This is a genomic window from Edaphobacter sp. HDX4 (assembly GCF_036877565.1).
Classification (GTDB): domain Bacteria; phylum Acidobacteriota; class Terriglobia; order Terriglobales; family Acidobacteriaceae; genus Edaphobacter.
Genome location: NZ_JAEDXW010000006.1, coordinates 57,672 through 173,014 on the forward strand (window position 1 = coordinate 57,672; position 115,343 = coordinate 173,014).

97 protein-coding genes, 2 tRNA genes and 1 riboswitch (2 of these 100 cut by a window edge) are annotated in these 115,343 nt (G+C 59.8%); of the genes, 44 read left to right on the top strand and 55 right to left on the bottom strand.

What is annotated here, in order from left to right:
- The 3 genes from JAO29_RS07950 to JAO29_RS07960 all read right to left on the bottom strand — a co-directional run.
- Window positions 1–2,206: the 5' portion of an efflux RND transporter permease subunit gene (locus JAO29_RS07950; protein ID WP_334267667.1), read on the bottom strand. Its footprint begins 956 nt before the window's first position; 2,206 of the gene's 3,162 nt are visible here — the first part of the coding sequence; its start codon is at window positions 2,204–2,206; the stop codon falls past the left edge of the window.
- A 3-nt stretch (window positions 2,207–2,209) separates the two neighbouring features.
- Complete coding sequence (locus JAO29_RS07955; protein WP_334267668.1) at window positions 2,210–3,460, bottom strand: efflux RND transporter periplasmic adaptor subunit; 1,251 nt, start codon at window positions 3,458–3,460, stop codon at window positions 2,210–2,212.
- Window positions 3,461–3,548: 88 nt separating this feature from the next.
- Window positions 3,549–3,941, bottom strand: a complete 393-nt coding sequence (locus tag JAO29_RS07960) for a hypothetical protein (RefSeq protein WP_334267669.1) — start codon at window positions 3,939–3,941, stop codon at window positions 3,549–3,551.
- 134 nt (window positions 3,942–4,075) lie between these two features.
- Here JAO29_RS07960 and JAO29_RS07965 point away from each other — a divergent pair, with 134 nt between their 5' ends.
- Complete coding sequence (locus JAO29_RS07965; protein WP_334267670.1) at window positions 4,076–5,224, top strand: alginate lyase family protein; 1,149 nt, start codon at window positions 4,076–4,078, stop codon at window positions 5,222–5,224.
- Between the two features lie 160 nt (window positions 5,225–5,384).
- Window positions 5,385–8,645, top strand: a complete 3,261-nt coding sequence (locus tag JAO29_RS07970; protein WP_334267671.1) for a TonB-dependent receptor — start codon at window positions 5,385–5,387, stop codon at window positions 8,643–8,645.
- 489 nt (window positions 8,646–9,134) lie between these two features.
- Here JAO29_RS07970 and eda read toward each other — a convergent pair whose 3' ends face one another.
- The 3 genes from eda to kduI form a co-directional block, all read right to left on the bottom strand.
- A complete protein-coding gene (gene eda, locus JAO29_RS07975) occupies window positions 9,135–9,788 on the bottom strand; it encodes a bifunctional 4-hydroxy-2-oxoglutarate aldolase/2-dehydro-3-deoxy-phosphogluconate aldolase (protein WP_334267672.1) in 654 nt (217 codons plus the stop codon).
- An 84-nt stretch (window positions 9,789–9,872) separates the two neighbouring features.
- Window positions 9,873–10,982: a sugar kinase gene (locus tag JAO29_RS07980; protein ID WP_334267673.1), complete on the bottom strand. Its 1,110-nt coding sequence runs from the start codon at window positions 10,980–10,982 to the stop codon at window positions 9,873–9,875.
- A 5-nt stretch (window positions 10,983–10,987) separates the two neighbouring features.
- Window positions 10,988–11,818 (bottom strand): 5-dehydro-4-deoxy-D-glucuronate isomerase, encoded by an 831-nt coding sequence (gene kduI / locus JAO29_RS07985; RefSeq protein ID WP_334267674.1) that lies wholly within the window; start codon window positions 11,816–11,818, stop codon window positions 10,988–10,990.
- Between the two features lie 322 nt (window positions 11,819–12,140).
- Between kduI and JAO29_RS07990 the strand changes: the two genes are divergently transcribed.
- Window positions 12,141–12,902: a glucose 1-dehydrogenase gene (locus JAO29_RS07990; RefSeq protein WP_334267675.1), complete on the top strand. Its 762-nt coding sequence runs from the start codon at window positions 12,141–12,143 to the stop codon at window positions 12,900–12,902.
- Between the two features lie 102 nt (window positions 12,903–13,004).
- On the opposite strand, the gene JAO29_RS07995 is transcribed toward JAO29_RS07990, so the two are convergent.
- Window positions 13,005–14,087 carry a Gfo/Idh/MocA family protein gene (locus JAO29_RS07995; RefSeq protein WP_334267676.1) on the bottom strand — a complete coding sequence of 361 codons (1,083 nt, stop codon included), beginning with the start codon at window positions 14,085–14,087 and terminating at the stop codon, window positions 13,005–13,007.
- 88 nt (window positions 14,088–14,175) lie between these two features.
- Here JAO29_RS07995 and JAO29_RS08000 point away from each other — a divergent pair, with 88 nt between their 5' ends.
- The 8 genes from JAO29_RS08000 to JAO29_RS08035 all read left to right on the top strand — a co-directional run bounded on the left by JAO29_RS08000 (window position 14,176) and on the right by JAO29_RS08035 (window position 20,537).
- Window positions 14,176–14,970, top strand: coding sequence for a HoxN/HupN/NixA family nickel/cobalt transporter (locus tag JAO29_RS08000; protein ID WP_334267677.1), 795 nt, complete (start codon window positions 14,176–14,178; stop codon window positions 14,968–14,970).
- Window positions 14,971–15,005: 35 nt separating this feature from the next.
- On the top strand, window positions 15,006–16,031 hold the full coding sequence (yiaK, locus tag JAO29_RS08005; RefSeq protein WP_334267678.1) for a 3-dehydro-L-gulonate 2-dehydrogenase: 1,026 nt from the start codon (window positions 15,006–15,008) through the stop codon (window positions 16,029–16,031).
- A 32-nt stretch (window positions 16,032–16,063) separates the two neighbouring features.
- Entirely contained in the window at window positions 16,064–16,903 is an 840-nt protein-coding gene (larE, locus tag JAO29_RS08010; RefSeq protein ID WP_334267679.1) for an ATP-dependent sacrificial sulfur transferase LarE, read from the top strand.
- A 5-nt stretch (window positions 16,904–16,908) separates the two neighbouring features.
- On the top strand, window positions 16,909–18,282 hold the full coding sequence (larC, locus tag JAO29_RS08015) for a nickel pincer cofactor biosynthesis protein LarC (RefSeq protein WP_334267680.1): 1,374 nt from the start codon (window positions 16,909–16,911) through the stop codon (window positions 18,280–18,282).
- Between the two features lie 7 nt (window positions 18,283–18,289).
- Window positions 18,290–19,048 carry a nickel pincer cofactor biosynthesis protein LarB gene (gene larB / locus JAO29_RS08020; RefSeq protein ID WP_334267681.1) on the top strand — a complete coding sequence of 253 codons (759 nt, stop codon included), beginning with the start codon at window positions 18,290–18,292 and terminating at the stop codon, window positions 19,046–19,048.
- Between the two features lie 50 nt (window positions 19,049–19,098).
- Window positions 19,099–20,112: an aldo/keto reductase gene (locus JAO29_RS08025; protein WP_334267682.1), complete on the top strand. Its 1,014-nt coding sequence runs from the start codon at window positions 19,099–19,101 to the stop codon at window positions 20,110–20,112.
- A gap of 24 nt (window positions 20,113–20,136) precedes the next feature.
- Window positions 20,137–20,415 carry a hypothetical protein gene (locus JAO29_RS08030; RefSeq protein WP_334267683.1) on the top strand — a complete coding sequence of 93 codons (279 nt, stop codon included), beginning with the start codon at window positions 20,137–20,139 and terminating at the stop codon, window positions 20,413–20,415.
- 45 nt (window positions 20,416–20,460) lie between these two features.
- Window positions 20,461–20,537 (top strand) — tRNA-Arg (locus tag JAO29_RS08035).
- 80 nt (window positions 20,538–20,617) lie between these two features.
- On the opposite strand, the gene JAO29_RS08040 is transcribed toward JAO29_RS08035, so the two are convergent.
- A complete protein-coding gene (locus JAO29_RS08040; RefSeq protein ID WP_334267684.1) occupies window positions 20,618–21,391 on the bottom strand; it encodes an SDR family oxidoreductase in 774 nt (257 codons plus the stop codon).
- 95 nt (window positions 21,392–21,486) lie between these two features.
- Here JAO29_RS08040 and JAO29_RS08045 point away from each other — a divergent pair, with 95 nt between their 5' ends.
- On the top strand, window positions 21,487–21,939 hold the full coding sequence (locus JAO29_RS08045) for a winged helix-turn-helix transcriptional regulator (RefSeq protein ID WP_334267685.1): 453 nt from the start codon (window positions 21,487–21,489) through the stop codon (window positions 21,937–21,939).
- A 66-nt stretch (window positions 21,940–22,005) separates the two neighbouring features.
- A tRNA-Arg gene (locus JAO29_RS08050) sits at window positions 22,006–22,082 on the top strand.
- Window positions 22,083–22,230: 148 nt separating this feature from the next.
- Here JAO29_RS08050 and JAO29_RS08055 read toward each other — a convergent pair.
- The 4 genes from JAO29_RS08055 to JAO29_RS08070 form a co-directional block, all read right to left on the bottom strand.
- Window positions 22,231–23,382: a M48 family metallopeptidase gene (locus tag JAO29_RS08055; protein WP_442886342.1), complete on the bottom strand. Its 1,152-nt coding sequence runs from the start codon at window positions 23,380–23,382 to the stop codon at window positions 22,231–22,233.
- 161 nt (window positions 23,383–23,543) lie between these two features.
- Entirely contained in the window at window positions 23,544–23,963 is a 420-nt protein-coding gene (locus JAO29_RS08060; protein ID WP_334267686.1) for a type II secretion system protein, read from the bottom strand.
- A complete protein-coding gene (locus tag JAO29_RS08065; protein ID WP_442886346.1) occupies window positions 23,957–24,475 on the bottom strand; it encodes a type II secretion system protein in 519 nt (172 codons plus the stop codon). The genes JAO29_RS08060 and JAO29_RS08065 overlap by 7 nt, the downstream gene beginning before the upstream one ends.
- Before the next feature lie 17 nt (window positions 24,476–24,492).
- Window positions 24,493–27,057, bottom strand: a complete 2,565-nt coding sequence (locus tag JAO29_RS08070) for a cohesin domain-containing protein (protein WP_334267687.1) — start codon at window positions 27,055–27,057, stop codon at window positions 24,493–24,495.
- A gap of 159 nt (window positions 27,058–27,216) precedes the next feature.
- Between JAO29_RS08070 and smpB the strand changes: the two genes are divergently transcribed.
- Together smpB and JAO29_RS08080 are read left to right on the top strand one after the other, a co-directional pair.
- Complete coding sequence (smpB, locus tag JAO29_RS08075; RefSeq protein ID WP_334267688.1) at window positions 27,217–27,759, top strand: SsrA-binding protein SmpB; 543 nt, start codon at window positions 27,217–27,219, stop codon at window positions 27,757–27,759.
- Between the two features lie 147 nt (window positions 27,760–27,906).
- Window positions 27,907–29,463 carry a leucyl aminopeptidase gene (locus JAO29_RS08080; protein ID WP_334267689.1) on the top strand — a complete coding sequence of 519 codons (1,557 nt, stop codon included), beginning with the start codon at window positions 27,907–27,909 and terminating at the stop codon, window positions 29,461–29,463.
- A 77-nt stretch (window positions 29,464–29,540) separates the two neighbouring features.
- Here JAO29_RS08080 and JAO29_RS08085 read toward each other — a convergent pair whose 3' ends face one another.
- Both JAO29_RS08085 and JAO29_RS08090 read right to left on the bottom strand, forming a co-directional pair.
- Entirely contained in the window at window positions 29,541–30,125 is a 585-nt protein-coding gene (locus tag JAO29_RS08085; protein WP_334267690.1) for a type 1 glutamine amidotransferase domain-containing protein, read from the bottom strand.
- A 121-nt stretch (window positions 30,126–30,246) separates the two neighbouring features.
- Complete coding sequence (locus JAO29_RS08090) at window positions 30,247–31,401, bottom strand: pyridoxal phosphate-dependent aminotransferase (protein ID WP_334267691.1); 1,155 nt, start codon at window positions 31,399–31,401, stop codon at window positions 30,247–30,249.
- 51 nt (window positions 31,402–31,452) lie between these two features.
- Between JAO29_RS08090 and JAO29_RS08095 the strand changes: the two genes are divergently transcribed.
- Window positions 31,453–32,100, top strand: coding sequence for an HAD family hydrolase (locus tag JAO29_RS08095; protein ID WP_334267692.1), 648 nt, complete (start codon window positions 31,453–31,455; stop codon window positions 32,098–32,100).
- Window positions 32,101–32,238: 138 nt separating this feature from the next.
- Entirely contained in the window at window positions 32,239–38,061 is a 5,823-nt protein-coding gene (locus JAO29_RS08100; RefSeq protein ID WP_334267693.1) for a choice-of-anchor D domain-containing protein, read from the top strand.
- Between the two features lie 14 nt (window positions 38,062–38,075).
- On the opposite strand, the gene ribB is transcribed toward JAO29_RS08100, so the two are convergent.
- The 4 genes from ribB to JAO29_RS08120 all read right to left on the bottom strand — a co-directional run bounded on the left by ribB (window position 38,076) and on the right by JAO29_RS08120 (window position 41,892).
- Window positions 38,076–39,227 (bottom strand): 3,4-dihydroxy-2-butanone-4-phosphate synthase, encoded by a 1,152-nt coding sequence (gene ribB, locus JAO29_RS08105; protein WP_334267694.1) that lies wholly within the window; start codon window positions 39,225–39,227, stop codon window positions 38,076–38,078.
- Between the two features lie 107 nt (window positions 39,228–39,334).
- Complete coding sequence (locus JAO29_RS08110; RefSeq protein ID WP_020713518.1) at window positions 39,335–39,562, bottom strand: hypothetical protein; 228 nt, start codon at window positions 39,560–39,562, stop codon at window positions 39,335–39,337.
- A gap of 166 nt (window positions 39,563–39,728) precedes the next feature.
- Window positions 39,729–41,270 (bottom strand): S10 family peptidase, encoded by a 1,542-nt coding sequence (locus JAO29_RS08115; protein ID WP_334267695.1) that lies wholly within the window; start codon window positions 41,268–41,270, stop codon window positions 39,729–39,731.
- A 163-nt stretch (window positions 41,271–41,433) separates the two neighbouring features.
- The gene (locus JAO29_RS08120; RefSeq protein WP_334267696.1) at window positions 41,434–41,892 is read right to left on the bottom strand and encodes a rhodanese-like domain-containing protein; all 459 of its coding nucleotides are present in this window, start codon (window positions 41,890–41,892) and stop codon (window positions 41,434–41,436) included.
- 126 nt (window positions 41,893–42,018) lie between these two features.
- On the opposite strand from JAO29_RS08120, the gene JAO29_RS08125 reads away from it, so the two are divergent.
- On the top strand, window positions 42,019–44,538 hold the full coding sequence (locus JAO29_RS08125) for a RecQ family ATP-dependent DNA helicase (protein WP_334267697.1): 2,520 nt from the start codon (window positions 42,019–42,021) through the stop codon (window positions 44,536–44,538).
- A 106-nt stretch (window positions 44,539–44,644) separates the two neighbouring features.
- On the top strand, window positions 44,645–45,160 hold the full coding sequence (locus JAO29_RS08130; RefSeq protein ID WP_334267698.1) for a PaaI family thioesterase: 516 nt from the start codon (window positions 44,645–44,647) through the stop codon (window positions 45,158–45,160).
- On the opposite strand, the gene JAO29_RS08135 is transcribed toward JAO29_RS08130, so the two are convergent.
- Window positions 45,157–45,879, bottom strand: a complete 723-nt coding sequence (locus tag JAO29_RS08135) for a glycosyltransferase (RefSeq protein ID WP_334267699.1) — start codon at window positions 45,877–45,879, stop codon at window positions 45,157–45,159. The two genes, JAO29_RS08130 and JAO29_RS08135, sit on opposite strands and share 4 nt — an antisense overlap.
- A gap of 214 nt (window positions 45,880–46,093) precedes the next feature.
- Here JAO29_RS08135 and pdxS point away from each other — a divergent pair, with 214 nt between their 5' ends.
- On the top strand, window positions 46,094–47,047 hold the full coding sequence (pdxS, locus tag JAO29_RS08140) for a pyridoxal 5'-phosphate synthase lyase subunit PdxS (RefSeq protein WP_334267700.1): 954 nt from the start codon (window positions 46,094–46,096) through the stop codon (window positions 47,045–47,047).
- A gap of 82 nt (window positions 47,048–47,129) precedes the next feature.
- Here the strand turns inward: pdxS and JAO29_RS08145 are convergent, their stop codons facing one another.
- From JAO29_RS08145 to JAO29_RS08155, 3 genes are all read right to left on the bottom strand, one after another.
- Entirely contained in the window at window positions 47,130–48,626 is a 1,497-nt protein-coding gene (locus JAO29_RS08145) for a glycoside hydrolase family 32 protein (RefSeq protein ID WP_334267701.1), read from the bottom strand.
- A 219-nt stretch (window positions 48,627–48,845) separates the two neighbouring features.
- Window positions 48,846–50,243 (bottom strand): hypothetical protein, encoded by a 1,398-nt coding sequence (locus JAO29_RS08150; RefSeq protein ID WP_334267702.1) that lies wholly within the window; start codon window positions 50,241–50,243, stop codon window positions 48,846–48,848.
- A 91-nt stretch (window positions 50,244–50,334) separates the two neighbouring features.
- Window positions 50,335–51,093 carry an SDR family NAD(P)-dependent oxidoreductase gene (locus tag JAO29_RS08155; RefSeq protein WP_334267703.1) on the bottom strand — a complete coding sequence of 253 codons (759 nt, stop codon included), beginning with the start codon at window positions 51,091–51,093 and terminating at the stop codon, window positions 50,335–50,337.
- 303 nt (window positions 51,094–51,396) lie between these two features.
- On the opposite strand from JAO29_RS08155, the gene pdxT reads away from it, so the two are divergent.
- Window positions 51,397–52,026 (top strand): pyridoxal 5'-phosphate synthase glutaminase subunit PdxT, encoded by a 630-nt coding sequence (gene pdxT, locus JAO29_RS08160; RefSeq protein WP_334267704.1) that lies wholly within the window; start codon window positions 51,397–51,399, stop codon window positions 52,024–52,026.
- A 51-nt stretch (window positions 52,027–52,077) separates the two neighbouring features.
- On the opposite strand, the gene JAO29_RS08165 is transcribed toward pdxT, so the two are convergent.
- A complete protein-coding gene (locus tag JAO29_RS08165; RefSeq protein ID WP_334267706.1) occupies window positions 52,078–52,806 on the bottom strand; it encodes an SDR family NAD(P)-dependent oxidoreductase in 729 nt (242 codons plus the stop codon).
- 11 nt (window positions 52,807–52,817) lie between these two features.
- Window positions 52,818–53,393 (bottom strand): hypothetical protein, encoded by a 576-nt coding sequence (locus tag JAO29_RS08170; protein ID WP_334267707.1) that lies wholly within the window; start codon window positions 53,391–53,393, stop codon window positions 52,818–52,820.
- A gap of 377 nt (window positions 53,394–53,770) precedes the next feature.
- On the opposite strand from JAO29_RS08170, the gene JAO29_RS08175 reads away from it, so the two are divergent.
- From JAO29_RS08175 to JAO29_RS08185, 3 genes are all read left to right on the top strand, one after another.
- Window positions 53,771–54,064: a co-chaperone GroES gene (locus JAO29_RS08175; RefSeq protein WP_334267708.1), complete on the top strand. Its 294-nt coding sequence runs from the start codon at window positions 53,771–53,773 to the stop codon at window positions 54,062–54,064.
- A gap of 229 nt (window positions 54,065–54,293) precedes the next feature.
- On the top strand, window positions 54,294–55,964 hold the full coding sequence (groL, locus tag JAO29_RS08180; protein WP_334267709.1) for a chaperonin GroEL: 1,671 nt from the start codon (window positions 54,294–54,296) through the stop codon (window positions 55,962–55,964).
- A gap of 142 nt (window positions 55,965–56,106) precedes the next feature.
- Window positions 56,107–57,213: a Gfo/Idh/MocA family protein gene (locus tag JAO29_RS08185; RefSeq protein WP_334267710.1), complete on the top strand. Its 1,107-nt coding sequence runs from the start codon at window positions 56,107–56,109 to the stop codon at window positions 57,211–57,213.
- Here JAO29_RS08185 and JAO29_RS08190 read toward each other — a convergent pair.
- The 11 genes from JAO29_RS08190 to JAO29_RS08240 form a co-directional block, all read right to left on the bottom strand.
- Entirely contained in the window at window positions 57,200–58,165 is a 966-nt protein-coding gene (locus tag JAO29_RS08190; RefSeq protein ID WP_334267711.1) for a hypothetical protein, read from the bottom strand. The genes JAO29_RS08185 and JAO29_RS08190 overlap by 14 nt on opposite strands.
- Before the next feature lie 146 nt (window positions 58,166–58,311).
- Window positions 58,312–59,622: an alpha/beta fold hydrolase gene (locus JAO29_RS08195; protein WP_334267712.1), complete on the bottom strand. Its 1,311-nt coding sequence runs from the start codon at window positions 59,620–59,622 to the stop codon at window positions 58,312–58,314.
- 37 nt (window positions 59,623–59,659) lie between these two features.
- Window positions 59,660–60,082: a hypothetical protein gene (locus JAO29_RS08200; protein WP_334267713.1), complete on the bottom strand. Its 423-nt coding sequence runs from the start codon at window positions 60,080–60,082 to the stop codon at window positions 59,660–59,662.
- The gene (locus JAO29_RS08205) at window positions 60,079–60,426 is read right to left on the bottom strand and encodes a PadR family transcriptional regulator (RefSeq protein ID WP_334267714.1); all 348 of its coding nucleotides are present in this window, start codon (window positions 60,424–60,426) and stop codon (window positions 60,079–60,081) included. The genes JAO29_RS08200 and JAO29_RS08205 overlap by 4 nt, the downstream gene beginning before the upstream one ends.
- A gap of 309 nt (window positions 60,427–60,735) precedes the next feature.
- Complete coding sequence (locus JAO29_RS08210) at window positions 60,736–63,267, bottom strand: TonB-dependent receptor (protein WP_442886343.1); 2,532 nt, start codon at window positions 63,265–63,267, stop codon at window positions 60,736–60,738.
- Window positions 63,223–63,425, bottom strand: a riboswitch (cobalamin riboswitch). It overlaps the preceding gene by 45 nt.
- A 109-nt stretch (window positions 63,426–63,534) precedes the next feature.
- Window positions 63,535–63,897 carry a hypothetical protein gene (locus tag JAO29_RS08215; RefSeq protein WP_334267716.1) on the bottom strand — a complete coding sequence of 121 codons (363 nt, stop codon included), beginning with the start codon at window positions 63,895–63,897 and terminating at the stop codon, window positions 63,535–63,537.
- 206 nt (window positions 63,898–64,103) lie between these two features.
- Window positions 64,104–65,075, bottom strand: a complete 972-nt coding sequence (locus JAO29_RS08220) for a quinone oxidoreductase family protein (RefSeq protein ID WP_334267717.1) — start codon at window positions 65,073–65,075, stop codon at window positions 64,104–64,106.
- Between the two features lie 66 nt (window positions 65,076–65,141).
- Window positions 65,142–66,116, bottom strand: a complete 975-nt coding sequence (locus JAO29_RS08225; protein WP_334267718.1) for a glycosyltransferase family 2 protein — start codon at window positions 66,114–66,116, stop codon at window positions 65,142–65,144.
- A 156-nt stretch (window positions 66,117–66,272) separates the two neighbouring features.
- Entirely contained in the window at window positions 66,273–67,454 is a 1,182-nt protein-coding gene (alaC, locus tag JAO29_RS08230; RefSeq protein ID WP_334267719.1) for an alanine transaminase, read from the bottom strand.
- An 82-nt stretch (window positions 67,455–67,536) separates the two neighbouring features.
- Window positions 67,537–68,019, bottom strand: coding sequence for a protein-disulfide reductase DsbD domain-containing protein (locus JAO29_RS08235; protein WP_334267720.1), 483 nt, complete (start codon window positions 68,017–68,019; stop codon window positions 67,537–67,539).
- The gene (locus JAO29_RS08240; protein WP_334267721.1) at window positions 68,016–68,651 is read right to left on the bottom strand and encodes a TlpA family protein disulfide reductase; all 636 of its coding nucleotides are present in this window, start codon (window positions 68,649–68,651) and stop codon (window positions 68,016–68,018) included. Before JAO29_RS08240 ends, JAO29_RS08235 begins: the two co-directional genes overlap by 4 nt.
- Window positions 68,652–68,801: 150 nt before the next feature.
- On the opposite strand from JAO29_RS08240, the gene JAO29_RS08245 reads away from it, so the two are divergent.
- Window positions 68,802–69,809, top strand: coding sequence for a KpsF/GutQ family sugar-phosphate isomerase (locus tag JAO29_RS08245; RefSeq protein ID WP_334267722.1), 1,008 nt, complete (start codon window positions 68,802–68,804; stop codon window positions 69,807–69,809).
- 158 nt (window positions 69,810–69,967) lie between these two features.
- Here JAO29_RS08245 and JAO29_RS08250 read toward each other — a convergent pair whose 3' ends face one another.
- Window positions 69,968–70,396, bottom strand: coding sequence for a hypothetical protein (locus JAO29_RS08250; RefSeq protein ID WP_334267723.1), 429 nt, complete (start codon window positions 70,394–70,396; stop codon window positions 69,968–69,970).
- Window positions 70,397–70,657: 261 nt separating this feature from the next.
- Entirely contained in the window at window positions 70,658–71,356 is a 699-nt protein-coding gene (locus JAO29_RS08255; RefSeq protein ID WP_334267724.1) for a Crp/Fnr family transcriptional regulator, read from the bottom strand.
- Between the two features lie 351 nt (window positions 71,357–71,707).
- Here JAO29_RS08255 and JAO29_RS08260 point away from each other — a divergent pair, with 351 nt between their 5' ends.
- Both JAO29_RS08260 and JAO29_RS08265 read left to right on the top strand, forming a co-directional pair.
- Entirely contained in the window at window positions 71,708–73,507 is a 1,800-nt protein-coding gene (locus JAO29_RS08260; protein WP_334267725.1) for a proline--tRNA ligase, read from the top strand.
- 21 nt (window positions 73,508–73,528) lie between these two features.
- A complete protein-coding gene (locus tag JAO29_RS08265) occupies window positions 73,529–76,135 on the top strand; it encodes a transglycosylase domain-containing protein (protein WP_334267726.1) in 2,607 nt (868 codons plus the stop codon).
- 21 nt (window positions 76,136–76,156) lie between these two features.
- On the opposite strand, the gene JAO29_RS08270 is transcribed toward JAO29_RS08265, so the two are convergent.
- From JAO29_RS08270 to JAO29_RS08290, 5 genes are read right to left on the bottom strand one after another with little or no spacing between them, the layout of a single operon-like run.
- The gene (locus tag JAO29_RS08270) at window positions 76,157–76,984 is read right to left on the bottom strand and encodes a CheR family methyltransferase (RefSeq protein WP_334267727.1); all 828 of its coding nucleotides are present in this window, start codon (window positions 76,982–76,984) and stop codon (window positions 76,157–76,159) included.
- Window positions 76,971–78,185: a chemotaxis-specific protein-glutamate methyltransferase CheB gene (gene cheB / locus JAO29_RS08275; RefSeq protein WP_334267728.1), complete on the bottom strand. Its 1,215-nt coding sequence runs from the start codon at window positions 78,183–78,185 to the stop codon at window positions 76,971–76,973. Before cheB ends, JAO29_RS08270 begins: the two co-directional genes overlap by 14 nt.
- Window positions 78,186–78,243: 58 nt before the next feature.
- Window positions 78,244–78,612, bottom strand: a complete 369-nt coding sequence (locus JAO29_RS08280) for a response regulator (protein ID WP_334267729.1) — start codon at window positions 78,610–78,612, stop codon at window positions 78,244–78,246.
- A complete protein-coding gene (locus JAO29_RS08285; protein ID WP_334267730.1) occupies window positions 78,609–79,124 on the bottom strand; it encodes a chemotaxis protein CheW in 516 nt (171 codons plus the stop codon). Before JAO29_RS08285 ends, JAO29_RS08280 begins: the two co-directional genes overlap by 4 nt.
- The gene (locus tag JAO29_RS08290; protein ID WP_334267731.1) at window positions 79,121–81,271 is read right to left on the bottom strand and encodes a chemotaxis protein CheA; all 2,151 of its coding nucleotides are present in this window, start codon (window positions 81,269–81,271) and stop codon (window positions 79,121–79,123) included. Before JAO29_RS08290 ends, JAO29_RS08285 begins: the two co-directional genes overlap by 4 nt.
- A gap of 82 nt (window positions 81,272–81,353) precedes the next feature.
- Here JAO29_RS08290 and cdd point away from each other — a divergent pair, with 82 nt between their 5' ends.
- The 7 genes from cdd to JAO29_RS08325 all read left to right on the top strand — a co-directional run bounded on the left by cdd (window position 81,354) and on the right by JAO29_RS08325 (window position 89,319).
- Window positions 81,354–81,788, top strand: coding sequence for a cytidine deaminase (cdd, locus tag JAO29_RS08295; protein WP_334267732.1), 435 nt, complete (start codon window positions 81,354–81,356; stop codon window positions 81,786–81,788).
- Between the two features lie 24 nt (window positions 81,789–81,812).
- Window positions 81,813–83,222 carry a thymidine phosphorylase gene (locus tag JAO29_RS08300; RefSeq protein ID WP_334267733.1) on the top strand — a complete coding sequence of 470 codons (1,410 nt, stop codon included), beginning with the start codon at window positions 81,813–81,815 and terminating at the stop codon, window positions 83,220–83,222.
- Entirely contained in the window at window positions 83,219–83,776 is a 558-nt protein-coding gene (locus tag JAO29_RS08305) for a sugar O-acetyltransferase (protein ID WP_334267734.1), read from the top strand. Before JAO29_RS08300 ends, JAO29_RS08305 begins: the two co-directional genes overlap by 4 nt.
- A gap of 141 nt (window positions 83,777–83,917) precedes the next feature.
- Window positions 83,918–85,228, top strand: coding sequence for a GGDEF domain-containing protein (locus JAO29_RS08310; protein ID WP_334267735.1), 1,311 nt, complete (start codon window positions 83,918–83,920; stop codon window positions 85,226–85,228).
- Window positions 85,229–85,306: 78 nt separating this feature from the next.
- Window positions 85,307–86,545 carry a NupC/NupG family nucleoside CNT transporter gene (locus JAO29_RS08315; protein ID WP_334267736.1) on the top strand — a complete coding sequence of 413 codons (1,239 nt, stop codon included), beginning with the start codon at window positions 85,307–85,309 and terminating at the stop codon, window positions 86,543–86,545.
- Window positions 86,546–86,757: 212 nt separating this feature from the next.
- Window positions 86,758–88,092, top strand: coding sequence for a Gfo/Idh/MocA family protein (locus JAO29_RS08320; RefSeq protein ID WP_334267737.1), 1,335 nt, complete (start codon window positions 86,758–86,760; stop codon window positions 88,090–88,092).
- Between the two features lie 102 nt (window positions 88,093–88,194).
- The gene (locus JAO29_RS08325) at window positions 88,195–89,319 is read left to right on the top strand and encodes a Gfo/Idh/MocA family protein (RefSeq protein ID WP_334267738.1); all 1,125 of its coding nucleotides are present in this window, start codon (window positions 88,195–88,197) and stop codon (window positions 89,317–89,319) included.
- Between the two features lie 78 nt (window positions 89,320–89,397).
- Here JAO29_RS08325 and JAO29_RS08330 read toward each other — a convergent pair whose 3' ends face one another.
- The 4 genes from JAO29_RS08330 to JAO29_RS08345 form a co-directional block, all read right to left on the bottom strand.
- Window positions 89,398–90,978: a hypothetical protein gene (locus JAO29_RS08330; RefSeq protein ID WP_334267739.1), complete on the bottom strand. Its 1,581-nt coding sequence runs from the start codon at window positions 90,976–90,978 to the stop codon at window positions 89,398–89,400.
- A complete protein-coding gene (locus JAO29_RS08335; RefSeq protein ID WP_334267740.1) occupies window positions 90,978–92,003 on the bottom strand; it encodes a glycosyltransferase in 1,026 nt (341 codons plus the stop codon). The genes JAO29_RS08330 and JAO29_RS08335 overlap by 1 nt, the downstream gene beginning before the upstream one ends.
- Window positions 92,004–92,074: 71 nt before the next feature.
- Complete coding sequence (locus JAO29_RS08340; protein WP_334267741.1) at window positions 92,075–92,788, bottom strand: class I SAM-dependent methyltransferase; 714 nt, start codon at window positions 92,786–92,788, stop codon at window positions 92,075–92,077.
- 77 nt (window positions 92,789–92,865) lie between these two features.
- Window positions 92,866–93,912 carry a hypothetical protein gene (locus tag JAO29_RS08345; RefSeq protein ID WP_334267742.1) on the bottom strand — a complete coding sequence of 349 codons (1,047 nt, stop codon included), beginning with the start codon at window positions 93,910–93,912 and terminating at the stop codon, window positions 92,866–92,868.
- A 145-nt stretch (window positions 93,913–94,057) separates the two neighbouring features.
- On the opposite strand from JAO29_RS08345, the gene JAO29_RS08350 reads away from it, so the two are divergent.
- The 3 genes from JAO29_RS08350 (at window position 94,058) to udk (ending at window position 97,190) form a co-directional block, all read left to right on the top strand.
- Complete coding sequence (locus tag JAO29_RS08350; RefSeq protein ID WP_334267743.1) at window positions 94,058–95,344, top strand: FG-GAP repeat domain-containing protein; 1,287 nt, start codon at window positions 94,058–94,060, stop codon at window positions 95,342–95,344.
- A gap of 235 nt (window positions 95,345–95,579) precedes the next feature.
- Complete coding sequence (locus JAO29_RS08355) at window positions 95,580–96,452, top strand: purine-nucleoside phosphorylase (RefSeq protein ID WP_334267744.1); 873 nt, start codon at window positions 95,580–95,582, stop codon at window positions 96,450–96,452.
- Window positions 96,453–96,509: 57 nt separating this feature from the next.
- On the top strand, window positions 96,510–97,190 hold the full coding sequence (gene udk, locus JAO29_RS08360) for a uridine kinase (RefSeq protein ID WP_334267745.1): 681 nt from the start codon (window positions 96,510–96,512) through the stop codon (window positions 97,188–97,190).
- On the opposite strand, the gene JAO29_RS08365 is transcribed toward udk, so the two are convergent.
- The 3 genes from JAO29_RS08365 to JAO29_RS08375 form a co-directional block, all read right to left on the bottom strand.
- Window positions 97,125–97,919, bottom strand: coding sequence for a lysophospholipid acyltransferase family protein (locus JAO29_RS08365; protein ID WP_334267746.1), 795 nt, complete (start codon window positions 97,917–97,919; stop codon window positions 97,125–97,127). The genes udk and JAO29_RS08365 overlap by 66 nt on opposite strands.
- Complete coding sequence (locus JAO29_RS08370) at window positions 97,920–98,732, bottom strand: GNAT family N-acetyltransferase (protein ID WP_334267747.1); 813 nt, start codon at window positions 98,730–98,732, stop codon at window positions 97,920–97,922.
- A 93-nt stretch (window positions 98,733–98,825) separates the two neighbouring features.
- Window positions 98,826–99,602, bottom strand: a complete 777-nt coding sequence (locus JAO29_RS08375) for a lysophospholipid acyltransferase family protein (protein ID WP_334267748.1) — start codon at window positions 99,600–99,602, stop codon at window positions 98,826–98,828.
- A gap of 40 nt (window positions 99,603–99,642) precedes the next feature.
- Here JAO29_RS08375 and JAO29_RS08380 point away from each other — a divergent pair, with 40 nt between their 5' ends.
- A complete protein-coding gene (locus tag JAO29_RS08380) occupies window positions 99,643–100,218 on the top strand; it encodes a DUF2062 domain-containing protein (RefSeq protein ID WP_334267749.1) in 576 nt (191 codons plus the stop codon).
- 54 nt (window positions 100,219–100,272) lie between these two features.
- Here JAO29_RS08380 and JAO29_RS08385 read toward each other — a convergent pair whose 3' ends face one another.
- Together JAO29_RS08385 and pncB are read right to left on the bottom strand one after the other, a co-directional pair.
- Entirely contained in the window at window positions 100,273–101,211 is a 939-nt protein-coding gene (locus tag JAO29_RS08385) for a S1/P1 nuclease (RefSeq protein ID WP_334267750.1), read from the bottom strand.
- Window positions 101,212–101,305: 94 nt separating this feature from the next.
- Window positions 101,306–102,610, bottom strand: coding sequence for a nicotinate phosphoribosyltransferase (pncB, locus tag JAO29_RS08390; protein ID WP_334267751.1), 1,305 nt, complete (start codon window positions 102,608–102,610; stop codon window positions 101,306–101,308).
- Between the two features lie 129 nt (window positions 102,611–102,739).
- On the opposite strand from pncB, the gene JAO29_RS08395 reads away from it, so the two are divergent.
- The 4 genes from JAO29_RS08395 (at window position 102,740) to JAO29_RS08410 (ending at window position 106,806) form a co-directional block, all read left to right on the top strand.
- Window positions 102,740–103,807, top strand: coding sequence for a 1,9-bis(guanidino)-5-aza-nonane synthase (locus tag JAO29_RS08395; protein ID WP_334267752.1), 1,068 nt, complete (start codon window positions 102,740–102,742; stop codon window positions 103,805–103,807).
- A gap of 369 nt (window positions 103,808–104,176) precedes the next feature.
- Window positions 104,177–105,880: an ATP-binding response regulator gene (locus JAO29_RS08400; protein WP_334267753.1), complete on the top strand. Its 1,704-nt coding sequence runs from the start codon at window positions 104,177–104,179 to the stop codon at window positions 105,878–105,880.
- 69 nt (window positions 105,881–105,949) lie between these two features.
- Window positions 105,950–106,366 (top strand): response regulator, encoded by a 417-nt coding sequence (locus JAO29_RS08405; protein WP_334267754.1) that lies wholly within the window; start codon window positions 105,950–105,952, stop codon window positions 106,364–106,366.
- Between the two features lie 95 nt (window positions 106,367–106,461).
- Window positions 106,462–106,806, top strand: a complete 345-nt coding sequence (locus JAO29_RS08410; protein WP_334267755.1) for an Hpt domain-containing protein — start codon at window positions 106,462–106,464, stop codon at window positions 106,804–106,806.
- Between the two features lies 1 nt (window position 106,807).
- On the opposite strand, the gene JAO29_RS08415 is transcribed toward JAO29_RS08410, so the two are convergent.
- On the bottom strand, window positions 106,808–108,745 hold the full coding sequence (locus tag JAO29_RS08415) for a glycoside hydrolase family 88 protein (protein WP_334267756.1): 1,938 nt from the start codon (window positions 108,743–108,745) through the stop codon (window positions 106,808–106,810).
- A 111-nt stretch (window positions 108,746–108,856) separates the two neighbouring features.
- Window positions 108,857–110,794 (bottom strand): DNRLRE domain-containing protein, encoded by a 1,938-nt coding sequence (locus tag JAO29_RS08420; protein ID WP_334267757.1) that lies wholly within the window; start codon window positions 110,792–110,794, stop codon window positions 108,857–108,859.
- 355 nt (window positions 110,795–111,149) lie between these two features.
- Here JAO29_RS08420 and pgm point away from each other — a divergent pair, with 355 nt between their 5' ends.
- The gene (gene pgm / locus JAO29_RS08425; RefSeq protein WP_334267758.1) at window positions 111,150–112,796 is read left to right on the top strand and encodes a phosphoglucomutase (alpha-D-glucose-1,6-bisphosphate-dependent); all 1,647 of its coding nucleotides are present in this window, start codon (window positions 111,150–111,152) and stop codon (window positions 112,794–112,796) included.
- Between the two features lie 57 nt (window positions 112,797–112,853).
- Here the strand turns inward: pgm and JAO29_RS08430 are convergent, their stop codons facing one another.
- Together JAO29_RS08430 and JAO29_RS08435 are read right to left on the bottom strand one after the other, a co-directional pair.
- Window positions 112,854–113,270 (bottom strand): DUF1634 domain-containing protein, encoded by a 417-nt coding sequence (locus JAO29_RS08430; RefSeq protein ID WP_334267759.1) that lies wholly within the window; start codon window positions 113,268–113,270, stop codon window positions 112,854–112,856.
- A complete protein-coding gene (locus JAO29_RS08435; protein WP_334267760.1) occupies window positions 113,245–114,081 on the bottom strand; it encodes a sulfite exporter TauE/SafE family protein in 837 nt (278 codons plus the stop codon). Before JAO29_RS08435 ends, JAO29_RS08430 begins: the two co-directional genes overlap by 26 nt.
- A 113-nt stretch (window positions 114,082–114,194) precedes the next feature.
- Between JAO29_RS08435 and JAO29_RS08440 the strand changes: the two genes are divergently transcribed.
- Window positions 114,195–115,343, top strand: partial view of an NCS2 family permease gene (locus JAO29_RS08440; protein ID WP_334267761.1) — the 5' portion only. 159 nt of this gene lie beyond the right edge of the window; the window shows 1,149 of its 1,308 coding nt (coding positions 1–1,149); its start codon is at window positions 114,195–114,197; the stop codon falls past the right edge of the window.

Consider the following 115,343-nt stretch of genomic DNA (forward strand, 5'->3'; position numbering starts at 1 on the left):
GCTTCGCGGTCATCTCACGATTCACGTTCAGCTGAATCCCCGGATAATTAAGATCCTGTGGAATCAGCACATCGCTCACACCCTTCAGCCCCTTGATCTTCTTTGCCAGGTCTGCAGCTGTGCGATAGGTCTCCTCCATGTTCTTTCCGCCAACCTGAATGTCGATCGGAGCCGGAAGCCCAAGGTTCACGACCGCGTCCACCAGGCCGCCCGTCTGGAAGTAGGTCGACAGCTCCGGCAGATCATCATGCAGCTTTGCGCGCACACGGTTGATGTACTCAAAGCTGCTGACCGAGTGCTCCTTCTTTAGACTCACCTGCACGAACGCCGTGTGTTGTCCGGAGTTGCTGGTGTAGATCGCGGAGAAGTCCGGAGTGATGCCGATGTTCGACACGATCATGCCCAGGTCTTTCGCTGGAACGACCGAACGAATATCCGCCTCGACGCGCGCGATGTACTGGTCCGTGACCTCCAGCCTCGTGCCCGTGGGTGCCTTCACGTTGATCACAAATTGTCCGGGATCGGTCCGCGGAAAGAACGCCAGTCCAAGAAACGGATACAGCCCCAGGCTAAAGAAGAAGACGCCGATCACGCTCAGCACCACTGCGGCTGGCCGCAACAGGCTTCGCCGAACCAGCACGTCGTACTTCATCAGGCCCCGGTCGTAACGCCGGTTGAACCACCGCACGAACCGCTGGAAGGGATTTCCTCCTTGATGGTGACCAGCCTCATGATGCGCATTCTTCAGGAACTTCGCGCAGAACAGTGGAACGACCGTCATCGCCACTACGTACGAAGCAAACAGCGACAGGACCACCGAAAGCGCCAGAGCCACAAACAGGAAGCGGCTGACACCGTAGAGGAAGACCACCGGGAAGAACACGATCGCCGTGGTAAACGTCGCCGCCAGTACCGGTAGCGCAACCTCGCGGCCACCTTCTTCGGCGGCCTGCTCCGCGGGCTTGCCCATCTCCATGTGGCGGAAGATGTTTTCCAGCACGACGACGGAGTTATCGATCAGTCGAGAGAACGCCAGCGCCAGTCCGCCCAGCACCATACTGTTGATCGTCCCGCCTCCCAGATTCAGCGCAAGAAAGGCTGCCAGTGCCGACAATGGAATCGAAAGCATGACGGCGACCGTCGCCCGGAAGTTCCCCAGGAAGACCAGGATCATCATCGCGGTCAGTACCAATCCAATGCCGCCCTCGCTGCCCAGGTTTGCAATGGCCGTCTTTACAAACACCGACTGGTCGAACACCACCTTGGTGACCAGCGTCTTCGGCACGTCCAGCAGCTTGCCGATGGCAGCACGCACGCCATTCACCACAGCGATCGTGCTCCCGCCGCCGCCCTGCTTCAGAATCGGCAGATAGACAGAGTGCTGCCCATCGACGCGAACGACGTTGGTCTGGATAGCGGAAGCATCCTTTGCCTGCCCGATATCCGAGATCAGCAGTTGCCCATTCCCTACGCTTCGCAGCGGCATTCGATTGATGTCCGCTGTCGTCGGAGCCTGCGCGTTGGTGTAGATGTTGAAGTCCTTCGGTCCGATCCGAACGTCACCCGAAGGAAGAATCGCATTCGACTCATTGACCGACCGCACCACATCCATCAGGCTCAACTGGTTCGCCTGCAGCTTCACCGGATCTACATAGACCTGGATCTGCCGATACTTTCCTCCAAACGGCTGCGGAACCGAGGCACCCGGCACGCTGGCAATCTGGTTACGTACGGTGTACTGCCCCAGGTCGTGCAGCGCGGTCTCGTTCAGCCCCTGGCCCTTCAGCGTAATCAGGCACACAGGAAGACTCGAGGCATCGAACTTTAGAACCACAGGCGGCAGCGTGCCCGGTGGCAGACGGCGCAGCTGCGCCATCGCCAGATTCGAGATCGTACCTACCGCCGCGTCCGCATTGGTGCCCGGCTGGAAATACACCTTGATCAGGCTGACGCCTGTCAGCGACCGCGATTCGATATGATCGATTCCGCTTCCCAGCGTGAAGAAGCGCTCAAACGGATTCGTAATGCTCGCCTCAATCTGCTCCGGAGGCATGCCGTTGTAGAACGTCGCGACCACGACGACAGGAATGTTGATATCTGGAAACAGGTCCACCGGCATACGCGCCACCGTCACCGATCCGACCACGGCGACGATCAGGCACATCATGATGATGAAGAACGGATAGCGTATCGAAAATCCTGACATTCGCTACTCCTCCTTCCCGCTGGCCACCATAGCGCTCGCTCTGGGGTTCACCTTCTGTCCGGGCTCAAACGATGCGAGGTTGCCCACAATCACCCGCTCTCCATCGTGAACGCCACTCAGAATCTGAACCTTGTCCGGTGTCTCCAGGCCAATCTGCACCGGCCGCCGCTGCACGTTGTTGTTCGCGTCGACCACCAGGACCGAGGCCCCGTTAGGCCCTTGATCCACCGCCTGCACCGGAACCGTCAGAGCGCTCGGATTTCCTGCGATTCTAAGCGTCACATCCGCATACATCCCTGGCGTCAGCTTCGACTTCGGATTCGGCACGTCCACTTCCACCTGCAGGCTTCGCGTTGTGCGGTCCAGGGCTCCTGTCGTCCGCACGACCTTCCCCGTAAAGTGGTCTCCCGTCGCCTGCACCAGAACATCCGCCGTATCTCCGTCGCGGACGTATCCTGCCAGCGACTCAGGAACCGGGATACGCAGCCGCAGCACATTCACCTGTGCCACCTTCACCACCGGCATCGATCCCACATTCGACGTTCCCGCCTGGATCAGAGCCCCGGTGTCGGCATAGCGCCACGTCACAATCCCATCGAAAGGCGCCGTAATCTTCGAGTACCCCGCCAGGGACGAGTAGTGCAGATGCTCGGCCTTCGCCACCTCCATCTGCTGCTGCTGCGCCGCCACCGTCGCCTTCGCAACCTCGACCTGCGCCTCCGATGACGAATCCTTCGCCTCGGCGTCATCGATCTCCTGCTGGGCGATCATCCCCGGCCGCGCCGTCGCAGCCTGCTTCAATCGTTCGGCAGCCATGTGCAGCGCGTTATGATCGGCCTCTGCCCGTGCCACTTGGCTCTTTGCCAGCGTGACCTCTTCTTGGCTGTGCCGTATGCCGGCCTCCGCACCGGACACCTGTGCCGTCAACTCCGGAATCTCCAGCGTCGCCAGAACCTGCCCCGTACGAACCTTATCTCCAATATCGACACTGATCTTCCGGATATACCCTGCGACCTTTGCATGCAGCTCCACCTCCTGGAACGGAATAAACTCGCCCGCCACCGTAAGGTTCTTTGTCACAGCCTGACGCGTCACCGGCACAACCGCTGCCCGAGGAGTCGCTGCCGCCTCTGCCGTCGCTCCACCTTCTTCTTTCTTGCACCCCGTTACCGCACCCACCAACAAGACAGCACAAACCCAAGGCAGCGCACACCGCCGAGTCCAGCAAGACCAGTCCATAGTCAACTCACTCACATTCGTCTTCGGTTGAGTTTCATCGTTCCCATGCCAGGGCGAAGACACGACTCCGCGAGGCAGAACACAACTCTGTAAGAAAAAGGAATTAACGAGCGGGAGGTGCTCTAAACTGGGAGATTCGGGCAAATCTCGCACGCCGGACCGCAACCGCAGCCTCGCGCTCCATCCACTCACCCGTGGACAGCGACTCAAACAGGAAGTGTGTCGCCACTGCGAACAGCAGCAGCGAAGAGATGCTTGCCACCATCTGGGCAAACATTCCAGTCTCTTCGGGAGCCGACATCATCGCAGCCGCAACCTTCGCCTCGTGCTGCCACATCTTGCTCGAAGACAACGTCTTCACTGGCATTCCAAGACTCTTCGGCTGATACCACGAAAGCTTCGCCGCGAACGAAAACACGAGGACAAGCAGGCACAGCGCCATTCCGGCTCCACGCGCCCACTGCTCCTGTCTCGTTCTGCCGAAGTCCAGAATCATCTCCTCTCACCATACCACCCGGGCACAGCGGAGCACTCCACCTAACATTGGACGCGCAAACATCCTGTCCTGTTAGCTGCTTCCGCCTCCCATCCCGGTACTGCGTGATACCCTTCACCCCAAAGGTCGCCGATATGTCCATCACACGTAGACACTTCTGCTCACGCCTCTGCACCCAGACCGCAACCCTTCTGCTCGCGCGACGCCTCTTCGCCCAGACCCCTGCCACCGGAACACCGACCCGCCCCAACGTCGCCGTCATCGATCACGACCGCATCCTCTCCGCCGCCGATCACTCCCTCACCCAACAGCCCACCCCCATCACCACACTTCCAGCGCCCGACTCCCCCGGAACGCCCCACGACTTCTATTCCGCACCCGGCACCTTCACCGCCCATCGCGACGCCATCCTCTCCCTCGCCCACATCGTCCCCGCCCTCACCGCCGCCTATGTCATCACGAAGGACGAGCGCTACGCCCAACACGCCGTCGCCCACCTCCGCGCCTGGTTCGTAACTCCCGAGACCGCAATGTCGCCCAATCTCGAATACGCCCGAGTCACTCCCGCGACAAAGACGGGGAGCCCGGAAGGCGTCATCGAAGCCGTTCATCTCGCCGAGGTCGCGCAGAGCATCCAGTTCCTCTCCAGCTCCGAAGCCCTCTCACCCTCCGACCTCGTAACCATCAATCAGTGGTTTACCGGTTATCTCGATTGGCTCAATAATTCACGCACCGCCGGCCTTGCCCGCGACATGCGCGACCACAACGGCTCCTCCTGGCTCTTGCAGGCCGCAGCCTGCGCCCGGCTCAACCTCAAGGACGACCGCGCCCTCACTACGCTCCGTCATCAGTTTCGATCCGCAACCATTCGCGCCCAGATCACCTACGACGGAAGCTTCCCGCGCGAGATCACCACACCCAATCCCTACCGCAACAGCCTCTTCAACCTCGACATGCTCGCCGGCTGCTGCGATCTGCTCTCCACCCGTTTTGAAAGCGTCTGGGACTTCGAGCTGCAGGACGGCCCCGGCATGCGCGTCGCCATCGCTCGCCTCTATCCCTTCATCGCCAACCGCAGATCGTGGCCTTATCGGGCCGACGCCGAGTTCTTCAACGAGCTTCCCCTTCGGCGTCCCGCTCTTCTCTTCGCTGCTCGCGCCTACAGTCGTCCGGAGTATGCCGACACCTGGCGCACTCTTCCGGCCGATACCTCCAACCCCGAGCTCGACCGCACCTTCCCCATCCGCCAGCCTCTGCTCTGGGTCACGCGACCGCATCCGTAGATCCACAGGTTTTTGCCCGAAAACCCTAGAATTCATCGTGCGTTCACGCAATGAGGAAAACCGGATATTTTAGACACGCCACCCGCTGAATAGTTCTCCTATTCATCGAAAAGTAACTCGATTTTCATAGAAGCCTCGAATACTCGACCCAAGAGGCCCTATGAGACCAATTCGATTGTTACTAATTCTGTTCGTCTTTCTAACCGAGAGTTTTGCCCAGACCAGCACAGGAAGCATCACCGGCTTCCTCACAGATAAATCTGAATCCGCCCTTGCTGACGCGCAGGTCACGCTTACCGACAACAGCACGGGACGCCAGCGTACGACAACGACCAACAACTCCGGCCAGTTCACTCTGGTCCAGCTTCCTCCCGCCACCTACACCCTCGAGCTCTCCCATCCCGGCTTCTCAACTCTCCAGGCCAAGGGGATCCTCCTCCAGGTAGGTCAGGAGATCAACCGCAACTACAGCCTCAGTGTCGAGAACTCTCAGACCACCGTTACAGTAGAGTCAGGCACCGCCGCGCTCGATACCGAGTCCGCCAGGATCGGAGGCAACGTCAGCGCCCGCGAGATCGAAGACCTGCCCATCAACGGCCGCCAGATCTCTCAGCTCTATCTGCTCGTTCCGGGAGCTACCAACTCCGGCTCCGGAACCTTCGACAACATCCGCTTCTCCGGCCGCTCCGTCGAACAGAACATCATCCGCCTCGACGGTATCGAAGCCACCTCCATCATCGACACCTCCCCGGGCAACCTGAACGGCGAAACTACTTCGCTCTTCCGCCTGCAGCAATCGCTTGAGGCCGTCCAGGAGTTCCGTATCGACTCCTCCAGTTACCCCGCCGAGATGGGAACCGGAACCGGAGGACAGATCAGCTTCATCACCAAATCCGGTAGCAATAACCTCCACGGCTCCGTCTTCGAGTACCTCCGCAACGATTACTTCGACGCCCGCAATACCTTCAACCAGCGCGGCAAAGGAAATCCGAAGTTCCGCCTCAACCAGTTCGGCGGTTCGCTCGGTGGTCCCATCATCAAGGACAAGCTCTTCTTCTTCGGAAACTACGAGGGGCTTCGCCAGACGTGGGCGGCTCCCTATACGCAGGCGACCCTCTCCAACTACGCCCGCTCTCTCGTCTCCCCCAGCAGCCCCATCTCTTCACTGCTCGCTGCCTTCCCCTCCGACCCCAACCCGGTCGTGCCCGGTGTCCTGCAGCAGACTGTGACTACGATCGGTGCGAACACCATCCAGGAAAACTTCGGTGCCGTCCGCTTCGACTATCACATCAACGATCGCTTCAGCATGTACGCTCGCTACAACCGCGATCAGGGTACCTCGCAGCAGATTCAGGATGCTTCGCTCAGCAAGTACGGCCAGGTCATGGTCCCGCAGAACGGCGTAATCGCCCTGACCCAGGTCTGGACCCCGCACATCTTCAACGAGACCAAGTTCGGCTATAACGGCATCAAGATGCGCGTGCTGGGCATCCCCGGCCCCAGCCCTAACGCTGACATCAGCCGCACCCGTATCGCCGTCGGCGGACTCACCAACGTAGGCTCTCTCATCAGCCTCTCCAGCTCATTCAACGGCGTCGGCGCACCCTACACCGGGCAGACCTTCTCCTACATCGATAACCTCTCCGTCCTCAAGGGCAACCACAACTTGAAGTTTGGCGTAGAGATCCGCCCTATCGGTCTTTACAACAACCAGATCGGTGGAACGACTTACACCTATCAGAACGTCTCCACCTTCCTCACCAACTCCCCGTCGCAGATTCAGTTCTACGGCGACCTCAGCGACAAGAGCCCATTTACTGGCCTCAGCGGCAACGCCCACGTCAAGCAGGCCTACTATATCGGCTATGCGCAGGACGAGTGGAAGCTGCGCCCCAATCTCACCTTGAGCTTTGGTCTCCGCTACGAGTACTACGCTCCCCTGCATGAGACCCGTAATAAGGACGTCATCTTCGACATGGTCGCTGGAACCATCTATCCCAAGTACTCCGGAGACTGGTACAACAGCAGCAAAGCGAACTTCGGTCCCCGCCTCGCCCTCACCTGGGCACCTTCTGCTCTGAACGGCGATACCGTGCTCCGCATCGGCGGCGGCGTCTTCTATGGTCCGGGTCAGACTGAAGACCAGATTCAGCCTGAGGCCAACGACCGCGTCACCCGCACCTTCACCTCCGGTAAGGTCTATCCCATCGACCCGGCTACCGATGTCTACGCGAATTACGACATCAACAGCCCCACACTCGGATACCAGCCACGCGCCTACTCACCGAACTACAAGATTCCTGAGCGCGTCACCACCTACACGGCCTCCATCCAGCAGAAGCTTCCGGGCGACATGCAGTTGATGGTCGGCTACGTCGGTTCCACGGGACGCAATCTCTTCATGCGCTCCGTCACCAACCTGATCACAGGCGTTACGACCAGCCCCACCACCGGCACCGGAACCGCGATCCGCCAGTTCGGCGGCCGCTTCGCCGAAGTCGACTACAAAACCTCCGGCGGTACGGACATGTACAACGCTCTGCAGACCCAGCTCATGCGCCGCTTCTCCAAGGGGCTCTCGCTCGGCGCGCAGTACACCTGGGCCAAGGAGCTGGGAACCTCCTCCGGCTCCAACGAAGCCAACACCGCCCAGGCTCCCATTCAGGTCTTCGGAGCCACTCCGGAGTACGGTCGCGGAAACTTTGACATCCGCCATACTCTCAACCTCAATCTCCTCTACGATCTTCCCTTCGGCCACGGCAGGGCGTTCAGCCTCTCCGGTCCGATGGATGCTCTCGCAGGAGGCTGGCAGATAGGCGGTATCACCAACTTCCGCAGCGGCGTACCGATCGACGTGCTGATCACTCGGCCCGATCTCGCCTACGTCGGCAAGCCCGGGACCTCCATCGCAGGACAGGTCTTCGGCTCACCGGTGGTCACCGGCGGAGTTGTCCAGACCACCGCTGTGGTCAACGTTCCCGGAGGCGGCAACAGCCGTAACGTTCGCCGTCCCAACATCGTTCCCGGCGTCAATCCCTATCTGAAGAGTGGTTACAACTACCTCAATCCGGCGGCCTTCACCACACCGGCTCCCGGAACCTTCGGAAACTTCCGCCGCAACGACCTCAGCGGTCCCAACCTCGCCCAGCTCGACCTGACGCTCTCCAAGCAGTTCCACCTCACCGAGCGCGCCAACATCGAGTTCCGTTCCGAGATCTACAACGTTCTCAATCACCCCAACTTCGCCAACCCCGGGAACGTTCGTCTCAACCAGACGCTCACCTCGGCCAGCCAGCCCGGCAACCCGTTCACGCAGTCCCTGGCAGGCTCGTCCTGGGGCGTGAACTCAGCCACGGTCGGCAACCAGGTCGGTATCGGAGCAAATCGTCAGATTCAGCTGTCACTCCGAGCGAGCTTCTAACCAGATCGAGGAGCATCTTGAACTATAGGCCAGGATGCTCCTCGACTGAATATCACTTGCAACAGCCGAAGCTCCGCTTCGGCTGTTTTATTTGCGACGCCATTCTTTTCGAAACCGTCATTCTGAGCCCTTTTCGACACCGTCATTGATTGCTTTTCGGCACCGTCATTCTGAGCGCAGCGAAGAATCCCTGTATTTCTTTGCAGGATTCCGGTACATGGAACGATTCCAGCCAGAGAAAAAAGCACACAGCAGTCCTGTCAAGCCCCACATCCAGCTAACCGTTTGAAGCGCATCAACATACATCTGCCGATTTATTGTGTCCGCTGTACTACTCTTAAAAGAGCATCCCCAGCCAGAACCAGGAAGCCCCGGCACTCGCCGGGGCTTCTTGCATAACGCACAGGTCTGGCATACAAATTGCGTTTGAAGTCCAGACCTAAGACCCTCTATTTTGAAGATTTTGCGCGAAATACCGGGGGAGGGGTACTACTTCTTCCCCGCCTGGTACTCCTTGACGATCGCGAGGTACTTCTTCGCGCTCTCGGTGACGACCTCGGGCTTGCCCTCGGCCATCGCCTTGGTGTTCACCAGATCCGCACCAACGCCGAGCGCGAACGCGCCGGCATCGAGGAAGCTCTTCGCAGTATCCAGCGAGACGCCGCCCGTCGGGATCATCTCGACCTGCGGCAGCGGAGCCTTGAGCGAGCTCAGGTACTTTGCTCCGCCCATCGCGCTGGCCGGGAAGATCTTCACTACATCCGCACCTGCCTGCCATGCATTCACCACCTCGGTCGGAGTGAGCGCACCGGGAAGAGCGGCGATGGAGTAACGGTGACACATCTCGATGGTCTTCACGTTCAGCGCCGGGCTGACGACAAACTTTGCGCCCTCGAGAATGCAGGCCCGGGCCGTCTCGGCATCGAGCACCGTGCCCGCGCCGATCAGAATGTCAGGACGCTGCTCGGCCAGCTTGCGCATGACCTGGATCGCGCCCGGAACCGTCATCGTGATCTCGAGCACGGTTACGCCGCCGGCCGCGATCGCCTCAGCCAGTGCAAGCGCCTTGTCAACGGACTCGGCCCGCAGCACGGGAACCAGCCCAATCTCTTTCAACGAAGCCAATACAGCGGCTTTAGTCATCTGAATTACTCGCTTTCCTGAAGTCTCTGAAGCCCGGCTGAGGTATCGCTCAGCCGGGCTGGTTATGAAGATTCTGCCTGTTTTCTATCGCTGAACCCGAGCGCCGCCGCCCTTCATCACGCGCTGCACCTCGTCGAAGGTCGCCATCGTGGTGTCGCCGGGTGTGGTCATCGCGAGAGCCCCATGAGCGCAGCCACAGTTGACCGCCCAGTCAGCGCCCTTCTCGTTCAGGAAGCCGTAGATCAGGCCGGAGGCGAAGGAGTCGCCGCCACCGACGCGGTCGAAGATCTCGAGATCGGGCATCGGACGTGCCTCGTGGAACTGGCCCTCGTAGTAGCAGACCGCGCCCCAGTCGTTGACGCTCGCCGTCTTCGCATGGCGCAGCGTGGTTGCGACGGCCTTGAAGTTCGGGTAGGTCGCAACTGCCTTCTCGATCATCTTCCGGAAGTTGGCTGAGTCAAGCTCGCCCAGGTCGTCGCCCACGCCCTCGATCTCGAAGCCGAGAGCCGCGGTGAAGTCCTCTTCGTTGCCGATCATGACATCGACATACTGCGCGAGATCGCGGTTAACCTCGGTCGCCTTGGCCTTGCCGCCTATCGACTTCCAAAGCGAGTCACGGTAGTTCAGGTCGTAGCTCGTCATCACGCCATGCTTGCGCGCGGCCACAAGAGCCTCCTTGCAGACCTCGGGCGTCGTCTCGCTCAGTGCGCAGAAGATTCCGCCGGTGTGAAACCAGCGAGCGCCTTCCTTGCCGAAGATCTCGTCCCAGTCGATCTGTCCGGGCTTGAGCTGGCTGACCGCCGTGTTGCCGCGATCGGAGCAGCCGAGAGCAGCGCGCACGCCGAAGCCGCGCTCCGTAAAGTTGAGGCCGTTGCGCACCGTGCGGCCGACGCCGTCATACTTGACCCACTGCACGTGGCTCTGGTCCACGCCACCCTGGTTCATCAGGTCCTCGACCAGGCGGCCGACCGGGTTGTCAGCGAGCGCGGTCACAATGGCCGTCTTCAGGCCGAAGCAGCGGCGAAGGCCACGGGCGACGTTGTACTCGCCGCCGCCTTCCCACACCTGAAACTGTCGCGTGGTCGCGACACGAACGTCGCCCGGATCGAGACGAAGCATCACTTCGCCCAGGCTGACCAGATCCCACTTGCACTCTTCTTTTTTACGAATCTTGAGACTTGCTGACTCACTCATTGTTTTTATCGAAGCTCCGCGATGGCAACGCCATCCATATCGTCATACGCCTGGTTTTCTCCGCCCATACCCCAGCAGAATGTGTAGTGCCTGGTGCCGACACCGGCATGGATGGACCATCCCGGTGAAACTACAACCTCTTTGTCCTTCATCACGAGATGGCTGGTCGCGTCCGGCGGCCCCATGAGGTGAAGCACACGATGCGCAGGATCAACGTCGAAGTAGAAGTAAACTTCGCTGCGCCGCATGTGTGTATGCGGAGGCATCGTGTTCCAGTTGCTTCCCGGCTCGAGCATGGTGAAGCCCATGACGAGCTGGCAGCTCTTGATGCCTTCTCTGTAAATCGCTTTGTAGATCTTGCGCTTGTTGCAGGTCTCTACCGAACCAAGCTCGACCGGCTTGATATCCGCGAACTTCACCATCGCGGTCGGATAGTCTGCATGCGCGGGATAGCTGAGCAGGTAGAACTCCGCGGGGTTCGCAGCATCTTTGCTCGCGAAGCTGACGTCTTTCGAACCGCGCCCGACGTAGAGGCAGTCGAGCTTGTCCATCTCGAAGGTCTTGCCGTCGACGGTGACAGTTCCTGCGCCACCGACATTCAGGACGCCGAGCTCACGGCGCTCGAGGAAGAAGTCGGCTCGCAGCTCAGGCTCCGTCTCAAGCTCCAGGGGACCCTCGGTCGGGACGGCCGAGCCGATGACGGTGCGGTCCAGGTCGACGTAAGCGAACTCGATCTCGCCGGGCTGAAAGAAGTCTTCCAGCAGAAAAGTCTCGCGCAGCTCTTCCGTATTCATCAGTCCGTAGCGGACCGAATCTGCCATCTGATACAGCCTCATCGCATTCTCCTCAATTCGCGGTAATTCTCTGCAGAAGCATCTCTCAGGGGCATGAAACAAAGATATCGTCCCTGTTCGAGCGGGACCTAAGCCATATGCCCTAAACGCGTGCTGTCGAGCATCAAAGCCAGTCTTCAGGTCCGGTCGAAGGCGCCAATCTGGGTTCGGCGCGGAGAGAACCCCTCCCACGATACGAGACGGGATTCTGGACCGTCAATAAAACGCCAATAACCGCACGCAGACGGATGTATGAACCGCATATGAATCAGCTGAAACACTTCGATTTGCTGGACAGACGAAGGCACCTTTAGAGTGACGATGTATGCAAAATATCTTCGAACTCTTTTGTCTCGACCAGAAGGTCGCCCTCGTCACCGGAGCCGCGACCGGCATCGGAGCCTCTATCGCCGAAGCACTCGCTCAGGCTGGAGCTACGGTCGCGGTTCACGGCAACCGGCGGCCTGCAACCGAGACCGCCGCAGCCATCGGTGAGAAAGCAGTCGCATTTCAGGCCGATCTCTCCTCTGCTACCGGAGCGGAGCAGCTCTTCTCCGAGGTAAAAGAGAAGTTCGGCAGGATCGATATCCTGATCAACAATGCCGGCACCATCATCCGTCACAACGCGGTCGACTATCCGCTGGAAGACTGGCAGACGGTTCTCCAGGTCAACCTTACGAGCGTATTTCAGCTGTCGCAGCTTGCAGGCCGGGACATGATCGCCCGCAACGCTCCAGGCAAGATCGTCAACATCGCCTCCCTGCTGAGCTTTCAGGGCGGCATCCGCGTCCCAGCCTACGCCGCCAGCAAGGGCGGAGTTGCTCAGCTAACCAAAGCGTTGGCCAACGAGTGGGCTGCAAAACAGATTCAGGTCAACGCGATCGCCCCTGGTTATATCTCGACCACGAACACGGAGCCACTCCAGTCCGATGAGACACGCAATCGCCAGATCCTGGAACGGATCCCCGCAGGGCGTTGGGGGAATCCTCTGGACATTGCGGGGGCAGCCCTTTATCTCAGCACTCCAGCCAGCGACTATGTCACAGGCACTGTGCTGACGGTGGATGGCGGGTGGATGGGGCGCTGAGCTTCTGTGAGGTTTGGCTGGCCGGATGCATCCTGCAAAAAATACAGGGATTCTTCGCCTGCGGCTCAGAATGACGAGGGTTGAGAGTTACTGCGCTGCATTTCATCCTTCAATAGCCGGAAGCTCTTCCCCTCCGCCCTCGCTTGAGAGATAGGCGGCCTCAACGGTGCGCATGGTGTCAATCGCATCTTCGACGCTGGTCGGCAGCGTGCTGGCGTCGCCCTGAACGTAGGCCTGCAGCGATCCCATGGAGCCCATAAAAGCATCCGGAAACCAGTTTCCGCTGATAGGGGCGTCCTTCCATCCCGCGCCATCTCGCAGGACGTATTCCAGGTTGTCGGGAAGACCGGCAGGATAGTTGAGATTGACCCCCATCTGGGCCCGCATCGCGCCAGTCGTTCCCTCCCACTGGACGAAGCTTCGCTGCATATGCGGATCGAAGTCGTGGCTGTGGTTGGTGGCGACGAAGGCGCGCTTGTCGTCTCCGTAATCCAGAACGATCACGCTCTTGGTCGCTGCCAGCTTCGGCGTGCGAGGGCTCTTCACTGTCTTTGCATAGACGCTGCGAGGATTCCCAAGCCAGCTTCGGACAAGATCGACGTAGTGAATGGAGTGGTAGAGAATCTCCAGCCGGGGAGCGGTGCTGAGGAAACTCCATAGCTCCCAGGGCATATGGACGCTGACCTTGATCTCCATATCGTGTAACTCGCCCAATGCGCCGGAGGAGGTAATAGCTCGCGCGGCCAGCATGTTCGGCGCCCAGCGAAGCTGGAAGTTCACTGCAGCGGTAAGCCTCTTTTCGCGACAGATGCGGAGAATCTCAGTGGCCTCGGCGAGGGTGTCGCCCATAGGCTTCTGCATCAGAAGAGCGGCTCCGTCCGGAAGCTGGGAGAGGATAGATGGCAGGACTTTGGCCGGCGTGGCGATGTCAAAGATGGAGTCCTTAGGTGCGAATCGAATTGCCTCCGCGATGGAAGAAAAGCCCCGGGCGATGCCGAACTCTTGGGCAAGGGCTTCGGCCTTCTCCAGATTGACGTCTACAAGCGCGGCCACCGGGAAGCCTGCTTTGGCATAGGCCGGCAGATGGGCATCGCGGACAATGCCGCCGGAACCGATCATGATGATGGGCCGAGCGGAACGAGGACGCGGGGCAGCGGCCCCCCTGACGATTCTCTCCAGATCCATTTCCAGACAACCTCTTTTACTAATTCAACAAGAATTCTATTCCCAAAATCCTCAGCCAAGGTTGGGGTATGCCAGTAAATACCATCGGTTGCGCACAGTTGCCGCACCTCGTACCCTACCAAAGATGTCATCCGCGCTCGAACTCGCTTTGTTCTCCTGCGCTCTGCTTGGGCTTCGACACGGATTCGATTACGACCATCTCGCAGCCATCACGGACATCACGAGCGTTCAGCGCACATGGCGCGAGGGCATGAGACTAGGCCTGCTGTATGCGCTGGGACACGCCCTGACTGTCGCTGTGCTTGGGGCGGCGGTAATCTTTCTTCATCTCGGCCTGCCGCGCCACCTGGATGCAGTCGGAGAGCGGATTGTAGGCGCAACGCTGATTGTTCTCGCGCTGTACGTCCTGTTCGCCTTCTTCCGCAGACGTTCCGATGCGACTCATCAGCACGTCATTCCAGCCAGCCGGATTGCCCTGCTGGTCTCCGGGGCGCAGTATGCGAGTTGGAGAGTCCGCAGCCTAAAGGATCGGGAGTTGCCGCGTCCTGAGCCGTTCCGGTTTCGCTACGATCGCAGTTCGGTCCTCATCGTCGGCGTTCTTCACGGACTGGGAGCAGAGACTCCATCACAGCTCCTGCTGTTTTTGCTGGCAGCGAACCTGGGCGGAACCAGCCGCGGCTTCCTGGGCCTGCTTTGTTTTATCGGAGGGTTACTGGTGATGAACACGCTGATGACTGCCTCGGCCTCCGGCATCTTCGCATCGAGCAGGCATCGCCCGAAGCTGCAGCTGTTTGTCACATCACTGACTGCGGTCTACAGCTTCGCGATCGGCACAATCTTCCTGTTTGGCATGAGCGACAAGCTCCCTGCACTGGTCCGCTAGGGCCTGCTGGACCTTCACTCGACTAAACTGCATGTATGCTGCGTGTTCCCTTTACTGACCTTTATGCCACGCTTGAACGAGCGATGCTGCACCTCGGCCTTGAGCCGCAGGCAGCTCAGTTATCCGCCCGACTCTTCGCCGAGACCACACGCGATGGCGTGTACACGCACGGTCTGAATCGCTTTCCGCGGTTCGAGGCGATGGTACGGAATGGCAGTATCAACGTACACGCCAAACCGTCTCGAACCGCAGCCTTCGGGAGCATGGAACGGTGGAATGGCAATCGCGGCGTGGGCAACGTAAACGCCTATCTTGCCATGCAGCGGACCATCGAATTAGCGCGAGCCAACGGGATCGGCGCGGTTGCTTTAGCCAACAGCAATCACTGGATGCGCGGTGGAGCCTTCGGCTGGCAGGCTGCCGATCAGGGAATGTTTGCGATGTGCTGGTCGAACACGCTGGCGAACCTTCCCACGTGGGGCTCGGCGGCTCCTACGGTCGGCAATAATCCTCTGGTCCTTGCCGTACCTCGGGAGAATGGAGAACATGTCGTGCTGGACATGGCCATGAGCCAGTTTTCTTACGGCGCATTGTCATCGTATGCCAAACGCGGCAAGCCGCTACCGGTTCCGGGTGGCTTCGACAGCACTGGACACCTCACCCAGGACGCCGCCGCGATCGAGGCTTCGCAGCGGGCGCTTCCCATCGGCTACTGGAAGGGTTCCAGCCTGTCCCTGGTCCTGGATATGATCGCCACAATGCTCTCCGGGGGGCTGGCCACGCATCAGCTTCCGTTGGAACCGACGCTTGAGGCGGGCCAGTCGCAGATGTTTCTCGCGATTGATCCTGCAAATCTCTCCGCAGCCGGGGAGCTGAATCACATCGCGGACGGAATCTTGGAACATCTGCATCAGGCGCCCCCACTCGATCCGGCAGATCCGATCCGCTATCCGGGAGAACAGACTCTCCGCATCCGCGAAGAGAACCTCAGTCTCGGGGTTCCCGTGGATCCGGAGATCTGGCAGCACCTCCAGTCGTTGGGAGATCCGATATTTCGTTAACCGGGATGGACTCCGCTAGCATCTACAGAGGTATGGACCTGACTTCAAAACGCGCCCTGCTCGAGACCACGCTCAGAGACCTGGGCAGCGTCATGATTGCGTACTCGGGCGGAACCGATTCGGCGTTTCTGGCCTGGGCTGCGCACCGCGTGCTGGGTGGCGAGATGCTCGCCGTCATCGCAGACTCGGCCTCCCTGCCACGGGCGGAACTGGCGGCAGCCCTGTCTTTTACGGCGCGACATGGAATTCCGACCCATATTCTTCCTACTGCCGAACTCGACAATCCGGACTACCAGCGCAATGATTCCCAGCGTTGCTTTCACTGCAAGGATGAACTGTTTACCCGCATGGAAGCCGAGCAGGCGATCCTCGGATTTCGTCATCTCGCCTATGGAATGAACCTTGATGATCGTGGAGAGTTTCGGCCTGGGCAACAGGCTGCTTCCCAGCATCATGCCCTCGCCCCGCTCGTAACGGCGCAGCTGACGAAGACGGAGATTCGGCAGCTCGCCCTCGATGCCGGCCTGGAACTGTGGGACAAGCCCGCCTCGGCCTGCCTCTCCTCACGAATCGAATACGGCCGACCGGTAACGCGCGAAAATCTCGCCCAGGTCGAGCAGGCTGAGGAAGCCTTGCACGCCCTTGGATTTGCTCAGGTCCGGGTGCGCCATCACGGTAATCTTGCGCGGATTGAGATTGCTCGTATGGATCTTCCTCGCGCCCTGAACATCGAGACGCTCGACCGGATTACAGAAGCCGTGCATCGAGCCGGTTTTCTCTACGTGACACTTGATACCCAGGGCTATCGCTCCGGCTCCATGAATGACATGCTGCCGGTCGCCGCGATCACACCCGCCACCATGAAACAATAATTCTTATGCGTATTGCTTATCTGGATTGCTTCGCTGGAGTTAGCGGAGATATGTTCCTCGGGGCTCTGCTCGACGCTGGCGTTCCAGCAGAGGTGCTTCACGATGCAGTGAAGGCGCTTGATCTTGGCGCATCGCTCTCACTCAGCAAGGTCGATCGCAGCGGAATCTCTTCGAGCTACGTGCGGGTGCTGGAGAACGGCAAGCTGGCGGAAGCTGCAGATGCCAACTCTCATAGTCATGCTCATACACACGAACACGAGCACACGCACACGCATGAGCACTCGCATGAGCACTCGCATGAGCACTCGCATGAGCACTCGCATCAGGAGCATTCGCACACGCACCCGCATCAGCATGACGAGGCGAAGCACTCTCATTCTCATAACGCGGGACATCAGCATGGACACGTTCATGGCCGATCTCTGTCGGTCATTCGCCAACTGATCGCAGGCACAAAGCTTGCGGACGCGGTGAAGAGCAGAGCGATCCATACCTTCGAGCTGCTGGGTGCCAGCGAAGCAAAGATCCATAACGTGGATATCGATAAGATTCACTTTCACGAGGTGGGCGCCGTGGATGCGATCGTTGATATCGTCGCTGTGAGCGCGGGCATCCACGCTCTCGGAGTGGATGCCTGGTATGCCTCGCCCTTGAATGTCGGAGGCGGCATGGTGGATTGTGCTCACGGGCGCTTTCCTGTCCCCGCGCCTGCGACGGCGGATCTGCTGCGCGAAGTTCCCACCTATTCTGCCCACGTTCAGCAGGAGCTGGTGACGCCTACGGGCGCTGCGCTGATCCGCGCACTCTCCCCCACGTTCGGTCCTCAACCCGCGATGCGCGTGCAGACCATTGCCTATGGCGCAGGCACGCGAAACCCCAAAGACTTTCCCAATGTCCTGAGGCTGTCGATTGGCGAATCTGACGGAGTGAACCAGTCCTCTGTCGCCATCCTCGAGACCGCGCTCGACGATCTCTCTCCCCAGATCCTGGCATATGTGACGGAGCGCGCACTCGCGCTGGGTGCTCTGGATGTGATGTCTACCTCGGTACAGATGAAGAAGGGCCGGATGGGCACTCTGGTCACGATTCTGGCGGACGACGACAAGGTAGCCGTTCTCGAAGATCTGCTCTTGCGCGAGACGAGCACGCTGGGAGTAAGGATCCATCACGAGCGCCGCTCCTGCCTGGACCGCGCCCATGTTGCGGTCAGCACATCGTATGGCCAGATCCGAATCAAGGTGGCCTCCCGGTCCGGGGAGGTCTACAACGCCGCTCCCGAATTCGAAGACTGCCGCGCAGCCGCGGAGCTACACAAGGTACCGGTCAAGCTGGTCCAGCAGAGCGCGATTGCCGCCTATCAGAGCGCGCAGGGAAGGTAGAGGGCCGATGAACCGTACTCGTCTTCTGGAGCTTCTGGCTGCTGTCGAGCGCGGCGAAGTCAGCACCGACGCGGCATGCGACCGTCTTGCCAATCTTCCCTTCGAGGATGTCGGGCATGCCCGCATCGACCACCACCGAGCGCTCAGGTCCGGCCTGCCCGAGGTAATCTACGCAGCCGGTAAATCGCCGGAACAGACGGCGGAGATCTTCCTGCGTATGGCCGAGGCCGGATCGGATGTTCTGGCGACGCGTGTGGACGAGGCATCTGTCCAGGCCGTCCTGCAATTCGTGCCTGAAGCTACCCATCATCAACTCGCGCGGGCCGTCAGCCTCAGGCAGACGACTTCTGCTCCACGGGGACACATAGCAGTCGTGTGCGCGGGCACCAGCGATCTTGGCAGCGCAGAAGAGGCTGCGGTTACGGCCGAGCTGTTCGGAACCTCGGTCACCCGCCTCTACGACGTTGGCGTCGCCGGACTTCATCGTCTCCTCGCCGTACTAGAGCAGCTCAATGGCTGCCAGGCTGTGATCGTATGTGCCGGCATGGAAGGTGCCCTGCCTTCAGTGGTTGGCGGTTTGGTCGGAGTTCCTGTAATCGCCGTGCCTACCTCCGTGGGCTACGGAGCCAGTTTCCAGGGAGTTACGGCCCTGCTGGGCATGCTCAACTCCTGCTCGCCGAACGTCACTGTCGTCAATATCGACAATGGATTCGGAGCGGCGTACACGGCGACCATGATCGCCCGCGCCGCGGCAGGATCCAGGTAAATCCCGCCTTACAGAACCACTCCTTCTAGCGCGACGGCATCCAAACCGGTATGCTCCGTCGCGACTTTATCAAATCCGCCAGCGCCTCAGGAATTGCAGCCTCAGTTCCCTACGCACCGGGACAGACACCATCCTCCACCCCCGCTAAACGGGCCGAGGCTCCCGGCATGATCTACCGCGAGTTAGGGAAGACCGGCGAGCGCGTCTCAGCCATCGGGCTGGGAGGGGCGCATATCGGAGGCGGTTCTGATGCACAGGCCAAGATCAGCCTGGTGCGGTCGGCCGTAGATCACGGCATCACGTTTCTCGACAACTGCTGGGACTACAGTGACGGCCTCGCCGAGGTTCGCATGGGACAGGCCCTGCGGGATGGGTATCGCCAGAAGGTCTTCCTGATGACGAAGATGGACGGCCGCACGAAGGATGCCTACAACAAGCAGCTGGAACAGTCCCTCGGCCGTCTGCAGACCGACATGATCGATCTGGTGCAGTTCCATGAGGTCATCCGCATGGAAGATCCCGATCGGATCTTCGCTCCCGGAGGAGCGCTCGAGGCGGCAGTAGCCGCGCGTGAGGCCGGAAAGATTCGCTACATCGGCTTTACCGGCCATAAGGATCCTGCCGTTCACCTGCGGATGCTCGAGATGGCGGAGAAGCATAACTTCCACTTCGACACGGTGCAGATGCCGATCAACGTGATGGACGCGCACTTCCGGTCCTTCACGCATCAGGTGATGCCTGTGGCTCTCAAGCAGGGTATCGGCATCCTGGCGATGAAGACCTTCGGCAGCTCCTTCATTCTGGACAGCAAGACGGTGGAGCCGATCGACGCGCTGCACTATGGGCTCACGCAGCCGGTCTCGGTCGTGATCACCGGGATCGACTCCCCCAAGATCCTCGATCAGGCGCTGAACGCGGCGAAGACCTTCAAGCCGCTCAGCGAAAGCCAGGTCGCTTCCCTGCTGGCCAAGACGAAGGATGCAGCCAGCGAAGGCAAATACGAGCTCTTCAAGACCTCAAGCCACTTCGACGGAACCGCCGCAAATCCGAAATGGCTGGGCTGATGGCTCCGCTGGTATGATCGAGGCATGACACAGCTTGATGTTCTGTACCGGTACGGTGTGCCGCCGACGGAGGCGAGTATGCTGGCCATGGCCAGAGTCCGTGAGGTCTACGGGGTTCGGGCGCTGACCTTTGACGAAAAGAACAAGACCATTCGTGTCGAGTACGACGCTACGCGCCTGAATGAGGCGATGATCCACCAGCTTCTCAGGCGAGCCGGTCTTGACATCCTCGAGCGAGTCACCCTGTTTACGGTGCCTCCTCCGCCTGAATCGCAGCCCACTGCCGCTCCCACAACGAAGTAGTCCAATGCGGAACAAAATTGGGATACAGTAGTGTTTGCTGTAGCCGCGCCTGTAGCTCAGCTGGATAGAGCAACTGGCTTCGAACCAGTAGGTCGGGAGTTCGAATCTCTCCGGGCGCACCACATTCGTACTACGGAAAGCAAACGTTTCAAAGGGAGCCTGTTCGGCTCCCTTTGCTGTTTCACAGACTTGTCTGCGGCGGCTAGTGCGGCGCGGGGACGGCGTCGTTGAAGCTCTGGAAGAAAGCCTCGTACTTCTCCACTCCGTTCAGCTCAGCGAACCGGAGGGGCCTCACTCTCTCCCCCAGGATCTCGGTGGCATCAGGCTGGGTCTTGAGGATTGTCATGACTTCGTCGATGAAATCCTTCAGCGGCATGGCCCGGGGATCGCTCGCCTGCCCGCTTCCCATCAGCTCAGTCTGAACATACGGTGGCACCAGCTCGATTACGTCGACGCTTGTGTTTCTGAGCTGATATCGAAGCGACTGGCTGTAGGAATGGATCGCCGCCTTCGTGGCGCAATACGTTGGAGTCAGCGCCAACGGGATAAACGCCAGCCCGGAAGAGACGGTCATGATAGTCGCTGCAGGCTGCTGCTTCAGCAGCGGCAGCAGAGCCGCCGTCAGACGAATCGGTCCAAGCAGGTTGGTGGTCACGGTGGCATCGAGCGTGCCCAGGTCGTCGCCTTGCTCCAGCAGATTCTCCGGCCTCATGATTCCCGCGTTGTGGATGACCACGTTGAGAGATGGATAATCCTTACCCAGCCTGTCTGCAAACACCCGGATGCCTTCGGCATTCTCGATATCGAGCAGGGCAGACTTCATGCCTGGATTAGCCGCGACGGTCTCGTCCAGAACCTGTTGCCGGCGTCCTGCGATAATCACCTGATTCCCAAGCGTGTGAAATGCCTCCGCCAGAGCGCGCCCTATGCCGGAGCCGCCACCTGTGATCAGAATGGTATTTCCTGAGATCTTCATTGCACTTCTCCCTTCAGTGGTACTGTAGGGCAGCCACTCTCTGAAGAGAAGTAGGCACCTGAAATATCTATACTTACCGAAAGGAAAGTGTGGGCATGAAGAAGACTGAGTCTCAGGCAGAAGCAATCTCTTCTCATCGGCAGCCAGCGGAATCTCCGACTTACCCGGAGACTGATCCGACGATTGAGCTGCTTGTTCGCGAGATCATCGAACGTGTAGCCGACAAATGGACCATGCTTGTGCTGGAGGTTCTCGAAGAGCACGGTACTGTTCGATTCACGCGCCTGGGAGAGCTGGTCGGAGGCATCAGCCAGAAGATGCTGACGAAGACGGTTCGACAGATGGAGCGAGACGGCCTTGTACAGCGCACAATTCACCCGGTCATTCCTCCACGAGTCGAATACTGCCTGACGCCTCTTGGACGCAGCCTGAGCGCTTCCTTCTGTGGTGTGTGGATCTGGGCCGAACAGCACTACGACGAGATCACAAAGTCGCGGGAACGATTTCAACAGCGTGCAAGAGAAACGGAGATTATCTCGAGCTCCTGATACGTCGCTAGGTTGCTCTTATGCCGGAAATTCGGTATCTTGAAAAGGTTGCAGTTATTGCGATGTGCGCCCGTAGCTCAGCTGGATAGAGCAACTGGCTACGAACCAGTAGGTCGGGTGTTCGAATCACTCCGGGCGCACCATAACTCCGCTTCAACTCCCCCCACATCCAAGATTCAGTTCAATGAGAAGAGATATCTCGAAAGCCGTTAGGTCTGATGATCTTTTCTTAAAGTGGTCAGCCGCCCAGGAACGAGCGGCTGAATCGGATGCTGGAGATTATGATCTCGGCTAGTCTCGACGTCCCAACGTCGGGCGATCGTCCGAGTTCGAGGGATTGTTCGGATTCACAGGATCGTTTCCTCCCCCACCCACCCTGCGCAACGTGGGACGATTTCCATCCTTCTTGTCGTTCAGCTTGCGCTTGTTCTCAAGCCGAGCGAGCCGAGCCTTGACGTCGTCGAACTCAGAGGTCGAAACGATGTAATCGGGCCGCGCTGGCATGATGGTCGCAATCTCATCCTCCGAGCGGGCGATGCGGTCCGGCGTCTGAGGATGGTCGGAGAAGACTTTAGACAGAGTGCCGGGCTTATGCTTCTCGAGGGCGGCAATCTTTTCAAAGAACTGAATGAAGGCCTGCGGATCGTAACCTGCCTTGTACATGTACTGAAGTCCCAACCAGTCAGCTTCACTCTCATCGACTCGCGAGAATTTGAGGAAGGCGATAGGGACAGCCAGCTGAGTAGCCTCGTAGATGCCGTATCCCGTCCAGGATCCCGAAGTAAAGATGATCAGCGGAATGGAGCCGATCTGTGCCATATTCATCTTCGTCATCTGGCGTGCAGCATGATGGGCGCAGACGTGAGCCGTCTCGTGCGCCATAACCCCCGCAAGTTCGGCCTCCTCATCGGCAGCGAGGATGAGTCCGGAGTTGACGTAGAAGAATCCTCCCGGGAGCGCCATGGCGTTGATCTCATCCGAGTCGATCACTTTGATGGTGAACGGAACCTTGCAATCGGAGTTCTTTACGATGTTCTGACCGACGCGATTGATGTACTCATTGACGACCGGATCGGTGACCATGTGAGCGGACTTTTCGATCTCCATCGAGTAGCCCTTGCCCGTCCGGATCTCCCAGTCGGTCGAATACCAGTTCCCAAGTCCTCGGCCACCGATATTGCGGGTTCCGATGGCATTTACGTCGTCTTCGCTGCCTGATTTGATATGGGGATCCAGATTCTCGCCGGGCGAAGGAAGAGAGTCCGCCTTCTTGCTGGCCTCTTCTTTCGCCGCCTTGTCTTCTGCCGGAGTGGCGGTCGGCGCGCCCGGAATCGGCTTGGACGTACCTGGAGGTGTCGGCGTCGAAGCTGGCGTCTGCGCATAGGAGACAGCAGAGAGAACGAGTATGGCGGCCAGACCAAGATTCGCTGCGGGACGCATCATGGAAGTCTCCTGTGGGAGCTGCCTCCAGGTGGTCGACGGACGCAGCTCTACACTTCTTAGACGTAGTATGCGCCTGAAAGTTACGGGAGACAAACCGGCGACGCGCAGCCTCGAGGCTGCCCTTTCTGGTACGAGTGCCAGTCGAATCAGGGCTCTACGCTTCACCAGGAGGAATAAGCTGTTCCGTCGGAGCTGACCTCCTGGGCTCCCGAATGCACATCGCTGATGCCGGGCTCGGTCTGGTCGATGCTCTGGAGGGTATCGTCCTGACCGGGAACCCAGGTATCGGTTCGGTTTGTGAAAGGATCCTTGGGCATCGATTTGACATATCCGGCTTCAACCAGATCCTCGAGGCTTTGTGGAGCCTTCTGCTTGTCGACTGTATAAGAGTCAATCGCGGACCGCAGGGTTCTCAGGTCCTCCCTCAAGACCGCCTCTTTTGCATGGCGAACGCTCTGTACATACATGGGTACTGCAATCGCCGCGAGCACACCAATGATGATCATGACGATCATCAGCTCAATCAGCGTGAATCCTCGCTCACGCTGGCACCGGGTTCGAGATGTATGGAGATCTACCATGTGGAATACTTTGTGCCGTCGAGGGCTGTTCCCTGACTTTTAGAGTGGACGTCGAAGACATTCTGGCCTCCGAACGAGTCGGAGTCAGGGTCATCCTGATTCGACCTCATACCCCATTCAGCGGTTCCAGTCATGGGGTCGATGGGGATGCGCCTGAGAAAACGGACCTTCTTTCCCTGCACGTCGACTCCATTGACGAGCGTCTCAAGGTCGGGAGGGTATCCCAGGGAGTCCGCCTTGATCTGAAACGCGCCCTTGTCGGCGGCATCTTTGTAGTGATCGATCGCGGCTCTCATCTCCCAGAGGTCCCTTCGTAGTTCTTTCTCTTTCTCGCGTTTGACCTGAAAGCGTGCGATCGGGAGTGCGGCGGTCGCCAGGATAGAGAGGACCGCCACCACGATAATCAGTTCGACCAGCGTGAGACCTGCCTCCGGGCCGGAAGATTCCGGTGCCGTCCTTCCGTACTGTCGGTCCTTCCAAGGAGTCCGTCCCAGGAAAGGTCTACGAATTATCGATTTGTTCCAAACATTCACTTCACATGTACCACGGACTGTGACCCTACCGCCGGCAGGTTGGCTTGAGCACTGTTTCTGGCACCTACCTTCACGAGCGAAAGGTTCGAGTCGCCCGGCGCCACCGCCTTAAAGGTGAGCGTAGCGACACTTCCCTGCCCACTGATACCTTGCACGTTCGGCGGCCGTGAGGTGGAGATCGTCACCAGTCCGTTGCCCTCGTCTCGATGGACGATCGAGACCGCCTGACCGTCACGCCCCAGAAGAGTTCCGGCATCCACATTTACCAGTTGCAGCACAGCCGGATTGAACTGAAGCTGCATCGGCACCGCGAAGAGATCCCTCGCAGCTGCAGCATCTACCGACACCTGGAAGGTGCTTCCGACGTTCTGGACTCCGGTCGGAGGCACCACCGAGAGGCTGATCGGAGATCCCGTCGGAGCCGTCTGGTTCGCTGGCGGCGTGGCGGCCGGAGGTGGAGTTGTCCCCGGAGGCGGAGTTGTCCCCGGAGGTGGCGGCGTAGGAGGCTGCGCCTGCTGCAGGATCTGTTGCGCAGCTGCAGACGCAGCATTCGCGGCAGTACTCGGCTGTCCGATTGGTTTGGGCCTTCCAGGAACCACATCCTCGTCCTGACCAGTCAGGGTGGCATCCTGCCGCAACTGGAAGGACGTACTCGTCCCTGTATCGATGGCACGCGTATTGAGTCGCGTGAGCATCGACTCGCGCACGATATGTGGAATCAGCAGAAAGACGATCTCGTTTTGCTGCGTCTCTCGCGAGTTGGAAGCGAAGAAGAACTTGAAGAACGGAATCTCGCTGAGTCCCGGCGTTCCGCTGAGACCGCGGGTATCTTGCTGGGTAACGAGGCCTGCGAGAATGCTCGGCTCTCCCTCTTTCAGCTGGATCACCTGCTCGACTACGTTTTGGCCGATGACGGGCTCCACCACGCCCGAGATTGTGACAGAGCTCTGTTGCGACGAGACCTCCATCTTCATCTTGAGGCTGACCTCACGGTCGTAGTGCACCGTGGGAGTCATGTCAATCTGGACGCCGACATCGAGGTACGTAAACTGCGTCTGAACGCCGATGCTGGCGACGCCCGTGGCTACGCCGGCGTTGTAAGACCCGGTGGCTACCGGGATTCGCTGGCCGATCTTGAGATTGGCACGCTGTCCGTCGGTCGCGCGAATACGGGGGTTCTGGAGGATTCTTGTGTCGCTGTCAGTTAACAGAGCATCCAGCGTCGCCGAAGGGATGCTCACGCCGAAGTTGGTGGCATTCAGATTTGCAAGCGTATTCAGCGTGAAGGTGTTCGACGTCGTGGTGGTTCCGCTTGAGGAGGAAGAGGAGCTGCTGCTGCTGGTAGTGCTCGGACTTGCCTGCGGGGTAACGGTGATGGACTGTGGCAGCGTAATGCCAAGCTTTCGCATCTTGTCGCGATTTACCTCGAGGATCGCGACATCGACGACAACTTCCGGGCGGGCACGATCCACATCGTTGATCAGCTTCTGTGCGAGCAGAAGCTGGTCCGGAGTCGCCCTCAAAATGATCGCGTTCTGGCTCGGAACGAGGGTAATCTTCGAGCTGGGATCCAGCACGTTACGCAGCGCGGTCAGCACCTCATTAGCATCCGACTGCTGACTCGCATTGGTCAGGTAAAACGTCTGCACCGCCAATTCGTCCAGGTCAGTGCGCTTGGTACGGTTGTTCTGTGCGACAAAGATCGTGTTTGAGGTGACCGGCTTGTAGAAAGTGCCGGAGATTGTGCCGACAATACGCAAAGCATCCGCGAGGCTGACATTTACAAGATCTACGGGGATGCGCTTGGATGTGTAATCGGGATCGAAGATGACGTTAAGCCCGGCGGCCTTCCCAATGGCCTGGTAGATATTCTTCACGTCCTCGACTGCGTGCAGCGTGATGGGCTCATCGGAGACCGGTCTCAGCTCGACCGGGCCGGCAACCGTGCTGATCGCGGCGAGATTGTCGACGCCTACCTGCGTGTCGGGAGCCGGTGTCGCCGAAGAAGACTGGTTTGCGATGTCACGGTTTACCCGGTCGAGTTCCTGCTGCGCAGTCTGATTGCCCGGATCGATCGCGACCGCACGGCTGAACTCCGCCTGCGCACCCTGCAGATCACCGTTCTGCCGAAGGAGACGACCGCGATCCACATGACTTACCGCGGCTTGGAATCGCATCAGTTCCAGGTGAGTCTTGTAGCGCAGATCCTTGGGCTTCTTGACCGTCGCCTGCAGATACGCCTCGTAAGCGGCGTCATAGTCGTGGCGAACCTCAGCATCCTGGCCCCGTTTATCCCACGTCTTCGCAGACTGCGCATGAGATGGAGAACTACCGAGCACAAAAAGAATGAGGACTGCCAGAAGCGCCTTGGCGACGCAGGATTCTGATCTCAGAAGAAGTGGGAGCTTACCGCGAGTCATGCTGCGTTCGTGTGCGTCCTTTTCACCGAAAAGAGTGAGGCGTCTGCTGGAGTACACGCCAGCCCCGGCATTTTCGCAGAGGAGGACGCTGCCTGTGGGGGCCTTACTTGCCAGGCTGGAGCGCTCGGGTGAGTATAGCATTCGAACTTTCGATTCCTCGCGTCCTGGCTCTGGAGTATAGCTGTCCTCCGTTCACGCCATTAGAGATGATTAGGTAAAGGGATATGAATATCTGCAGGTTAGACGTACCCGGAAGCTCCGGGTGAGTCACACCCTCCTCACATGTTAAAGTAAAGGGTCATGCCTCGCTCACTTTCCAACCCGACGGTGGCCTACCAGCCGAAGACCTCTCCGGCCAAACCGAAGGATCGTGACCCGGTTGCCGCGGGTCAACGTGACGCCTCTTTCAATCGGGCTGCCAGCCATAACTATTTCCTCACGGACCGTTTTGAGACCGGAGTTGCGTTGCGGGGCACCGAGGTGAAGTCCATTCGTGAGGGCAAAGCTAACCTGAAAGATGCATATGGCCTGCTCAAGGACGGCGAATGCTTTCTCCTGAACGCCCACATCGGTCCCTTCTCGCATGGCAACGCTATGAACCACGAGTCCTTACGCACGCGCAAACTGCTGCTGCATAAAGGCGAGCTGCGAAAGCTCGAAGCCCTCACTCGTCAGAAAGGCTTTACGCTCATCCCTACCCGTCTCTACTTCCGGAACGGACGCGTGAAGTGCGAACTGGCCCTCGCCAAAGGCAAGCAGGACTGGGACAAGCGCGAGACCGAGCGCCGCAGAGAAGCCGACAAAGAGGCACGCGCAGCCATCGTGCGGAGCCAGCGCAGCTAAGCAGCGAAACAGTCATCCGCACTACTGGGCTGAGCGCCATAGGTAGCCAAGTACACGTGGGGAGGAACATAGCTGCATCCGTATCTTTAAACACTTTTCGCCATTTCCCTCGTCGGGACTGGCTTCCGCTCGCGCTACGATAGCTTTATGGATATGAAGCTGGTATTTCAGGACGCGGCAGGGTTTCAGACGCCGTTGCTGGCCGTCTTCGCAGTTGACGTTGCAATCGGTAAGGATGCGGATCCTTTGATCGCGCTGCTGACGACCTCGGACGCCATCACCAACGCGGCGGCAACGCTCATCGCATCCAGCGAGTTCAAGGGCTCCCTGGGAGAACAGGTCGTGCTGCGCGGGCCAGGCGGTCTCAAGGCCGAACGACTGCTTATCATCGGGCTCGGCAAAACGAAGAACCTGGCAGTCGACGAGGTTCGCAAGGCGGCTGGAGCAGCGGTCCGCTGGGCCAAGCCTCGCGGCGTCCAGCAGATGGCAATCGCATTTCCCGAAGACCACGCTCTCTCCGACGAGCACATGGATAATCTGCCATGCACGCTGTTAAGCCGGGCTCTCGTTGAAGGAGCGGCTTTGGCTGAACGGGATTGGGATACCTACAAGACCGACCGCAAAGAGCGCTCGATTGAAACATTCACGGTGGTCACGCCCTCTGGTGAGGAATCGACCGCACGGGAGATCCAGGTCGGTTTCGAGGAAGGCCGGATTGTGGTGGAAGCGCAAAACTTCGCTCGCGCTCTGGTGAACGAGCCCAGTAACGTCCTCACCCCAACAGAACTGGGACGCCGAGCTGCTGCCATGTGCTCGGAAAAGGGCCTGAAGTGCGAGGTCTACTCGACCGAAAAGCTCGAAGAGCTGAAGATGGGAGCCTTCCTGGCCGTCGCAAAGGGCTCGGCAGAGCCCCCGGCTCTGGTTGTGATGACCTACGAGCCCGCCCTGGAAAAAGGAAAGCAGCCCCGGAAAGATGCTCCTGTCATCGGCCTTGTCGGTAAGGGCATCACCTTCGATACCGGAGGAATCTCGCTGAAGTCTGCCGAGGGCATGGAAAAGATGAAGTACGACATGGCAGGAGCAGCCGCCATGATCGGTGCCATGCACGCCATCGCCGAGCTCAAGCCATCGGTCAAGGTGATCGGACTCGTCTGCTCGGCCGAGAACATGCCCAGCGGAACTGCCTATAAGCCGGGCGACGTTGTTACGGCCATGTCTGGCAAGACCATCGAGATTCTCAACACCGATGCAGAAGGCCGTATGGTTCTGGCGGACGGTCTGCACTATGCCAAAACCCTCGGCTGCACGCATCTGATCGATGCAGCCACTCTCACCGGAGCCTGTGTCGTCGCACTCGGCATGCTCAATGCAGGGCTCTTTTCCAACGATGACGATACATGCGAGCACTTCACGCGCGCCATGCAGATCTCAGGGGAGAAGTACTGGCGGCTTCCATGCACCGATGACTATCGCGACCAGATCAAGAGCCAGATCGCAGATATCCAGAACACCGGCGGCTCGCGCTGGGGTGGTGCAACCACGGCCGCGATGTTCCTCAAGGAGTTCGCGGAGGACACCCCGTGGATCCACCTCGATATCGCAGGATGCGCATGGAACGAGGAAGTCAAGCCCTGGCACCCAAAAGGTCCCAGCGGAGTAGCGGTGCGAACGATCGTCGAGTGGGTACGCACCTACTCTTCCTGATCCCGGCATACTGATACAACCAAAAGAGCGGCTCCTCAAGGGAGCCGCTCTTTCTACGTTCCCGAGCACGCGTTGCGTTATGCGGCGGCGTGATGGCTTGCGCTGCTGCTGAAGAGTTCGATCATCGCGTTGTTGTATGCAGGAATGTCATCCGGCTTGCGACTCGTAACCAGGCCGCTGTCCTGCACCACTTCTCGATCCACCCATTCCGCCCCTGCGTTCCGCAGGTCCGTCTGCAGAGAGGGCCACGATGTCATCGTGTGGCCGCGTACGCCATCTGCATCGATCAACGTCCAGGCCGCATGACAGATGGCAGCAATTGGTTTGTTCTCACGAATAAAAGTGCGAACAAATTCGATTGCGGCTGGCTCCAGCCGCAGGTAATCCGGATTCATCACTCCGCCGGGAAGATGTAACGCATCGTAGTTCTCGCTCCTCGCGTCCTTGAGAACAACATCCACCGGAATCTCGTCGCCCCAGTCCGTCATATCCCAGGCTCTGATCTTTCCGCCTTTGATACCCGACTGCGGCGCAATGACATCCACCTTCGCTCCGGCGTCCTCGAGCGCTTTCTTCGGTTTCGTCAGTTCAACCTCTTCGACTCCCTTAGTGGCGAGGATCGCAATCCGGCGACCCTTCAGTTGGTTATTAATACCCGCCATGGACACCTCCGTTCCCGAAGAAATCACTCCGGGGTTAGCAACGTGAGATTCGAGACTCTCTGCTTGCGTTGTCCTTCTCTCACGCTCGCCTTCTCCTTCTCTCTGCGGACATCCTGCACCTTCAGCCTGGCATCGATGCTTCTGCAATAAGCCGCATTCCTCGCGTAAAATCCCGCTCGGGGACCAGCAGGCTGACGATGATCCGCTCATTCTCAGCCATTCCGTAAAAGGATCCTGGATGGACCACAACCCTCTGCTCCTGAAGAAGGTTCTCCGGCGTAACCCCAATCCTCGGCAGGCGAAGAACCACGCTCCATCCGGCATCCGTCTCCAGGGGTTCAAGGCCATTTGCCTTGATCTCCGCCAGGTTTGCTGTCGTTCTTGACAGGATCTCCTGCTGAATCCGAAACCGGTCCCCGAGCCATCGCGGAAGCGCATACTGCGCGGGGGCATTCATCGATAGAAATGTATCCGCCACCAGCTCCAGGCGCGCAAGCGCAGAATTCCTATCCTCTTCGGCTCCGAAGACGGCAATCCACCCGACCTTCATCTGCGGAAGCCCCGCGATCTTACTCATACCGCTCAGCACGAACGTGAGAACAGGATGAGGTCCCCGGGCAAAGCTCTCGAGTGGCCGTGGGCCCAGGGGATAGTCAAGGAAGACCTCATCGACGATGAGCGCAAGGCCATATCTCGCACAGATCTCCTCCAGTTGGCTGCGTTCGTGGGCTCCAGTGCCGTGTCCTGTCGGATTGTTCGGGTGGACCAGCACGATCGCCCGGGTCTTGGGACTAATCCTCCGCTCCAGCTCCGCGAAGTCGATCCACCATCCGTAGTCGTAGAACAGAGGATAGCCACGCAACCGCACATCCTCCAGATCCGCAAGAAACTCGAACAGCGGATAGCTCGGCTGAGCTACGAGCACCTCCTCTCCCGCATCACACAGCAGCCGGAAGAGATAACCGTATCCCTCGCTGGTGCTCGTCGTCAGGATGATCGCATCCGGATCGACCGGTGCATTGTGATCCGCATAATACGCAGTTACCGCCTCCCGGGCGGAACGCATGCCGCGTGGGTCCGGGTCGTAGAGCAACGCACGGCCGTCCGTGAGAGGTCCGAGAATTGACTCGGCGTCATAAGAGAAACCGCAGACGGTAGGATTCGAGATCGTCAGATCCAGCAGGTCTCCGCCCTCGGATTTCGCCTCCCGAATCGACCTCGCAAACGAGCTCTCCCGCAGATCCCATCCAGTCCGCAATGAAAATCGTTGACTCACACCTTCATGTTAATGGTATTGCGCTACGCGTTCCCTACAATAGAGTTATCCATGAAATCCATTCAGGCAGTTCTCTTCGATTACGGTATGGTCCTCTCTGCTCCTCCTGATCCCGCGGCCTGGCAGCGAATGCGCCAGATCACGGGCTTCGACGAGGAGACCCTGCATCGCGGCTACTGGGCCTTCCGTCATGAGTACGACCGGGGCGATCTCACCGGAGTTGCTTACTGGGAACAGGTAGCAGCAGAGGGCGCCACCAGCTTCACCCCCAAACAGGTCACCGAATTGGTAGAGGCAGACGTTGACCTCTGGACCCGCCTCAACGAACCCATGGTCTCTTGGGCCCAGGGGCTGCAGCGTGCCGGAGTTCGCACCGGGATCCTCTCCAACATCGGGGACGCGATGGCCGACGGTCTGCTCAGCAAATTCGACTGGCTCCAGGACTTCCATCACTGCATCTGGTCCTATCGTCTGCGCGTCGCCAAACCCGAACCCGAGATCTATAAAGCGGCCGCAGAAGGCCTTGCAACCCCGCCGGAGAACATCCTCTTCCTCGATGACAAGATTGAAAACATCGAAGCAGCGCATGCAGCCGGTATGAATGCCATTCAGTACAGCGATCACGACTCCTTTGAACGGGAGATGGAACGGCAGGGCTTCGCTTCGCTGCTCAATCCGACGACCATATCTACTTCCTAAGTGGAGTTAGGATGTTTCCCGTTTCGGGAAGCCACCGTGACCTTCGTACCGTAGATTTCGACCACTGGAACTCAAGTTAACGTATCCATGGATATTGAGGACAGGCTGGAACCAGCGCTCTACCGCAGCCAGATAACCATGAAGCCATCCCTTCGGCTCGTCTGTTCCATCGCGTATTCGTTCGCTCTCGCTCTACTCTGCTCAGCCGTTCTGCGAGCGCAAACCGACACCCAGCACATAGCGTTCGCGGGCTTGCGCGCAGCTGGAGGGATGGGCGCGTTCCATGGGCTGCAGGCAGATCGCAGCGGCAACTTCTACCTTCTCTTCGATCAGAAAGATGGGGTGCGGATCTTCAAGACCGATGCCACAGCCACCCAGATCCTGGCGCAGGCTCACATCGGATCGGCAGGAGACATCGGGCTTGCTCTTGCACTCGATCCCACAGGAAATGTCTACGTCACCGGGACGACTACATCGGCTTCGCTGCCGACGACCGGCAGCGTTCCCTTTCCTTCACCCGCGGATGCGTCCACAAACGGCTTTGTTGCAAAGTTCGACGCAAATCTGAATCTGGTCTTTGCAACCTACACTGGCAGTGGCCGCATGGCACCTGCCGCAATCGCAGCCACAGTAGACCGCGTGTTCATCACGGGAGGCATCTACGCCGCCAGCCTTCCCGTAACCCCCTCAGCCATCCTTCAGCAGCCGGCACCTGGTAGCTCAGGAAACGGATTCGTTGAAGCATTCTCTTCGGATGGGCATTCCCTTGTGTATGCCACCTATCTCAGCGGCCTCAATGGCGACACCAATCCAGCCGCTATCGCCACGGATGGCGCAGATAACGCCTACGTTGCGGGCTACACAACATCGCCGGGATTTCTGACCGCAGCCGCCGTCGTCCCGGAGATGATCGGCTCCGGCTCCGGCTTCCTCACCAAACTTACGCCCTCGGCTGACGGCATACTCTTCTCCACATTCGTTCCGGGCACAGGAATCAGTTCTGTCACTCTAGACACCGACACTCAGACGCTGCTCTTCTCGGGTGACATCGATCTTGGCTCATTTCCCGTCACGTCCGTAAATGCGCCGGTCGTGTCTGCGAGATATCAGAGCGTTGTGCGTATGCCGTTGGATGGCAGCCGCGTTTTATCTTCCACACTTCTGACGCCCGGAACGCAGTCGGTCGTGGCAGCCGGCACGGATGAGACTGCCTGGGCAGCGTTACAGCTGTCTGCTTCTCTGCTCCCTCTTCCGCCCATCTCTTCAGTAGGCTCAGCCGCTGGCTTTCACCTGACGACGCAGGGCGCCATCGACCAGACCGTCCGCTTCGGCGGGCCGAATACCCAATCCTCGGCCCTGCCCGTCAACATTAGCGCCATCGCTCTCGATTCCGGTGGGCAGCCTCTCTTCGCAGGCAGCATCAATCCAACCACCAGTGCCAGCCTGCTCGCAACGGAGACCTTCGATCTTCCTCTGCTCAATGCACCATCAACGCTGCTTCCTTCTACTGTGCGGGATGCCACTCTACCAATCGGGTCCAACTGCGGAAGTATCTGCGCCGGCTCCGGAGCGTATCTGACCAAACTGAATCTCACGGCCCGGGCCGCTCTTGCAGTCTCCGCAGACGGTTCGCCCAATGTGGTGCTGCGAAACCTAGGCTCGGTCGCGACTTCGGATCTCCAGATCAGCGCAACAGGTCTTTCCCCGGTTCACGACTGCCCCTCTCAATTGAGCGCAGGAGCGGAATGTGACATCGTCCTGAACGGAAGCGCTCTCGGAACCCTGACAGTACAAGCCTCAAATGCCGATACCCAGACCGTCTCCCTTCCTGCGCCGGTTAGAGTCGGCACAACTCTTGTGTACTCCCCTCGCGAGATCGACTTCGGAGTTCTGACGCCTTCCACAACCGCCGTCAGCCGCACCGTGACGGTGACGAATCTGGGTTCAGCCGCCGTTACTCAAGCGCTTCCTGTCTCGTTTCCCCCCGGCTCGAACTACACCATCGCCTCCGGAGGCGATTGCCCCGGCTTCGGCTCTTCACAACCCATTCAGCCCGGCGCGAGCTGCCACCTTGTACTTCAGGCCTCTGCGCCCTCGGGCGCCAGCACCGGGGCATGGCAGAGCCTTTGGTCCTCCGGCGTAAGCTCAATCGCTCTCACCGGATTCACGCAACCGGATGGGCTCAACGCCTCCGCCATGAAGATTGATTTCGGGACCCAGTTCCTCGGCGGTCTGCGTCTCTCCCGATACCTTTATCTTTCGAATCACACAAGCGCTTCCATCCAGCACTCGACCGTCGCTCTGCCATCCTCCTCGCCTTTCACCGTAGTGGATCGTTGTCCTGCGGTGCTCGAAGCGCGCACCGTCTGCCAGATTCAACTGGACTATCAGTCCCCGCAGACCTCCGCAGACTCCATCACCCTGTCTCTCGACCAGGGACTGCAGGTCCTTGTGACCGGAAAGACGACTCCCGCTCCCGGAGCCAACGGCGAAACAGCCAATCCGAATCTCGTGGTGACTCCCGCGGCGCTCGACTTTCCCAACGCAGTCGTCGTCACGGGAAGCTCTGCAGGCACGATGACCGCGACGGTCTCCAACATCGGAGCGCAACCATTTCCGCTTGCTCTCAGTCTCAGCGGAGACTTCATCCAGTCCACCAACTGCACCAATGTTCTTGCTGCAGGTTCCGCCTGTTCTGTCGTTCTGAGCTTTACGCCCTCGCAACCGGGAACGCGCCAGGGACTTCTTACCGTCTCCTCCGGCTCGGCGACGACACCTGCCTATGTAAGCCTGACCGGTACTGCCACCCCAATCCTGGCCGCCAACAACGGCACTCTCGATCTCGGCAGCAGCGTCATCGGACAGCCCATCGTCAGCTGGTACAAGATCACCCAGCCCTTCACCCAACTTGCCGTCCATACCACTGGAGATTTCCGGGCGCTCCTGGTGGAGGACATCGGCTACGGTCACGGACAACCGGCTTCCTCTGCTTTCACATCCTCTGCTGTCGGCTCCTGCCTCAACTGCTGGTTGGGAGTGCAATTCCTTCCCGCCTCCGCTGGCGCGCAAACCGGTTCGCTCGCATTCACCTCCAGCAGTAGCGGAGCCACCTACCAGCTCGCGCTCACAGGAGACGGTCTTCCACTCAACAGCCTCGTGCTTACACCGTCCGAGCAGGAGTTCGGTCCCATCCCCGTTCATAGCTCGAGCGCCGCCGCTCTCTTCACTCTTACGAATCTCACCGCAGGCAACGTTAGCTTCACCGGCCCGATAGTCACCGGAGACTTCACTCTTGTGAACGCCGCCACCGGCGGACCCTCCTGCCTCGGGACAATCGCCCCCAGCGCCTCGTGTTTTGTGCAGGTAGCTTTTACCCCGACGACAATGGGACAGGCAGCGGGAACTCTCTCCCTGCCCTCAAGCTCAGGAACAGCTACTGCGATCCTTACCGGCTTTGGATCCTCCGATCCCGGCCTCGCCATCAATCCCGCGGCTCTGGTCTTCCGCAACGTACCCAGCCCCCTGGCGACCCAGCAGACCATTACGCTCTCCAATACGGGTGTCTACGACCTTCAGTTTGGAGCCCTGAATTCCGGCTCGGCCAACTTCCAGACCATCACTACCTGCGGCACGCTTACTCCGGGCGCAAGCTGCACCATTGCAGTCAGCTTCGCACCGTCATCCGCCACCGTCTCCACCGTGCTCTCGATTCCTGTAACCAGCAGCGCTGCTGGTGGGCCGCAGACCACCTACTCCATTCCCCTCTCCGGGGCGTACACGGCTGAAGATGGCGGCCTTCAGATTCTGCCAGCGGAAGCTGCCTATGGCCCGACACCGACCGGCGTCCAGGGCATCACGCGCCAGTTCATCATCAACAATCTCACCTCCAGACAGGCTGGCGTGGCCCTGATGCTTCCTCGCCAGTTCAGCCTTACCGGAGCCCCCTGTTCTACGCTGGCCGCAGGTGCGGGTTGTACGTTCTCCGTCACCTTCACCCCTTCAACCAACGGCGATATCACCGGAACCCTGTTCGCCGAGGCCACCCCCATCGATGGCAGCGCAAAGCTCCACGGTTTGGGGTATATCGAGGGTTACGGCAATGGCGAAGGTTCTCTCGACATCACGGGCGATCTTCTCCCTGGCCGCGTGGTCCAGTTTGGACAGGTCGCCTCCGGCCAGACCGCAACCCGGACCCTGACGCTCACCAACAACGGAACGACGACGGTGACAATCCGGCGCCTGACCAGTGAATGGCCATTTCAGACTTCCACCGACTGCGGCCGCGCCCTCTCACCTGCAGCCGCATGTACCGTCACGCTTGTCTACACACCGTTGAACGAGGTGTCCACAGGTTCCAGCCCCGCTCCCTTCAACACCGATAGTGGAAGTCTCGTGGTCGAGAGTGATGCTGCCTCCAGTCCCGACTTCATCGACCTGACCGGCACCGTGGCCCCTCTGGTCGTTGCGGTCCCTTCGACTTCGACGCCGCTTTACGCATACACCCTCTCTCAGGGCTCGCTCCACTTTGACAGCACACAGGCCGGAGAATCCTCGACTTCACAGCCACTCGTTCTCACCAACACCGGAACGACCACCCTCCATATAAAGAACCTACTCGTGCCGCCCGACTTCTCCGTCCAAGGAGCCTGCCCGCCGATCGTTCCGGCCTCAACCTGTTCGCTGACTGTATCGTTCACGCCACAGGCTCAGGCATCGCAGACATCAACGCCGGTCCTGGGTACGCTTGAGATCGTCTCTGACTCCAGCACAGCGCTCGAGTTCGTCAGCCTCTCCGGTACTGCGACGCCTTCTTCGCTCGGCCTCTCCCCTGCCGCTCTCGACTTCGGTTCGGTCCTCGTCGGAAGCTCCCGCACGCTTCCTGTCACCCTCACGAACTACAGCCGAACGAGCGCCGTCTTCCGTAGCCTTACCACCACTGGCGACTACATTACCTCCGGAGACTGCCCCGCCGTCGGCTCGCAGCTCTCGCCTGCTGCTGCGTGCACCCTGCAGATCACCTTCAAGCCATCGCAGCAGGGAGTGCGATCCGCCGCCGCGACCGTCGCAACCTCTCTGACCACCCTGCCGCTCGCCATCGCTCTCACCGGAATCGGCACCCAGTCACACCTTGTAGCCACACCCGGCAGCCTCTCGTTTGGCGATACGCCGCTGGGCTCGGCCACGAGCCTGAGCTTCTCGCTCACCAACAGCGGCACGGCTCCCGTCTCCGGCCTCTCTGTGACAGCGACTGGCGACTACGCCCTGCAAGCGCCATGCAGCGCTGCAACCCTCGCACCGGGAGGCCGGTGTGATCTCACCATCAAGTTCACTCCAACTACTCCCGGGATCAGGTCCGGGAGCCTCAAGGTCACCAGCTCAGATCCTGGATCACCCATGAGCATCCCGCTTTCAGGCAATGGGCTTGCTCTCAAGAGCTTCTCGCTTATCGTCGACGGCGCATCGGCGTCCAGCCTGAAAGTCATCAGCGGACAGCCTGCCAGCTACCATCTCTCGGTCACCCCTCAAAACGGATATGCCGGGCCCGTCATTCTCAACTGCACACCGGTTCAACCGGGGCAGTACGCATCCTGCTCGTTCCTGCCTTCAAACATCACTTTGACCGGGAGTGGCGCCCAAAGCTCTGTCGTTACCCTGAATACAGTGACTGAGTCCGTCGCCGCACTGCCCTCGCATCAGACCAGCGCCACCTGGGCTCTTCTGGCCGCACCGCTGGGACTCTTCTTCCTGCGACGGAATCGGCCCTTGCTCGCTCTGCTCCTGCTCAGCGTGGTCACCTTCGCGGCCTCGGGGTGCGGAAGCGGAGGAACCGTCGTCTTCGGCGATCCCAATCTTCGCTATACTCCACCCGGAACCTATCAATACCGTGTTACCGCGAGCAGCACAACGGGCACACCGATCAGCCAGACCGTGGCCCTTACGCTCGTCGTAACAGCCAGGTAGAGGTCGGGCACGGATCAGCCTCTCGAGTGGGCCGCCTCGACCGGGATCGAAATCTGCTCGACGATCTCAATTCCGAATCCCTGCAGTGCGGGAACATGCGTCGGAGTATTCGTCAGCAGGCGAATCTTGTGGATTCCCAGATCAGAGAGTATCTGTCCTCCCAGGCCCACCTGGCGCAGCGTCCGCTGGGCTCGATCTTCACTGCGCTCCCTTGAGCGGTGATCCCGGTGGAACACCACCCGGTGTGGGGTCACGTTCCTGTCAATTCCGAAGCCGGCACTCCCGTTGTGCAGATACACCAGGGCTCCGCGGCCCGCCTCGGCAATCATCTTCAGCGACTTCTCAACCACGGCCCTGCAATCGCACAGGGTAGTACCAAAGACATCTCCGGCCAGGCAATGGGTGTGCACACGCACGGTCACCGGCTCCTCACCGGCCACCTCGCCGTACACCAGCGCCACATGAGACTCGCCCCCTTCTACCTCGCTCTCATAGGCAATCACGCGGAAGTCCCCATACGCGGTGGGCATCATCGACTCTGCGATGCGATGGATATAACGCTCATGTTGCAAACGATAGCGAATGAGATCCGCGACCGTTACCATCTTCAGGCCATGCGTCTCACAGAACGGAACCAGGTCAGGAACTCGGGCCATGGTTCCGTCATCGTTCATGATCTCGCAGATCACTCCAGCTGGCACAAGGCCCGCCATTCTCGCTAAATCGACCGACGCCTCCGTCTGCCCCGCCCGTACCAGCACTCCACCCTTGCGCGCCCTCAGCGGGAAGACGTGTCCTGGTCGCGCCAGGTCATGGGCCGTCGACTTCGGATCGATCGCCACTCGAATGGTGTGCGCACGATCCGCTGCAGAGATCCCGGTCGTGACTCCCTCGCGCGCTTCGATGGTCTCGGTAAACGCCGTGCCGAAACGCGAAGTATTCTCCTGCGTCATCGGGCCCAGCCTCAGATAATCTGCACGCTCCTCGGTCAGCGTCAGGCAGATGAGACCCCGGCCGAACTTCGCCATGAAGTTGATCGCCTCCGGCGTCACAAACTCCGCGGCAAGCGTCAGATCACCTTCGTTTTCGCGATCCTCATCGTCCACGACAACGACCATCCTGCCCGCACGAATCTCCGCGACTGCCTCACTGACCTCAACAAACATAACCCACTCCTCCGGCATCTCTTTCGACGGTCTTAATCATACGTTCGACACAAAAAGAGAACGCCGCCCATTCCAGGCGGCGTCTTCATTTCTACGGAAATCGTTCGTTACAGAGTCGACTCAATCTCGAAGCCCCAGGCTTCCAACAGCGCCTCCGGGATGTACTTCGAGTTTTTATTCCGACGCGCCCATTCACGCAGTCTCGTTGACCGGATGTATTGGTCTGGGGTCAGCTTGAACTCTTTCACGACCTGTTCGAACGATGTTACCGTTGGGACCACAGGGCCGATCGGCTCTGGTTTGCCCCAGTTCGGGTTTCCACGACGTTTCGCCATAGTGTGCAAGTACCTCTTATATTTGTGTGCTCAGGTTCCCTTCAGCATTGCCAGTCAAAGAGAAAGAGACCATGTGTATTTTATGTCAAGTAACCCTTGAAAATCAAGGAACTTCCGGATAGAATCTGCTGACTTGCCTTTGTCTCACGCAAGCCGTGCCCCTGCCTCACTTATGGAGCAGATCGCTATAGAACCGGCCGAGGTCGGCCTTCATACCCTTTAGCGCGTCCACATTCAGATAGACCATGTGACCAGCCGGGTAATAACCAAATTCCACGTTGCCGATCAGTTGCTTCGGAAGGCTCATGTGGCTCAGGTCGTACTCCGTGGCAAAAAAAGGCGTCGCCAGGTCGAAGTAGCCATTCGCGGAGAATACGTGCAGAGATGGATTCTTTCGCATCGCATCCGCCAGATCCAGCGCCGTATCCGGCATCGCCTGTTTATTTCTCCCCTCGCCGGGTCCCTCGTGCTTGAAGTCCCACGCCTGGTTCACGCCAGGACCCGACGTGTAGTACGGCTCCTGGCTCATGTACTTCAGTTCATGCTGGATGTAGTCGTGGAAGGCACCCACAAAGGCGCCGCTGATCCCGGTATCGGACGGATCGAATCCTGGAGTCTCTCCTGCCGCATCCGGATCCCACCCCATGAACCGCGCATCGTAGCGTCCCAAGGTCCGATCATCGTCGCGGAGAAGTTCCTTGCGAAAACGCCCCGGCGCAACGCGCAGCCGCGTCTCCCTCAGATAGCTGACCTTCAAACCCGTGAAGGCAGAGGCCTGTGCGGCCACGGTCTCCAGTTCGGCCGGCGATAAGCGGTCCCCCTTGGCGAGTGCTTGGGCATACGACCCTCGAGCAAACTCTCTGGCCTGCTGCACCCAGTCCGCAAGGGAACCGGATACCTTGACCTTCTTGTAGTAATAGGCGATGGCTGCATAAGATGGAATATATCCCACAAATTCAGCATCATAGCCAGCACTCCTGATCCCATAGTTTAGGATTGAGGAGAGCAGGATGACTCCATTGAACGGAACGCCATCGTTCTGCAATGCCGCTGCCAGCCCAGCCGCCCGGGTGGTCCCGTAGGACTCTCCAAACAAAAATTTGGGTGAGGTCCAGCGCTGGTTCGCGGTGATATACCGCTCGATAAATCTGCGGAAGGCGCGAATATCCTGATCGGTCCCCGCAAAGTCCTTCGTGGTTCCCTTCCCGACCGCACGGGAGAAACCGCAGAGCGGTGCATCGATAAACACGAGATCGCTCTTGTCGAGCAGACTGTATTCATTCGGAACCCACCTGTACGGAGCCGGCCCGCTCGCCTCAGGACTGCGGGTCACCACCCGAACCGGCCCAAAGGACCCCATATGCAGCCAGATCGTCGCTGCACCCGGTCCTCCGTTGAAGAAGAACGTCACGGGACGAGTTCCGGCATCCGCACCATCCTGCGTGTAAGCGACGTAGAACATGCTGGCATCGGGGCGGTCCTGATCATCGCGAATCAGAAGATTTCCCGCAGTCGCCGTGTAGTGGATGACCTGGCCGCCCAGTGTGAGATCGTGCTTGGTGACCGAGGTGCTCTCAGGAGGGACCGGGACTCCACCTTCCTTCTGCCGGTCTTCCTGCGGCTTCGTTTCGGGGCTCTTTGGGCGAGCATCCTGGGCGTAAGCCATCGTTCCCATTGCTAGCGTGGAAGCGAACACCGTAGCGGCCACTGCAGACCCTAGACGTCTCCAAACGTTCAATCGAGATTCCCCTCTGTTGTGATGGCTGACGCACAGACCTCTCCATCATAACCGTGGGTATCTCTCAATCCAGATAGCAGGGCGCAAAAGGCCCGCTCACACGCGCTCCTCTAATGCGGAGCGACTCTGTCGCCTAAACCGCCGTATCCAGGCGGAAGGACTCGGTATAGGGAACAACCGGGTATCCCTTTGCCTTCCACGCGCCAAGGCCTCCCCGCAACAGTCTTACGCGGCTAAACCCGAGCTTCAGACCATGCTCCACAATCTGGCGGCTCGTCTTCTGCCCCTCGCAGGTGCAGTAGAGCACCGCATCCACATCCGCAGGAATCAGCGAGGGGTTTGCCAGGATCTCCTTTGGAGGAATTCGCTTCGCGCCCGGGATCATCTCGGAACGCGCAAGTAGGTCCAGTGGCTGGCGGACGTCGAACAGCAGTATTTTCGCATCCGGCTCAAGCAGCGGGCGTAGCGCATCCGCATCGATAAAGTGTTGCTCGATCTCTCTCGTCCGGCGGCGCCGCAGCGCCCATACAACACCGCCGATTCCTGCAAGCACCAACAGTGCCAAAGCTGTCATAGCAGTTCCATACAGCATCTCTGCTCCTCCTCTCGGGCCCGGGGACTAGTTCCTTTCAGATTCTCGACGGAGTCCATTGGATTCTGTATCTCCTTTTATCCCCCGCGCTCGCCTTCGCAGCCATCAGGCAAACAATATGCGAAGATGAGCCAAGGCTTTATGGATTCCACCGCTCTCTCAGACCTTCTCCACAGAACCTTTGGCTTCTCGGGCTTCCGTGCCAATCAGGAGGACGTGTGCCGGGCCGCGACTGATGGCCGCGACGTTCTCCTGGTCATGCCGACGGGGGCGGGAAAATCCCTCTGCTACCAGCTTCCCGCCATCGCGCGCGGTGGCACGGCGCTGGTGATCTCGCCCCTCATCGCATTGATGGACGATCAGGCCTCCAAGCTCTCTGCTCTGGGTCTCCGTGTCGCCCGCATTCACTCCGGGCTCTCTCGCGACCAATCCCGCCAGGCCTGCCGGGAATACCTCGACGGTACGCTCCAGTTCCTTTTTATCGCTCCGGAGCGCATGCGTGTACCTGGCTTCCCGGAGATGCTTGCGAAGCGGAAACCGGGCCTCATCGCCATCGACGAAGCGCACTGCATCTCCCAGTGGGGTCACGACTTCCGTCCGGACTATCGCACGCTCGGGGATCATCTTCCCGCCCTTCGCCCCGCTCCCATCATCGCCCTCACGGCGACCGCGACCCCTACCGTCCAGCGCGATATCGCCACGCAGCTCCGCCTGCACAATCCGTCCCTCTTCATCCATGGTTTCCGCCGTCATAATCTCGCAATCGAGGTTCTGGAGCTCTCCAAGCCGCGCCGGAATCAGTTCGCAATCGACCTGCTCAAGTCGCAGGCCAATCGACCGGCAATCGTCTACGCACCCTCCCGCAAGGCCGCCGAAGACCTGGCTTCGCAACTCGGGGGCCGCGCTGCCGCCTATCACGCAGGTCTGGATCCGGCGACACGCGAGCGGGTCCAGCGTCACTTCCTCTCGGGCAAGCTCGAGGTCGTCGTCGCCACCATTGCATTCGGAATGGGAATCGACAAAGCCGATGTCCGCACCGTCATCCACACGGCCCTTCCCGGATCGGTCGAAGCCTACTACCAGGAGATCGGTCGCGCCGGACGCGACGGAAAACCCTCGCGCACGGTCCTGCTCCACTCCTTCGCCGACCGCAAGATGCACGACTTCTTCCTCGAGCGCGACTACCCTCCCGCCGCCGAACTGATGCGTCTGGCAGGTGCTCTCGGACCTGACTTCCAGCCGCCCGAGACCTTGCGCCTCCGCCTGCGCATGGACGTGGAGACCTTCGAGCGTGCCGCAGAAAAACTGGTCTCCCAGGGTGGCGCGGCCGCCGACATCGCCGGCAATCTGCGCTCAACCGGAAGCCTCAACTGGCGTACCGGCTATGACGATCAAATCGCATTCCGTCGCTCCCAGATCGCTCACATGGCCCGCTTCGCTGAAACTGCGCAGTGTCGCATGACGGCGCTCATCCAGCACTTCGGAGACACCACGGACGGCAATCGCCCGTGCGGTCACTGCGACTTCTGCTCTCCGGAAAGGGCCACCGCCCAGACCTTTCGCCAGCCAACCGGCCAGGAAGAACGACAGCTCCGTTCTATCCTCAGAGCACTCGATGGAGGTCAGTCGCGCGCGACAGGCAAACTGCATACCGATCTCGCACTGGGAATCGATCGTAAGCAGTTCGACGCTTATCTCAACGCGCTTACCCGCGCCGGGCTCATCGCCCTCACCAGTGACAGCTTCACCAATGCTGAGGGGAATCTCATCAGCTTCAAGCGCGCCTCGCTCACCCACGAGGGCCGAACCCTGGATGACGGAGAAGACCTTGGCGTCCTGCTGCCCGCCGAGGACACTTCAACGTCCCCGGCTAGAAAGCGCAGCCGCTCAACGTCATCGCACTCTCCCAGCGGCAGCCGCTCCTCCTCAGACGTGTCGTCCCGACCTAAGCGCAGCGAAGTGGAGGGATCTGCCTCTCAACCTCTCACTCCCAGGCAACAGCAACTCGAAAAAGCTCTCCGCGACTGGCGCAAAGCCGAAGCCGCCAAAACCGGTAAACCGGCGTTCTTCGTATTCGGCGACACCGTCCTCCACAACATCGTCCGCGCACACCCATCCACTCTCGGCGAACTTCAGAGCGTCTCCGGCATGGGTCCGGAAAAGAGTGATCTCTACGGTGCGCAGATCATCTCACTTTGTCGCAAGGCGAAGGACTCCTCCTCCGATGCGCAACTCCCTGTCTCCTCCACAAACTCCCCTGTGAAAGCTCACCCGGAACGAAATGCCTCGTTACCGATCAAGAGGGCTGCGCGACAGGCAGATAAGGACCTCAGCGACCCAGGACATCGTCACTCCAGCGAATCGCAACCAGCCGTACAGACGTTTACTCGCCCTCGCGTGGCGGCTGACCCTGCGGACCCTCTCACGCCCGTCCAGCAGGCTCTCGATCAGCGCCTCCGCGAGTGGCGTAGCTCCGAAGCCGAGCGCCTTGGCCTTCCACTGTTCTTCATCCTGGGCACCTCCACCCTCCGAGCTATCGCGGTCGAGCACCCACGCACCCTCGCCGACCTAAAACACATCGAAGGCATCTCACTCGAAAAAGTTGAAAGGTTCGGCGCAAGCATCCTCGAGATCTGCGCCGGATAGCTACTTCACGGCATCCGCAATCGGCGCCCCCCCGCCATCCTCTCAGAGAACCTGGTTTGCAATCCCAGCCCGTTCCGACGACCGCTCTGTTCGCAAGACTCCGGGTATGCTACCGTCGCAATCGATGCCGCCTTCCAATGACAGCCGTCACACCCCCGCTTCCATGGATCCCTCACTCGAGGAGCGTGCAAACCACTGCTTCGGTTGCGGTCCTAACAATCCCCAGGGACTTCATCTCGTCTTCTACACCGACGAAACCCTCCCACAGTCCCCGGTAGCTACAGCAGACTTCCAGCTCGATCGTATGCATGAAGGTCCACCCGGCTACGTGCACGGTGGCATCGTGGCCACCTTGCTCGATGAGGCTATGAGCAAGCTCAACCGCTCCCTCGACGTGCTCGCCGTGACCCGGCGCCTCGAGGTCGATTACCTGCGCCCCGTTCCGCTCCACCAGAAATTGAAGCTCGTCGGTCGCCACTCCCACCGTGAGGGCCGCAAGCTCTTTCATCACGCCGAGATTCTCGCCCCCGACGGCACAGCTCTCGCAAAAGCCAGGGGAGTCTTCATCCAGCTCGACAAAGCGCTGCTCGCGCGTGCCGGGCTGACCGAGTCGGGGAGCTAGATCTCCGACTCCTCCCAGTACCCCTGATCGCGCAGAAAGTATTTATTGTTCCAGCTGTGCATCATGGTCTTGAAGAACATCCAGACCATCCTTCCGTGTCCCAGCTTCTGGAAGCGGCGATTCGTCGTCAGCACCTTCCCCCGGACGATACGAAAGCGCGTCAGCGCTACCCCCTTCGACAGCAGATAGTCTTCGGCAAAGAGTGCCCGTTCGTTGAATCCACCCAGCACCCAGAAGGCTTCGCGATCGAACAGCATGAACATTCCCGTTGCGAATGGCTTCAGGAACGATCCGATGCGCTGCATGAAGTTGTTGCCCGCGTAAAGAAGATCGTCGGCGAAGTTTCCCTCTCTGCACGCGATGTTGGTCGTCACCAGGTGCAGCTTCCTCCTCCGCATCCTCCATAGCGCTCTGCGCAGCAGAGTGGGTTCCGGCAGCTCCACGTCTGCATCCAGAAACAGCACATAGGGTGTCGTGGCCAGTCGCGCTCCCGCATTCCGTCCGACGGAAGGCAGACCGCCCTCGATCACCTCCACCAGCAGCCGGTCACGAAAGCTCAGCGCCACCTCGACCGTTCCGTCAGTCGATCCCGCATCCGCAACGATGATCCTTGTCTCCGCCATCCCCGGGTAGTCCTGGCGGGCCAGGGAACCCAGCAATCCTGGCAACATTCCGGCCTCATTCTTCGCCGGGATCACGATCGTCAGCTCTGCGCCCATCGTACCTCCGGAGCCTCTTACACGCTCCTCTCAAGAAAGTTTGGTCCCCTTTTGCCGCGTCACGCGTCAAAAAAGCGTTAATCTTCTGCGAATCGTCCCATAGTGGATTAACTCCTCTTGCTCTTTCATCCAGCGGAAACAAACTGCTAAACTTAAATTCTCGCGGCCACCTCCAAAACTTCACGACAGACCGCGGCTCCCAAGGAGAATCGTCATGGCTGACCACACCTCGAACGGCAATCTCGGATCCTCTTCCCTCCGCCTCAAGACCGGCCTAGCCGAGATGCTCAAGGGTGGAGTCATCATGGACGTCATGAACGTCGAACAGGCCCGCATCGCCGAAGAGGCCGGTGCGACCTCCGTCATGGCGCTTGAGCGCGTTCCCGCCATGATCCGTGCCGAGGGCGGCGTCGCCCGCATGGCCAACCCGAAGCTCATCAAGGAGATCATCGGAGCCGTCTCCATCCCAGTCATGGCCAAGGCCCGCATCGGCCACTTCGCCGAGGCCCAGATCCTCCAGGAGCTCGGCGTCGACTTCATCGACGAGTCCGAGGTCCTCACCCCCGCCGACGAGACCTACCACATCGACAAGCACGCCTTCACCACCCCCTTCGTCTGCGGAGCCCGCAACCTGGGCGAGGCCTGTCGCCGCATCGCTGAAGGCGCTGCCATGATCCGCACCAAGGGTGAGGCCGGAACCGGCGACGTCGTCCATGCCGTCCAGCACATGCGCCAGATCGTCCGCGAGATGAAGGCTCTCACCGTCCTCGACGAGGGCGAGCTCTACAACCAGGCCAAGCTCCACCAGGCTCCTTACGAGCTCATCCGCATGGTCGCCAAGACCGGCAAGCTCCCCGTTCCCAACTTCTCCGCCGGCGGAATCGCCACCCCGGCCGACGCCGCCCTCATGATGCAGCTTGGTGCCGAGGCCGTCTTCGTCGGCTCCGGAATCTTCATGAAGGAGCGCGCCACTCCGCTCGACGTCGAGAACGACCCCAAGGAGCGCGCCGAAGCCGTCTCACGCGCCAAGGCGATCGTCATCGCCACCACTCACTACAACGATCCCAAGATCGTCGCCGAAGCCTCAGAAGCCGTCACCGGAACCATGAAGGGCCTCGCCGCCGCCGCCCTCGAAGAGCACGAGCTTCTCCAGACCCGCGGCTGGTAGTTTCCTCAGAGACTTGAACGCCACCGGTCAACTCCGGTGGCGTTCGCTCTTAACCGGAGACGCGGGAATCTCGTCCGTTCTCTCACGTCAGGCGAGTCGCGGAGATCGGTTTTAGCGACCAGGAGACGACAGATTCCAGTGAACCGTCGCCTTCCCATCGCAGCACAGCATCCTGCGCGGGACTGTCGTAATAGAAGCGCTTCGTCCAGGCAATCCGCTCCCCCACAATCAGCTCAATCACCGAGCCATCGATGTGGAGACGAATCTCTACAACTTCGTCCTTGCCCATCGAGAGCTTCAGTGGTCGCCCATCGATAAAGACCGATTCCGGGTAGGACGGATCGAATTCGAGCTCCATCCATCTATCCCTGGAGCGCTCGCCCTCAATCACCAACCTGAACGAACCCCGTTGCCGCCGCGCACGATAGACCGCTTCCCCACAGCAGCCTGTGATCCTGACGATCTTCGCCGCCTGCCCGCGAAGCTGTTTTGCTTCGCCTCGCAGCGTCTGCGCAGCCTCTGCCACTTTGTAACGCAGTGTCCCGTCCGCAGCCATGGACATCACTCTCGGAAGCGACATCATGCCGGCCCATCCAGCGCTCTTATACTCGGCTATGGGTCGCGACTCCTGGATCCATCCCCAGAGAATGCGATTCCCTTTCGCATCGAGCTGAGTCTTGGGTGCGTAGTAGCTGCCATAGTCCAGAATTCCCATCCGCTCCGGAGTAAAGGTGAGCTTCTCGCTATCGAAGTGGCCGGTCTGCCAAAACGCCTTTCCCATCGTGGAGAACAACAGCACGTGTCTGTTCCCCAGAGCGAAAAACTCCGGACACTCCCAGACATCCCACGGCATGTACGCCTCAAACGATGGCTCCCGCTGGGCGAAGATCTTTACAAACTCCCACGAGCGCAGATCTCTCGATCGATACAGAAGTAACGATCCACCGATATCAGGGAAACCGCAGGCGATAGGCGTATACCACCAGTCTCCCTGCTTCCATGGAGACGGATCGCGAAAGCCGTTTACCTGCATCCCCGCAGGAGGTTTAGCGATCACTGGTTCAGCAATCTTCGTAAAACTCGACAGATCGTCGTCATTCGCCATCGCGATACATTGTGTCTCGCACAAAGACGAATCCTTGATCGTTGCCTCTTTCAGAGATGACTTCTTCACGCCGGTGTACATCATCCCGACCTTGCCATTCTGGACAAAAGCGGTCCCGCTGAAGACTCCCTCCTCATCAGGCCCTCCGGGCGTAGGAGCCATCGCCACCGGCATGTGCCTCCAGTGAATCATGTCCTCACTAACTGCATGATTCCAGTGCATGTCTCCCCAGACCGCGGCGTGCGGGTTGTACTGGAAAAACATGTGGTACTTGCCCTTCCAGTAGATCGGGCCATTGGGATCGTTCATCCAGTTCTTCGCTGGCAGCAGATGATACTGAGGACGAAGCGGATCCTGAGCCAGGGAATCAGCCGCAGAAGCCCCCGACGCCGCCGCTTCCATACTCGTTGCCACGCCTGCCAACGTCGCTGCGCCAGCTGCGTTCCGAAGAAATCTGCGACGACTATTGCTCATGACCATCATTCGGCCACCTGTCACCCTGCTGCGATGGGTATCTCGTATTCAGCAATCAACGACTGCTCTGAAAACGACATCGCTACCATAGCAAATCGCCGCATCGGCGCGGGGACCAGACCATCGATGAGCACACGATTGAGTCGCGGGTGCGCAAACACCCGCGACTCACCGTAATCGGCTACCAAATGCGGTCTTCTGCCACAGCCCGCACAGAGCCTATGATTCGAAGCCCCGTATGTAGGGGGTATTCGGCGGGCGCGGCCCCGTGTTAAAGAGCGGACCGTGTGTCGAGTGATATTTCATATTCAGGAACGGCGTCTCTACGCGGCGTCCGACGGCAGAGTAACGGCCGTCCTCCCAGTTCGAATCCATGTAGTTGTTCACTATTCCGGTGGACAGAAGCAGCCGCTCCGCATTGAACGGTTCCTTTCTGGTCAGCATCATCTCGATAAGCCAGTGCTCGTGGGCGTTCGCAGCGTGGTACTGCGAGATGGGGCCGGGCCAGTCAAGCATGGAGATGATCGTCGGGTCTTTCAGTCCTTCGATCTCGCCGGCGTAAGTCCACCCCACGCCCCTGCCCGGAATCACCGCCGCATTGGTTCCGTCGTTATACTCCACGATGCAGAGGTTCGGTCGAAGTGGCCGCCGTTGATCCTGTCCGCCGCCCTCCTCAAAGTAGCCCGGCTTCAGATCAAAGTTCTTCCGCACCGCTTCAAGCAGGTTGTTGGCCCAGGGAGTGCGTTGGACCCAGTTCCATGTTTCAGGCCCCCGAATGGACTGCACCGACCTGACGCCCGTCTCGCCGCCCTTGCGGCGATCGTGAAATGCCTGGAGCACGTCGACAGCATGGAACGTGGCTCCCTCATCTGCGGTGTCTCCAACCACGATCGAGTTCTTGATCGGCGTATCGACGGCGATTTCAATCTCGGGCTTGCGATAGTAAATCGGTATGGAGGAACCGCCGGTCAGGGGGAAGTTCAGCTCACGGGATTTGTCGAACATCCACTTGGCATCGTCCCAGTTGTAGGAGAGGTGCTTGTCGTTGAATATGGGCACGGAGCGTTTGCTCTGCTCGAAGACATGGATGACCTGCTGGTAGATCCACCAGCGCGGCAGGAGCCAGTGCCCCTTGAGGTCAGTTGGATAATTCCCATGCTCGCAGACGATGACAACACCATCCACCGCAAGTTCCTGCCCGCCAAGCGTGACCGCTTCACCGACTGTTTTGTAGATGGGAATATTCTTCGCTTTGCAAACTTTCTGACCCAGCAGGCTCGTGTCGAACTGATTGATGTAAACGGACACCACGTCCACCCGCGAAGGGGTGTGTGCGCCCTTCCACCAATAACCGTCCATCAGCTTATCTATGATCCAGTCCGCATGTGAAGTCGGAAGACCCCAATAGCTGACGAGACAAGCGATACGGGGCCGCTTCTGGGCAGTCTGTGCAACAGCTTCGGGCGCAATACCGGTCAACCCCGCGAAACCTGCCATAGCGGTTAATCCCAGCATCTCACGCCGGGTGAAGAGGGAGTTCGACCCCATAGCTTCGGGGATTGGCGATGAATCCGCCACCGCCACCCTGGCTGCAATCTCGGTTTGTTTCTTTTCCATAATGATTGTCTGATCCTGTTGGTTACAGATTTATCTTCTTACTACAAATGCAGCAACTTGCTCCTTCGACATCTGGTCGTGCTGAGGCGCTCTACACCCACCCACCATCGATGACATAACTCTGGTTCGTGATCGCCGCACTGTCATCCGATGCCAGAAACAACACCAGCCGCGCCACCTCCTCCGGCTCAATCAGTCTCTTCAACGCCTGGCGCTTCAAGACCTCTGCCTTATATTCCTCCGTCAGCCACAGCCGCTTCTGCCGCTCCGTGGCAATTGCGCCCGGCATAACGCAATTCACTCGTATGTTGTGCTGCCCCAGCTCGTGGGCCAGCGTCCGTGTCATCCCGACAATTGCGGCCTTCGCCGTCACGTACACCGGCACATTGGTCGACGGAATCACCCAGCTGATCGAGCTCATATTGATGATTGATCCGCGCCCCGTCTTTCGCATCCCCGGCGCGATCGCCTGGGTCATAAAGAACTGGTGCTTGAGGTTCACCGCAATCGCATCGTCCCAGCTCTGGGACGTGACCTGCTCGATCCCATGCCTGGCATCGTTCGCCGCGTTGTTGACCAGCACGTCCACAGGTCCGAACCGGTCGACGATCTCTGCAGTCGTATCTTGCAGCCTATCGATGCTCGTCAGGTCACACCGGTAATAGACCGGAGCCTTCCCTCCCGCACCCCCGATTCGCGCAACCAGCTCCCCAGCCGCCTCATCCTGGATGTCGAGAAAGACCACCCGCGCCCGTTGTTCCGCAAAGGCTTCGACGATCGCCTCACCGATCCCCGTAGCCCCACCCGTCACCACCACCAGGCGATCCTCAAGGCTCGGATAACTTGCCATCCCCTTCATCCTTTCCTGCCTCCCCGACCCGTCCGCGCTCACCCTCTGCTAAAACGGAGCCGAATCTCGAAGATTCTTTCCCCGAGGGATTTTGTCAAGCTCCCAAGCGTCTATCTCCAAGCAAGACAATCACTTTCTAGTGCCGAATGGATAGCCCAAATTCTCTATACTTTAAATAGGAGCTTCAGCGAACGTGAACGGGAAGTTCCAGGCCACCAGACCGGCAGTCATGCCGCAGATCTTGAGGTCCAAAGCTAACTCTAATCTTTTGAAGATTTTGCGCAATAAAGTACGGGGGACGGGATGACGGTAAATACCAGTGTGGAAGACACCGCAGGGAACGGGCTCACCATCGGCGTGCTGGCACTTCAGGGAGCCTACGACGCCCATGCCAACGTTCTCCGCCAGCTTGGTGCCACCCCAAAGCTCGTCCGGCTCCCTTCCGACCTCGAAGGTATCGATGGCTTGGTGATGCCTGGAGGCGAGTCCACCACAATGCTCCGGTTCCTTGAGCAGCGGGGCTTCTTCGATATCCTCAAAGACTTCGTCCACGCCACCCCGACCTTCGGAACATGTGCCGGAGTCATCCTGCTGGCCACCGATGTCAGCAACCCCTCCCAGAAGTCGCTCGGAACGCTCGACGTTACCGTGGAGCGCAACTCCTATGGCCGCCAGATCGACTCGACCATCCTCCACTCCGAATCGAAGCTGCCAGGCGATCCCATCGAGATGGTCTTCATTCGCGCTCCCCGCATCACCCGCACCGGAGCCGCAGTTGAAATCCTCGCCACCCGCCAGAACGATCCCGTCCTCGTCCGGGAAGGCCACCTGCTCGCCGCCACCTTCCACCCCGAGCTGGGACACGATCCGCGCGTCCACCGCTACTTTCTCGATATGGTCGCGCAGCACAAAAGCAAGGCCGCGGCAGACTGAGATTCTTTCTCGAGCGACGCTCGGCCCTCTCCCGCTGCCCATCGGAACCGGCTAGCTTAGCCCCAGGCCCCCATCGACCGTCAGAAGTTGTCCGGTGATAAACGTGGGAGCAGAAGCAAAGAACAGGACCGCCGCGGCGACATCCTCCGCAGTACCGTTGCGCTGCATCGGAGTCTTGCGCGCGAAGTGTTCATAGGCCTCTTCGATCTCCCCCTGAACGATCATGCCCGGAGCGACGGCGTTCACGCTGACCTCAGGAGCCCACGCTTTCGCCATCGTCTCCGACAACATGTGCAGCGCCGCCTTCGACGTGCAGTAATGCCCGTGAGTCGCCCATGGATGCTGGCCGCCAAGAGAACCGATGTTCACAATGCGGCCTTCCACCTGCCGAAGATGAGGCAAAGCTGCTCGCGCAACCAGGAAGGGCGCCCGCGTGTTGGTCGCGAACATGCGATCCCACTGCTCCACTGAGATATCCTCGAGAGCTACAGACTCAAACATTCCTGCATTGTTGACGACGATATCCAGCCTGCCAAAGCGATCCGCAGTCTCGGCGACGGTTCGCTGAACGGCTTCGGGATCGCAGAGATCGCAACGGATCGCGACCGCTTGAACACCCTTGGCAATCAGGTCTCTTACTGTCTCCTGAGCCTCAGGCTGCGAAGAGCGATAGGTGATCGCAACGTTCGCTCCCTCTTCCGCGAGCGTGAGCGCAACTGTGCGGCCGATCCGCTTGGCCGCGCCAGTCACAAGAGCGGTCTTCCCGGCAAGACGTCCCATGCCGCGTCCGCCTATTGCTTCGGTGCCGGCTGCTGCGAGGAGTCGCTGGGAGAAGGCTGGGAGCTCTGCGGAGAGCTGCTCGAATCCGGCTTCTGTTCGGCCGACTTCGGACGAACCGGCTCCTGAACGCCCCACTTCCGCTCCGAAGGTGCGTCCGTGTTGTCGCGATACGAAGAGACCTGCTCCCGTGGGCGGAGCATCTCGATGGAGATATCTCTCGTCGCCTCATCCACCTGGTAGTCCTTCGCAAAGGTCGCGAAGCCGTTCGCAATTACCTGCACGCGCACCAACGATCCTGTGGGAATGATGTCGAGGGAAGCCTTGCCTTCGGGATCGGTCTTCACCTCAAGATTGCCGATGTCTTTCCCGTCCTTATAGGGATTGAAAATGACAGCCGCATTCATGATCGGTTTGCCGTTGTACTTCTTACTAACCTGCACTGTGATCTTTGAGGTCTCTGGCGGCGGCTTGTACTTGCGCCCCTTACGAACAGGAGAGTCCTGCGCGAGCAGGCTAGAAGCAGCCAGGACAGCCGTGACACAGACAGGGACGAGGCGAAACAGAACCTTGCGACGGGACAACATCATGGCACATATTTTACCTCTCCCGAGGAGCCGTTGTAACGGCTCAAGAACTGACCGCCTACCCTCGTAAGTCTCGAAGATCCAGGACCCTTCGCCTCATTCCACAAGCTTGCGTGACTTTCACTCACATTTCATCTTCGATAGTTGACACCAGTAGCACCGGTGCCCTATCGTTAGCAATCGGAGGCATCGAGTGCTAATCGCCTACAAGGCAGACCGGTAGGCGATTCTCCCCTGGGCCCAACGGGGAGGCAGCGATGGCAATTCCAAAAGCTTGCATCAGTCGGAGGCGGAAACTCCCGCCTTGGCACGTGATGCGTGATTACAACCCGGCCAGAGATTTTCTGTCCGGAAATACATGCAACAAGGAGAGGTAAGTAATGGCGAAGACATTCACACCGCTACACGATCGCATTCTGGTCCGCCGCGTCGAAGAGGGCGAAACCCTTCGCGGCGGCATCATCATCCCTGACTCCGCCAAGGAGAAGCCGCAGCAGGGCGAAGTCATCTCGGTCGGTAAGGGCAAGTCCAACGACGAAGGCAAGGTCTTCCCGCTCGACGTCCAGGCAGGCGACCAGATCCTCTTCGGCAAGTACTCGGGCACCGAGATCAAGCTCGAAGGCGAAGAGTTCCTGATCATGCGCGAAGAAGAAGTCCTCGGCATCCTCAAGTAATCCTGCGCGGACGGCGAAAGGCGCCTTTGGCGCATTCATCGCCGGAATGAAGAGATCGCCTCAAAGAGCAGATCGATCGCTTTGAAGCCTCGAGGAACACTCTTCAGCCGCAACAAGTTTTGTTAAGCACACGGCTTCAGCCGTGTGAATCAGCAGATTCCCTGAAGGGGCTTCAGCCCCTGAGGTCAACTTCAAGAAAGCCGCTCACGAGCGGCGACAGGAGTAAGAAATGGCAAAGCAGATTCTGCATGGAGAAGATTCGCGTCAGGCGATCCTGCGTGGCGTTAACACGCTGGCCGACGCAGTGAAGGTCACACTTGGCCCGAAGGGCCGCAACGTCGTCATCGAGAAGAAGTTCGGCTCGCCCACGATCACCAAGGACGGCGTCACCGTCGCCAAGGAGATCGAGCTCGGCAACAGCCTCGAGAACATGGGCGCGCAGATGGTGCGTGAGGTTGCTTCGAAGACCTCGGACGTCGCTGGCGACGGAACCACCACCGCCACCGTTCTGGCTCAGGCTATCTACCGCGAGGGCGTGAAGACCGTGGCTGCCGGCGCAAACCCGATGGCGCTGAAGCGCGGCATCGACAAGGCTGTTGAGGCCATCATCGGCAAGCGGGATGAGCACGGCGTTGTGCAGGGCGGCGCTCTCTCCAAGCTGTCGAAGCCCGTCTCCGGCGACATGATCGCCCAGGTCGGAACTATCTCGGCCAACTCGGATGCGCAGATCGGCACCATCATCGCTGAGGCCATGAAGAAGGTCGGCAAGGATGGCGTCATCACCGTTGAAGAGTCGCGCACCATGGAGACTCAGCTCGACGTCGTTGAAGGTATGCAGTTCGATCGCGGCTACCTCTCGCCCTACTTCGTCACCGACGCAGAGCGCATGGAAGCTGCTCTCGAAAACCCCTACATCCTCATCTATGAGAAGAAGATCTCCTCGATGAAGGACCTGCTCCCCATGCTCGAGCAGATTGCCCGCACCGCCAAGCCGCTCATCATCATCGCTGAGGATGTAGACGGTGAGGCTCTGGCGACCCTGGTCGTCAACAAGCTGCGCGGCACGCTGAACGTCGCTGCGGTCAAGGCACCCGGCTTCGGCGATCGCCGCAAGGCGATGCTGCAGGATATCGCGATCCTCACCGGTGGCAAGGCCATCACCGAGGACCTCGGCATCAAGCTCGAGTCCGTCAAGATTGAGGACCTGGGCACCGCCAAGCGCGTCACCATCGACAAGGACAACACCACCATTGTCGACGGCGGCGGAAAGGGCGGCGAGATCGAGGGCCGCGTGAAGGAGATTCGCGCGCAGATCGACAAGACCACCTCTGACTACGACCGTGAGAAGCTCCAGGAGCGTCTCGCCAAGCTGGTCGGCGGAGTTGCCGTCATCAAGGTCGGTGCAGCTACCGAGACCGAGATGAAGGAGAAGAAGGCTCGTGTTGAGGACGCAATGCACGCGACCCGCGCGGCTGTCGAAGAGGGCATCGTCCCCGGCGGCGGCGTTGCGCTGATCCGCGCAACTTCGGCTGTCGATGAGGTCGTCAAGAGCCTCGAGGGTGACGAGAAGATCGGTGCCAACATCATTCGTCGCGCCATCGAAGAGCCCCTTCGCATGATCGTCTCCAACGCCGGCGAAGAGGGTGCTGTCGTGATCGGCAAGATCCACGAATCGAAGGAACCCAACTTCGGCTACAACGCCGGAACGGGCGCCTACGAGGACCTGGTAAAGGCTGGCGTCATCGATCCGACCAAGGTCACCCGCACTGCCCTGCAGAATGCGGCGTCGATCGCTGGTCTGATGCTCACCACCGAGGCTATGATCTCCGAGATTCCGGAGAAGAAGGAAGCCCCGGCCGGTGGACACAACCACGGCGGCGGTATGGACGGCATGTACTAGACCTTCGCGGACGGCGAAAGCCGCCCACTAGGCGCAAAAACAGAAAAGGGCCTCGGAGAATCTCTCCGGGGCCTTTCTTCTTTGGGCGTCAGTCTTTATTCTGGTGCCCGAAAGAAATCCTCGGAAAACGGAGCTGGCTGGCATGACGATCTCCCGTAGAGAATTTTCAAAGATGAGTGCTCTCGGCCTGGCGGCCCATACGTTTTCTTCGCTTCCGCTCGTTGGGCAGAGCCCTGCGAAGAAGATCGGCTACTGCGTCATTGGCCTCGGCCGCATCGCCGACCATCACATGCGCGGCATCGCACAGGGCTCAACCTCGACGGTCACCGGACTGGTCAGCGGACATCGCGATAAAGCAGAAAAGATCGCTGCGCAGTATGGCGTGCCGAAGGAGTCGATCTACGGCTACGAGGACATGGATCGCATCCGCGAGAACAAAGCGATCGACGCAGTCATCGTCTGTCTGCCGAACAGCATGCATGCGGAATATACGATTCGCTCAGCCAAGGCTGGCAAGCATGTGCTCTGTGAAAAGCCCATGGCGGTCTCGGTTGCGGAGTGCGAGCAGATGATTGCGGCCTGCAAGGCGGCTGACGTAAAGCTGATGATTGCGTATCGGATGCACTTCGAGCCCTACACGTTGAAGACCATCGAGATGATCAGGTCGGGCGCATTGGGCAGCGTGCAGGCGATCGACAGCGCCAATGGCTTCAACATCGCGAAGGGCGAGTGGAGAACCCAGCGTGCGCTCGCCGGTGGAGGCCCGTTGATGGACGTCGGCATCTACTGCCTGAACGCTACTCGCTACCTGACCGGCGAAGAACCCGTCGCCTTTACGGCTGTGGCCACCTCGAACAAGAACGACGAACGTTTCATCGATATCGAAGAGAATCTCTCCTGGACGATGCGCTTCCCTTCCGGCACGGTCGCAAGTTGCTCGACCACCTATGGTGCGCAGATGCCCAGCTACGCCAAGGTATTTGGCTCGAACGGCTGGCTTGAGTTCGACAACTTCAACTACGAGGGCCAGCATCTCACGGCATCGTTCAGGAAGGATCGCAACGGTCCTGCGACGAAGATCGATGAAGCTTCAACCTTGCATGATCCCAGCCAGTTCGTCGATCAGGTGGATCATTTCTCCAAATGCATTCTCCAGAACCAGCGCCCCTCGACCCCCGGCGAAGAGGGTCTGAGGGACATTCGCTATATCGAATCGATCTACAAGGCTGCCGGGCTCAACCTCGGTTAGAGGCAGACTGAGATCCGGTAATACGGGTGCCGGGACGAACGTAGCGCGGAGCCTGGAGCTTGGTTGCTGGCAGTGTCGTCGAGAACTTCAGCTCCACGAGATCGCGCGACTTCGCAGGGGCAGGGAAGGTTGCAACAAAGCTCTCGGAGATCGACTTACGGAACTTGTCGAAGAAGGGCGTCAGAGAGACAGGATTTCCAAGTCCCTGGAAGTAGCCCTGGCCTCCGGTCTCGTCGGCTACTTTGGCCAGATAGCTCTGACCGCTGAAGCTGGCGTTTCCTCCGCGGATCCCGGCATCGCCATAGTAGATGGAGTAGACGGGCACTCCCGCGCTCTGGGCATCGCGGATCGCGGTGTCGACGTACACGCTGTTCTGGTTCATAGGGCTGACACTGCCGTTATATGGATCGACGCCATTGGTGATCATGAGGACGAACCGCGCCTTCGCAGGAAGCATGGAACCCTGTGCGCTTGAACCCTCGGCGCTGCCCGGCCAATGCTTCACAAAGTCGGAGAGGCAGAAGTAGGGACTGGCGCTGAGTCCCGGCGAACCCAGCGGAATTCTGAGACTCGCTGCCGCTGCCTTGAGATCGGTGGTGAAGGGCTGCTGCGCGACGACGCGTCCGTTCTGCATGTATCCAACGAGAACCTCGGTGCCCTGCGGTAAGGAGCTGATGAAGTTCTTGATGTCAGAGAACTGGCGACCGATGGAGCTTCGGAGGCCATCATCGATCAGGAGGGCGACCTGGGTTCCGTTGGGTTTGACCGGCACGACGGCCGTGAGCTGGGTTTCGTGGTTATTTACCCGCGCCTTGAGGGTCTCCGTCGTCAGCTGCTGGGGTGATTTCGAGTTGACGGTGACGATAGCCTGGGTCGAGGGCCCCTCCTGAGCAAGGACGAAGAGGGGGGAGGCAAAAAGTGTAGTCGCAAAGAGCAGTTTTCCGAGGGTCATGTGTTTCGACTTCCTTCCTCCTTGTTAGACGCTTTTTGCTGTCCTGTGACTCGGTCCCCTCCCCTATATTTTGCGCAAAGTATTCGAATATCGTGACTTAAGCCCGGACTTGCTGCTCGTATGCCGCTCAAGACGTTGCCCTGCTCTCAGTTGAGCGTGGCGATAAAGGCATTCATCTCCCGCAACACATCCGCCTCATTGGAGATGAAGACGTAGTGCTGTGCATTGGGGATGCGCACCACATGCGCCGAGGGTACCTGCCGCTCGAAGGCTACCGCCTGCTGCTCGGTACTGCGATTGTTGGATTCGATAAAGGCGGCGCGAGCCTTGGGATTGTCCTTGAACGCGTTGCCAATGTCGTGCGGGTCGGCGAAGATCGCCAGAACGGGAGCCTTGATCGTCGTGAACTTCGTCACTCCGCCGATGATGGCAGCGCCTGCTGGCGGAGGTTTGGGTCCACCCCCGGCTGGAGGAGGCGGAGGAGGAGGCATATCTTTCATCTGCTCCTGCTGGAAGGCCACCTCTTTCTCGACCCGGACGAGATTCTCATGCAACTCGGCGAGGAATTTATTCTGATCCTGGGGCATCTTGCCGGGGGCCATTCTCTCCAGTTGCTCCCGAAGCACTTTCATATCGATCACAGCGGCTCCGTTGACCTCGTCGTAGAGCGCATAGGAATATCCGGCGTCGAGATAGATCAGCCCAGCCACCCTCTCCGGATGGCTGTTTCCGACGTAGCTCAGCTCTTCGCCCGCGACTGAATGACCCGCGAGCACGGGTTTCTCCAGATGGAGCGCATCGAGGACCGCGATTACGTCCTCCCCCATGCGCTCCGCCGCATAGTTATTCCCCTCCGGCGAAGGCTTGCTCGATTCGCCGAATCCGCGACGGGTTATTCCGTATACGTGATATTTGTCGGTCAACTTTTGCGCGAACTTGTCGAAGATGTGCGCATCGTTGCCGAGACCAGTCAGCAGAACCAGAGGCCGCCCAGTGCCTCCCCAGTCCAGCACCTCCAGCTTTACGTCCTTCTCGACGGTCACAAACTGGACAGTATGCGGAGATGCGTCGATCTTCCATGCAGTCTGCGGAGTCGCGCGCTCAAGGTTCAGCGGCTTCGCCGTTCCCTGCGTCATGGTTCCCGCGATCGTCTTGCCGTCCGGGCTCATCCTGCCTTCATATGTGGCATGAAATGCATCAACTGTAAACTTCAGGATCGAATCCGCGAAGGAGACGGTCGTCATGCCTGCCGGGGTAGGCGTCTGATCGATGCTGTAGGCCTTGCCGTGCAGGGCTCCGTCGCTTCCCTTCTCGATCTGGAGCACGACCCGGAGCTGCTGCTTCTCCCCGCTGACCGTTCCCTGCCAGGTTCCTGCGACATCCTGCGCATGAAGCGCACCCGCCACCGCGAAGATCCCTACTGCCGTCCAAGCCAGACCCATCCTGCAGGTTTTCATCCCGTTCTCTCTCCTGAACAGCGCTTTTTTGACCTGTTTATTTGTTCGGCCACCATGCGTGGAGGGAGGCGGCCATGTTTCCTATATGGCTCAGCAGCCAACCGTGATCGGCCCCGTGAACGCCCCGAGACGCGTCGAGGATCCAGAGAACCTCGGGGAGAACGATAATTCCGAGTCCAAGTCCGAAGTAGAAGATGGCCATCATCGCCTGGGCTATCCTCTGCGCAGGCAATGCAGACTCGATCTCGACGTAGTAGCCACTGGGTGCAAACTGCTCACTCGGCGTTCTCAAGCGCCGCACGACGAGGGAACGGGCGGCATCCATGAAGAGCGCCCTGGCATTGCCTCTGCTCAACTCTTCGTCGAAGATCCATAGCATCTCGTCGCCAAACTCGCTTCGGAACGAGGCCGGGTAGAGGCGGATCATGCCACGATAGGCGATGCGCAGAATGGTCTTCATGCGTTGCGTGGTCTCCTCTCTCTGAGCCGCGACTGAGCCGTTGCAATCACGTCCCGCAGACGGTCGACCTCTTCCTTCAGAACCTCGCGGCCCGCAGACGTCATCCGATAAAACCTCCGCTCTTCATCCTTTGGCAGCGCCGAGCGCGGGACATCGATTACAAGCTTCTGGTCCATCAATTTCTTGAGATTGTCGTAGAGCGTTCCCGGCCCAAGCCGATAGCTTCCCTGAGACTGCCGTGCAATCTCCTGAATAATGCCGTAGCCGTGGAGATCCTCGCTCGCGAGTGCGAGAAGGATGTGAAGCGTCGCCGCAGAGAGAGGGGCGTTGGAAGAGTTCTTCATAATCGGATTCCGACTATATCGGGAACCGATGGAAGGTGCAAGCGTTTGTTTTATCTGGTGAACCGGAGATGGATGTTAGCTCCGCATACGGCTGCAGAACTGGTGGCCAACCAGCTACCTGCTTGACTCCAGTGTCGCGAATGACAAAGAGGCTCCGTGGATAACGAACCCGGGTCGGCGGGGGAAACTCTATTCACGAAGCCTCTTTACTTTCACTCTCTATTTTAGAAGATCGAGCGAAACGTATCGGCACGCCATAAGTGCTGTATTCTCCGGCGGTTCGAGCGCTCCCGGGCTTGACAGGATCTTCTAGTCGCCTCCAACCCTGACCTTGAGTCCGGTGCGGAAGGTGAAAGGGAGCGACGGATAGCCGATGGGTCCGATGTGCTGCTGCGAGAGGAGATTGTTCAACTCGGCGAAGACAGAGACCCGATGCGTCGCAGCATAGGTGCCGTAGGCGTCGAGCTTCGCGTAGCCGTAGTCGAGATTGCGATTAGGCAGCAGCAGGGTGTTGTCGCCATTTACGTCGGAGTAGGAGAGGAAGGTGGAGTCGTCGGCGCGGCTGGAGAAGGCTCCTTTGAGCGCTGCCGAGAATTTGGTGGTCGTGTACTGCGCGGCGAAGAAGCCGGTCTGGGGAGGACGCCGGAAGGGTCGCTGTCCGACGAGTGGGTAGGAGGATCCGATGGGGATTCCGGGGAGGTTCGGGTTCTCCGTGGCGGTTCCGTTGGCTGCAGCGTCGGTTGAGAACGACTGCTCGACAAGTGAGTCCAGATAGGTATAGCCGCCGCGCAGCAGGATGCGGGGAACGGGTGCATACTGCAGCTCGCCTTCGAAGCCTTCCGCACGATATGCAAGGGTGTTCAGGAGCGCTCCGAAGAGCTGCGCCTTGGTGGTATCGATCCCGAAGACGGTCTTCAGGGTGCCCGAGTCCACATAGTCCAGCTGGTGGCTGAACTGGTTGTGGAAGTAGCCGGCCTTGAGGATGAGCTTCTGGCCGTAGATGTTTTGATCGACACCGATATCGTAGGTTCGCGAGCGAAGGGCCTGCACGGGACGAACGTTGTATGCGGTGATCAGGTCCGTCGCTCCAGCTTCAACGAGCTGGGTGTAGAGCGAGTTGAATTCGGCCGAGAGCGAGGGTTCCTGCACGCCGGTGGCGGCGTTAGCCCGGACCTTGGTTCCCTGCATGAATCCACTGCCCGGCCGAACCGCGATCCAGGCGAGGCCGAAGCGGGGAGTCCCAGCGGTCCCGAAGAGATCGTTGCGCTCGATGGCTCCGCCGAGCGAGTAGAAGACACGGTTGAGGATGTCACCCTGAAACTGGAGCGTGTACTGATAGTTGGTGCGCTTGGTCTTGTCGTTGCTGAAGGAGCTGTTCGAGGAACCGCGCTCGTCTTCGTAGCGGAAACCGAAGAGACCGATGAAGTGGGGCGAGAAGGTGTAGTCGGATTGGAAGTAGAGCTCGTCACGCAATGAAGAGAGGTCATTTGCCGCGGGGTAGATGCCGCCGTAGTTGATGGCGGCGCGGCCGGTGGCGCTGTAGCCGTTTGCTCCCTTGATGGTAACGGTGTTGCCGAAGTAGGTATCGAAACCGAAGACAGGGATATTCTCCCCGACGGGATAGAACTGGACAAGCTGCTCGCGCTTGCGGGCGATGCCGTAGCGAACGAGGTTGTGCCAGTTGCGATGCCGGTTCTCGATGGTCGCACCGGAGTAGAGATCCTGATCGGCCTGCTTGCCTGCGGCGGAGATGCCAAAGAAGTCGTGAGCGTTGGGAACTCCGGTGGCCGAGACCGCGTTGCGGATGGTGAAGCGAAGCGGCGTATTTGCAGTTATGTTGTAGCCGATATTTGCGGCGCTGGTGGACACATGGTAGCGGTCCATGGGGAGCGAATTGGAGGAGTCGAAGCGCGAGAAGGCTCCGTAGTAGTCCAGTCGATTGTGGGCACCGCCAACCGTCACTTCGTTGCGCCAGGTGTGGAAGTTTCCTGCGTCCCCGGTGTAGTTGAGGATGGGCCGAAGCGTGGCTCCTCGAGGCGTGCTGAAGTTGACCACGGAGGCTCCGGCGTCAGAGCCATAGAGCACGCTGTTGGGTCCACGATACAGCTCAAATCCATCGAGCGCGGTGGAGGAGACGGTCCCGAAGTCGAAGCGTCCGCCGACATCCTCGGAGGTGACGCCGTCGATCATGACCTTGTTGGCGTCGGAGTTTCCGCCACGCACGAAGAGCGAACCGACGCCGCCATACTGTCCACTGAGGACGACGTTGACTCCGGGAGACTGGCGGAGATCATCGACGATGCCGACGCGGGTCTGGAGTGCGGTAAACGGGATGAGATTGATGGCCGAGCTGGCCTGCTGAATGGGCGTCGGGATTCCGGTCGCCGTGACGGTGACCTGTGCCGTAACGGAAGCGATCTCAAGAGTCACGTTGCGAGTGACGATGTCGGTGCGGCCGCCGTAGAAGCTCTGACCGATGCCGGGAGTGAAGGTAGCGGCAGAGGTCAGCAGGAGGAATCGTCCGGAGCCGGTGCTGCGGATCTCAAACGAGCCGTCGGACGCGCTGAGCCCCGAGCCAGCGACGTTTTTGCCCTGGATAAGCTGAACCCGGGCTCCGGGGACCGCGGCGCCGAGCGGATCGGTGACTGTTCCGCGAACGATGACGGCGTGCGAGGAGACCGCGCCGAAGAGGGAGAACGCTAAAAGAAGAACAAGGCGGAAGACGGGCGGGACCGCAGACGGGCGCGCGGATGCGTACATGAAGGTTGACTCCTCGTTCCCCCCTCGGGAACGTGGCTGCTGTGCGACAACGAAACCGGTCTCCTGACTGTCGCGTTCCATGTTGCCTTCGACGGCTGTTCCCTTCCCGAGGATATGTCAGTGGGAGTGAGCCAGGCAGCATTCACAAGCGTCATGTGACGAGTGTGCGCGAATCACAGTTGCGGGGCAGTGGCGGATTCTCACCGCGCTTCCCGAGCATTTCATTGCGGTACAAGGTGAAAGAAAACGGCACGACAGCCGGGCGAATGGATGTGGCCGCAGGTATAGAGCGTGTCTCTCAAGTTTGCGGTATTCGCGAGCCCTAAGTCAAAAGAGACGAAGCGGAGCTTAGTGATCCGTCGAGAGGGGAGAGAATTTCTTGGTATCTTCCAGCGCAAAGCGGCCAAGTTCGAATGGATGCGAAGTCTGTGGCTTGCTGTAGATGGGATCCGCGGGATAGGGTGCAGTTGAAAACGTGGGAAAGGCCCAGATACGACCATTCCGGAGATCGACGACAACCTTTGCGTAGACGGTGATCTGCTGGCTGTTATCAGGAGCTCGAACGAGAAATGTGCCGGGCTCGAAGTAGTAGTCCGTATCGGAAGACTGGGCCAGGACAGGCTCGGGAGTTCGCAGTGGACGCAGGACGAGGGCTAGAAGAACAAGCACGATGGCTGCGAGAAGAACGTTGGTGGTTCTAAGAGTGCTCATTCCGAGGGAAAACTCCTTTGCGATGGCGTCTGGAGAGGTCGAGGTCTCGCCGGGTGCGCCGTCTGTTCAAGACGTCTTCATTATTCGCGAGAAACAGCAGGCAGCGGTTTATATTTCCTTCACGCTCCCGGAGCATCTTTTAAGCTGCGACGACGGAAGGTTATCCCGGAGGAACGAAAAATGATAGAGGTCAGGGGTGAGAAGCGTCAGGGGATGAGCAGTAGCTTCCCTGTCGTCTTGCGGCCTTCGAGATCTCGATGCGCGTGAGCAGCATCGGCGAGCGGATAGACGTGCTCGATCCGGAGGTTCAGCTTGCCATGCTCAATCTGACGGAAGATATCGGCGGTACGCTGGTCGAGCTCTTCGCGAGTCGCGATGTAATCCTTCAGCGTCGGGCGCGTGACGTAGAGCGAACCCATCTGCGAGAGGCGGATGAGGTCAAAGGGAGGTACGGCTCCGCTGGAGGCACCGAAGAGCACCACCGTTCCCCGGCGGCGAAGGACGGAGAGCGATTTCTCGAAGGTGGTCTTGCCGACAGAGTCATAGACGGCGTGCAGACCGCCGGGAGCAAGTCGCTTGACGGCTTCAGCGAAGTCCTCCTGGGTGTAGAGGATGACCTCATCGGCCCCCGCAGCGCGGGAGAGCCCAGCCTTCTCATCGTTGGAGACGGTCGTCAGGACCCGGGCTCCGAGCGACTTGGCGATCTGGGTGAGCAGGAGGCCGACGCCTCCGGCTCCGGCATGGATGAGGACCTCGTCTCCTGACCGGATGGGATAGCTTGAGTGAGCGAGATAATGAGCGGTCATGCCCTGCAGCATGGCAGCGGCCGCCTGCTGGGAGGTAACGGCCGCGGGAACGTGGACGAGCAGCTCGACCGGAGCGACGGCCAGCTGTGCGTAGGTTCCCGGGAAGGTGGTCCAGGCGACGCGGTCGCCGACTTTGAAGCCGCTGGACGAGGTCTCATCGCCAAGCGAGACGATCGTACCGGCGGCCTCCTGGCCGAGCGTGTAGGGCAGGGTCGCGGGGTAACGACCCTCGCGCAGGTAGGTGTCGATAAAGTTGACGCCCGAAGCTTCAATGCGAATGAGCGCCTGCCCCGGCCCCGGAGTGGGGGTGGGGAGATCGATAAACTGGAGAACTTCAGGGCCGCCGTGCTGGAAGATCTGTATCGCCTGCATGGGTGATTCGATGCCTCTCGTCACAATTTGTTTCAAGAGGATAGCAGGCGATACCAGGAGAAGAGATTACTGCAGCAGGCTCTCTTCCGAACGAAGCCGCAGGATGCGGTCAACGGCGTAAGGAGCGCGGTGCGATGCAGTATGGAAGTGGCGCACCTGCAGTTCCCCAAGAAGACCGATGCCGATCATCTGGACGCCTGCGAGAATCAGTACCCCTGCAACGACGAAGAGCGGGCCATGCAGATCCATCACGGGCTGAGCAGTGAGCACCTTGAGGATGAGAAGCCAGACCGCAAGAGCCGATCCTGTGAACGCGCTGAGCGCACCGATGGTTCCAAAGAAGTGCAGCGGCCGCGTCATGTACTTCAACAGGAAGCGAATCGTAAGCAGGTCGAAGAAGACGCGGAAGGTGCGCGAGATGCCATAGTGGCTCTTTCCGAACTGGCGGCTCGGATTGGAGATGGGAATCTCGCAGATACTGGCGCCATACCAGGAGGCCAGGGCCGGGATGAAACGATGCATCTCACCGTAGAGCGGAATGTTGTGAATGACCTCACGGCGATATGCCTTGAAGGTAGTACCGAAGTCGTGAATATTGACTCCGCTGAGCGTCGCCATCAGCCAGTTGGCAGCACGCGAGGGGATACGCCGCATGATGAAGTTGTCGCCGCGCTGCGCGCGCCATCCACTGACGACGTCGTAGCCCTCTTCGAGCTTCGACAGAAAGTTGGGAATCTCGTCCGGAGAGTGCTGCAGATCGCCGTCCATGGCGAGGATGAAGTCGCCCTGCGCGTGGTCGAAACCGGCTGCAAGAGCGGAGGTCTGGCCGAAGTTCCGGCGCAGCTTGATCACAAGCACGCGCGAATCGACCGCCGCGATCTCTTCCAGCAGACGATAGGTGCGGTCGCGGGAGCCATCATCGACAAAGACGAGTTCAAAGCTCTCGCCAATCTGCTCCATCACCGCCTTCAGGCGGTCGTAGAGAGTTGTGACATTGTCTTCTTCGTTATGAAAAGGGACGACGATAGAGTATTTCGGCACATATTGATGATACTCCCGAATGAAACCATAGTGACGAAATAGTAACGACGAGAATCAGCAGGCACTATCCTGCATGTGCCTCCCAGAGAGACACCGAGGCATTACAGCTGAAGCTTTACCTACAGATGTAGGTAATAACTGCCGAATACAAAAGGTTTATCCGTTGCGAAACATTTGCTTGATGCCACGCAAGGCCTGTCGGGTTCGCTCCTCGTTTTCGATCAGCGAGAAACGGACGTAGCCGTCGCCATGCTCGCCGAAACCCACGCCGGGACTGACCGCTACCTTGGCATCGGTCAGCAGCTTCTTCGAGAACTCGATCGATCCCAGCGCGCGGTACTGCTCCGGAATCTTTGCCCAGGCGAACATGGTGGCCTTCGGCAACTCCACCGGCCAGCCCAGCTTGTTGAGGCCGGGAACCAGCACATCCCGCCTGCACTTATAGTTCTCGACGATCTCCTTGACGCAGTCCTGCGGACCTTCCAGGGCCTGGATGGAGGCCACCTGGATCGGTGTAAAGGTGCCGTAGTCGAAGTAGCTTTTGATGCGGCCAAGCGCGGCGACGAGCTTCTTGTTCCCGACCATAAAGCCGACACGCCAGCCTGGCATGTTATAGCTCTTGGAGAGCGTGAAGAACTCAACCGCAATATCCTTGGCGCCCGGCACCTCGAGCACACTCGGAGCCCGGTATCCGTCGAAGACTAGATCGGCGTAGGCGAGATCGTGCACCAGATAGATGCCGAGTTCTTTGCAGAGAGCCACCACGCGCTCGAAGAACGGCAGATCGACGCACTGCGTGGTTGGGTTTGCGGGAAAGTTGAGGATCAGGAGCCGGGGTCGTGGCTCCATGCGAGGCAGCTCATCTTCGAGTCGCGCCAGAACCTCGTCCGCGCTCGAGTCCGCGATATTGATGCTCTGCACCCGCGAACCCGCAATGACGGGCCCGAAGATATGGATGGGATAGCTGGGATTCGGCACCGCAACGGTGTCGGCGTCGTCGAGGACAGCGAGACAAAGGTGGGCGATGCCCTCCTTGGAGCCGATGGTGACGATCGCCTCGGTCTCCGGATCGATGTCGACGTTGTAACGCGTCTTGTACCAGTTGGAGATGGCGCGGCGGAGTCGCGGGATGCCGCGCGAGAGCGAGTAGCGGTGGGTCTGGGTCTTCTGCGACGCCTCAATCAGCTTGTTGACGATGTTGGCAGGCGTAGCTCCGTCGGGATTTCCCATTCCGAAGTCGATGATGTCTTCGCCGCGTTTGCGGGCCGCTGCCTTCATCTCGCTTGTAATGTTGAAAACATACGCCGGCAGTCTTGTCAGTCTTCTGAAATCTTCCATTGCCTTACCGCTAGCCCTCTCCATCCATCATGCCATCGCCACCCGATCTCGATGGTGTCATCAGGCGGGAATTTCGCCGATGCTACTTCGCAGTTACGACTACCTGCACCGGCAGACTCTTCGGCGGGTAACAGGCCGCGTTGTCGCAGGCCTGATATCGCAGCACCGCGTTCATCGTGTGGGATCCTGCCTGTGCGATCACCGGCACCTTGACCGTGAAGTTGCCGGTGTAGACGTCAAGCTTTTCGCTGGGATCGAAGCTGAAGCTATACAGCGTACCCGCCGGATACTCCGCCGGCGAAGCCTTCACGCCGGTCGCTGGTTGAAGGTCAAGCTTTGTCGGAATCAGCAGCTCCGACTTCGGAGTGTGGGAGTTAACATGAAATCCTTCTGTCACGTGAAACCGCAGCTCAAGCACTGCTTTTTTTCCCGCAGCAAGGTCCTGTTCCTCCGCTGCGTAGGAGACGTACTGCTTCGGCTTGGGGCCGGGGACAGCCAGGGTTCCCTGCTGACTCCACGCGATGCCGGAGAGCAACAAAACGGCGGCAGCAATCGTATGTCTCACTGCCCCCCCGCCTGCTGGACACCGCCAGAGGCGATAGTCTTTTTAATGTTGGCTTCGATCTGATCTTTCGACCCAAGTCCGGCTGTCTGCTCGACGATGACTCCGTTGCGATCTATATAGAAGGACATGGGCAGCACGTCGAGGCCGCCGTAAGCATCTTGCACCTTGCCGTCGGTCAGCAGGATGGGATAGGTGACGCCGGACCGCTGGGCCACCTTGGCGATCGCATCCTTGCCTGCATCGGCATCGTCGGCCAGACCGAGAATCTCGAATCCCTGGGCGGCGTACTGCTTGCGCAGCTCTTCGAACCAGGGCATCTCTACCTTGCAGGGACCGCACCACGTGGCCCAGAAGTTCACCATAACGGGACGCCCCTTGTAGTCAGCGAGCGAAACCTTCTTGCCCTCAAGATCAGTCAGAGAGAATCCGGGAGCCTTCTTGCCCCGCATCTTGGGAGCGAGCTCATCGTCCCCTTGTGACTCCGCCTGGCCGCCTTTATCGGGAATAAGAATGACCTGGTTCTCCCGGGCCTTCTGCATTGCAAGCTTTCGCTCGCGGAGGTTGTGCCAACCAGCCCAAAGCAGCAGCGAAATCCCGACTACCATGACACCCAGAATTAAGGCTCGACGCATCCGTCTCCAACTTTCCTGCCCGACCTAAGGCGCGGGAGTTTCCCGCAGCAAAACGGGCCTTCTTTCCAGTTTAGACGGAAAGCCTGCAACCGCGGTCACAGGTGACGGAACACGGATGTGGTTCTGCTAGCATCGGGAAGGTTCAGAGAGATGACAGACGTTCCGCTTACCCCCCCGGGCCAAACCTCGCCCTCAGAATATGTGCGCATCGAGGCACAGGCTCTCTTTGAGCTTGCACTGCGCCTGGAGGGCCCTATGCTGCCCGCGTTTACCCGGGCGGTCGACCTTCTGCTGGCGGCGATTGCCCGGCGTAACCGGGTCATCGTGACCGGCATTGGGAAGAGCGGAATCATCGCGCGCAAGATCGCCGCTACCCTGTGCTCGACCGGAACGCCCGCACACTATCTACACCCGGCCGAGGCCGTACATGGAGACCTGGGCATGCTCTCGCATGGAGACACGGTCCTCGTCCTTTCCTCGAGCGGAGAGACAGAGGAGCTGCTGCGCCTGCTCCCATTGCTGAAGCGTCTGGCGGACAAGCTGATTACGCTGTGCGGAAATCCCGCCTCGACGCTCGCCGCAGCCAGCGACGTCGTGCTGGACACCAGCGTCTCCGAGGAGGCCTGTCCGCACAACCTCGCCCCTACCGCCTCAACCACAGTCATGCTGGCGCTGGGCGATGCGCTTGCACTCGAGGTAAGCCGCCGCCGGGGATGGAAGGCGGAAGACTTCGCCGAGCTGCACCCCGGCGGCAGACTGGGCAAGCGGCTGGCGCGGGTCCGCGACCTGATGCATGCAGGCGATGCCCTGCCCCGGGTCTCGACTGCCACACTTCTGCCTGAGGTCATCTATGAGATGTCTCGCAGGAAGCTGGGCATGACAACGGTGCAGGATGAAGATGGCACGCTCAAAGGCATGATCTCCGACGGAGACCTGCGACGACTACTGGAGCGCGATGGCGGCCGTGCGCTCGAGCGGACGGCAGGCGAGATCATGAACCAGAGCCCGGTGACGATTCAGGCCGCCGCCTTCGCCTCTTCCGCGCTGGCCCTGATGGAGGAGAAGAAGATCACTTCCTTGATCGTGACGGGCGCAGATGGACGGCAGGCAGAGGGTGTGCTTCACCTGCATGACCTGTGGACGCTGGAATTGATATGACGCTGAAGTGTGCAGCCGATAGGACAGCTCCGTGAGCGGGAACCAAAAGCAAAATCGCTGCAATTTTTAAATGCAGCGATCGATAGAGGTGTGGAGATGATTTGGTAAGATCGCGGGGGCCGTGCTGAAAAGCGATTGTCTCTGTCCCGCTGGATGCGTCAGCGTCCGACGTTTTGCTGGACGAGCTTGGGTCTCTGCTGGGGGGAGCAGATACTCACCGGACCAGGTTTACTTTGGCGTCTTGTAGACTCGCGCAGCAGTTCTTGCACCTCTCGTATCAGTTGATGCGGTTCGCAGATACTCACCCTTGTGCCATCCAGTATCTCGTGGCCCTCTTCCCAGAAGATGCTCACCAGTTGAAGGACCCGGGTTGTGCTCCACCCGGCATGAGCGAGAGAGTTCAGCTCTGTCCTTTCCTTGAGTGACAGGGTGTGACAGAGCACCACAATGTCGACCTGTTCCTCTCTGAGTACCGACTCAATCCTCGCACTTGAGCCCCACTGCACCTGACACCCGAGCCGCTGCAGCACTGCGGCCCTGGTAGCAAGCAGATGCATATCCTGTCCCGCCAACAAAATTTTGGGCATTATCGTCTCCAGTAATCTGGGGGGTCGTTCTCACGCTGTTGACGCATCAGAGATCTCGGAAGTTAGATCAATGCAACAGAGGGAGCAGCTCTCCAATGGCCATGTAACCCATCCGAACCCTCATGGCTCTTTCATTGAGTGGCCCGGTATTCGTCTGAGAGCTCTTGGTTGCGAGTACGGTGTCCAGAACAGAAAAAAGATTTGCTACAGCACCCAGAACACAAAATCTAAGACATCTGGAGGATCTACGTCTGTCGGACATCAGACATAAATCAAATTTCCTTCATCATCGCGCTTGAGCAGCTTCTCGTATCCCTCATTGACGATGTGATAGCACTCACAGGCGGCTTCCTTCAGCATGGCCCGGTTCAGGATGAGAATCTTCCCCCGGCTGTACTCGATCATTCCACTTCGCTGCAGAACCCCTGCAGCGACGGTCACCGTCGACCGTTGCACACCCAGCATCTGAGCCAGGAACTCCTGCGTCAGATGGAGCTGATCGCTCTCCGTTCTGTCGGCGGACATCAGGAGCCAGCGGGCGAGTCTGGTCTCCACGTCATGGAGGCGATTGCACAAAACAGACTGGCTGATCTGGATGAACTGGAGGTAGGTGAAGTTGTGGATCATTCTCCGGAGTTCTCCTCCGTCAAGGAATACCTCTCGTAGAAGAGAGGCTCGAATGCGGTATCCCCGCCCCTCACCCTGAACGAGAACTGCATGGCCCATCTGCGGCTGACCGAAGAGGGCCGGCAACCCCGAGATGCCCTCTCTTCCAACAAGACCTACTTCAACTGACTCTCCACTACGGGTGAGGGCATCGGTTGAGATCAGGCCACTCTCAGGGAAATAGATATACTCGATGGGCTCGTTCGGCTGCGACACCTCCGTGCCAAGAGTCAGACTTACCGGTTGCAGTGCCTCTGCAATCCGCGCAAATTCTTCGTCCGGAAGCTGGGACAAAATAACATTTCGAGTACGCAGTCGGCGTATCTGGTCGCTCATTAGAGTTTGCAACGGTCCGTCCTCGCGCGAGACGTCTTTCTTTGACCGCGACAGCCGAAGGCGGTTGCCACTGGCAGGTGGGGAAGAACCACGCTATCAAACGACAATACTCTTTTGTTTTCAACATGTATGTCATCTGCCGGACATAACATCCTTATGTCGGACAGGAGACAAAACGGGGCTTAACGAGCCACCGAAGACGCCTCCAGCGAGTGTCGAACTGGACCGATTCGTTGGGTGTTGCCGCCGACGGTAAAATACCGGAATGCATCAGGAAAGAATCCTGAGCCGGAAGGTCATTCAGAACGCATGCATCGCTGGTCGAAAGTTTTCATCCCCACCCTTCGTGAAGCCCCCGCAGACGCAGAGGTCGCCAGCCACAAGCTGCTGCTGCGCGCCGGTTACATTCGTCAGCTCGGCGCCGGCATCTACAACTACCTCTTCCTGGGCAACAGGTCCGTCAACAAGATCGTCGGCATCGTCCGTGAGGAGATGGACAAGATCGGCCAGGAGTTTCTGCTGCCCGCCCTCAACCCTCGCGAGATCTGGGAGGAGTCGGGAAGATGGGACATCATGGGCGAGAACATGTTCCGCCTGAAGGACCGCAAAGGCGCAGACCTTTGCCTGGGGATGACGCATGAAGAGGTGATGACCTCAATCGCCCGCAACGAGCTACGCAGCTACAAGCAGCTTCCGCAGATCTGGTATCAGATTCAGACGAAGTTCCGTGATGAGCCGCGACCGAAATCGGGTCTTCTGCGGGTGCGGCAGTTCATCATGAAGGACGCCTACTCCTTCGACATCGACGAGGCGGGGCTGGACGAGAGCTACAACAAGCACGATAAGGCGTACCGCGCCATCTTCTCGCGCTGCGGACTGGACTTCGTGGCTGTCGATGCGGACTCCGGAGCCATGGGTGGGTCGGCCTCGCAGGAGTTCATGGTCTACACCGACGCAGGCGAAGATCTGATCGCAAGCTCCGCGTCCGGCTATGCGGCAAACATCGAGAAGGCTACCAGCCGTCTCGAGCCGGTCGAGGATCTGCCAGCCTCGGGAGACGGATCGCCGGAGCTGGTCCACACCCCGGGCCAACGCACGATTGAAGAAGTCGGCGAGTTCCTCAAGGTGAAACCGCAACACCAGATGAAGACGATGGCCTACATGGCGGCGCTGCCGGAGGCGGACCACGCCAAGCTGGGCGCGCTGCGGCCCGTCGTCGTCTTTCTGCGCGGGGACCACACACTCAACGAGACCAAGGTGACTGCTCTCGCTGGAGGCGAGCTGCGCCCCATGACGCCTGAAGAGATCGTCGAGGTCTTCAAGGCTCCGCCTGGCTATCTCGGGCCCATCGGGGTTGAGGCAGCGCCGCATCCGAAGAAGCCGGGGACCCTGGTGATCCTGGACAAGGCGCTCGAAGGCCGCGCTAACCTTATCGCCGGAGCAAACAAGGAGGAGTACCACCTGCGGAACGTCACCCCGACTCGCGACTTCAAGCCGACCCTGGTGGCGGACGTGCGCAACGTGATCGAGGGCGAGGGCTGCCCGATCGACGGGTCTCCCCTGCGCATCGGCAAGGCGGTCGAGATCGGCCATATCTTCAAGCTTGGCTACAAGTACACCAAGGCGATGGGCGCCAGCGTTCTCAACCGCGACGGCAAAGAGGTCACACCGATCATGGGAAGCTATGGGATCGGCATCGAGCGTATCCTGACGGCTGCCATTGAGAGCTCCGCCGCTGCCAATGAGGGGCAGTCTTTCGCCCTGCACCCGGCCATCGCTCCGTTCCAGGTCGTTGTGACCATCACGAATACCGCGGATGCGAATCTTCTGGCGGCCGGAGAAAAGGTCGCTGCAGAACTCTCAAAGGCAGGTCTGGACACGCTGCTGGACGATCGTGATGAGCGCGCTGGCGTAAAGTTCAAGGATGCCGACCTCATCGGCATTCCCTATAGGATCAACATCGGCCGCGGCGTAGCGGAAGGTAAGGTCGAACTTGTGGACCGGCTAAACCGCCATACGCAAGAGATTGCACTCGACCAGGTCGTCTCTGCAGTAGCCGATCAGATAACATCCGTTCTGGCACCCCTGCTCCCCGCTTCTGCCGTCTAATCGTCTATAAGAAAGTGCCCTTTGCCAGTCAAACTCAAATACGGCAGTAGCAAATCGAGCGGAAAGCAAACGAGCATCATCGACCGGCTTCATCTGGACAACCGTCTTGTCCGGTATGGCCTGGTTGCGGTGCTTGCCTGTGTGGTCGTCGTTCTCAGCGTCGTCGGCTACTACTACTTCAAGTACGAGAACGTCGTTAACGATCGTCTCGCCAAAGGGCCGATGTTCGCGAGCGTCTCGCAGATCTACGCCGCGCCGCGCGAGATTCGCAACGGGCAGAAGCTCTCCGCCTCGACGATAGCTGCCGACCTGCGGCGTGCCGGTTATAACAGCAATTCGCAGCTTGGCACCTTTCAACTGAACGACGACAGCATCTTTATCAAGCCCGGGCCGGAGAGCTATCACAGCACCGACGGAGCCACCATCTCCGCGCCGAACGGCGTCGTCCAGAAGATCACCGCGGAGAATGGCGCTGCCCTGAGCGCCTATGAGCTCGAGCCCCAGCTGATCACCGCTCTTTCTGAGGAGAACAGCAGGACGAAGCGGCGCATGGTCTCCTACCAGGACATCCCGCCCCAGATGGTGCAGGCGGTCACGTCCATCGAAGATCGCAACTTCTTTGAGCACAGCGGAGTCAACTTCCTGCGCATCATCAAGTGCGGCGTCGAGGACCTCAGCAGCGGACGCAAACGATGCGGCGGCTCGACCATCACGATGCAGCTGGCACGAGGCTTCTTCCTCTCTCCGGAGAAGCGCCTGAAGCGCAAGTTCATCGAGATCCTGATCACGTTCCAGCTTGAGTCCCGCTTCTCCAAGCAGCAGATCTTCGAGATGTACGCCAACCAGATCAATCTGGGACATCGCGGCAGCTACGACATCAACGGTCTCGGCGAGGCTTCGCAGGCCTTCTTCGGCAAGGGTCTCAAACAGCTCGACACCGCCGAGTACGCCCTGCTGGCGGGCATGATTCAGAGCCCCAGCCGCCTCAATCCCTATCGCCACCCCGAGCGTGCTATTGCTCGCCGCAACGTCGTTCTTGATTCGATGGTGGAGACAGGCGCCCTCTCGGAGAGCGCGGCAACCAGAGCCAAGGCCGAGCCGCTGCATCTGGCGGCAGCCGATGTAGACGCCAGCGAGGCTCCTTACTTTGTCGATCTGGTTCACGATCAGCTGGTCCAGCGCATCAGCGATCAGGACCTTGCCCACCAGAGCCTGCGCATCTACACCTCCCTCGACCCGGATCTACAGCGCGCAGCAGCGGAGGCGGTCGACCTGGGCATGAAGAATGTCGATGAGATGGTGCGGAAGAAACATGCGAAGAGCACGGCTCCCTTCACCTATCCGCAGGTCGCACTGGTTGCCTTGAATCCGCACACCGGTCAGATTCTGGCCCTGGTTGGAGGACGCAACTACTCCGCATCGCAGCTCAATCACGCCATGGGCAAGCGTCCTACAGGATCGATCTTCAAGCCCTTCGTCTATGCCGCAGCCTACGACACCTCGCTCAATGGCACGAATATCGACGGCAACGGTCCCTTCACTGCGGTTACCCGGATCAACGACGATCCTCAGGACTTCGGGACAGACGGCAAGCCGTACACGCCGGGCAATTTCGTGAAGGGCGAGTATCCAGGAATGGTCACTGCGGTCGAGGCGCTCGCGCACTCGCTGAACATCGCCACCATCGCCCTTGCCCAGAAGGTCGGCTATGGCAATGTCGCTGCGCTTGCCCGTTCCGCCGGCATTGTCAACGCTCGAGCAACACCATCGGTCGCGATCGGAACCTATAACGCGACCCCGATCGATATGGCGGGTGCATACACCGTCTTTGCTAACAACGGCGTCCATATCAACCCGTGGATGCTTGCCTCGGTGCGCAACACCTCTGGCGACATCGTCGCCGACTACTCACCCAACGCCAAACAGGTGTTGGATCCCCGCGTCGCCTTCCTCACGCAGTCTCTGATGGAGGCAGTAATGAACTACGGCACCGGCGCAGTCGTCCGGGGGCGCGGCTTCACCGCTCCGGCTGCAGGAAAGACCGGCACCGAGCACGATGCCTGGTTCGCGGCCTACACCTCTACCCTGCTCTGCGTCGTCTGGGTAGGCAACGACGACTACACCGATATCAAGATTCAGGGTGCCGATGCCGCCGCACCGATATGGGCGGAGTTTATGAAGCGGGCGATCAAGCTGCCGCAGTACTCGGACGTAAAGCCGTTCTCGCCTCCCGAAGGCGTCAGCATAGCGCGAATCGACCGGGATACAGGCCTGCTGGCCGATCCATCCTGCAGTGAGCACACCATGAACGTGGCCTTCCTGGATGGTACGGTTCCAACGGGAAGCTGCTCGCAGATGCATGACAACCCGCAGAACTTCTTCCAGAAGATCTTCAGCTTCGGCGGACACTCCGAGACGGTCTCTCCCTACGCGCCTGCCACTGCCACTCCACAGGCAGGCACGGCGAACCCTGCGGCGCCGCGTGCTGTGCCGGTCAATCCGGCCAACGGCAATCTTCCGCAGCAGCCTGCAAAGCCTGAGGAGCCCAAGAAGAAGAGAAACTTCTTCCAGAAGATCTTCGGCGGTGGTGGCGGAGACAAAGACAAACAGAACGAGCAGCCGCAGTAGTCCGTGAAAGCAACCAGCTCCCTAAACCCGGGAGATGGGTCGATAGAAGAACGACTCTGCGGTGAACTCCGCCTGGAACAGGTTGGTTGACTCCTCTGCCTGCTCCGCATTTCCCAGCAGGAGGTACCCGTCGGGTGCGGAAACGCGATGCATGGCCTTGAAGACCTGTCCCCTGTCGTCCTGCGAAAAGTAGAGAAGCACATTACGCAGCAGGACCAGATCGAAGACCGGAAGCGGTGGCAGAGGCGCGCAGAGATTCATCTGCTGGAATTCGCAGACAGCGCGCAGGCGAGGACTGATCTCCCACTCTTCTTCGTCGCGGGTCATGTACTTCAGCAGCATTCTGGCGGGGAGCCCGCGATTCACCTCAAGCCGACGATATCTGCCGCGCTGCGCATACTCGACGACCCTCTGCGAGATATCCGTTCCCACGATCTTGACGTCCCAGTACGCTGTCTCGGGAAGGTGTTCAAACAGCAGCATGGCGATGCTGTAGGCCTCCTGGCCGGTGGAGCTTGCAGCACTCCAGATGCGAAGTCTGCGCCGTGATTTGCGCCGCTCCACCAGATCCGGCAGGATCACCTCACGCAGCAGATTGAAGGTCTTCACGTCGCGAAAGAAGCTGGTCTCATTGATCGTCATGGCCTCTGCAACGGCTCGGTGCAGGTGGGGTCGCCGATCGGTCTGTAATAAGCGCACAAAGTCCTGAAGGTCGGAGGCTCCCGCATTGTGCACAATCGGAGTCAGCTTTGCATCGAAGAGTGAGTTGCGCGAAGGGTCGATGAGGTTGGCGGACTGCTTCAGCACCACCTCGCGCAGATAGGCGTAGTCGGAATCAGTACAGGCCATGCGCCGCCTCCCGCCGAGTACCGGGGATCGATGACGGCGTGGCAGGTAAGTCACTCCTCTTGCTCCGTCCGGCACTCACCCTCTGGTTGATCTCGCGTGCCATCGCATCCAGCGGGAGAACCGCGTTTGCGATTCCGGACTCGGCGACCCTCCCCGGCATTCCCCACACCACCGAGCTCGCCTCATCCTGGGCCAGCACTGCCCCTCCCCGGCTGTGAACCGCACGCGCGCCTTCCAATCCGTCGGAACCCATCCCCGTAAGCACCACGGCAAGGGTTCCTGCGCCATACAGTCGAGCTGCTGAAAGGAAGAGGTAGTCCACCGCAGGGCGGCAGTGATGCAGCGGCTCCTGCGAGTGCAGCCTTACCTGGCCCGTAACTCCTCTGTCCTGGCCCAAGGGCCGCGCCGCGACCTCCATATGCATATCGCCTGGCGCCAGCCAAAGGACTCCTGGCTGCAGGAGCGCTCCGGGATACGCCTCTCTCACCTGAAGCTTGCAGCAGCGGTCTAGTCGCTCTGCCAGCACATTGGTAAACAGCTTGGGCATGTGTTGCACGATCAAGGCAGGGACCGGCAAATCCACGGCGAGCCGCGGCAGGAGCTGCTCCAGCGCCGTGGGACCGCCCGTCGAGACCCCGATGACCAGTACCTCAACCGCAGTGCCGGGAGCTTGATCGCGGTCGACCCTACGCTCTGCTGCCCCCGGTGAGACAGCAGAAATCACCGGCCGATCGGGCTCCGCCGTCCGGCTGCGCTCGCCGGCAAAGACAGCGATTCGGGGAAGAAGCTGTTCTGCAAGCGAACGGAGCGCACTCTCAAGATCGCGCTGCCCCGCAGGCTTCATGACGTAGTCTGCTGCTCCGCGCGCCAGTGCATCGAGTGTCGCACGCGCACCTCTCTCCGTGTGCGAGCTGCACATGATTACGGGAAGGCTCGGCATCGTATGGCGAAGCTGGTCCAAAACATCCAGGCCATTCATCCGCGGCATCTCGAGATCGAGGATCAGAACATCCGGCACGAGCCGTGTGACCTCCTGGAGGCATTCGACGCCGTCCCGGGAGACTCCCACCAACTCCATTGCCGGAAGCTCTCCTCGCGGATCGCGGGCTTGGCGCTCAAATAGCTTTCTCAGGATCTCGCGCATGACCGCAGAGTCGTCTGCTGCAAGGACGCGCAGGGGCTGCGCCGCAAGGATACCCATCTCTCCAGATCCTTTTCTACCGCCGAAGCGGCTTCCACGTTCGGTTTTCGTTGCTCGTTCAGGCGGCGAATCCGAGCAGCATCATCTTTTCGCGCAGGCTCTCCGACGTGAAGGGCTTCATCAGAAACTCGTCGGCGCCATTATCCAGAGCCTTCGAGATGAAGTGATTGTCGGCTTCGGTCGTTACCATCATCACCTTCATCTCAGGCTGCAGCTTCAACCTGCGAAGCGCCTTTACGCACTCCAGCCCGTTCATCACCGGCATATTCAGATCGAGAAGCATCAGGTCGAAGTCTGCCTGCGCCTCGAGTACCGCAAGCGCATGGCTCCCATCGACCGCCTCGGCGCAGGTCACGCCCATAGGGCTGAGCAGGTTGCGAAGGTACTCCCGGATGAAGCTCGAATCGTCGACGATCAACGCCTTCATACGCCGTCTCCTGAACCATCCTGGCGGAACATTCCCGTCTCAGCCAGCCGCGAGGGCCGCAGTTTCTGCGGGTCCAGCTGCACCAGCAGGCCATGTTCCGTCTTGTAGGCTCCGTCGAAGAGCCACTTGCACTTTGCATCGAGCGTGCAGGGGTTCGCCTCGAGCATGCTGCGCTGCACAGTGACGACGCCGCCTACAGCATCGACCACCAGGCCAAAACGCTCGTGACCGCCGTCATCATCCAGGACAAGGACACAACCTGCGTCAGGGTTTTCAGCCAGTCCAAGCAGCGCCCGGAAGCTGACCGTCGTCAGGACATCTCCGCGGTACGGAACCACACCGGCGACAAACGCCGGAGCCATGGGTACGCGCTCAAGCTCGCGCTTGCCCAGGACCTCGCGAATTTTTCCGGTGTCGATCCCGAAGGTCTCTTCCCCCGCAAACATCGAACACAGCGATGCGTTCTCCGCCTCTTCCTGCATCTGTTCCAGCTTATGTCCCACGATCTTCATGCCACATCCCTCCAGCTCTTTCCTACGGAACCCGCAAAGCCGCGGAAGATCGTCGTCAGCCGCTCGTTGACCAGCGCAAGATCCATATCTCCGTTGACGGCGTCCTTCTCAAGCATGGCCCCGTCGGAGACATCGAGCACCCTCCGGACGACGATGCCCATGCGCGCCGTCTTCGTGTGCGGATCTCCGCAGATGAGTATGGTGACAGAGGCTTCCTCGTCCTCGAGCGCCTCCATCCCGTCGAGCACGTGACCATCGTCGCGCAGCTGCAACAGCTCCCCGCGATACTGCAGCAAGGCACGTCCATTTGCGTATTCGACCCGGCTGATCGGCACACTCTCGATGCGTTCCACCACTCCCAGCGGAAGTGCGGTTCTCTCGCGGGCACGATCTTCAAAGACCAGGAAGGCAGCCTCATCCTGCTGGCTCTCGACGACTTGATCTTCCACCTCTTCGAGTACGGGCTTGACTCCGGCCCGCGCCGCCGTGGCGGCGATATCGAGAATCAGAGCGAGCGTGCCGTTACCAAGCACAGTCGCTCCAGAGAACAGCCCGATCTCGCGCAACACCGCCGACAGAGGCTTTACCACAATCTCTTCAGGAGCCAGCAGATCATCGACTACCAGGCCATAGCGGCACCCTTCCGCTTCGAGAACAGCCATGTAAAACCCATGTGCCTCGGTGGAATTCCTGAGTCCCAGGAGCCGATCCAGCCATACCATCGGCAGCAGACGTTCCCTCAGGCGGTAGACCTCCGAGGCGCCCACATGCTCGACCACCTTGTCGCGGTCACGCGCGGGAATATAGACCAGTTCCACCAACGTAGTCTGTGGCAGCGCAAAGCTCTGGCCTCCGCTCCGGACGACCAGCGCAGGCACGATGGCGAGCGTCAGAGGAACTCTCAGGCGCAGCGTGGTTCCCACGCCCACCTTCGATTCCAGCTCTACACTTCCGCCCACCTTCTCAACATTCGCGCGCACGACGTCCATGCCGACGCCGCGGCCGGAGACAGTCGTGACCGCCGCGGCCGTGGAGAACCCGGGCAGGAAGATCAGCTGCAGCGCCTCGCGCTCCGACATCTCTTCGGCCTGCTCCGGCGTGACCAGGCCGCGCTCCACCGCCTTGGCCAGAACGCGCTCGATCGCGATGCCGGCGCCGTCATCCGCTACTTCAATAACCACCGACCCGCTCTGATGGAAGGCCTTCAGACGCAGACAACCCTCGGCAGACTTGCCAGCAAGAACACGATCCGCCGGCGGCTCAATCCCATGATCGACGGCATTGCGTACCGCATGCGTGAGAGGATCCTTGATCGCCTCAAGCAGGCTCTTGTCAAGCCCGGTCTCCTGTCCGGAGAACTCAATCCTTACGTCGCGTCCGCAGGTGCGGGCCAGATCACGGACCATGCGTGGGAACTTGCCGAAGAGGTTTCCTACCGGCTGCATGCGCGCCTGCATGACCGTCTCGCGAAGGTCCGCGGTCACACTGTCCAGTCGACGCGCCAGCTCAGGAAAATTCGTTGACTCCACGCCACTCTGCAACATCTGGTTACGGGTCAGAACAAGCTCACCCACCAGGTTCATCATCCGGTTGAGCACCTCGACATCGATGCGCAGTGTCTTGTCGCCGCTGGACGAGCCTGAAGACGGTCCGCCGGACGCAGCGGGGACAGCCTCGGCAGGAGCCGTCTCCGCGGCCTCTTCCACGCCCTTGATCGAGATCACCGGCGCAGCCTTGTCGTGATGTGGAGTCTCGTGCTCGTCACCGTTCAGCATCGCCAGCTCGGCGATCAGGGCTGTGTCTTCGTCGCTCGCCCGCGTGCCCTCGCCACCCGTCTCCTCAATCAGCGACAGGATGCCGCGCAGCCCGTCGAGCAGCCGAAGCAAACCGCTGATCAACTCTTCCGTCACAGACAGACGGCCTTCGCGCAACGAGCCCAGCAGATGCTCTCCCGCATGAGCCAGCTTTTCCAGCCGGCTGAATCCCAGAAACCCTGTCGTGCCCTTGATGGTATGCACCGCTCGAAAGATCTCTCCCACGAGCTGCTGGCTATCCTGCGGCCGGGTCTCAAGCTCGGTCAGGCACCGCTCCATGCGGTCCAGACCATCCTGGCTTTCAGCGATGAATTCTTGTGTCAGGTCGTCCACATCTCTCTTATCGGGAGGAGGCGACAAACCATTAGGAGACGGCGACTTGTCAGCAGCGGCTTCAGCCCGTTAGCCTCTCCCCATGTCTCAAAACGAATCATCACAGCGCCTCTCACCCGCACAGATCGACAGTCTGCGCCGGCAGGCGCTTGCCGTTGCCGCGAGGGCATACTCCCCCTACAGCGGATTCCGGGTAGGAGCAGCCGTCCTGCTCGAAGACGGAAGCATCATCACGGGATGCAACGTGGAAAACGCCTCCTACCGGCTGACCACATGCGCCGAGCAATCGGCGATCGCCTCAGCCGTCGCCCAGTATGGTCCATCCGTCCGCATCCAGGCAGTCGTCATCACGAACCTCAATGACGCCGCAAGCCAACCCTGCGGTGCCTGCCGCCAGACCATTCAGGAGTTCAGCTCGCCCGCCACCGAGATCTTCTTCCCCGCGGAGAACGGCTCTCTCACCCGGGCGACCATCGCCGACCTGCTTCCGCACGCCTTCCTCCTCAAAGAGCAATAACGATTCAACGGGACAGCTTCTTCTATGACTAAAATTCATCCGATCGATGTCATTCTTCACAAGCGCGACGGGCTCGAACTCCGTGACGAGGAGATCCAAGCCTTCATCCGCGCAATCGTGGAGTGGACCCCCAGGCAGCAGCTGGTCACCGACGCGCAGATCGCCTCGCTGCTGATGGCCATCTTTCTGCAAGGCCTCAACCGCCGGGAGCTGGCCACCCTTACCTCGGCGATGCGATTCTCCGGGGAGACCTTCGACGCCGCACCCCTGAAGACCTTCACCATCGACAAGCACTCGACCGGAGGCGTAGGAGACAAGACCTCCCTGCTCGTCGCTCCCATTCTGGCTGCGGCGGGCCTCGCGCATCCCAACGAAGAAGGCATCCCCGGGATCTGTGTTCCCATGATCAGCGGCCGTTCGCTTGGCCACACCGGCGGCACCCTCGACAAGCTCGAAACGATTCCCGGCTTCAACAGCCAGCTCGATCTCAAGCAGCTCGCGGAGACGCTTCGCATCTGCGGCGCGGCTCTCATCGGGCAGACTCCACGCATCGTTCCTGCGGACCGCATCCTTTATGCCCTGCGCGACCACACCGGAACGGTCGAGTCCCCCTTCCTCATCACGGCCAGCATCATGAGCAAGAAGCTGGCGGAGTCACTCAACGCTCTCGTGCTCGACGTGAAGGTCGGCTGCGGAGCCTTCATGCCCACCTATGAAAAGTCCAGGCAGCTGGCTGAACTGATGGTCAGCACCGGCGAAGCTGCGGGAACACGAACCGTCGCCCTGCTCACCAGCATGGAGGAACCTCTTGGCCGCTTCTCCGGAAACTGGGTCGAGGTTTGGGAGTGCGTCGACATCATGCAGGGGAAGCGCCACCCCATGTCGGCAGACCTGATCGAACTCTCGCTCGCTCTCGCCGGATGGATGCTCCATCTCGCGGGCCAGGCCTCGTCTCCGCAACAAGGCGCGCAGCTGGCAGACCAGATCCTCAACTCCGGCGATGCCTATCAAGCTTGGCTGAAGATCATTGCAGCGCAGGGTGGAGATATCTCCGTCTTCGAAGACCCTGCGGCCCACCACAAACCGGCGGCCCGGCGCACTCTCAATGCCACGCAGGCGGGATACCTCTCCTCCATGGATTGCAGGCTGGCTGGCTGGGCGGTGCAACGGCTGGGAGCAGGCCGCGCCAAGCCGGGTGACGCCGTCAGCGCCCATGCCGGAATCGAATCTCACGTGAAGCTCGGCTCTCGCATCGAAGAGGGACAGCCGCTGTTTACGCTCTTCAGTGAAGATCCCTTGAAGCTGGATCAGCCGGAGCAGATGCTCCGTGATACGCTTCGCATCACTCCGCAGCCTCCGAGCATCCCGCCGATCGTGCGCGAGGTCGTCTCAGCAACTCCGACCGGCAATCTTCTCACTCCGGAGATTCCATGACATCTCTCCCGAAGTCCGAAAAAGAAAAGATGCTGGACGGCGAGCTCTACAACGCCGAAGATCCCGTCCTCATAGCCGACCGAGCCCACGCTGCGGAGTTGCAGCAGCGGTATAACTCCATCGCGCATCTTCCATCCACGCACTTCCTGCTATTGCAGCAGATCCTGGGATCCGTCGGCGAAGAGTCCGTCATACGGTCGCCCTTCTTCTTCGATTACGGTTACAACATCCATCTGGGACGCCACGTCTTTCTGAACTTCAACTGCGTTCTCCTGGACGTAAATCGGATCACCATCGGCGACAAAACCCAGATCGGCCCTGGTGTGCAGATTTATGCAGCCGACCATCCCCTCGATCCTGCGCTACGTCGCGCCAACCTGGAAAGTGGCCGTCCTGTTCACATTGGGGCCAACGTCTGGATCGGAGGAGGATCGATCCTGCTGCCCGGCATCAGCGTAGGGGACGATGCTGTCATCGGTGCCGGATCGATCGTTACTCACGATGTACCCGCGGGTGCAAAGGTCTTTGGCAGCCCCGCGCGGATTCGCGATTAGGTCGGATTCTTTTAATTCGCAACAAATTCCTGGTTCTTCTATGCGACCTTTGATCCATAATCACATCTGAGAAGCAATCCATCAGCAGGCTCCGGGCCCCCGCTGTAAAGAAGAAAGCCTGCACGAAGGGCACGGACCTTGATGAACTACGCTTTTCTTCCCGATCTCTCAGCCTTGGCGATCCTGATCGTCATTCTGCTGTTGCTTCGCCGCCACCATCCGCAAAGGCAGACGAATCTATGGCTTCTCGGGCTCTTCTTCACCCTGATCGAATCCTCAGCTCACATCTTCTACGCCCCTGGAGGACTTCCCACGTCCATCCTCCACACCATCGTCATCTCCTGCTATCTTCTGGCGGGCGTGGTGTTTGTGTGGGCGTCGGGCAACTATGAGATCACCGACAGAAGGAGCTTGCAGTTCCTCCTTCTCAACTCGGTTCCACTGCTCGCGATCTGCATAAGTTACGGCCTGCACCTGTTCTTCCGAATGGCCTTCCTTCCGTGGGTGATGGTCGGCCTGATCGTCGGTGTGGCTACCTCTCTGGTCCTTCGCCGAAGCGTCCTGCTTGCGCTGCTCGTCGCCTCCGGCTGGCTCGCCATGGGATACCTGGTCTCGAACGGCCGGTATCGGGACGCCGTTTACTGGAGTCTGGGCATCGTTTACGCGCTCGCTACCGCCAACTTCTACCGCAAACTGCCGAGAGAAAGCACGGGAAGGCTGGCCATCGTTACCGGCTTCTCCATCTGGTCGTTCTTCTTCTTCCTGCACCCGTTCATCGTGACGTACCGGGCCTATGCCGACATTGCGTCGCACATCTGGAACATGCAGAAGTCCCTCATCTCCATAGGGATGATCCTGGTCATGCTGGAAGAGCAGGTCTCCTGCAATCGCTGGCTCGCGCTGCACGATGAGTTGACCGGACTGGCAAATCGACGTTCGTTCGAGGATCACCTTGCAACTTCGCTGGAGCGCTGCCGCCGCTCCCAAAGTGCCCTTGCGCTGTTCATGCTGGACCTTGATGGCTTCAAGCAGATCAACGACACGCACGGACACCATGCTGGCGATCAGTTGTTACAGCATGTCGCGGCAAATCTTCGCGAGCACTTCACCGGCTTCGACTCTATCGCTCGCCTGGGTGGCGATGAGTTCACGATGATGACCTGCAATCCCGGCCATCCGGGCTCGATCGAAGTGTTGCGCGACACGATCCGCGAGACCACGGAGATCCCGTTCCTCTTCGATGGCCACAAGCTGAGCGTCTCGGCCTCTGTCGGAATCGCGCTTTACCCCGACGACGCTGGGGATGCCACACGGCTGCTTCGCATCGCCGACCTTCGCATGTACTCGCTCAAACAGGCGCGTACGCCACTGCGGCATATCCGGCTGGACAGCGTTCCCGCACTCACCGCCAGCGGGCGCTTCCGTGGCAGAACGGCATCCGGACACTTCTAAAGCATTGGTTCTTCCTGGCCTCAGCCATTACACTCATCGCTAAAGCACCATCGCGATACGGCCAGGAGAGCCAACTCTTTGCATCGATTCACCGGAATTCTAGGACTCATCGTCTTTCTTGGGCTCGCCTATGCGTTTTCCACCAACCGGCGCGCCATTCGCTGGCGAACGGTAGCATGGGGTCTTGGACTTCAAATCGTCTTCGCGTTCCTGGTCATCAAGTGGAGCTACGGCCAGACGATCCTTCATGCAGGCAGCAATGCCGTTACCTCCCTGCTGGCGCACGCCGTCGACGGCTCCTCGATGGTCTTCGGTCCTCTCGGAACACCCGGGAATCCTCTCGCTGTCTTCGCCTTCGCGGTGCTCCCGACCATCATCTTCATCTCTGCCTTCTTTGCCCTGCTCTATCACATCGGCTTCATGCAGCAGGTCATACGGGTGGTCGCCTGGATCATGCAGCGCACCATGGGAACCAGCGGCGCAGAATCCACCAACGTCGCGGCCTCGATCTTCATGGGCCAGACCGAGGCTCCGCTGACCATTCGCCCTTTTCTGAATGGAGCCACGCGCTCTGAGCTGATGACCATCATGACCTCCGGCATGGCGCATGTCTCCGGCGGAATCATGGCCGCCTATATCAGCTTCGGCATCAACGCGCAGGATCTCCTCTCCGCGGTCATCATGACCGCCCCCGGAACAATTCTCGTCGCAAAGATGCTGGTTCCCGAGACAGAGCAACCCGCCACCGCCGGCACCGTCAAGATGCCGCCGAACGAGGAGCACAAGAACGATAACTTCATCGCGGCCATCGCGCGCGGCACTATCGACGGAGGCAAGCTCGCCTTCAACGTCGCCATCATGCTCATCAGCTTTCTTGCTCTGGTAGGTCTGTTCAACGCCATTATGCTTGGCATCTCGAACTTCCTCTGGGCGCACGGCCACATACCCTTCCCCCATTCCCTCAACTCAGTCCTTGGGGTCATCGGCGCTCCTGTCGCATGGCTGATCGGCATACCATGGCACGAAGCCCCGGTCATCGGTAACCTGCTTGGCACTCGTGCCGTACTCAACGAGTTTGTGGCCTACACGCAACTCGGCCTGCAGAAGTCTCAGCTCTCGCCGCGGACGTTCTCGATCGCCACCTTCGCCCTCTGCGGCTTCGCAAACATCGGCTCCATCGGCATGCAGATCGGAGGTATCGGAGCCCTGGTTCCGAACCGGCGCAACGATCTCGCACAGCTCGGCCTGCGCGCTATGCTGGCGGGCACGATGGCGAACCTGCTCTCGGCATCCATCGTCTCCATGCTGATTCGATAGACCTCTCGATCGGCTTTTGGAACATGATTCGTCGTTTTTTTCTTCAGCCGATTTCTCTCGCATTTGCGCGCGGACTCCGCACCTGAAATCATCGCAAAGGGAGTGGACCCATCCCGCCATGGTGCGTCCTCACCTTTACACCGCCCTCTAAATCTCCTACCCTTCACTTCGCAAGCTAAAACGGTTTTTACTCCTCTGAAACGAGACGACGCATGACCCTGAACCGCAGATCCTTTCTCAAGGTCGGCAGCCTCGCTGCTGCAGCCACCAGCCTTAACGTTCTCGCCGAACCCGAACAAGCTCCCGCTCCCAAATCTGCCAACGACACAATTCAGCTCGCTCTGATCGGTGCAGGCATTCAGGGACAGTCCGACATGGGGCATGCCCTTCAGGTGCCGGGCGTAAAGCTGGTCGCCGTCGCTGACTGCTATGACGGCCGTCTTGCCCATACGAAAGAGCTCTGGGGAGCGGATCTCTTCACGACCCGGGACTACCGCGAGATTCTGGCCCGTCAGGACGTCGATGCCGTCCTGATTGCCACACCTGACCACTGGCACAAGCAGGCTGCGGTCGACGCCATGAAGGCAGGCAAAGATGTCTACCTCGAAAAGCCGATGATCCACGTCTATCCCGATGGCCCAGAGATCATCTCCACCGCGCACTCCACCAACCGCATCCTTCAGGTTGGTAGCCAGCGTGTGAGCTCGGTCGTCTACGCCAAGGCAAAAGAGCTGCTCGCATCCGGAGCCATCGGCGAGCTCAACATGGTCAGCGCTCGCTGGGATCGCAACTCCTCCATCGGAGCATGGAACTACTCCATCCCGCTGGACGCCAGCACGGAGACCTGCGATTGGCCACGCTTTCTCGGCTCGGCCCCAAAGATCCCCTGGAATGCCGAGCGATTCTTTCAGTGGCGCAAGTGGAGCGACTACGGCTCCGGTGTCGCAGGAGACCTCTTCGTTCACCTCTTCAGCGGAACTCACTTCATCACCGGAGCCCACGGCCCCACCCGTGCAATGGGAACCGGAGGCATTCGCTTCTGGAAGGATGGACGCGACGCTCCGGACGTCCTGCTCGCCCTCTTCGATTATCCCCAGGGCTTCAATCTCAGCCTGCGCGTGAACTTCGTCAACGGCGGCGAGGAGAGCGAGGGCTTTCTTTTCACCGGGTCCGAGGGCACGATGGAGATCGCCGGGCAGACCGTCACCGTCACCCGGGTTCCCCGCGAAAAGGAGCCCGGCTACACCGTCTCCACCTTCACCAACGAGATGCAGAAGGAGTATCTGGCGAAGTATCGGCAGAAGTATCCCAACACTCCTCCGGAGGGCTCGACCTACAAGGCCATCGAAAAGTTCTCCGCGCCCAAGGGCTACTCCGACAATGTCGATCACTTCCGCAACTTCTTCTCCTCGGTTCGCACGCGCAAGCAGCCGGTGGAAGACGCAACCTTCGGATTCCGTGCCGCAGGAGCCGCTCTGCTCAGCAACCTGAGCCTGAAACGCGAGGCGATGGTCAAGTGGGATCCCGAAACCATGAAGCTCGTCTGATCGCGACAAGGTCATCGCGATACTAACGAAATACAAGCACGGCGACGTCTTCCGCAGCCGCAATCGCGGGAGGCGTCGTGCACCTTCGAAGCTACGAGGAATATGAAAAAGATCTCTTTATTCGCCACCTTCTGCGCCCTGGCCGCAACTCTCTCTGCACCCGCACAGACGCCAGCCACCTCCTCCAACACTCCCATCCGGGTCGTGATCGTAGGACTCGTCCACGGTCACGTCAAAGGCTTTCTGTCAGCGCTGCCGAAAAATCCTGCCGCCCAGCTCGTCGGCATCGTTGAGCCCAACAAGCAGCTCGCCCAGCAATACGCCACGCAATACCATCTCGATCCCTCCCTCTTCTCTACCGACCTCGAGCAGACCCTCACCGCGAAGCATCCGGATGCCGTGCTCGTCTACACCACCATCAAGGACCACCGCCGCGTTATCGAAGCCGCCGCTCGCCACAACATAAGCTCCATGGTTGAAAAGCCTCTCTCCACCACGATGGAAGACGCGCTCGCCATCCGCCGCGCCGCCCGCGAGCACCACGTCAACGTGCTGGTCAACTACGAGACCACCTGGTACAGCTCCAACGCCGAGGCCATCCGGGAAGCCAACGACGACAAGCTGGGCCAGGTCCGCAGGATCGTCGTCCACGATGGCCATGAAGGTCCAAAAGAGATTGGAGTCGGCCCGGAATGGCTCCCCTGGCTGACAGACCCGGTCCAGAACGGCGCCGGAGCTCTCTTCGACTTTGGCTGCTACGGTGCCGATCTCTCAACGGTCCTTATGCACGGCAAAGCTCCCGCCTCCGTCACTGCGGTCGCGCAGACTGACAAGCCTGCCATCTACCCGCACGTCGACGACGAGGCCACTGTCATCCTCCGCTATCCCGGCGCCCAGACCGTGCTCATGCCCTCCTGGAACTGGCCCTTCGCCCGCAAAGACATGGAGGTCTACGGCGCGACCGGATACCTCATCACCGTTGGCCCCGGTGGAGTTCGCACCCGCTACAAGGGCGAAAAGACGGAAGCCACAAGCACCGCCCCGGCCTTGCCCGCAGACCAGCGTGACTCTCTCTCCTATCTCGCTGCCGTGCTTCACGGACAGGTCAAGCCCGAAGGCGACCTCTCTTCGCTCGATACCAACATGATCGTCATGCAGATTCTCGACGCTGCCCGCACCTCGGCCAGGACCGGGCGCACGGTCGAGCTCAAACCACTCCCACAGTAAGCCACTCGCACCCGATGCCTCACCACGACGCCAGACCTCAGGTCTGGCGTCTCTCATTTTCCGATCACGATGATGCCCCTATCGCACCCGCCGATAGAGAGCGAACGCCGCAGGCCCATTCGGCTGCTGCGCATAGTGTGACCACGCCTGACGAAACCCGCTGTCCTTCTGGAACCACGCCAGCGTATCCACGTTTCTGCCCTCGAGCGTCTGGCACTCATGAGCATCGTCGCACTGTTCAATCATCACGATCGACGGCTGGAAGTGATTCAAATCCTGTGCAATCTCATCGCGCTGCACCTTCGACACAGCAGCCAGCGTTGTCGCACTCAGTTGCTTGAAAGGCCTCTCCTCGTCGACGGGTCCCTGCTCATTGAGAACGATCGCCGGGAAGAAACTAAGACACGGAAATCGTGCGCCCCACTGCCATCCCAGATCAGCGACATCTGCCAGCCATCCCACCGTCGTTGAAAACACCAGCACCGTCCCGGGTTGGCCTTGCTCCTTCAGAAAGCGATACACGTCGGAACGCTGCACAGGGGGCCGCCGCAGTTGTCGTGGAAAGAACCCGAGTCCCGCCGCCACCGCGGCAGTCAGACATACCGCGGCGACAGCTCCATTCAAGCTGTAGCGTTCCCATCCTCCAATCGGCGCCGGCAGCAAACTCAGCACAAAAAACGTCGCCGAAAGGATGAGGAACGCGCTCGATGGTGACCGATGATACGGCCAGTCCGTGCGCTGCAGTGCATAGGCGAACGACGAGCCGACGCTCGCCGCTCCAAATACTGCGGCCGTCAGCGAGAACGGATGGGAGCGCACCACAAACACCGACAGCCCAAGCAGTACAAGCGCCACCACGATCCGGAGCTCCATGGACATCACCAAGGCAAATACCGAAGAGGTTCCGTAGGCCCAGTAGGTCTCCACCAGCAGCGGCACAATCTGCCTTGTGTACGCCGGAGTCACGACTCGCACCGCCAGCAAATACGCCGCGCCGGTTGCAATCAGCGCCAGCACCTCCGGGCTTATCAGGCGCCGCGGGCTGCGTCGGTCCAAGGCCAGCACCAGCTCCGCAGCGATGATCGCCAGCGCCTGATGCGGCTTGAAGCAGATCGCGATCCCCGCCGCAACTCCCAGCGCGCATCGTTCGGCGCGAGACAGTCCTGAGATCTCTCCCGTACCAATCGCAAAGAGATACGGCAGGGCGAGGATCACGAAGAGATGCTCCCTCTGCCCGAAGTTCCAGGGGTCGATTCTCAATCCGACGTACAGAATCGCGAGTGCGCCGAAGGCTCGAACCGCCCCGCGCTGCACCACCTCCCACCGCCTCAGCATGCGCATCGACCAGATCGTGCTTCCCATCAGCAGAACAAACACCAGCAGTCGCAGGCACATAGTCGCTGACATCGGAAATATGCGCGACATCAGCACCGGCAGAACGGAAAACCAGACCACCAGCGGCGGATTCGTATCCGACACATACGGCCCATACATCTGTGCTCCATTTAGCACCCTGTTCGCCGCAATCAGGTACCAGGACTGATCGTGTCCCGATGGAGAGGTGTACAGCACCGCCGCCTGGTGCATGGCATACAACACCATGCATGCCACCGGCACAAGCGCCAGGAAAGGGACAGAGGCAAGACGCCTTCTGAACATCAGGCAAGACGCTCGTAGAACGGCTGAAGTGTCGTTTCAAAAACTGGGAACGTCTCCTTCACCGAACCCAGCATCTGCTGACGATAATCGACGAAACACTTGTAATCGGCCAGTGGAACGATCAGCCGCTGCACCCTGCTGTTCAGCAGCATCAGGATCGACGACAGCGTCACGCTCAGCACCTGGACCAGGAGAATCACCATCCCGAACGACACCGTCGTCGCCCATCCGGGCGTAGCAAACCGGGGTAGGAACAGCCGCAGCGAAAGCACCACGGAGATCGAGACCGTGCTGATCCCAGCCAGGATCAAGGTCAGAATCATCAGCCGCACAAAGATCGTCTCCGCATACACCGAGATCCCGCTAAATCCGTGAACTACGAGTGACGTCAGATTCATCTTCGACTTCCCTGCATACCGCTTCGCGCGATCGACAGGAAGGCAGTGAATCGGAATCCTCGATCGCAGCACCGCCGCGGGAAGGTTATTCCAGAGATCGGAGACCCTGACCAGCCGCCGAACGTAACTCCGCGAGAACAGTGAGAAGTTCCCAAACGAGATCTGCCTCCCCGTCAGCAGCCGGAATGCGCACTTGTACAGCACATACGACATCTTGAAGGTTAGGTTCTCCGATCGCCGCCGCCTCCGAGCAACGACGCAGAAGTCGCGCCGGTTTCCAGCCGCCTCCAGCATCCGCTCGATCGCCCGTGGAGAGTCTTCGCCGTCCGCATCCATCACCAGGACCGCGTCGAAGTTGTCGTCCTCCGCGGCTGTCGCCAATCCAATTGCAATCGCGCGCTGATGGCCGACGTTCGAGTAGAGATGGATGATCTCGACCGACTCCAGATTCCGCAGCCCTTCGACATCGCGCAGCTCGTCCTCCGGAGGATGAGTCGAACCGTCGTTGACTGCGCTGACCGCCATTCGTACGGGGAGGGTACGCGCCACGTCATCCAACTCACAAAGCAGGATGTTGAACGAAGTCCAGTCGTTGAAGACCGGGATGATCAGCCGCAGTTTCTGCATGGCTGCCTGCTTCAAACTGATATGCCCATCTGCGGGAGCCCGTGTTGTACGTTCGATGCGTTCTGGCCAGTCTACGCAGCTGGTTTGCGCCAGATTCCTATAATCGACTTGCCAACTGCATACCCCAGCATGGGATCGACAACCCGCGAGGCCGGAATAATCCACCGGTCCCACGCTCCTATCTGGCTGCGGGTGGGCGTCGACTGCCGCAGGAACATCTGGTTGGCGGCCGAGGCAAAGATCCCGCAGGCGTCCAGGTAAAACATCTTCTCCAGCACCATCCCTGCCGGGGAAACCCTCTTCAACGACATACGGTTGTAACGCCGGAAGTGACCGATGGCAGCATCGAAAGGCGTATACAGCCACTGGTGTGCCGGGGACAGGACAACGATCCTTCCTCCGGGCCGCAGTCGAGCCTCCGCCTCCCTCATCTCCTCCACGTCGTCCTCTATATGCTCCAGCACATCGATGTACACGATGGTGTCGAACTGGTCGGCCTTATCCATGGTCCGCAGCGTCCCGCAAAGATCCTCGAACCTCGATCCCCCGTTCATCTCCCGCAGTCTCGCTCTCAACCGGTCCACCAGCGCAGGATCGGGTTCCAGGCACACCCACCGGCCTCCGCTCTGCCCGCACATCACCTCGGTGTTCGATCCGATCCCCGCGCCCACTTCGAGGATGTCTCCGGAGAGAAAGCGTCGGATGCTCCCGGACCAGTACGACTTCCAGTTCCTGGCCTCGGCAAAGACGTCCAGCTCCGACCCTACATAGTGAAAATCACCCATGCGCCCGGTTCCCCCGAACTCCCGGTTTACCTTCGTGGCCCGACTTCGAGCCTAGCCTACCAGATCGAACCGTTCGCTCACTGCGGGGACTCGGGATCCTTCTCCGGCTTCCCGGACTTTCCTTCGAGCGCCTGGCCGGTCGCCGAGGCGGCTCCCCCCAGGGCTTTGATCACGTTACGGTAGCTCTTCTTCAAAGCATCTCCCGTATTGTGCTGAGCCTTCCCCAGCGCCTCGCCCGTACTCTCATTTGCCAGCACAAGCGCCGTGTCCGTGCTCCGCCCCCCCGTGGCAACTCCATTCAGAGCGGAGTTCCCTCCATAGATCGCCGCCTGCGCCGGGCGCTTGGCCGGATTAGCCCAAGCCACGTCGGTATCCGGCAGACGCTCCAGCCGCCTGAGCCTCGTCTCGGTGAAGTCCGTGCGGCGCATCTTGTCGGTAAGGGGCCAGCGTGTGGAAGCGATCCAGATCGCTCCATCGACGGGGTGTGAGAGTTCCCCCAGGTTCACCACCTCAGACCGCTCCAGCGGCTTCATGGATGAGCAGTGGTCCCCGCCGCATCCGCTTGAGCACAGCTCTTCGTTCAGAAAGGAGGCGTGCTTTCCCGGTGAGACCCACACCGTCGCCCCATGCTCCTCCGCCTCCAGCGTCGAAGCCCTCGTAATCTGGCTCGCGTCGCACACCGTATCCTCATGCGCCGCCGCATACCAGTACGTCGCGCGCCACTCCGGCTCACCTCCCTGCTCGCGGGTTCTGTGCAAAAGAACAGAGACATGCTCGGCGTCCAGCGCATGGCCCATCTCGCCACAGTCCTGACGCCACAGATGATAGAAGTGCAGCTCTACCTCGTCTCTGCGCCCCCTGTGCGGAGACGCCTGTCCATAGATCGTCCCGTCGTCGGCCACCACCTTCGGGATAACAGCTCCCGGTTCGAACTGACCTGGCTTCTCGGAGCAGTCATTCTTGCTGATCATCCACTGAGGCTGGAACTGCTGCAGCAGCGTATTCTCCAGCCGGTCGCTCAGACCATCGCGGTCGGCGTCCCGCTCGCCTGCAGGCGCAGTCGCTCCGGCCACCATCGGCAACATCATCCCCAGTAGAAGTCCCGCAACTCCCGCGCGCCCCATGGGTCATTGTTTCCTTCCGTCTTTCCCCTGTCCAGCGAGAGCACCGGCAGACTCTGCACCGACTCGCGGGCTGGTGCAGCTTCATTGAATTCTTCGCGTAGTACGCGCTTGCCCTGAATTCAAGAAGTGGCAGAGACCCGAAGACTTGCGAAGTGCCAGGTCCTCGTATCTACTGGCCTCGTTTACAAATTTCTTTATAAAGGCGATCGTCTCCGAGCCTATGGTTGGCTTCCTCCTCAAAGAGAAGAAGATATACGCCCTCGCATGGGTGTTGTTTGCAATCCTTCTGTTGGCCCATGCGCAAGCGGCATCGGCGCCGGTCCTGCGTTCTTTCGATCGTGTCCTGCTGCTTGAAGATAAGGCCGAAACCTCGGCCGGCGTAAGCGTGGGCGACCTCAACGGAGACGGTCTACCCGACATCGTGCTTGGCAAAGGACGGCATTGGCCCGTCTTCAATCGCGTGCTTCTGAACGATGGCCGCGGCGGCTTCATCGCCAGTAATGTGGGGACCGCCCCCGACCGCACCTATTCGGCGGCGCTGGCGGATGTCGATCGCGACGGCCACCTGGACATCGTGGTCAGCAACGACGACCCGGATCGCAAGCTCGTATATAAGAATGACGGCAAGGGCCAGTTCACCGAATTCGGTACATTCGGCGATCCCAGGTGGACCACACGGTATGTAACGCTGGCGGACCTCAACGGTGATGGCTATCCCGACATTGTGGCCACAAACCGCGGCGACTATCCCGACCCGGTGGACGGAAAACCCGGTAAAGGCCCCCAGGTCCCCGCTGTGAGTTATGTCTGCCTCAACGATGGCAAAGGCCACTTTCCCGCTTGCCAGCCACTGCCAAAGACAGAATCAGCGACCTCGATCGTAGCTGCGGATTTGGACCGCGATGGCGTGCTCGACCTGTTCGTGCCCCATCGCGACGGCGGTCAGAGCTACGTACTTTGGAACGACGGCAAGGGACACTTCCCGACTTGGACCAAAGTGGGGCCAGCCGAAGCCTGGATTCGCATCGGCGCGGCGGGCGATCTAGACGGCGATGGGCGACCCGATCTGGCGGTCATCGATGAAGGCTCCAAGGGTGCCTTCGTCATCTCTAACCGCGGTCGACGCCAGTTCGGAGAGCCGGTCCGGCTTCCCGGTCCCGAGCGGCTGCCGTACAGTCTGGCGATCGCCGACCTGAATCGCGACAAGCGGCCGGACATCATCGTGGGTTACGTGGAACAGTGCGGATCGGTCTACTTCAACACCGGGCAGGGCCGCACGTTCCACGAGGTCCCCTGGAACGACGGCAAAGGCACCGTCTACGGTCTCGCCTTCGCCGACTTCGATCAGGACGGCTGGCCGGATATCGTGGCGGCGCGTTCCGATGCTCCCAACAGTATCTGGTTCAGCACAAAGCCGGGCGACAAGCGCTAACTCGTCGGAGGACAAGGTCGCGACATCATGCGTAAAGCAGCCGCCGCATAGCGTCAGGATCTGCTCTGGTCGCCTGAAATAAACCACCCAAATCTGCCGATTAGATTGCTGCGACTCGCTAAACTGTTAACAAGCCTCAAATATCTGTGGCGCCGGGCAGCACGGGCGCAAAACACGAAGTCCGAGGCTAAGACACAGCTTTTGAATACTTTGCACAACTTTGGCCGGGGTGGGTATGACACAAATCAGCGAGACGTCCGAGAATTTGGAAGATCTGCACGCGCGTGCTATGGCCGCCGCGGGCTACATCCATTCCGTCGCCCGGATTCAACCCAAGCTCGGTCTCATTCTCGGGTCCGGCCTCGGAGACTTCGCCGAGTCTGTCCAGGACGCGACCGTCATCCCCTACTCGGAGATCCCCAACTTCCCCATCTCTACCGTCGCAGGACACTCCGGGCAGCTGGTCCTCGGCAGGATCGGAGACATCCCCGTAGCGGTCATGCAGGGTCGCGTGCACGCCTACGAGGGATACTCCATGAAGCAGGTCACCTTCCCGACCCGCGTGCTGGGTCTGCTCGGAGTGGAACGGCTCATCATCACCAACGCGGCCGGAGGAATCAATCCGGGCTACGGCCAGGGAGCGATCGTCGCTCTCGCCGATCACATCAACCTGACCGGAACCAACGCTCTGATCGGACCCAATGAGCCTCGCTTCGGCGACCGCTTCTTCGACATGACCCACGCCTACTCCCCTGCTTTCAGGAAGCTGGCCATAGAGGAAGCGTCGAAGCAGGGCTGGAAGCTCGAGGAAGGCGTCTACGTCGCCGTGCTCGGCCCCAGCTACGAGACCCCCGCAGAGATACGGGCCTTTCGCATCCTTGGCGGCGACCTCGTAGGAATGTCGACCGTCCACGAGGTCATCGCCGCCCGTCACATGGGCATCGAGATCCTCGGCCTCTCCATCGTCACCAACATGGCCGCTGGCGTCCTCGATCAGCCCATCAATCACGAAGAGGTTATGGAGACCGGCAAACGCATCGCAGGACAATTCACCAGCCTGCTCACGGCTCTCATTCCGCAGCTTGTGACGCAGCCAGCAACGTCCTAACGCGATACTGCCCCGCTCCTGCCGAACGGAACTCCATCGAGAAAGGAATCGCTCTTCTTGCAAGATCAACCTGCGCAGCAGCTCCTGCTTCCGCAACGCCCTCTGGTTCTCGCAGTGGCCGGCTGCTCCGGCTCCGGCAAAACCACACTTGCCCGGGAGTTGACTGCGCAGCTTGACGCGACCCTTCTGCCGCTGGACTTCTACTACCGCTGTCTCCGTCACCTTGCTCCCGAGGACCGCGCGCTTCAGAACTTCGATCACCCGGATTCGCTCGAGCACGCGCTGCTGGTCAAGCACGTCGAAGCTCTGCTCGAAGGCCGCAGCATCGAGCGGCCCATCTACGACTTCACCACCCACACTCGCGTTCCTGACCGGACCGAGACCATCGCACCCGCGCCGGTCCTGATCGTCGAAGGAATCCTCGCACTGCACTATCCGGGCCTGCGCGCGCTCTTCGACTTCAGCATCTACGTCAACGCTCCCAACCAGATCTGCCTCAACCGGAGGATCTATCGCGACATGCGGGAGCGTGGACGAACCGAAGAGAGCGTGCGTGCACAGTTTGAAGCCACGGCCAAGCCGATGGCCGATCTCTACGTCATTCCGTCCGCACAGCACGCCAGCGTAGTTGTCGAAGGCACGGACGCTTTGGACTGGTCGGTCGAGCAGGTCTTACAGCGCCTGCACCAGCTCGGGCTCATGCACGTCGGCCACCGCGCCGTCCGGGCCGACCAGTAAGTCTCCATACATCTCGGCGACCTGCTGACGCGCAGCGTACGAGAGCGCAAAGCGATCCTCCCGGTCTCCGACGACGTTCCCAAAGCGCACCATCGCTCGCACGCAATCAGCCTGTGCCAGCCGCCACAGATGCGGCGCGAGCAGAGCATCGCCCCACCAGCAGACGTCCTCACCGATCGAGATGGCGGGATCCTCGCAGCGATAGCTGAGCGCCGCAGCCTGTAAGGAGACTCCTTCATTCAGAACGGAGTGAAACAACCCTCGCCGGAACCCCAGAACCTCCGAGCCATCGGTAGTCGTTCCCTCCGGGAAGAACAGCACAGGCAGGCCACTCCCGTACGCCTCCGCCATCGCCCGGTTCACCGCTGGATAGGTTGCAGGGTCGCCTCCGCGAACCACGTACACGGTGCCTGCCTTCCTCGTGATCCAGCCGATTCCCGGCCATCCGCGAACCTCCGCTTTGGCGACCATAACGAACGGCCGGATGCTGCCGAAGACGAGAATGTCCAGATAGCTCAGGTGATTCGAGACCACCGCGCCGGAGCGGATACATTCTCCCTCGACACTCCAGTTCACTCCGAGCGAGCGGACCATTCTCTTGCAGTAGCGATGAATCCTCTCAGCTCCCCCGGCAGGCGTGCCTGGTGGGCGTAGAAAAAGATCTGCAGCGAGAGCAAGAAGCACACCGACAAGTTTCACAATCCGCAGGCAGGCGCGCAGATGTCGCACTCAGCGGCCCTCAAGAAATCTCGCGGCCATCCGAGGGTGAAGGTTTTGGAGATCCATCAGCGTCAGAAAATCGATCGTGCGAAATTCACGGTCGATAGCAGGCTCGCCGCAGATCTGGGCGCCGATGGCAAGATACGCCCGCAGCAACTTTGGTGCGCGCTGCGACTCCACCGTACCCGCTGCAGGAGGCATCGCAAAGGCCGCCGTAGGAGACGTGCGCAGCTCAGGTTCGACCAGGCAACCCTGCAAGGAGGCGTAGACTGCGTGGCCCATCTCCGGATCAACCGAGTTGAGCGAGCAGCATCCCACCATATAACGACCACCGTTCGCCAGCGCATAACGGGCGATTCCGCGCCACAGCAGGTGAAGCACCTCGGGTGAGCGGTGATCCCGATGGATGCAGGCCCGTCCCAGCTCCACAATCTGGCTGCGCATCTTCTCGTAGGGAGCGAAGCAGAACTCCTGCTCGCTGTAGTAGCCGAACCTGCTGCCTGCAACATCTCCTAGCTGCAGCCTGTAGGTCCCCACAATGGCTCCGGTCGCACGCTCTTCCACGAGCAGATGGTCGCAGACCTCGTCATAACGATCCCGGTCGTACCCATCGACGTAGGCGGACTCGAGACCTTCGTTCATCTCCAGATTAAAGACCAGGAAGCGCAGGCGGTAGGCCGCCCACCGATCACTGTCCGTAAGCGCAATGCGAGCTATATATGAGCCGCCTTCAAGGCGAATCTCTTTTCGAGTGGGAAGATCGACGGCAGTCTGACAGACCTGAGATTGAACCAGCGAAGGCGATTCTTTGACACTGACCATCGACTCTCCTTGTTGCCCGGGATGAGTGCTATCGAGGTCAGTCTGCGTTGGTTTCTGTTACAGGATGTTCATACCATGTAAAGATTCGTTGAATCAGAAATGGTGCACCGTTTCGGTACCCGCCCGGGCGCGAGCCAGTTCAGCCACCTCCACCCACGCCTCCTGGGCCGCTCGCTTGCGTTCTTCCGGACGGGCCGAGAAATCAATCGGCTCATCCGCAAACTGCACCTCTGCGCGGATGCCACGGAGTCCGAGCAGGCGGAAGATATGCGGCACAAGAACCACATCGCCCCAATAGCAGATATCGTCGCTCACTGTCGCCGTGCCGTTATCTTGCGTGAGGCTATAGCAGATATGGCCAGCGGTAACCGCCGCTCCGGCGCCGCGCACCTGTGACAGCAGGCCGCTGCGAAACTTCAACATTCCGCTGCCGTCGCTGGTTGTGCCCTCCGGGAAGAAGACGACCGGAAGGTCTGCCTGAAATGCTGCTTCCAGCCCTGCCCTGGCCTTCCGGGCCGAGCCTCCATGCCCTCTCGCGACCAGCACCGTGCCCACCATGACGGTCATCCAGCCCACGACAGGGTAGCTGGCAACCTCCGCCTTGGAGACGAAGACACAGGGATGCAGCGCTGCGAAGACGATGATGTCAAGGTAGCCGAGGTGGTTCGAGATGAGGGCCCCGCGCTCCGGAAATCTTCCCGTCGTCGAGATCTCGATCCCGAGGCCGTCAAGCGCTGCGGCGGCGAAGCGGTGCAGCCATTCGGCCCGCGCCTCACGCGTCTCCGGCCTGCGAATCAGCAGTTCCGCACCGTATCGTACAAAGTAGCCTGCAAGCTGAACGCTGCGAACTACTGACCGAAAAACGCTCACCCGTACCCTCCTCTGGTGCGCACAGTCTATCCTGACATCCGTGGAGATTGATCCAACCATCGTCAAAGAAAATAACGAAGACCCTGCTGGTTCTTCGCCGGCCTCAACGCGTCCCGGAAGCGATCGTTTTCTCTATCGCCGGATCGTGCTCCCGATCCTCGCCCTCCTCAGAAGAGGAGCGTCTCCCAGGCGGCTGGCATGGAGCATCGCACTCGGTCTGCTGGTCGGGATCAACCCCGTGCTGGGCTCGACGACGGTTCTCTGTCTGGCTCTGGCGATGCTGCTGCGCCTCAACCTTGCGGTCTCACAGCTGGTTAACCACCTGATGTACCCCTTCCAGCTTCTGTTGCTGATTCCCTTTCTTCAATTGGGAAGCGATCTCCTCCACTCCGAACCGCTTCCGTTTTCTGCGCACACGCTGCTGGAGATGGCGCGGCGCGACCCGCTCGAGTTCGCCCGCAAGATCTGGCGATGGGAGCTGCACGCCTTCCTGGTCTGGGTAGCCCTGGCCACAATGCTGATTCCGCTGATTGCCTTCACGCTGACGCCGCTGCTCAGAAGAGTGTCGACTCGCCTGCAGCAGCGCAACAGCGTGGCTGACGTGCCGGCGTCCTGATCTCCCCTTAGCGAGAGATTGGCTAGCCTCATTCCTGGCTCCAGACTCTCCGCTTCACTTGCTTCCGTGGAACTCCTCGACCGGATCGCCGCTACGGACCCACGCGGTATAGATCATGTCGCGCAGCTCGATTGCCCCGGCAGCGAGCCGTTCCTCGGCGAAGGTCTTCCCCTCGGCCGTTCCTGCTCCCGCGAATCCCCCGGCCTTCTCAAGCTGATAGGTCTTTTCCACCAGGGTGGCAGAGTGGCGCAGATACGCCAGGTAATCCGTCCACTCGTCGTCCAGCAGCTTGGGCTCCGAGGCCGCAACCAGAGGGGCCAGATCCGCCGCCTTGATGTTCTGGGTGACGAAGGTGGATTCAAACAGCGAATGGATCTTGTGCCCGGTGGTGTATCCATTCGGATTGGGACCATTCCAGCCGTTGTATTGCATGGTTACGTGCAGCGGCTGCGATCCGTCCGCGACATAATGACCAAGCCACGCCGCATAAAAGAGAATGGCCGTCTCGGCAGGACTCGTATCTTCTCCAGCAGCTAAGAGATGACGGTACTCCCGCATACCAACCTTGAGCCGCTGCCAGACCTCCTCGGTCACATACGGCTGCAGGCCTACCTTCTCGGGCGTCATCTGAATCTCAGGGTGCGCAGGCTGCGCCTGGGCAAGCGCACGGATGTAATCGTAGCGCTTCTTCGGCAGGGTCCCGATCAGGTCAGCATATTCTAAGTCGATGAAGTGCTCAGGCGCCTGCGCATCTTCAAGCTCCTGTTCGGCGTGATTGCGCCACCGGTCCGGTTCCGGCCCCAGGTAATCCATCGTATCCAGGGCGGCACCATTCCGGAGAAACGCCGGAACATCCTTGGGAAGGTTCGCCGCCGCCAGGCGATTGATCATTCTGTGGCCATCCGCGCCCCAGGCAAACGACGGCTGCACCATCATGACGGGCATCAATGCGGCAGCCGCCACAAAACGTAATACTCCCCAGATCTTCGACATGGTGGCAGTATATCTGCCTATTGCAACAGTTCCGGTAAATTGGCTGCAGCAACATCGACCGGCTCATCCGTCGACAGCTACCCGATCTTCCACGCTATACGACCACGGCAGCTCCCTCGACTGCGACGCTTTGGAAGACGCGGCGATAGCGCGCAATCTCGTCGGCAGGCCCCGTCGCCTTGTGAGCATTGTCGCTGAGCTTGACTGCCGGCCTTCCCTCCACGGCTACGATCTTGCAGACCAGGCTGATCGGCTCCAGATCGTGCTCCCCTCGGGGGTGGCATCCGCGGAAATCGTTGGTCAGCAGGGTTCCCCATCCCGCGCTGAAGCGGATTCTTCCCTCGAAGTAGCTCTGCAGGGAGAGAATCTCATCGACATCGAGGCCGTCGGAGGCGATAAAGCGTTTGCGACGAGCGTCCCTTCCCCGGCTCATCAGCCAGGCGATGTACTCATCTCCGGCAACAAAGGGATCTTTTGAATCACAGCGCTGGCCGGTCCAGTCCGCCACCCAGTCGGGGGCCCCTTGGAGGAACTGGGTCGTCCCGAAGGTATCCGGCAGCAGAATGAGCAGTTCACCGCCGTAGCTCTTCTGCCAGAGTTCAAGCACCTGATACTGGGACTGATGCAGCTCCTTATCCGAGTTCGACAGAGCCGCCATGACCATGGGCAGTTCATGCGCATTCGTTCCCATCGCCTCAAGATCGTGCTTGTAAGCGAGATACGTGTTGGACGTTCCCGACAGGCTCTCTCCGATCCCGGCACGCATGGCCGTCACGACATACTCCTGCCAGAGAAACGAGTGCCTTCGACGGGTACCGAACTCCGAGATGCGAACCTGCGGGACCTGTCGCAGCTTTTCGATCTTGTCCCACAGGCGCGTCTTGGCCCGGGCATAAAGCACGTCGAGCTCCAGTTCGCTGAGCTGGCTCAGAGCTGCGCGGGTCTTCATCTCGCTCAGCAACGCCAGACCATAGATCTCCCACATCGTGACCTCGGTCCACACCCCGGAAAATCGCAGGACGATCTGTCCGTCCTGCTCCGTCAACTCATAGTCGGACAGTCGGAAATCGTGCTCGAGCCAGTCGAGGAAGGCAGGCTCGAAGATGGTCCGGGTGCCGTAGAAGGTATTTCCGGCCAGCCAGATCAATTCGCTCTTCCGAAAGCGGAGACGCCGGACGTACTCCATCTGTTCTCGCAGGGCTGACAGCGGAACATGGTCGGCGAGACGTACTGAGACGGTGCGGTTGGTCGTCTCCGAGGTGACGTGGACCCTCGGGAAGTTCTTCCAGATGAACTGCAGCATCAGCAACTTGTAGAAGTCTGTGTCTAGCAGCGAACGGACGATGGGGTCCAAATTCCAATTGTGATTGTGGGCCCGCTCCGCGAGGTTGACGTTCATACAATCCAGTCTCGCCCGGTCCCCGGTCAGGAAGCAATCCGGAGTTTCGCGACAGCATCGGGGGCAGATGGGAAAATTCACAAAAAGTCACGCCAACCGCTGGATTCAACTTGCTATCCTATAGTGGCTATGTTGACGAAAAAAGAACTCCTCACCCAACCCGTCAAGCACATCGACATCCAGCAGCACAACGTCGTTCCCCTTGTCGATGCTATGCAGTCGATGGCCTTCAGCTCGCGCGATACCGCCCGCGCTGCCTCAATCTACGAGATGATGCTTCGGGATACGGAGTGCGGTGTGATTCTCTGCCTCGCCGGATCCCTGATCTCCGCCGGCCTGCAGAAGGTCATCGTCGATCTCGTCCGCAACAACATGGTCGATGCGATCGTCTCCACCGGTGCAAACATCGTCGACCAGGACTTCTTCGAGGCTCTCGGCTTCAACCACTACGTCGCCGGTGACGAATACAAGTACGGGCACGAAGATGGGGTTCTTCGCGAGCTGATGATCGATCGCATCTACGACACGTTCATCGACGAAGAAGAGCTGCGGATGTGCGACGAGACCACCCACCAGATCACCAACTCGCTCGAGCCCCGCCCCTACAGCTCCCGTGAGTTTATCCGTGAGATGGGAGCCTACCTGGTGAAGAATAGCAAGACTCCCCAGGCCGGAGGGCGTGACTCCATCGTCCTGGCAGCCTACGAGAAGAACGTTCCCATCTTCGTTCCCGCCTTCTCGGACTGCTCTGCCGGCTTTGGCCTGGTGGCGCACCAGCACGCGCGTCAGGGCAAGCCCTGTGTCTCCATCGACTCAGCCAAAGACTTCTACGAGCTGACACAACTCAAGATCGCAAACCCGACGACCGGGCTCCTGATGATCGGTGGTGGCGTACCGAAGAACTTCGCCCAGGACATCGTTGTGGCTGCTGACATTCTTGGCGTGGAAGCCTCGATGCACAAATACGCCATCCAGGTCACGGTAGCGGACTCCCGTGACGGTGCCCTCTCCGGCTCGACCTTGAAGGAAGCTTCCAGCTGGGGCAAAGTGGATACCACCTACGAGCAGATGGTCTACTCCGAAGCCACCATGGCTCTCCCGCTGATCGCCGGTTATGCGTTCCACAAAAAAGCTCATACCTCCCGCGAAGGTAAGAAGTGGGCCACCATTCTGGATCAGGTGGCAGTAACCGCATAATTATTTTTTGAAGAGGTTACCAAAGGGCCGCCTCCGGGCGGCCTTTCTGTTTGGGCGATGCGAACGCGCCAGACGAGTTCCTCGCTGTTGCTATCTCTCTTCAAATCTGTTGGCTGCGGAGATTACCCCTTGCGTTACGGCGCTTCCCAGTTCCGTTCGAGTCTGGCATCCTCAGCTGTATCGCTAACTGGTTTCAAAAAAAACGTGTATCGTGCGATAAGAGATAGGTTACTTTTGTTACATACAAAACGTGCCAGGGATATGCTTAATCGTATAAGTGTCTAATCTGCGCTACTTTACTTGCTTTGGGTGGAGATTTGAAAGTGAGCTCCATCTCCTTACTGCTAGGTTACTTAAGGGTCGTCCAGCATGCATATGCTTCCGGTTCTAGGTTTTGTCTCGCTTCTAGCGGCATGCGGGGTTCTCTTGTTCGGTCTCATGCGGGCGCAGCGGACTGCGCGCGACTTGGCGGAACAGCTTACCCAGGCGCGCGAGCAACAGCACCAAGACAAGATGCAGTTGTCCGTCCGGTCTCAACTGGACACGCTTAAGGATGAGTTCATCTCCACGGTCTCCCACGAGCTCCGTACGCCACTGACCAGCATCCGGGGCGCGCTCGGCCTGCTTGCCTCCGGAACCATAGGAGATCTGGATCCGCGAGCCATGAATCTACTGCGGATCGCGACCACAAATACGGACCGGCTGATCCGTCTGATCAACGACATCCTCGATCTCGAACGCATGGAATCCGGTCGGGCGCCACTCCAGATTCGCCGTTGCTCGCTGCGGGAGCTCTGCGAGCAAGCCATCGAAACCATGACCCCCATGGCGGACGATCATACCGTTCATCTGGAACTGGTTGCGTATGCGGGAGGACAGAGCTCCCCGATAGATTGCCTCTTCTTCGACGGAGACTCCGACAGGATTCTTCAGGTCCTGACCAATCTCCTCTCCAATGCCATCAAGTTCTCTCCCCCGGCCTCCACGGTTCGCATCCACACCGACGCAACGTCCGATTCCATCCTGCTCAAGGTTGTGGATGAGGGACGCGGAATACCCGCAGACAAGCTCGATGCCGTCTTTGATCGCTTCCAGCAGGTCGAGCATTCCGATGCCCGGCAGCGTGGAGGAACGGGCCTGGGCCTGTCGATCTGCCGCAGTATTGTGCAGCAGCATAGCGGCTCCATCTGGGCACAGCGCAACCTGATCAAGGGGACCACGCTGTTCGTTATGCTTCCGCGCACCGCCCGCGCGACAGATATCGCTCCGGCCGTTCCGATCGTGCCGCCCGGAGAGGGCGCAATCCTGATCTGCGATGACGATGCCAGCATTCGGACCATCGTCTCTGGGCACCTCACCCGCCAAGGCTATACCGTCATCGAGGCGAGCAGCGGCGAAGAGGCTCTGAAAATCGTGATGGATCAGCCACTTGAAGCCATCCTTCTCGACCTGTATATGCCCGGCCTGAGCGGATGGGAGACCCTGCAGCGGCTGCGCGACAACCCCGAAACCGCGGAGATCCCGGTGGTTGTGCTCAGCGTCCTCTCTTCGAACCTCCGTTCGCAGATCTCCGGGGATGCTCAGGGCTGGGTACAGAAACCGTTCAACGAGAATCTGCTCTTTGCAGAGCTCGGCCGCGTTCTGCATCACGGCGAAGGTCCGGCCTATGTCCTTCTGGTGGAAGATGATGACGACCTGGCCAGCGTTCTGATGGAGAACTTCCGGGAAGCAGATGTTCACATCGACCACGCCTCAACCCGCCAGCAGGCCATCCGGCACTGCGTAGGACGGCGTCCTGACCTGGTCATACTCGATCTGACGCTGCCCGATGGCGATGGCTTCTCGTTCGTGGAGTGGCTCCGGCAGCAGCCCCCGCTTCGCAGCATGCCTCTGGTCGTCTACTCCGGCCACGAGCTGTCGGATGGAGAGATGTCGAAGCTCAAGCTAGGCCCCACTGAATTCTTAACCAAAGCGAAGGTTCAACCACACGAGGTCGAGACCCTTGTGCTCTCCATGGTGCGGCGCCTTCGTTCCCGGGCCGAGCAGCTTATTGCGGCAGGACCGGCAGCTTGATGATTTCTCGGAATAGGCTCTGATTCGCTCCTGCGCGTCTTTTAGCCGCATGAGAAAATAAAAGCATTGATGCGAAGAATCCTGATTATCGACGATGAGGAAGATATTCGCGAAGTAGCTTCGCTGTCCCTCGAAGCTACCGCCGGCTGGCAGGTGACCAAGGCCAGCTCAGGCGCTCAAGGCATCGAATTAGCAAAGAGTTACCAGCCCGATGCGATCCTGATGGACGTTATGATGCCCGGCGTGGACGGCCCTACGACCTTCCGGCAGATGCAGCAGATTCCCGAGATCGCTCACATCCCGGTTCTCCTTCTCACCGCCAAGGTACAAGGCGTAGATAAGCGCAGGTTTGCTGATCTTGGGGTCGCCGCAGTCCTCTTCAAGCCGTTCGATCCGCTGGCTCTGGCTGAGCAGATCAGAGAGGCCCTCCACTGGCAATTGGTGGTCCCCTCCACCTCGCGTACGGCTGCCACAGCACCGAAGTAACGGCTTACGCCTCTTTCTCCCTCAAGACCCGTTACACTACTGGTATAAGTTTTTGAGTTGCAGATCGCCCGCTCACCGCGACCGCTCGAAAAATCATGATCAGCCCATCGATGAATCCCGGCTCACAACCCGACCCAGAGATCTTTGCGCTTTTGCAGGACCTCTGGCAGCGCCACCTTCCATCCACGCGCGAGCGTCTTGAACTGCTCGAACAGGCAGTCCACAAGGCCGTCTCCAACACTCTGGATGAGGACACGCGTGTCGAAGCGCAATCCGTAGCCCACAAGCTATCCGGCAATCTCGGAATGTTCGGCTACAAGGACGCCGGTGAGATCGCAGGCGAAATCGAGCATCTCTTCAAGACATTCGTTCCGTCTGCGACCCCGCAGCTGACCAGCTATATGGAGCGACTTCGTGTGCTCCTCCAGGGGCATATCTGATCTACTTCGACTGGCGAACCGCCCAGCCCGCCAGGTCGATCGCGGCATCATAGCCATCGAAATCCAGCGGGAGCTTGTTTCTTCGGTCGACATACTCGTTGTAGATCCAGGGATCGACCACGGCGAAGACGATTCCCTTGCCGACCTTCGAGACCGCCATCAACACATCGCCCTTATCCGTCAGGACTGACTTCGCCGGTGCTGACAGCGTAATCGTCGAGATCTCCTTCAGGTAAGCCTTGTGGGGATACTCAAAGATCCCTGTTCCCTTGGGAATCATAACCGTGCCCTGCGGCCAGTTATTGTTCTCGACCGTATTGCGAAGAACCGCGTTGAAGTGCATCCCAAACCGCTCGCTCATCGTATTGAAGTGATCGAACTCTGAATTCGTCTTGTCATTCTGCATCAGGATCAGAACCCCGCCGGCCTTCACCCAGGCTTCGATCGCGTCTCCGCTGGCCTTGTCCATGTAGTGCGGATTCGGATTCTTGGCCGGAATGTCCGGCGAGACCAGAATGTAAACCTGTGCCTTCTTCAGATCTGCGATGGTAGGAGCGGTCTTCAGCGTTGCAAGCTTTACCCCGTAGCGCTGGAAGGCACGGCCGAAGAAGGCGAAGCCGGAGTTTGCATCGTCGTCCCACTTGTAGTGGAACAGCTCCGTCTGACCGGCTGCATTCTTTCGCGTCTGCGAGTTGAACCATGCATCCACCATCACCGTCTTTCCCTGTCCCATCTTCTCCGTGGGAGCCTGCGCCATCTCCGATCCCGCAAGCAGAAACGCTCCGATCCCCTTGGCATCGTTCGTCCGCGTCTTCTCACCGACGTAGTAATCGAAGGTTCCTGAGCGATAAGGAGACCCTCCCAGACCACCGACCTTTACCGTCCCCTCGAGCGAAGTCATGCCATCCGGGCCCGTCTTGACGAACGTCGTTCGAATCGCACTCCATCCCCGCAGGGCGGGAGCCAGGTCGGATTGCGGAAGGTAGCCCATCCGAACTCCCTTCGCCAGCGCATACACAAACATGCTGCTTGCCGAGGCCTCAGGGAAGTTTCCCTTGCGGCCTCCCTGGTCCAGAACCTGCCACCACAGGCCGGTCTTCTTGTCCTGATACTTCACAATTGCCTTGGCGGTCTGGTTCAGTACCCGGATCAGCTCCGGCCTCTCAGGCGAATCCGCCGGAAGCCAATCCAGCACATCGACCAGCGCCATTGCGTACCACCCCATCGCCCGGCCCCAGGCCTCCGGAGAAAGACCAGTCTTCGGGTCGGCCCACTTCATCTCTTTTGACTCGTCCCACCCGTGCCGCAGCAGACCCGTCTTGGGATCGCGCATATGCTGATCCATCAGCAAAAGCTGCTTCGTGATGTCCTTGAACTCTTCCGGCTGCTGGAAGGTAACGGCGTATTCGGCGCGGAAAGGCTCGGCCATATAGGCCCCATCCAGCCACATCTGATTCGGGTAGATCTTCTTGTGCCAGTAGCCTCCACTCGCCGTCCTTGGCTGAAGCGCAAGCTGGTCATGCACATACTTTGCGGCCTTGTAGTACTTCGGCTGCTGCGTCACCCGATAGACCAGAAGGACTGACCGTCCCAACTCGATCTCATCAAGACTGTGTGCGTCGGGGTGGTAGTTTCTGATGGATCCGTCATCGGTCACATACTTATCGACGGCCGCCTTGATGTAGCGAAACTCGTCGCCATTTGCAGTGGTGTGCCACTGTGCCGCGATACCGTCCAGCAGAACTCCTTCTTCATACCCCCAGTTGCTGGGCCGGTTCTCCGTTGCGACGGCGGCCTTCGGCCACTCCTTCATGATCGACTCAGCCATCTTCGCTGAGGCCTGATCAATCTTCAGCGCACCTTCGGCCTTCGCATCGACTCCAGAGATCGCCTGTACCGCAACCAAGGCTCCAAGAGCCGCCGCACCCAAAAACCTCATCCTTATTCATCCCCCCGCACCAACAGAATTTGTAAGACCACCAGCATACCTGCTCACTCCTTCGACAGGCGACGCGCTCAATCCGGAGAGCAGCCGCAATAGCCGCTGCACTCAGTTGCAGGCCACTGCAGTCCACACCGGGGCCGCCAGACCACTCGACCCCTGGACTCGAAGATCCACAAAGCTTCCCGCCGCGATCGAGACATTCCCCGTAGCCGTGCAACTGGAGTTCGTGGACGCAGAGCACGCAAGGGCTGTATCCGCCATCGCACCGGGCAGGCCCGACCGCAGAATGACCTGGATGGTGTTTCCCTGCTGCGAATACACCGACAACGTCGTCGCCGTGCACCCTGCGGGCACCCAGGTCAAAATCGTCGCAAGCTCATTGGCATTGGCGTTCGCGCTGTTCACGGAGTAGTAATTCGTCGAGAACGAGACGGAGTGATAGGTAGAGGCGAATGAGCCCTCTCCGGCTCCGCCGCCACTGCTTCCGCTGCCGTTCGTGCCTGGGGCTCCCTGCGGAATCGTGAAGTTGAGAACCGCCGCCGTCGGCGTGCCGGAATTGGTAACGCCGGCAGCTGTACCTGCCGCACCCGTCGTCACGGTGCCGACAGCCAGCGTGGCTGCGACTCCGGCAGGACCGGTCGGGCCGGCTGAGCCTCCCTGGGCCAGCACGCTCCATGCAGATGGCGTAATGTCCGGCCGTACTCCCAGATTCATTGCAATAGCCACATAGGTACTGCCCTGGTAGGACACAGCGTCGTTGGGAAGGTACCCGACAGTAATGGACCAGGCCCCTTTGAAGCTGACTCCAGCTGGCCCCTGCGGACCCTGAACTCCCTGAATCCCCTGTGCTCCTTGAGGCCCAGTCGAACCCTGAGCTCCAGGCGAACCTGCAGGTCCCTGTGGATCGGCTACTCCCTGCACACCGACAGGACCTTGCGGGCCGGCCGGTCCAGCCGGACCCTGACTTCCCGCCGCAAACTTGCTCCAGGTTGAAGGTGATTGATCCGGAGGATTTCCTGCATTGCCATCGATCAATGAGACATACGCGGCGCCATCGTAGGTCACGCCATCTCCGGCAGCATACGTGTACGAGTTCTGGTAGCTTCCGCGGAAGGTCATTCCGACCGGACCTGCAGGACCCCGTAGCCCCTGCGGCCCCGTAGCACCTGCCGGTCCCTGCGGGCCAATGGCGCCTGCCGCTCCTGCCTGTCCTGGTATCCCTTGTGGTCCTGTATCCCCTCTTGCCCCTTGCGGCCCTGCCGGTCCCACAGCTCCAGCAGGTCCCACTGGTCCTGCAGGTCCAGCAGGACCCACAGCTCCTGCAGCTCCTTGGATTCCCTGCGGCCCGGCCGGTCCCTGCGGACCTGTTGCTCCGGGCGCACCTTGGGGTCCCGTGTCGCCCCTCAATCCCTGCGGTCCTGTCGGTCCCACGGGTCCCGCAGGACCAACGGAGCCAACCGGACCCTGCAAACCTGCCGCTCCCGTGTCGCCCTTCGGTCCTGCAGGGGGGCCCTGCGAGACCAGCACGATATCGAGTTGCGGAGCATGCCCGGTCAGATCATTCTCCTTGCTGTCGAACTGCACCGCTGCGTCAGTCGAAGTAAGCGCGAGACCATTATTACTGGCGGCATTCGTAAGCCAGCCCTGCACCGAGGCCGTCACATCCACGGAGAGATAGGTGCCTTCCTTATCCACCGAAAACGACCCCAACGTGGCGCCGAGACCGGGCAGGGTGGCATAGGTAACGCTGTACTCGCCCCATGCTAAATTGACACCTTGGAGACGGATGGTTCCCGGCGTATCCACCCGGTTGCAGTACACCCGGAGAACCGCGCGCGATACCTGCGCAGCGGTCGTGCCCGACGGCAGAACGCCGAGATCGAACTGCAGCAAGGAGGTATAGCCCGCCCCGACATTCAGGTTTGAGATGGTCCCGCTGTTGGCAGATGGTCGTGCAGCATTTACGTGGGTATCTGCAATGAGTGTCGCCTCGGTGGCCGAGGCCCGAATCGCGGCAACCAGCAGAACCAGCGCCAATCCCACGCATCGAGGGAACTTCAAACGCTATGCCCCCTTGCCAAGGTAACGGTGTCAGCGTCTTCCGCCGGCTGGCCCGCCAAACGGAAGACGTGACTCATCCTGCGCAACGTTCTACAGCTCTACAATGCACGTTGCCGGCATGACGCTGGGCCATGCTCTTCTCCATTTCGTGAACAGAGACCGGGAGTACCTTCCGTTTTATGGCAACACGGAGCGTGATACAACCGTTCCGGCTACAACTTCCGTAGCATTCAGAAGTTCGCGCTAAGGTTCCCCGCCTCGGCCATTTTCCCTTCGCCCAACCTGCATCTCATAGAGTTGCAAGGTCAAAACGCACGTAAAAGGATATCCTCAGCCCATGAGTCCAAACGAGACCAATCAGCCTGGCCACCTTCCTTCGCTCGACTCGCTCGTCGACATCCCGCGACTGATCACCGCTTACTACGCTCTTCATCCCGATGCCGGGGTTCCGGCTCAGCGGGTCTCGTTCGGTACGTCCGGACATCGGGGATCGTCCTTCAAGGCCAGCTTCAACGACGACCATATCGCCGCAATCACGCAGGCCATCGTCGAATACCGGACCGGTCAGCACACCCTTGGGCCACTCTTCCTTGCGCGCGATACTCATGCTCTCTCTGAGCCGGCCTTCACCACAGCTCTTGAAGTGCTGGCGGCCAACAACGTTGAAGTCATGGTCGATGAACATCTCGGCTATACCCCGACGCCCGTGCTCTCGCACGCCATCCTCACGCGCAATGTGAACCTCAAGCTGCATCGCGCTGATGGAATCGTCATTACACCGTCACACAATCCGCCGGAGGATGGCGGCTTCAAATACAACCCTCCCAACGGTGGTCCGGCGGATACCTCTGCCACCAAATGGATTGAGAACCGGGCTAACGAGATCATCGCCAATGGCCTGAGAGAGGTAAAGCGCATCTCTTACGCTCGTGCCCTCGCCGCCGACCGGACCTACCGCCACGACTACATCACCGCTTATGTCGACGATCTGGCCAATGTCATCGACTTCGATGTTCTGCGGCTGACCGCGCTCAAGCTCGCCGTTGACCCACTCGGAGGAGCCGGCGTCCACTACTGGCCTCGCATAGCAGAGAAGTATCACCTCCCTCTGGAGATCCTCAGCACAAACGTCGATCCCACCTTCCGGTTCATGACGCTGGACTGGGACGGTCGCATTCGCATGGACTGCTCCAGCCCCTACGCGATGGCCAGCATGATCGCGAACAAGGACAAATACGACGTCGCCTGGGCCTGTGATACCGATCATGACCGCCACGGCATCGTGACGCGTTCTTCCGGCCTGCTCAATCCCAACCACTATCTCGCCGTCATGATCCAGTACCTCTTCACCAATCGGCCGGAGTGGAACGAGAAGACCGCAATCGGCAAGACCCTCGTGTCGTCCAGCATCATCGACCGCGTCGCCGGCGGGTTGAACCGGCCCATGCTCGAAGTTCCCGTGGGATTCAAATGGTTCGTCGACGGTCTCATGGACGGCTCTCTCGGATTTGTCGGCGAAGAGTCGGCAGGAGCAACCTTCCTTCGTCGCAACGGCCAGGTCTGGACCACCGATAAAGATGGCCTCATCCCCGGCTTGCTCTCTGCCGAGATGACCGCGCGTACCGGCCGCGATCCCGGCGAACTGTATGGCGAATTGACCGCGAAGTACGGCGATCCGATCTACCAGCGCATCGACGCTGCTGCCACCAAAGAGCAGAAAGCCAAGCTCGCGAAGCTCTCACCCTCACAGGTCACAGCGAAGGAGCTTGCAGGAGAACCAATCACTGCGATCCTGACCGAGGCTCCCGGAAATCACGCTCCGATCGGCGGTCTGAAGGTGGCAACCGAGAACGGCTGGTTCGCCGCCCGCCCCTCCGGAACAGAAGACGTCTACAAGATCTACGCCGAGAGCTTCAAAGGAGCCGATCACCTGAAACAGATTCAGGCGGAAGCAGAGGCCCTCGTAAACGCCGCGATCGCATAAGCCTGAAGGGGCTGCCTACATGGCAGCCCACTCCACTGCTCACCAAGCAGCCTTGGCTCAATGCAGAAGCATGCTGCATGTCAGCGTCGCCAGCACAGCAGCGGTGATCACGACATAAACGCGGTCCCGCTCCATGGCGAAGCCCACGATCGAAAGCGCCACTCGAATAATTGGCGTCAGCAGCAGGCAGATGATGCCGAGCTGACCGATCGCCAGCCCACGATTCTCTTCCCCCGCAATATGGGTGTGGAACGCCTCCTTCACGATCTCCCGGGGAGATGCAAAGGTCGAGTGCGCACCTTCGAAGGTGTGGAAGGCAACCGGATCTGTGCTGTGGAATCGAAGAAACATGATCCCGCCGAGCAGACCGACCACAACCGCCGTCAAGACTCCGCTGCGAAGCGTGAAGCTGATCAGGCGCTGAAGTTGTTTGTCCTGTATGTCCACGCTAGAGCCTTCCTTTGATGCCTTCATAGATCATCTGTACCGCAATGACAGCGACGATCCCGGCAAATAGCCGCCTCAACGTCTTCACCGGCAGACGCGGCAGCAGCCGCGCTCCGACCATCGATCCACAGAGAACCCCCATCATCACCGGGAGGGCAATCACCGGATGAATGTATCCGCGCTTCAGATAAATTGCTGCGCTGGCTACCCCGGTCACGCCGATCATGAAGCTGCTGGTAGCAGTCGACACCTTGAACGGGATCCCCATCACCCGGTCCATTGCAATCACCTTCAGAGCACCCGAGCCAATTCCCAGAAGCCCCGAGAGCAGACCGGCTATGTACATCAGTCCGAACCCAGCCCCCGGATGCCCGGCTGAGTACGAGACGGTCTCCGCCCGGGTCACGTAGATTCCCCCAAGCTTCAACCGCGTCGCCAGCGCGTTGGCCTCTCGATCAGCGATCGCATCGCGGCGTATCTGCATCGTCTGCCACGAGGAATGCAGCAGCACCAGCCCGAAGATCACTGCAAGAACGGGCGTCGGAATCTTGCTCGCGAGCAGCGCACCGCAGATCGCCCCTACCGTCGTCGCCAGCTCCAGAAACATTCCGATGCGGATGTTCGAAAGCCCGTCACGCACATACGCTGCGGCCGCGCCCGATGAGGTGGCGATTACGGAGACAAGGCTCGCACCGATCGCATAGCGAATATCCACGCCTAACAGCAGCGTAAGAGCCGGCGTCACGATCACGCCGCCTCCGAGCCCCGTCAAAGATCCTACAAGTCCGGCAGTGGTAGAGATGAAAAAGACAATTAACGCAAACTCGTAAGCAGGCATCCGTCTCCAGCTCGATCAGTCTTCGCGACTGCTTCGAGCTTACACCGTGTCTCTCACGTATCCTTGAAGGCGACCCTTTTCATTCCATTCCATTCACGGGGCTACCGAGGCGAATGCGCTTAAAACTGGAACAGTACTTCGGCTTTCAGGCGCGAGGCACCGACTGGCGAACCGAGATCCTGGCAGGCCTGACGACCTTCATCACCATGGCCTACATCATCTTTGTCAATCCAGCGATCCTTCACGAAACCGGTATGCCCATCGCGGCCGTCACTGCGGCGACCTGCCTCTGTGCAGCCTTCGGAAGCATCCTCATGGGCGCGCTCGCAAACTATCCGCTCGCCCTCGCACCCGGCATGGGACTCAACGCCTACTTCACCTACACCGTCGTCAAGGCGATGCACGTACCCTGGCAGACCGCCCTCGGAGCAGTCTTCCTCTCCGGAATCATCTTCCTCATTCTCACCTTCACCGGCATACGCCAGCTGCTCGTCAGCGCCATCCCCCACCAGCTTCACGCCGCGGTCGCCGGCGGAATCGGCCTGTTTATCGCCTTCATCGGATTCCGTAACGCCGGCATCATCGTCCCCAACCCCGCCACCACCGTGTCGCTCGGCAATCTCCACACCCCCACAACCGCGCTCGCGCTCTTCGGTCTCATCCTGATCGCCGTCCTGCAGGTGCTCCGCGTCCGCGCGGCCATGCTCATCGGCGTCCTCGGAACCATGGCAGCTGGTCTCGCCTGCGGGCAGGTCCACTGGGCACCCGTTCCCTACCATCTGGCTGCGTTGGGAGAGACCGCGTTTCGCCTCGACCTTCGCGGTGCGCTTCGCATCGGCGCGGCGGAGATCGTCTTCGTCTTCTTCTTCGTCGACCTCTTCGACAACATCGGAACTCTGGTCGCCGTCTCCGAGCGCGCCGGGCTGATGACTCCCGACCACCAGATTCCCCGGCTCAACCGCATCTTCTTCGCCGATGCCACCGCAACCATCGTCGGCTCGCTCACCGGAACCAGCACTGTCACCAGCTACATCGAGTCCTCCGCAGGCGTAGCCGCAGGTGGCCGCACGGGGGTGACCGCCATCGTCACCGGCCTCCTCTTTGCCGTCGCACTCTTCATCGCACCGCTTGTAGGAGCCATCCCCAGCTTCGCTACCGCCCCCGCACTCATTCTCGTCGGCGGCCTCATGGTGACAGGCCTCGGACAGATCGAGTGGAAGGACCCCGTCATCGCGATCCCCGCCTTCCTCACCGTGACGACC

Excerpts from the sequence above, each read along its gene's own strand:
- JAO29_RS08395 (WP_334267752.1), top strand. The coding sequence starts at position 102,740 with ATGTTGACGAAAAAAGAACTCCTCACCCAACCCGTCAAGCACATCGAC.
- kduI (WP_334267674.1), bottom strand. The coding sequence starts at position 11,818 with ATGAGGCTGTATCAGATGGCAGATTCGGTCCGCTACGGACTGATGAAT.
- JAO29_RS08300 (WP_334267733.1), top strand. The coding sequence starts at position 81,813 with ATGACTAAAATTCATCCGATCGATGTCATTCTTCACAAGCGCGACGGG.
- JAO29_RS08355 (WP_334267744.1), top strand. The coding sequence starts at position 95,580 with ATGACACAAATCAGCGAGACGTCCGAGAATTTGGAAGATCTGCACGCG.
- eda (WP_334267672.1), bottom strand. The coding sequence starts at position 9,788 with ATGACTAAAGCCGCTGTATTGGCTTCGTTGAAAGAGATTGGGCTGGTT.
- JAO29_RS08060 (WP_334267686.1), bottom strand. The coding sequence starts at position 23,963 with ATGGTAGATCTCCATACATCTCGAACCCGGTGCCAGCGTGAGCGAGGA.
- JAO29_RS07990 (WP_334267675.1), top strand. The coding sequence starts at position 12,141 with ATGCAAAATATCTTCGAACTCTTTTGTCTCGACCAGAAGGTCGCCCTC.
- yiaK (WP_334267678.1), top strand. The coding sequence starts at position 15,006 with ATGCTGCGTGTTCCCTTTACTGACCTTTATGCCACGCTTGAACGAGCG.
- JAO29_RS08170 (WP_334267707.1), bottom strand. The coding sequence starts at position 53,393 with ATGATGTTGTCCCGTCGCAAGGTTCTGTTTCGCCTCGTCCCTGTCTGT.
- JAO29_RS08095 (WP_334267692.1), top strand. The coding sequence starts at position 31,453 with ATGAAATCCATTCAGGCAGTTCTCTTCGATTACGGTATGGTCCTCTCT.
- JAO29_RS08130 (WP_334267698.1), top strand. The coding sequence starts at position 44,645 with ATGCTACCGTCGCAATCGATGCCGCCTTCCAATGACAGCCGTCACACC.
- JAO29_RS08325 (WP_334267738.1), top strand. The coding sequence starts at position 88,195 with ATGAAAAAGATCTCTTTATTCGCCACCTTCTGCGCCCTGGCCGCAACT.
- JAO29_RS08165 (WP_334267706.1), bottom strand. The coding sequence starts at position 52,806 with ATGGGACGTCTTGCCGGGAAGACCGCTCTTGTGACTGGCGCGGCCAAG.
- JAO29_RS08245 (WP_334267722.1), top strand. The coding sequence starts at position 68,802 with ATGACAGACGTTCCGCTTACCCCCCCGGGCCAAACCTCGCCCTCAGAA.
- JAO29_RS08435 (WP_334267760.1), bottom strand. The coding sequence starts at position 114,081 with ATGCCTGCTTACGAGTTTGCGTTAATTGTCTTTTTCATCTCTACCACT.
- JAO29_RS08080 (WP_334267689.1), top strand. The coding sequence starts at position 27,907 with ATGGATATGAAGCTGGTATTTCAGGACGCGGCAGGGTTTCAGACGCCG.
- JAO29_RS08320 (WP_334267737.1), top strand. The coding sequence starts at position 86,758 with ATGACCCTGAACCGCAGATCCTTTCTCAAGGTCGGCAGCCTCGCTGCT.
- JAO29_RS08025 (WP_334267682.1), top strand. The coding sequence starts at position 19,099 with ATGCTCCGTCGCGACTTTATCAAATCCGCCAGCGCCTCAGGAATTGCA.
- JAO29_RS08210 (WP_442886343.1), bottom strand. The coding sequence starts at position 63,267 with ATGGAACGCGACAGTCAGGAGACCGGTTTCGTTGTCGCACAGCAGCCA.
- pncB (WP_334267751.1), bottom strand. The coding sequence starts at position 102,610 with ATGAACGTCAACCTCGCGGAGCGGGCCCACAATCACAATTGGAATTTG.
- smpB (WP_334267688.1), top strand. The coding sequence starts at position 27,217 with ATGCCTCGCTCACTTTCCAACCCGACGGTGGCCTACCAGCCGAAGACC.
- alaC (WP_334267719.1), bottom strand. The coding sequence starts at position 67,454 with ATGGAAGATTTCAGAAGACTGACAAGACTGCCGGCGTATGTTTTCAAC.
- JAO29_RS08070 (WP_334267687.1), bottom strand. The coding sequence starts at position 27,057 with ATGCTATACTCACCCGAGCGCTCCAGCCTGGCAAGTAAGGCCCCCACA.
- JAO29_RS07960 (WP_334267669.1), bottom strand. The coding sequence starts at position 3,941 with ATGATTCTGGACTTCGGCAGAACGAGACAGGAGCAGTGGGCGCGTGGA.
- JAO29_RS08155 (WP_334267703.1), bottom strand. The coding sequence starts at position 51,093 with ATGGCAAGTTATCCGAGCCTTGAGGATCGCCTGGTGGTGGTGACGGGT.
- JAO29_RS08330 (WP_334267739.1), bottom strand. The coding sequence starts at position 90,978 with ATGTTCAGAAGGCGTCTTGCCTCTGTCCCTTTCCTGGCGCTTGTGCCG.
- JAO29_RS08405 (WP_334267754.1), top strand. The coding sequence starts at position 105,950 with ATGCGAAGAATCCTGATTATCGACGATGAGGAAGATATTCGCGAAGTA.
- larB (WP_334267681.1), top strand. The coding sequence starts at position 18,290 with ATGAACCGTACTCGTCTTCTGGAGCTTCTGGCTGCTGTCGAGCGCGGC.
- larC (WP_334267680.1), top strand. The coding sequence starts at position 16,909 with ATGCGTATTGCTTATCTGGATTGCTTCGCTGGAGTTAGCGGAGATATG.
- JAO29_RS08305 (WP_334267734.1), top strand. The coding sequence starts at position 83,219 with ATGACATCTCTCCCGAAGTCCGAAAAAGAAAAGATGCTGGACGGCGAG.
- JAO29_RS08145 (WP_334267701.1), bottom strand. The coding sequence starts at position 48,626 with ATGAGCAATAGTCGTCGCAGATTTCTTCGGAACGCAGCTGGCGCAGCG.
- JAO29_RS08240 (WP_334267721.1), bottom strand. The coding sequence starts at position 68,651 with ATGCGTCGAGCCTTAATTCTGGGTGTCATGGTAGTCGGGATTTCGCTG.
- groL (WP_334267709.1), top strand. The coding sequence starts at position 54,294 with ATGGCAAAGCAGATTCTGCATGGAGAAGATTCGCGTCAGGCGATCCTG.
- JAO29_RS08285 (WP_334267730.1), bottom strand. The coding sequence starts at position 79,124 with ATGAAGATCGTGGGACATAAGCTGGAACAGATGCAGGAAGAGGCGGAG.
- JAO29_RS08125 (WP_334267697.1), top strand. The coding sequence starts at position 42,019 with ATGAGCCAAGGCTTTATGGATTCCACCGCTCTCTCAGACCTTCTCCAC.
- cdd (WP_334267732.1), top strand. The coding sequence starts at position 81,354 with ATGTCTCAAAACGAATCATCACAGCGCCTCTCACCCGCACAGATCGAC.
- JAO29_RS08100 (WP_334267693.1), top strand. The coding sequence starts at position 32,239 with ATGAAGCCATCCCTTCGGCTCGTCTGTTCCATCGCGTATTCGTTCGCT.
- pdxT (WP_334267704.1), top strand. The coding sequence starts at position 51,397 with ATGACGGTAAATACCAGTGTGGAAGACACCGCAGGGAACGGGCTCACC.
- JAO29_RS08410 (WP_334267755.1), top strand. The coding sequence starts at position 106,462 with ATGATCAGCCCATCGATGAATCCCGGCTCACAACCCGACCCAGAGATC.
- JAO29_RS08310 (WP_334267735.1), top strand. The coding sequence starts at position 83,918 with ATGAACTACGCTTTTCTTCCCGATCTCTCAGCCTTGGCGATCCTGATC.
- JAO29_RS08110 (WP_020713518.1), bottom strand. The coding sequence starts at position 39,562 with ATGGCGAAACGTCGTGGAAACCCGAACTGGGGCAAACCAGAGCCGATC.
- JAO29_RS08280 (WP_334267729.1), bottom strand. The coding sequence starts at position 78,612 with ATGAAGGCGTTGATCGTCGACGATTCGAGCTTCATCCGGGAGTACCTT.
- JAO29_RS08205 (WP_334267714.1), bottom strand. The coding sequence starts at position 60,426 with ATGAAGAACTCTTCCAACGCCCCTCTCTCTGCGGCGACGCTTCACATC.
- JAO29_RS07970 (WP_334267671.1), top strand. The coding sequence starts at position 5,385 with ATGAGACCAATTCGATTGTTACTAATTCTGTTCGTCTTTCTAACCGAG.
- JAO29_RS08200 (WP_334267713.1), bottom strand. The coding sequence starts at position 60,082 with ATGAAGACCATTCTGCGCATCGCCTATCGTGGCATGATCCGCCTCTAC.
- JAO29_RS07980 (WP_334267673.1), bottom strand. The coding sequence starts at position 10,982 with ATGAGTGAGTCAGCAAGTCTCAAGATTCGTAAAAAAGAAGAGTGCAAG.
- JAO29_RS08185 (WP_334267710.1), top strand. The coding sequence starts at position 56,107 with ATGACGATCTCCCGTAGAGAATTTTCAAAGATGAGTGCTCTCGGCCTG.
- JAO29_RS08220 (WP_334267717.1), bottom strand. The coding sequence starts at position 65,075 with ATGCAGGCGATACAGATCTTCCAGCACGGCGGCCCTGAAGTTCTCCAG.
- JAO29_RS08195 (WP_334267712.1), bottom strand. The coding sequence starts at position 59,622 with ATGAAAACCTGCAGGATGGGTCTGGCTTGGACGGCAGTAGGGATCTTC.
- JAO29_RS08385 (WP_334267750.1), bottom strand. The coding sequence starts at position 101,211 with ATGTCGAAGATCTGGGGAGTATTACGTTTTGTGGCGGCTGCCGCATTG.
- JAO29_RS08120 (WP_334267696.1), bottom strand. The coding sequence starts at position 41,892 with ATGCTGTATGGAACTGCTATGACAGCTTTGGCACTGTTGGTGCTTGCA.
- JAO29_RS08260 (WP_334267725.1), top strand. The coding sequence starts at position 71,708 with ATGCATCGCTGGTCGAAAGTTTTCATCCCCACCCTTCGTGAAGCCCCC.
- JAO29_RS08175 (WP_334267708.1), top strand. The coding sequence starts at position 53,771 with ATGGCGAAGACATTCACACCGCTACACGATCGCATTCTGGTCCGCCGC.
- JAO29_RS08335 (WP_334267740.1), bottom strand. The coding sequence starts at position 92,003 with ATGCAGAAACTGCGGCTGATCATCCCGGTCTTCAACGACTGGACTTCG.
- JAO29_RS08215 (WP_334267716.1), bottom strand. The coding sequence starts at position 63,897 with ATGAGCACTCTTAGAACCACCAACGTTCTTCTCGCAGCCATCGTGCTT.
- JAO29_RS08135 (WP_334267699.1), bottom strand. The coding sequence starts at position 45,879 with ATGGGCGCAGAGCTGACGATCGTGATCCCGGCGAAGAATGAGGCCGGA.
- JAO29_RS08150 (WP_334267702.1), bottom strand. The coding sequence starts at position 50,243 with ATGGAAAAGAAACAAACCGAGATTGCAGCCAGGGTGGCGGTGGCGGAT.
- JAO29_RS08370 (WP_334267747.1), bottom strand. The coding sequence starts at position 98,732 with ATGGTCAGTGTCAAAGAATCGCCTTCGCTGGTTCAATCTCAGGTCTGT.
- JAO29_RS08400 (WP_334267753.1), top strand. The coding sequence starts at position 104,177 with ATGCATATGCTTCCGGTTCTAGGTTTTGTCTCGCTTCTAGCGGCATGC.
- JAO29_RS08270 (WP_334267727.1), bottom strand. The coding sequence starts at position 76,984 with ATGGCCTGTACTGATTCCGACTACGCCTATCTGCGCGAGGTGGTGCTG.
- JAO29_RS08190 (WP_334267711.1), bottom strand. The coding sequence starts at position 58,165 with ATGACCCTCGGAAAACTGCTCTTTGCGACTACACTTTTTGCCTCCCCC.
- JAO29_RS08250 (WP_334267723.1), bottom strand. The coding sequence starts at position 70,396 with ATGCCCAAAATTTTGTTGGCGGGACAGGATATGCATCTGCTTGCTACC.
- JAO29_RS08030 (WP_334267683.1), top strand. The coding sequence starts at position 20,137 with ATGACACAGCTTGATGTTCTGTACCGGTACGGTGTGCCGCCGACGGAG.
- JAO29_RS08055 (WP_442886342.1), bottom strand. The coding sequence starts at position 23,382 with ATGATGCGTCCCGCAGCGAATCTTGGTCTGGCCGCCATACTCGTTCTC.
- JAO29_RS08340 (WP_334267741.1), bottom strand. The coding sequence starts at position 92,788 with ATGGGTGATTTTCACTATGTAGGGTCGGAGCTGGACGTCTTTGCCGAG.
- pdxS (WP_334267700.1), top strand. The coding sequence starts at position 46,094 with ATGGCTGACCACACCTCGAACGGCAATCTCGGATCCTCTTCCCTCCGC.
- larE (WP_334267679.1), top strand. The coding sequence starts at position 16,064 with ATGGACCTGACTTCAAAACGCGCCCTGCTCGAGACCACGCTCAGAGAC.
- JAO29_RS07995 (WP_334267676.1), bottom strand. The coding sequence starts at position 14,087 with ATGGATCTGGAGAGAATCGTCAGGGGGGCCGCTGCCCCGCGTCCTCGT.
- JAO29_RS08040 (WP_334267684.1), bottom strand. The coding sequence starts at position 21,391 with ATGAAGATCTCAGGAAATACCATTCTGATCACAGGTGGCGGCTCCGGC.
- cheB (WP_334267728.1), bottom strand. The coding sequence starts at position 78,185 with ATGGGTATCCTTGCGGCGCAGCCCCTGCGCGTCCTTGCAGCAGACGAC.
- ribB (WP_334267694.1), bottom strand. The coding sequence starts at position 39,227 with ATGTTTGTTGAGGTCAGTGAGGCAGTCGCGGAGATTCGTGCGGGCAGG.
- JAO29_RS08045 (WP_334267685.1), top strand. The coding sequence starts at position 21,487 with ATGAAGAAGACTGAGTCTCAGGCAGAAGCAATCTCTTCTCATCGGCAG.
- JAO29_RS08085 (WP_334267690.1), bottom strand. The coding sequence starts at position 30,125 with ATGGCGGGTATTAATAACCAACTGAAGGGTCGCCGGATTGCGATCCTC.
- pgm (WP_334267758.1), top strand. The coding sequence starts at position 111,150 with ATGAGTCCAAACGAGACCAATCAGCCTGGCCACCTTCCTTCGCTCGAC.
- JAO29_RS08430 (WP_334267759.1), bottom strand. The coding sequence starts at position 113,270 with ATGAAGGCATCAAAGGAAGGCTCTAGCGTGGACATACAGGACAAACAA.
- JAO29_RS07965 (WP_334267670.1), top strand. The coding sequence starts at position 4,076 with ATGTCCATCACACGTAGACACTTCTGCTCACGCCTCTGCACCCAGACC.
- JAO29_RS08415 (WP_334267756.1), bottom strand. The coding sequence starts at position 108,745 with ATGAGGTTTTTGGGTGCGGCGGCTCTTGGAGCCTTGGTTGCGGTACAG.
- JAO29_RS08345 (WP_334267742.1), bottom strand. The coding sequence starts at position 93,912 with ATGGGGCGCGCGGGAGTTGCGGGACTTCTACTGGGGATGATGTTGCCG.